The organism is Pseudomonas sp. CFII64, assembly GCF_000416235.1.
Lineage (GTDB): Bacteria > Pseudomonadota > Gammaproteobacteria > Pseudomonadales > Pseudomonadaceae > Aquipseudomonas.
Map to the genome: position 1 here is coordinate 230,164 of NZ_ATLO01000004.1, position 112,247 is coordinate 342,410.

At 59.7% G+C, this 112,247-nt stretch carries 112 protein-coding genes, 1 pseudogene and 1 riboswitch (2 of these 114 only partly in view); of the genes and pseudogenes, 59 read left to right on the forward strand and 54 right to left on the reverse strand.

Annotation, left to right across the window (positions count from 1 at the left end; genetic code table 11):
- From CFII64_RS01855 to CFII64_RS01865, 3 genes are all read right to left on the reverse strand, one after another.
- On the reverse strand, nt 1-330 hold the 5' portion of the coding sequence (locus CFII64_RS01855) for a LysE family translocator (RefSeq protein ID WP_020289049.1). The gene continues 276 nt to the left of window position 1, outside the view; only the first 330 of its 606 coding nucleotides appear in the window; it begins with the start codon at nt 328-330; its stop codon lies off the left edge, out of view.
- Between the two features lie 50 nt (nt 331-380).
- Nucleotides 381-1,217, reverse strand: a complete 837-nt coding sequence (locus CFII64_RS01860) for an AraC family transcriptional regulator (protein WP_020289050.1) — start codon at nt 1,215-1,217, stop codon at nt 381-383.
- An 88-nt stretch (nt 1,218-1,305) separates the two neighbouring features.
- The gene (locus CFII64_RS01865; protein ID WP_020289051.1) at nt 1,306-2,409 is read right to left on the reverse strand and encodes a DNA alkylation repair protein; all 1,104 of its coding nucleotides are present in this window, start codon (nt 2,407-2,409) and stop codon (nt 1,306-1,308) included.
- A gap of 258 nt (nt 2,410-2,667) precedes the next feature.
- Here CFII64_RS01865 and CFII64_RS01870 point away from each other — a divergent pair, with 258 nt between their 5' ends.
- Both CFII64_RS01870 and CFII64_RS01875 read left to right on the forward strand, forming a co-directional pair.
- Nucleotides 2,668-2,994, forward strand: a complete 327-nt coding sequence (locus CFII64_RS01870; RefSeq protein WP_020289052.1) for a hypothetical protein — start codon at nt 2,668-2,670, stop codon at nt 2,992-2,994.
- 23 nt (nt 2,995-3,017) lie between these two features.
- Nucleotides 3,018-4,166, forward strand: coding sequence for a PQQ-dependent sugar dehydrogenase (locus tag CFII64_RS01875; RefSeq protein WP_020289053.1), 1,149 nt, complete (start codon nt 3,018-3,020; stop codon nt 4,164-4,166).
- 272 nt (nt 4,167-4,438) lie between these two features.
- On the opposite strand, the gene CFII64_RS01880 is transcribed toward CFII64_RS01875, so the two are convergent.
- Both CFII64_RS01880 and CFII64_RS01885 read right to left on the reverse strand, forming a co-directional pair.
- Complete coding sequence (locus CFII64_RS01880) at nt 4,439-4,744, reverse strand: PepSY domain-containing protein (protein ID WP_020289054.1); 306 nt, start codon at nt 4,742-4,744, stop codon at nt 4,439-4,441.
- 115 nt (nt 4,745-4,859) lie between these two features.
- Nucleotides 4,860-5,306, reverse strand: coding sequence for a PACE efflux transporter (locus CFII64_RS01885; RefSeq protein WP_044901108.1), 447 nt, complete (start codon nt 5,304-5,306; stop codon nt 4,860-4,862).
- Nucleotides 5,307-5,417: 111 nt separating this feature from the next.
- Here CFII64_RS01885 and CFII64_RS01890 point away from each other — a divergent pair, with 111 nt between their 5' ends.
- From CFII64_RS01890 to CFII64_RS01930, 9 genes are all read left to right on the forward strand, one after another.
- Nucleotides 5,418-6,302 (forward strand): LysR substrate-binding domain-containing protein, encoded by an 885-nt coding sequence (locus CFII64_RS01890; RefSeq protein WP_020289056.1) that lies wholly within the window; start codon nt 5,418-5,420, stop codon nt 6,300-6,302.
- 188 nt (nt 6,303-6,490) lie between these two features.
- On the forward strand, nt 6,491-7,366 hold the full coding sequence (locus tag CFII64_RS01895) for an NAD(P)-dependent oxidoreductase (protein WP_020289057.1): 876 nt from the start codon (nt 6,491-6,493) through the stop codon (nt 7,364-7,366).
- Nucleotides 7,367-7,502: 136 nt separating this feature from the next.
- Entirely contained in the window at nt 7,503-8,819 is a 1,317-nt protein-coding gene (locus CFII64_RS01900) for an MFS transporter (protein ID WP_020289058.1), read from the forward strand.
- Nucleotides 8,820-8,899: 80 nt separating this feature from the next.
- On the forward strand, nt 8,900-10,168 hold the full coding sequence (locus tag CFII64_RS01905) for an RNA polymerase sigma factor (protein ID WP_020289059.1): 1,269 nt from the start codon (nt 8,900-8,902) through the stop codon (nt 10,166-10,168).
- A 115-nt stretch (nt 10,169-10,283) separates the two neighbouring features.
- Nucleotides 10,284-10,655, forward strand: a complete 372-nt coding sequence (locus CFII64_RS01910) for a YciI family protein (RefSeq protein WP_020289060.1) — start codon at nt 10,284-10,286, stop codon at nt 10,653-10,655.
- A gap of 24 nt (nt 10,656-10,679) precedes the next feature.
- Nucleotides 10,680-11,132, forward strand: a complete 453-nt coding sequence (locus CFII64_RS01915) for a nuclear transport factor 2 family protein (protein WP_020289061.1) — start codon at nt 10,680-10,682, stop codon at nt 11,130-11,132.
- Nucleotides 11,133-11,165: 33 nt separating this feature from the next.
- Nucleotides 11,166-11,630: a VOC family protein gene (locus CFII64_RS01920; RefSeq protein WP_020289062.1), complete on the forward strand. Its 465-nt coding sequence runs from the start codon at nt 11,166-11,168 to the stop codon at nt 11,628-11,630.
- 304 nt (nt 11,631-11,934) lie between these two features.
- Nucleotides 11,935-12,111 carry a LuxR C-terminal-related transcriptional regulator gene (locus CFII64_RS29145; protein WP_020289063.1) on the forward strand — a complete coding sequence of 59 codons (177 nt, stop codon included), beginning with the start codon at nt 11,935-11,937 and terminating at the stop codon, nt 12,109-12,111.
- A gap of 131 nt (nt 12,112-12,242) precedes the next feature.
- On the forward strand, nt 12,243-12,953 hold the full coding sequence (locus CFII64_RS01930) for a hypothetical protein (protein ID WP_044901085.1): 711 nt from the start codon (nt 12,243-12,245) through the stop codon (nt 12,951-12,953).
- Nucleotides 12,954-13,073: 120 nt separating this feature from the next.
- Here the strand turns inward: CFII64_RS01930 and CFII64_RS01935 are convergent, their stop codons facing one another.
- Nucleotides 13,074-14,165, reverse strand: a complete 1,092-nt coding sequence (locus tag CFII64_RS01935; RefSeq protein WP_020289065.1) for a diguanylate cyclase — start codon at nt 14,163-14,165, stop codon at nt 13,074-13,076.
- Nucleotides 14,166-14,329: 164 nt separating this feature from the next.
- The gene (locus CFII64_RS01940) at nt 14,330-15,526 is read right to left on the reverse strand and encodes an MFS transporter (RefSeq protein WP_020289066.1); all 1,197 of its coding nucleotides are present in this window, start codon (nt 15,524-15,526) and stop codon (nt 14,330-14,332) included.
- A 110-nt stretch (nt 15,527-15,636) separates the two neighbouring features.
- Between CFII64_RS01940 and CFII64_RS01945 the strand changes: the two are divergent.
- Nucleotides 15,637-16,537: pseudogene (locus tag CFII64_RS01945) on the forward strand (LysR substrate-binding domain-containing protein).
- Between the two features lie 106 nt (nt 16,538-16,643).
- Entirely contained in the window at nt 16,644-17,282 is a 639-nt protein-coding gene (locus CFII64_RS01950) for a LysE family translocator (protein ID WP_044901112.1), read from the forward strand.
- Between the two features lie 164 nt (nt 17,283-17,446).
- On the opposite strand, the gene CFII64_RS01955 is transcribed toward CFII64_RS01950, so the two are convergent.
- The 3 genes from CFII64_RS01955 to CFII64_RS01965 all read right to left on the reverse strand — a co-directional run bounded on the left by CFII64_RS01955 (nt 17,447) and on the right by CFII64_RS01965 (nt 20,426).
- The gene (locus CFII64_RS01955; RefSeq protein WP_020289068.1) at nt 17,447-18,046 is read right to left on the reverse strand and encodes a hypothetical protein; all 600 of its coding nucleotides are present in this window, start codon (nt 18,044-18,046) and stop codon (nt 17,447-17,449) included.
- Nucleotides 18,047-18,162: 116 nt separating this feature from the next.
- Entirely contained in the window at nt 18,163-19,188 is a 1,026-nt protein-coding gene (locus CFII64_RS01960; RefSeq protein ID WP_020289069.1) for a YhcG family protein, read from the reverse strand.
- Nucleotides 19,189-19,511: 323 nt separating this feature from the next.
- Entirely contained in the window at nt 19,512-20,426 is a 915-nt protein-coding gene (locus CFII64_RS01965) for a restriction endonuclease (RefSeq protein WP_020289070.1), read from the reverse strand.
- Between the two features lie 369 nt (nt 20,427-20,795).
- Between CFII64_RS01965 and CFII64_RS01970 the strand changes: the two genes are divergently transcribed.
- Nucleotides 20,796-21,932, forward strand: a complete 1,137-nt coding sequence (locus tag CFII64_RS01970; RefSeq protein ID WP_020289071.1) for a Calx-beta domain-containing protein — start codon at nt 20,796-20,798, stop codon at nt 21,930-21,932.
- A gap of 101 nt (nt 21,933-22,033) precedes the next feature.
- Here CFII64_RS01970 and CFII64_RS29150 read toward each other — a convergent pair whose 3' ends face one another.
- From CFII64_RS29150 to CFII64_RS01995, 7 genes are all read right to left on the reverse strand, one after another.
- Nucleotides 22,034-22,603 (reverse strand): Bro-N domain-containing protein, encoded by a 570-nt coding sequence (locus CFII64_RS29150; RefSeq protein WP_020289072.1) that lies wholly within the window; start codon nt 22,601-22,603, stop codon nt 22,034-22,036.
- Nucleotides 22,604-23,015: 412 nt separating this feature from the next.
- Entirely contained in the window at nt 23,016-23,735 is a 720-nt protein-coding gene (locus tag CFII64_RS29155; RefSeq protein ID WP_020289073.1) for an HNH endonuclease, read from the reverse strand.
- Nucleotides 23,736-23,894: 159 nt separating this feature from the next.
- The gene (gene aac(6') / locus CFII64_RS01980) at nt 23,895-24,350 is read right to left on the reverse strand and encodes an aminoglycoside 6'-N-acetyltransferase (protein ID WP_020289074.1); all 456 of its coding nucleotides are present in this window, start codon (nt 24,348-24,350) and stop codon (nt 23,895-23,897) included.
- 242 nt (nt 24,351-24,592) lie between these two features.
- Nucleotides 24,593-25,840, reverse strand: a complete 1,248-nt coding sequence (locus tag CFII64_RS01985) for a ribonucleotide-diphosphate reductase subunit beta (protein WP_020289075.1) — start codon at nt 25,838-25,840, stop codon at nt 24,593-24,595.
- A gap of 612 nt (nt 25,841-26,452) precedes the next feature.
- The gene (locus CFII64_RS01990) at nt 26,453-27,052 is read right to left on the reverse strand and encodes a putative adenosine monophosphate-protein transferase Fic (protein ID WP_020289076.1); all 600 of its coding nucleotides are present in this window, start codon (nt 27,050-27,052) and stop codon (nt 26,453-26,455) included.
- The gene (locus CFII64_RS29680; RefSeq protein WP_156883142.1) at nt 27,052-27,222 is read right to left on the reverse strand and encodes a YhfG family protein; all 171 of its coding nucleotides are present in this window, start codon (nt 27,220-27,222) and stop codon (nt 27,052-27,054) included. Before CFII64_RS29680 ends, CFII64_RS01990 begins: the two co-directional genes overlap by 1 nt.
- A 330-nt stretch (nt 27,223-27,552) precedes the next feature.
- Nucleotides 27,553-30,465, reverse strand: a complete 2,913-nt coding sequence (locus tag CFII64_RS01995) for a ribonucleoside-diphosphate reductase subunit alpha (protein WP_020289077.1) — start codon at nt 30,463-30,465, stop codon at nt 27,553-27,555.
- Nucleotides 30,466-31,193: 728 nt separating this feature from the next.
- On the opposite strand from CFII64_RS01995, the gene CFII64_RS02000 reads away from it, so the two are divergent.
- The 3 genes from CFII64_RS02000 to fhuF all read left to right on the forward strand — a co-directional run bounded on the left by CFII64_RS02000 (nt 31,194) and on the right by fhuF (nt 34,361).
- Nucleotides 31,194-31,919 (forward strand): response regulator transcription factor, encoded by a 726-nt coding sequence (locus CFII64_RS02000; protein ID WP_020289078.1) that lies wholly within the window; start codon nt 31,194-31,196, stop codon nt 31,917-31,919.
- 160 nt (nt 31,920-32,079) lie between these two features.
- Entirely contained in the window at nt 32,080-33,690 is a 1,611-nt protein-coding gene (locus tag CFII64_RS02005; RefSeq protein ID WP_020289079.1) for an ATP-binding protein, read from the forward strand.
- Nucleotides 33,648-34,361: a siderophore-iron reductase FhuF gene (gene fhuF, locus CFII64_RS02010; protein WP_044901088.1), complete on the forward strand. Its 714-nt coding sequence runs from the start codon at nt 33,648-33,650 to the stop codon at nt 34,359-34,361. Before CFII64_RS02005 ends, fhuF begins: the two co-directional genes overlap by 43 nt.
- A 133-nt stretch (nt 34,362-34,494) precedes the next feature.
- On the opposite strand, the gene CFII64_RS02015 is transcribed toward fhuF, so the two are convergent.
- Nucleotides 34,495-35,220 carry a 4'-phosphopantetheinyl transferase gene (locus tag CFII64_RS02015; protein WP_020289081.1) on the reverse strand — a complete coding sequence of 242 codons (726 nt, stop codon included), beginning with the start codon at nt 35,218-35,220 and terminating at the stop codon, nt 34,495-34,497.
- A gap of 276 nt (nt 35,221-35,496) precedes the next feature.
- The gene (locus tag CFII64_RS02020; protein ID WP_020289082.1) at nt 35,497-36,291 is read right to left on the reverse strand and encodes a dienelactone hydrolase family protein; all 795 of its coding nucleotides are present in this window, start codon (nt 36,289-36,291) and stop codon (nt 35,497-35,499) included.
- Nucleotides 36,292-36,495: 204 nt separating this feature from the next.
- Between CFII64_RS02020 and CFII64_RS02025 the strand changes: the two genes are divergently transcribed.
- The 6 genes from CFII64_RS02025 (at nt 36,496) to CFII64_RS02050 (ending at nt 43,744) form a co-directional block, all read left to right on the forward strand.
- Nucleotides 36,496-36,930, forward strand: coding sequence for a hypothetical protein (locus tag CFII64_RS02025; RefSeq protein WP_020289083.1), 435 nt, complete (start codon nt 36,496-36,498; stop codon nt 36,928-36,930).
- Between the two features lie 68 nt (nt 36,931-36,998).
- A complete protein-coding gene (locus CFII64_RS02030; RefSeq protein ID WP_020289084.1) occupies nt 36,999-37,676 on the forward strand; it encodes a response regulator transcription factor in 678 nt (225 codons plus the stop codon).
- Nucleotides 37,673-39,010 carry an ATP-binding protein gene (locus CFII64_RS02035; protein WP_020289085.1) on the forward strand — a complete coding sequence of 446 codons (1,338 nt, stop codon included), beginning with the start codon at nt 37,673-37,675 and terminating at the stop codon, nt 39,008-39,010. The genes CFII64_RS02030 and CFII64_RS02035 overlap by 4 nt, the downstream gene beginning before the upstream one ends.
- A gap of 485 nt (nt 39,011-39,495) precedes the next feature.
- Nucleotides 39,496-40,854 (forward strand): dicarboxylate/amino acid:cation symporter, encoded by a 1,359-nt coding sequence (locus CFII64_RS02040; RefSeq protein ID WP_020289086.1) that lies wholly within the window; start codon nt 39,496-39,498, stop codon nt 40,852-40,854.
- 117 nt (nt 40,855-40,971) lie between these two features.
- The gene (locus CFII64_RS02045; RefSeq protein ID WP_020289087.1) at nt 40,972-42,153 is read left to right on the forward strand and encodes a CaiB/BaiF CoA-transferase family protein; all 1,182 of its coding nucleotides are present in this window, start codon (nt 40,972-40,974) and stop codon (nt 42,151-42,153) included.
- Nucleotides 42,154-42,409: 256 nt separating this feature from the next.
- Entirely contained in the window at nt 42,410-43,744 is a 1,335-nt protein-coding gene (locus tag CFII64_RS02050; protein WP_020289088.1) for an IS110 family transposase, read from the forward strand.
- A gap of 504 nt (nt 43,745-44,248) precedes the next feature.
- Here CFII64_RS02050 and CFII64_RS02055 read toward each other — a convergent pair.
- The gene (locus tag CFII64_RS02055; RefSeq protein WP_020289089.1) at nt 44,249-44,743 is read right to left on the reverse strand and encodes a SprT family zinc-dependent metalloprotease; all 495 of its coding nucleotides are present in this window, start codon (nt 44,741-44,743) and stop codon (nt 44,249-44,251) included.
- Nucleotides 44,744-44,975: 232 nt separating this feature from the next.
- Entirely contained in the window at nt 44,976-45,578 is a 603-nt protein-coding gene (locus CFII64_RS02060) for a Yip1 family protein (protein WP_020289090.1), read from the reverse strand.
- 338 nt (nt 45,579-45,916) lie between these two features.
- Between CFII64_RS02060 and ttcA the strand changes: the two genes are divergently transcribed.
- The 3 genes from ttcA to CFII64_RS02075 all read left to right on the forward strand — a co-directional run bounded on the left by ttcA (nt 45,917) and on the right by CFII64_RS02075 (nt 47,493).
- Nucleotides 45,917-46,741: a tRNA 2-thiocytidine(32) synthetase TtcA gene (gene ttcA, locus CFII64_RS02065; RefSeq protein ID WP_020289091.1), complete on the forward strand. Its 825-nt coding sequence runs from the start codon at nt 45,917-45,919 to the stop codon at nt 46,739-46,741.
- Nucleotides 46,742-46,840: 99 nt separating this feature from the next.
- Nucleotides 46,841-47,131, forward strand: coding sequence for a type II toxin-antitoxin system ParD family antitoxin (locus CFII64_RS02070; protein WP_020289092.1), 291 nt, complete (start codon nt 46,841-46,843; stop codon nt 47,129-47,131).
- Between the two features lie 2 nt (nt 47,132-47,133).
- A complete protein-coding gene (locus tag CFII64_RS02075; RefSeq protein ID WP_020289093.1) occupies nt 47,134-47,493 on the forward strand; it encodes a type II toxin-antitoxin system RelE/ParE family toxin in 360 nt (119 codons plus the stop codon).
- A gap of 75 nt (nt 47,494-47,568) precedes the next feature.
- Here CFII64_RS02075 and CFII64_RS02080 read toward each other — a convergent pair whose 3' ends face one another.
- From CFII64_RS02080 to arsC, 17 genes are all read right to left on the reverse strand, one after another.
- Nucleotides 47,569-48,486: a dihydrodipicolinate synthase family protein gene (locus CFII64_RS02080; protein ID WP_020289094.1), complete on the reverse strand. Its 918-nt coding sequence runs from the start codon at nt 48,484-48,486 to the stop codon at nt 47,569-47,571.
- Nucleotides 48,487-48,709: 223 nt separating this feature from the next.
- Nucleotides 48,710-49,747, reverse strand: coding sequence for a proline racemase family protein (locus tag CFII64_RS02085; protein ID WP_020289095.1), 1,038 nt, complete (start codon nt 49,745-49,747; stop codon nt 48,710-48,712).
- A gap of 12 nt (nt 49,748-49,759) precedes the next feature.
- Nucleotides 49,760-50,482: an amino acid ABC transporter ATP-binding protein gene (locus CFII64_RS02090; protein ID WP_020289096.1), complete on the reverse strand. Its 723-nt coding sequence runs from the start codon at nt 50,480-50,482 to the stop codon at nt 49,760-49,762.
- Nucleotides 50,475-51,125 carry an amino acid ABC transporter permease gene (locus CFII64_RS02095; RefSeq protein ID WP_020289097.1) on the reverse strand — a complete coding sequence of 217 codons (651 nt, stop codon included), beginning with the start codon at nt 51,123-51,125 and terminating at the stop codon, nt 50,475-50,477. The genes CFII64_RS02090 and CFII64_RS02095 overlap by 8 nt, the downstream gene beginning before the upstream one ends.
- Before the next feature lie 24 nt (nt 51,126-51,149).
- Nucleotides 51,150-51,815 carry an amino acid ABC transporter permease gene (locus tag CFII64_RS02100; protein WP_020289098.1) on the reverse strand — a complete coding sequence of 222 codons (666 nt, stop codon included), beginning with the start codon at nt 51,813-51,815 and terminating at the stop codon, nt 51,150-51,152.
- Nucleotides 51,808-53,580 (reverse strand): aconitase X, encoded by a 1,773-nt coding sequence (locus tag CFII64_RS02105; RefSeq protein WP_020289099.1) that lies wholly within the window; start codon nt 53,578-53,580, stop codon nt 51,808-51,810. Before CFII64_RS02105 ends, CFII64_RS02100 begins: the two co-directional genes overlap by 8 nt.
- A gap of 223 nt (nt 53,581-53,803) precedes the next feature.
- Complete coding sequence (locus CFII64_RS02110; RefSeq protein WP_020289100.1) at nt 53,804-54,616, reverse strand: transporter substrate-binding domain-containing protein; 813 nt, start codon at nt 54,614-54,616, stop codon at nt 53,804-53,806.
- 217 nt (nt 54,617-54,833) lie between these two features.
- Nucleotides 54,834-55,583, reverse strand: coding sequence for an AraC family transcriptional regulator (locus CFII64_RS02115; protein ID WP_020289101.1), 750 nt, complete (start codon nt 55,581-55,583; stop codon nt 54,834-54,836).
- 150 nt (nt 55,584-55,733) lie between these two features.
- Entirely contained in the window at nt 55,734-56,975 is a 1,242-nt protein-coding gene (locus tag CFII64_RS02120) for an FAD/NAD(P)-binding oxidoreductase (RefSeq protein ID WP_020289102.1), read from the reverse strand.
- Nucleotides 56,972-57,208, reverse strand: coding sequence for a (2Fe-2S)-binding protein (locus tag CFII64_RS02125; protein ID WP_020289103.1), 237 nt, complete (start codon nt 57,206-57,208; stop codon nt 56,972-56,974). The genes CFII64_RS02120 and CFII64_RS02125 overlap by 4 nt, the downstream gene beginning before the upstream one ends.
- Nucleotides 57,201-58,322, reverse strand: a complete 1,122-nt coding sequence (locus CFII64_RS02130; RefSeq protein WP_020289104.1) for an FAD-binding oxidoreductase — start codon at nt 58,320-58,322, stop codon at nt 57,201-57,203. The genes CFII64_RS02125 and CFII64_RS02130 overlap by 8 nt, the downstream gene beginning before the upstream one ends.
- The gene (locus CFII64_RS02135) at nt 58,319-59,251 is read right to left on the reverse strand and encodes a 4-hydroxyproline epimerase (protein ID WP_020289105.1); all 933 of its coding nucleotides are present in this window, start codon (nt 59,249-59,251) and stop codon (nt 58,319-58,321) included. The genes CFII64_RS02130 and CFII64_RS02135 overlap by 4 nt, the downstream gene beginning before the upstream one ends.
- Before the next feature lie 98 nt (nt 59,252-59,349).
- On the reverse strand, nt 59,350-60,021 hold the full coding sequence (locus CFII64_RS02140; RefSeq protein WP_044901115.1) for a GntR family transcriptional regulator: 672 nt from the start codon (nt 60,019-60,021) through the stop codon (nt 59,350-59,352).
- A 100-nt stretch (nt 60,022-60,121) separates the two neighbouring features.
- A complete protein-coding gene (locus CFII64_RS02145; protein ID WP_020289107.1) occupies nt 60,122-60,793 on the reverse strand; it encodes a DNA-3-methyladenine glycosylase I in 672 nt (223 codons plus the stop codon).
- Nucleotides 60,794-60,824: 31 nt separating this feature from the next.
- The gene (locus CFII64_RS02150; RefSeq protein ID WP_020289108.1) at nt 60,825-61,241 is read right to left on the reverse strand and encodes a DUF2069 domain-containing protein; all 417 of its coding nucleotides are present in this window, start codon (nt 61,239-61,241) and stop codon (nt 60,825-60,827) included.
- On the reverse strand, nt 61,234-61,839 hold the full coding sequence (wrbA, locus tag CFII64_RS02155) for an NAD(P)H:quinone oxidoreductase (RefSeq protein WP_020289109.1): 606 nt from the start codon (nt 61,837-61,839) through the stop codon (nt 61,234-61,236). The genes CFII64_RS02150 and wrbA overlap by 8 nt, the downstream gene beginning before the upstream one ends.
- Nucleotides 61,836-62,189, reverse strand: coding sequence for an arsenate reductase (glutaredoxin) (arsC, locus tag CFII64_RS02160; RefSeq protein WP_020289110.1), 354 nt, complete (start codon nt 62,187-62,189; stop codon nt 61,836-61,838). The genes wrbA and arsC overlap by 4 nt, the downstream gene beginning before the upstream one ends.
- A gap of 118 nt (nt 62,190-62,307) precedes the next feature.
- On the opposite strand from arsC, the gene CFII64_RS02165 reads away from it, so the two are divergent.
- The gene (locus CFII64_RS02165) at nt 62,308-62,775 is read left to right on the forward strand and encodes a TlpA disulfide reductase family protein (protein WP_044901116.1); all 468 of its coding nucleotides are present in this window, start codon (nt 62,308-62,310) and stop codon (nt 62,773-62,775) included.
- Nucleotides 62,776-62,913: 138 nt separating this feature from the next.
- On the opposite strand, the gene CFII64_RS02170 is transcribed toward CFII64_RS02165, so the two are convergent.
- The 4 genes from CFII64_RS02170 to CFII64_RS02185 form a co-directional block, all read right to left on the reverse strand.
- Nucleotides 62,914-63,318 carry an META domain-containing protein gene (locus tag CFII64_RS02170; protein WP_020289112.1) on the reverse strand — a complete coding sequence of 135 codons (405 nt, stop codon included), beginning with the start codon at nt 63,316-63,318 and terminating at the stop codon, nt 62,914-62,916.
- Entirely contained in the window at nt 63,315-63,752 is a 438-nt protein-coding gene (locus CFII64_RS02175) for a hypothetical protein (RefSeq protein WP_020289113.1), read from the reverse strand. Before CFII64_RS02175 ends, CFII64_RS02170 begins: the two co-directional genes overlap by 4 nt.
- 54 nt (nt 63,753-63,806) lie before the next feature.
- Entirely contained in the window at nt 63,807-64,796 is a 990-nt protein-coding gene (locus CFII64_RS02180) for a 2-hydroxyacid dehydrogenase (RefSeq protein WP_020289114.1), read from the reverse strand.
- 73 nt (nt 64,797-64,869) lie between these two features.
- A complete protein-coding gene (locus CFII64_RS02185; protein WP_020289115.1) occupies nt 64,870-67,623 on the reverse strand; it encodes a response regulator in 2,754 nt (917 codons plus the stop codon).
- A 217-nt stretch (nt 67,624-67,840) separates the two neighbouring features.
- Between CFII64_RS02185 and CFII64_RS02190 the strand changes: the two genes are divergently transcribed.
- The 7 genes from CFII64_RS02190 (at nt 67,841) to CFII64_RS02220 (ending at nt 76,603) form a co-directional block, all read left to right on the forward strand.
- A complete protein-coding gene (locus CFII64_RS02190; protein WP_020289116.1) occupies nt 67,841-68,572 on the forward strand; it encodes a response regulator transcription factor in 732 nt (243 codons plus the stop codon).
- Nucleotides 68,565-69,929, forward strand: a complete 1,365-nt coding sequence (locus tag CFII64_RS02195) for a sensor histidine kinase (protein ID WP_020289117.1) — start codon at nt 68,565-68,567, stop codon at nt 69,927-69,929. Before CFII64_RS02190 ends, CFII64_RS02195 begins: the two co-directional genes overlap by 8 nt.
- 505 nt (nt 69,930-70,434) lie before the next feature.
- A complete protein-coding gene (gene cysM, locus CFII64_RS02200) occupies nt 70,435-71,337 on the forward strand; it encodes a cysteine synthase CysM (RefSeq protein WP_020289118.1) in 903 nt (300 codons plus the stop codon).
- Entirely contained in the window at nt 71,337-72,692 is a 1,356-nt protein-coding gene (gene rlmD / locus CFII64_RS02205; protein WP_020289119.1) for a 23S rRNA (uracil(1939)-C(5))-methyltransferase RlmD, read from the forward strand. The genes cysM and rlmD overlap by 1 nt, the downstream gene beginning before the upstream one ends.
- Before the next feature lie 157 nt (nt 72,693-72,849).
- On the forward strand, nt 72,850-75,093 hold the full coding sequence (gene relA / locus CFII64_RS02210) for a GTP diphosphokinase (RefSeq protein ID WP_020289120.1): 2,244 nt from the start codon (nt 72,850-72,852) through the stop codon (nt 75,091-75,093).
- A 106-nt stretch (nt 75,094-75,199) separates the two neighbouring features.
- Entirely contained in the window at nt 75,200-76,033 is an 834-nt protein-coding gene (mazG, locus tag CFII64_RS02215) for a nucleoside triphosphate pyrophosphohydrolase (RefSeq protein ID WP_020289121.1), read from the forward strand.
- Nucleotides 76,034-76,063: 30 nt separating this feature from the next.
- Nucleotides 76,064-76,603, forward strand: a complete 540-nt coding sequence (locus CFII64_RS02220; protein WP_020289122.1) for a DUF2058 domain-containing protein — start codon at nt 76,064-76,066, stop codon at nt 76,601-76,603.
- Nucleotides 76,604-76,666: 63 nt separating this feature from the next.
- Here the strand turns inward: CFII64_RS02220 and CFII64_RS02225 are convergent, their stop codons facing one another.
- The 4 genes from CFII64_RS02225 to purM all read right to left on the reverse strand — a co-directional run bounded on the left by CFII64_RS02225 (nt 76,667) and on the right by purM (nt 79,675).
- The gene (locus CFII64_RS02225) at nt 76,667-76,846 is read right to left on the reverse strand and encodes a hypothetical protein (protein WP_020289123.1); all 180 of its coding nucleotides are present in this window, start codon (nt 76,844-76,846) and stop codon (nt 76,667-76,669) included.
- 398 nt (nt 76,847-77,244) lie between these two features.
- Complete coding sequence (locus tag CFII64_RS02230) at nt 77,245-77,958, reverse strand: DUF3108 domain-containing protein (RefSeq protein ID WP_020289125.1); 714 nt, start codon at nt 77,956-77,958, stop codon at nt 77,245-77,247.
- 8 nt (nt 77,959-77,966) lie between these two features.
- Nucleotides 77,967-78,617: a phosphoribosylglycinamide formyltransferase gene (gene purN, locus CFII64_RS02235; RefSeq protein WP_020289126.1), complete on the reverse strand. Its 651-nt coding sequence runs from the start codon at nt 78,615-78,617 to the stop codon at nt 77,967-77,969.
- Nucleotides 78,617-79,675, reverse strand: coding sequence for a phosphoribosylformylglycinamidine cyclo-ligase (gene purM, locus CFII64_RS02240; protein WP_020289127.1), 1,059 nt, complete (start codon nt 79,673-79,675; stop codon nt 78,617-78,619). Before purM ends, purN begins: the two co-directional genes overlap by 1 nt.
- A gap of 345 nt (nt 79,676-80,020) precedes the next feature.
- Here purM and CFII64_RS02245 point away from each other — a divergent pair, with 345 nt between their 5' ends.
- The 6 genes from CFII64_RS02245 to CFII64_RS02270 all read left to right on the forward strand — a co-directional run bounded on the left by CFII64_RS02245 (nt 80,021) and on the right by CFII64_RS02270 (nt 85,293).
- Nucleotides 80,021-81,094, forward strand: a complete 1,074-nt coding sequence (locus CFII64_RS02245; RefSeq protein WP_020289128.1) for a DUF2066 domain-containing protein — start codon at nt 80,021-80,023, stop codon at nt 81,092-81,094.
- 52 nt (nt 81,095-81,146) lie between these two features.
- Complete coding sequence (locus CFII64_RS02250; RefSeq protein WP_020289129.1) at nt 81,147-82,220, forward strand: AI-2E family transporter; 1,074 nt, start codon at nt 81,147-81,149, stop codon at nt 82,218-82,220.
- Nucleotides 82,221-82,438: 218 nt separating this feature from the next.
- Nucleotides 82,439-83,143: a DnaA regulatory inactivator Hda gene (hda, locus tag CFII64_RS02255; RefSeq protein ID WP_020289130.1), complete on the forward strand. Its 705-nt coding sequence runs from the start codon at nt 82,439-82,441 to the stop codon at nt 83,141-83,143.
- Nucleotides 83,137-83,901, forward strand: coding sequence for an NAD-dependent deacylase (locus CFII64_RS02260; RefSeq protein WP_020289131.1), 765 nt, complete (start codon nt 83,137-83,139; stop codon nt 83,899-83,901). Before hda ends, CFII64_RS02260 begins: the two co-directional genes overlap by 7 nt.
- Nucleotides 83,902-83,975: 74 nt before the next feature.
- A complete protein-coding gene (locus tag CFII64_RS02265) occupies nt 83,976-84,656 on the forward strand; it encodes a C40 family peptidase (protein WP_154232435.1) in 681 nt (226 codons plus the stop codon).
- Nucleotides 84,657-84,750: 94 nt separating this feature from the next.
- Complete coding sequence (locus CFII64_RS02270) at nt 84,751-85,293, forward strand: C40 family peptidase (RefSeq protein ID WP_020289133.1); 543 nt, start codon at nt 84,751-84,753, stop codon at nt 85,291-85,293.
- A gap of 107 nt (nt 85,294-85,400) precedes the next feature.
- On the opposite strand, the gene CFII64_RS02275 is transcribed toward CFII64_RS02270, so the two are convergent.
- Nucleotides 85,401-86,720: a sorbosone dehydrogenase family protein gene (locus CFII64_RS02275; protein WP_020289134.1), complete on the reverse strand. Its 1,320-nt coding sequence runs from the start codon at nt 86,718-86,720 to the stop codon at nt 85,401-85,403.
- Between the two features lie 107 nt (nt 86,721-86,827).
- A riboswitch (cobalamin riboswitch) is annotated at nt 86,828-87,048 on the forward strand.
- Nucleotides 87,049-87,146: 98 nt separating this feature from the next.
- On the opposite strand from CFII64_RS02275, the gene cobO reads away from it, so the two are divergent.
- The 11 genes from cobO (at nt 87,147) to CFII64_RS02330 (ending at nt 97,535) form a co-directional block, all read left to right on the forward strand.
- Nucleotides 87,147-87,758: a cob(I)yrinic acid a,c-diamide adenosyltransferase gene (gene cobO / locus CFII64_RS02280; RefSeq protein ID WP_020289135.1), complete on the forward strand. Its 612-nt coding sequence runs from the start codon at nt 87,147-87,149 to the stop codon at nt 87,756-87,758.
- Entirely contained in the window at nt 87,755-89,050 is a 1,296-nt protein-coding gene (locus CFII64_RS02285; protein WP_020289136.1) for a cobyrinate a,c-diamide synthase, read from the forward strand. Before cobO ends, CFII64_RS02285 begins: the two co-directional genes overlap by 4 nt.
- Entirely contained in the window at nt 89,047-89,697 is a 651-nt protein-coding gene (bluB, locus tag CFII64_RS02290; protein WP_020289137.1) for a 5,6-dimethylbenzimidazole synthase, read from the forward strand. Before CFII64_RS02285 ends, bluB begins: the two co-directional genes overlap by 4 nt.
- Nucleotides 89,694-90,602 (forward strand): adenosylcobinamide-phosphate synthase CbiB, encoded by a 909-nt coding sequence (gene cbiB / locus CFII64_RS02295; RefSeq protein ID WP_020289138.1) that lies wholly within the window; start codon nt 89,694-89,696, stop codon nt 90,600-90,602. The genes bluB and cbiB overlap by 4 nt, the downstream gene beginning before the upstream one ends.
- Nucleotides 90,595-91,599 (forward strand): threonine-phosphate decarboxylase CobD, encoded by a 1,005-nt coding sequence (gene cobD, locus CFII64_RS02300; RefSeq protein WP_020289139.1) that lies wholly within the window; start codon nt 90,595-90,597, stop codon nt 91,597-91,599. Before cbiB ends, cobD begins: the two co-directional genes overlap by 8 nt.
- Nucleotides 91,596-93,065 carry a cobyric acid synthase gene (locus tag CFII64_RS02305; RefSeq protein WP_020289140.1) on the forward strand — a complete coding sequence of 490 codons (1,470 nt, stop codon included), beginning with the start codon at nt 91,596-91,598 and terminating at the stop codon, nt 93,063-93,065. Before cobD ends, CFII64_RS02305 begins: the two co-directional genes overlap by 4 nt.
- A 99-nt stretch (nt 93,066-93,164) precedes the next feature.
- Nucleotides 93,165-93,686 carry a bifunctional adenosylcobinamide kinase/adenosylcobinamide-phosphate guanylyltransferase gene (gene cobU, locus CFII64_RS02310; RefSeq protein ID WP_020289141.1) on the forward strand — a complete coding sequence of 174 codons (522 nt, stop codon included), beginning with the start codon at nt 93,165-93,167 and terminating at the stop codon, nt 93,684-93,686.
- The gene (gene cobT / locus CFII64_RS02315; protein WP_020289142.1) at nt 93,683-94,735 is read left to right on the forward strand and encodes a nicotinate-nucleotide--dimethylbenzimidazole phosphoribosyltransferase; all 1,053 of its coding nucleotides are present in this window, start codon (nt 93,683-93,685) and stop codon (nt 94,733-94,735) included. The genes cobU and cobT overlap by 4 nt, the downstream gene beginning before the upstream one ends.
- Nucleotides 94,732-95,304, forward strand: coding sequence for an alpha-ribazole phosphatase family protein (gene cobC / locus CFII64_RS02320; protein ID WP_020289143.1), 573 nt, complete (start codon nt 94,732-94,734; stop codon nt 95,302-95,304). Before cobT ends, cobC begins: the two co-directional genes overlap by 4 nt.
- Before the next feature lies 1 nt (nt 95,305).
- Nucleotides 95,306-96,034 carry an adenosylcobinamide-GDP ribazoletransferase gene (locus CFII64_RS02325; RefSeq protein WP_020289144.1) on the forward strand — a complete coding sequence of 243 codons (729 nt, stop codon included), beginning with the start codon at nt 95,306-95,308 and terminating at the stop codon, nt 96,032-96,034.
- Nucleotides 96,035-96,326: 292 nt separating this feature from the next.
- Nucleotides 96,327-97,535, forward strand: a complete 1,209-nt coding sequence (locus tag CFII64_RS02330; protein ID WP_020289145.1) for an MFS transporter — start codon at nt 96,327-96,329, stop codon at nt 97,533-97,535.
- 166 nt (nt 97,536-97,701) lie between these two features.
- Here CFII64_RS02330 and galE read toward each other — a convergent pair whose 3' ends face one another.
- Nucleotides 97,702-98,727 carry a UDP-glucose 4-epimerase GalE gene (galE, locus tag CFII64_RS02340; protein WP_020289147.1) on the reverse strand — a complete coding sequence of 342 codons (1,026 nt, stop codon included), beginning with the start codon at nt 98,725-98,727 and terminating at the stop codon, nt 97,702-97,704.
- Between the two features lie 336 nt (nt 98,728-99,063).
- Here galE and CFII64_RS02350 point away from each other — a divergent pair, with 336 nt between their 5' ends.
- From CFII64_RS02350 to CFII64_RS02365, 4 genes are all read left to right on the forward strand, one after another.
- Nucleotides 99,064-100,233: a glycosyltransferase family 1 protein gene (locus CFII64_RS02350; protein ID WP_020289149.1), complete on the forward strand. Its 1,170-nt coding sequence runs from the start codon at nt 99,064-99,066 to the stop codon at nt 100,231-100,233.
- The gene (glf, locus tag CFII64_RS02355; RefSeq protein ID WP_020289150.1) at nt 100,221-101,414 is read left to right on the forward strand and encodes a UDP-galactopyranose mutase; all 1,194 of its coding nucleotides are present in this window, start codon (nt 100,221-100,223) and stop codon (nt 101,412-101,414) included. Before CFII64_RS02350 ends, glf begins: the two co-directional genes overlap by 13 nt.
- Before the next feature lie 16 nt (nt 101,415-101,430).
- Nucleotides 101,431-102,549 carry a beta-glucosidase gene (locus CFII64_RS02360; protein WP_044901090.1) on the forward strand — a complete coding sequence of 373 codons (1,119 nt, stop codon included), beginning with the start codon at nt 101,431-101,433 and terminating at the stop codon, nt 102,547-102,549.
- A gap of 86 nt (nt 102,550-102,635) precedes the next feature.
- Nucleotides 102,636-103,187 carry a glutathione peroxidase gene (locus CFII64_RS02365; protein ID WP_020289152.1) on the forward strand — a complete coding sequence of 184 codons (552 nt, stop codon included), beginning with the start codon at nt 102,636-102,638 and terminating at the stop codon, nt 103,185-103,187.
- An 87-nt stretch (nt 103,188-103,274) separates the two neighbouring features.
- On the opposite strand, the gene CFII64_RS02370 is transcribed toward CFII64_RS02365, so the two are convergent.
- From CFII64_RS02370 to CFII64_RS02390, 4 genes are all read right to left on the reverse strand, one after another.
- A complete protein-coding gene (locus CFII64_RS02370; protein WP_020289153.1) occupies nt 103,275-104,549 on the reverse strand; it encodes an OmpP1/FadL family transporter in 1,275 nt (424 codons plus the stop codon).
- A 151-nt stretch (nt 104,550-104,700) separates the two neighbouring features.
- Entirely contained in the window at nt 104,701-105,180 is a 480-nt protein-coding gene (locus CFII64_RS02375; protein ID WP_044901118.1) for a hypothetical protein, read from the reverse strand.
- Nucleotides 105,181-105,474: 294 nt separating this feature from the next.
- Nucleotides 105,475-105,699, reverse strand: a complete 225-nt coding sequence (locus CFII64_RS02380) for a hypothetical protein (RefSeq protein ID WP_020289155.1) — start codon at nt 105,697-105,699, stop codon at nt 105,475-105,477.
- Nucleotides 105,700-106,184: 485 nt separating this feature from the next.
- Entirely contained in the window at nt 106,185-106,493 is a 309-nt protein-coding gene (locus CFII64_RS02390; RefSeq protein ID WP_020289157.1) for a hypothetical protein, read from the reverse strand.
- A 531-nt stretch (nt 106,494-107,024) separates the two neighbouring features.
- Between CFII64_RS02390 and CFII64_RS02395 the strand changes: the two genes are divergently transcribed.
- The 4 genes from CFII64_RS02395 to CFII64_RS30185 all read left to right on the forward strand — a co-directional run bounded on the left by CFII64_RS02395 (nt 107,025) and on the right by CFII64_RS30185 (nt 110,358).
- On the forward strand, nt 107,025-107,447 hold the full coding sequence (locus CFII64_RS02395) for a tetratricopeptide repeat protein (RefSeq protein WP_020289158.1): 423 nt from the start codon (nt 107,025-107,027) through the stop codon (nt 107,445-107,447).
- Nucleotides 107,448-107,683: 236 nt separating this feature from the next.
- Nucleotides 107,684-109,048 (forward strand): DNA recombination protein RmuC, encoded by a 1,365-nt coding sequence (rmuC, locus tag CFII64_RS02400; protein WP_177325388.1) that lies wholly within the window; start codon nt 107,684-107,686, stop codon nt 109,046-109,048.
- Nucleotides 109,049-109,099: 51 nt separating this feature from the next.
- Nucleotides 109,100-110,029: a DMT family transporter gene (locus CFII64_RS02405; protein ID WP_020289160.1), complete on the forward strand. Its 930-nt coding sequence runs from the start codon at nt 109,100-109,102 to the stop codon at nt 110,027-110,029.
- A 197-nt stretch (nt 110,030-110,226) separates the two neighbouring features.
- Entirely contained in the window at nt 110,227-110,358 is a 132-nt protein-coding gene (locus tag CFII64_RS30185; protein WP_020289161.1) for a PA1414 family protein, read from the forward strand.
- A gap of 81 nt (nt 110,359-110,439) precedes the next feature.
- Here CFII64_RS30185 and CFII64_RS02410 read toward each other — a convergent pair whose 3' ends face one another.
- Both CFII64_RS02410 and CFII64_RS02415 read right to left on the reverse strand, forming a co-directional pair.
- A complete protein-coding gene (locus tag CFII64_RS02410; protein ID WP_020289162.1) occupies nt 110,440-110,742 on the reverse strand; it encodes a hypothetical protein in 303 nt (100 codons plus the stop codon).
- Between the two features lie 220 nt (nt 110,743-110,962).
- Nucleotides 110,963-112,247, reverse strand: the 3' portion of a protein-coding gene (locus tag CFII64_RS02415; protein ID WP_020289163.1) for a cytosine permease. Its footprint extends 239 nt past the window's final position; only the last 1,285 of its 1,524 coding nucleotides appear in the window; its start codon lies beyond the right edge, outside the window — the gene reads right to left on this strand; the stop codon is at nt 110,963-110,965.

Below are 112,247 nucleotides of genomic sequence, written 5' to 3' on the forward strand. Positions count from 1 at the left end.
CAAACCCAGACGCGGGCCTTGAGCGCTGGACAGGGCGGGATCGATCACCTGCGCCGGGGCGCTGAACAGCTGCCAGGCCATCCAGCTCAGCCACGCGATGCCGATCCACGACATGACGCTCTGCACAACAAGATGGCGGGCGAGAAAATCCCCCACACCGGTGCCCACCAGCAGCACCAGCCCGGCCGCGCCCGCGCAGGCGCCCAGCACGATGGGCGCGGTGGCGCTCAAGCCGTGACGCGAGCTGTTGGTCAGCACCAGAATGTTGGTCGGGCCGGGGGTAATCGAAGCAACGAACGCGAACAGCAGGAAGGGCAGTAACTGGTCCATGACACACTCGAATGATTGATCGTCAGTCGATCATCCGGCCCGCCGGTGCCTCAGTCTGGAAGATTTGAGCAACGCTTGCGGTAGTCCGCTGGCGTCATCCGGTACGCGCGTTGAAACCAGCGCCCCAGATGGCTCTGATCAGCGAAACCCAAAGCCGCTGCGACCTGGGCCGCCGATTCGCCACTGGCCAGCAGGCGTCGCGCCTTGGCCAGCCTTAGCTGGATCAAATAGGCATGCGGCGCCATTCCGAACGCGGACTTGAACGCGCGAGTCAGGCGAAAACGATCCACGCCCGTCACCCGCGCCAGATCGTCCAGGCCGATGTCCTGCGCCATGTGACTGTGCAGAAAATCCCGGGCATTGAGCGCCACCAGCGGCAGGCGTGGGTCCGGGGTAATCAAGGTTCGCCAGCGCAGGTGGCGGGTGAGATTGCCCAGCAGGTCATCCAGCGCAGTCTGGCGCACGATGCGCATTTCCTGATGGTGCAGGGTGCGAAACGCGTTGGCGGTGGCGCGGGCCAGGCGCGGATCGTCGGCCAGAGTTTCGGCAAAACTCAGCTGACAATCGGCCGGAGCGTGCTCGAACAGCGAACGCAGTTCGCGGTCCAGCCATTTAGGGTCCAGATACAGGGTTTGATAGGTGAAGCCTTCCGGCGCGGGCGCGTCACCGTCGTGAATCTCCCCCGGCTCCAGCAGGAATACCCGGCCCGGCGTACTCAGATGTCGCTCGCGGCGACAATTGAACTGCTGGACGCCTTGCTCCGTTACCCCCACCAGATAGCTGTCGTGCCAATGCGGGTCATAAGCGTGGCCTTCAAAATGCGCACGAATCGTCTCGATGCCGGACTCATTGTCCTGCTTGAGGTCGATCCAGTTGGCGGTGCCCATGGCGTTCCTCCGAAACAGTGCCTGGCTGCGACAGTGTCATCCAGCGATGGAGAAAAAGCTGGAAGATTTGTGCAGCGCTCCAGGCCAATCAGTCAATGAGATCGAAAAAAGTTCGGCCCAGGCACTCGCCATTGATCAGGATATCCAGCTCATGCTTGCCCGCATAATGCGCGCGGGTCGTGAAATTGCGGATCTGCTGCTCGCGGCTGACCATAACCGACTCACCGGGTGCCAGGTTCAGGGTCTTGAGTTTGAACACCTTGGCCGAGGTACCGCCCGCTTTCTTCACGTAATGCAGGGCGTAATCGATGATCAGGCGCTGGCTGTGCCCGGCCGTGGACGTCAGGCGAAACGACAGGTTGATGCGTCCGCCCAGACGCACCTGTTCGGGGCTGACGCTCAGCGCTTCGATACGCACCTGGGCTGCATGGCCGGCACCCATGATGGTCAGGGCGCGGCGGTCGCCTTTCTTGATCAGCGAGCGCAAGGCATGCCGGGCAATCCATGCGGTATGAGGGTTTTCCAGCGACCAGCCTTCAATCTGATCCAGCACCCAGTCAGGGTTATCCTTGGTGATGTCATTGAAGTGATTGGCCACTGATTTGCGCACGTACAGGCTGCTGTCAGCCTTGAGCGCGTCGAGAATCGGCAATACCGGCGACGGATCGCGCATCAGCGTTTCGATACGAAATGACCAGGGCAGCCGCGGCCGACTGCCTTCGCTCGCCAGACGCCTGATGTGCTCGTTGTCGTCCTGTGCCCACTCCTGCATCAGGTGCAGCGCCCGCTCGAAGTCCAGGCGCAGAAAATGGCGCACGGCGAACTCCGACGAGCCGAACGAGGTGAAGTATTTCAGCGCCTGCATGGATCGCTCGAAATCATGCTGACCATAGAGCGCCACGTATTCAGGCAGTACCAGGGTGACAAAACCGCTGTTCAGGCGTGGGGCGAGTTTGTAGAGGATGTCCAGCGTGGCAACGTAATCCTCCGGCAGACAGGCATGCAGCCCTCGGCTGACGCGGTTCAGGCGCTGCATGAGCGACAGATCGTCCAGATCCTCGCTGACATGGGCCAGAAACGCCGGGATGTCGAATGCCGGGTAAACCGCTGCGGTCTGTTCGGCAATGTGCTGCAGGCGTGCCCGGTTGAAGATTTCCTTCAAGGCCGGTGCGGCCTGGGTGACTTCGGTCATGTCGTGTGGGTCTCTGGCGCAAGTATGAAATGAGATTTCGTAAAGCAATCGCCGGGTCTGCGGGACTGCCGCCTTCGGGGACAAGTCCCCTCCTACAATGAGATTCGGTGAAAACCCCAGCCCGTTTATCCATCCTGACCATCCTTGTTACAAACCTGATGCCGCAATCGTTGCTCATCAAGGGCCCAGCGCCGAACCTAGGTGGGCAACCGCCATCAAAGGCCTGAGACCTCAGCGTTTCTGAACAGAAGGTAACTGATGAACATTTTCTTGCGTAGCGTTGCGATTCCCTTGCTCGGCGGCCTGATGATGGCTGGCCTTGCCAGTGTTTCCCAGGCGCAGACCTTGCCCAACAGCACGCTGAATAACAGCAATCCCCACAACAGCCCCATCCATCGGGCGAATCCGAACAGCCGCCAGGGCACCGAATCGAGTGTTCCACCGTTGCGGGGACCGAACACCGTGCCCAATCCGCGTCCGCCCACCCTCGAGAATGGCGGCATCGGCAACGGCTATCCGACCCGACAACAGCCTGCCCGACCTTCGCCCAACGACACTCAACGTCAGCGCAACACTAACGACTGATCCCTCTGCATAAGGAATTGTTCATGTTCCGCAAAACCTTGATTGCAACGCTGTGTACCACAGCATTATTGACTGTACCGCTGACCACTTATGCGGCGGATATCCAGGAATTCAAAAGCGAGCAGGGCAGCGTCACTGTCGAGCAAGTGACCCAAGGCCTGGAGCACCCATGGGCGCTGGCGTTTCTGCCGGACAAGCAAGGCATGCTGGTGACCGAGCGCCCCGGCAATCTGCGGGTAGTGGCGGCAGATGGCAAGCTGTCGAAACCGATTTCCGGTGTACCGCAGGTTTGGGCCAGCGGGCAGGGCGGTCTTCTCGACGTGGTGCTTTCTCCGGACTTTGCCAATGACCGTCTGGTTTACCTGACGTATGCCGAAGTGGGCAAGGACGGTAAAGCCGGCACTGCCGCCGGACGCGGTCGTTTGTCTGCCGACATGAGCAAACTGGAAAACTTCACGGTGATTTTCCGCCAGCAACCGAAGTTATCCGTGGGCAATCACTTCGGTTCGAGAATGGTCTTTGATCGTGATGGATACCTGTTCATCGCGCTGGGTGAAAACAACAATCGCCCGACTTCGCAGGATCTCGACAAGTTGCAAGGCAAAGTCGTGCGCCTCTTCCCGGACGGCAAGGTGCCGCCTGACAATCCCTTTGTCGGCCAGAAAAATGTCCGTCCCGAGATCTGGTCCTACGGGCATCGCAACCAACAGGGTGCGACGCTCAACCCATGGACCGGCACGCTGTGGACTAACGAACACGGGCCGCGCGGCGGCGATGAGGTGAACATTGTCGAACGCGGCGGCAATTATGGCTGGCCACTGGCGACTGACGGGATTAACTACTCCGGCGAGCCTATTCCTGAAGCGAAAGGCAAAGTCGTCGAAGGTACGATCCGGCCATTCCATGTCTGGGAAAAATCCCCGGCCATCAGCGGCATGACCTTTTACGATGCGTCGCGCTTCAAGGCCTGGGACCACAACCTGTTCATTGGCGCACTGGCGTCGCAAGAATTGATTCGTTTGCAATTTGACGGCGACAAGATCGTCCACGAAGAACGACTGCTGGGCGATCTGAAACAGCGTATTCGAGACGTACGCCAAGGCCCGGATGGGTATCTTTATGTGCTGACCGATGAGGATAACGGGCAGTTATTGAAGGTGGGGTTGAAGTAACGTTTATTGCAGAATCCGTAGGACCGGCTTCAGCCGGGAGGGCCAGAGTTTTGACAACGCATCTTCTGCGTTTGTACTGGCGTCCTCCCGGCTAAAGCCAGTCCTACGTAGTTCATTGCGGGCAGTTATTGAAGGTTGGGTTGAAGTAACGCCAAATGCAAAATCCGTAGGACCGGCTTCAGCCGGGAGGGCCAGAGTTATAACAACGCATCTGCTGCGTAGTTACCGGCGTCCTCCCGGCTAAAGCCAGTCCTACGTAGTGCATTGCTGCATTACTTATCTTGCAGATCTTTCAACACCTCACCGGTTTTGGCGTCCAGGTCGACATCCCATTCCACGTTTTTCGCGTCGCGCAGTTCAACCTGGTAAACATAACGCCCGGCATGGTTTTCCAGCTCGGTATCATGAATGGTGAAGCCGGAGTGCTTGTCCGACGCCAGTTTATTCAGGTTATCAAAATCCATGAAGGTACCGGCTTTATACAGGCGTACCACTTCATCAGGGCGGATATCAGCTTGGGCAACACCCGCAGCAGCGGTAAGGGCAAGGGCAGTAAACAGAGCAGGTAAAGTTTTCATCGGGTCTTCCTTCTGGTTTTATCTGATGCAATAGATTCATCAGCAGCTGGAACGTTCAGCTGTCTGGTTGAAGCCAGATTAACCCGCCAGACTTAATTCACCCTTAATTCTGTGTTCACACTGAACATTTAGACGGCAGCGGTTGTTTCGCCGACTCTGGAACATCGAAAACCCGATCAAATACCCACTGAAATACCAGCGCGTAAAAAAAGAAGAATACAAATAACCCCAGATTGGTCGCCAGCGCCTGCCACCAGGAAATCGTCAGCCACCAGGCAATCAGCGGCAACAGCAGCAACGTCAGGCCGCCTTCGAATCCCAGCGAATGCAGCAAGCGCCGTTGCCAGGTTCTGCTGCGCTGGGCCTGCCGCGCTTCCCAATACTCAAAACCGTAATTGAAGAGCATGTTCCACAGCAAAGCCGAGGCCGAAAGCATCACCGACAATGCGCCGGAATAGGCCAGGCTCTCGTCATACAGCCATGACAATGCTGGGGATAGCACGCCGATGGCGATCAGTTCGTATAGCGTTGCCTGCACAATCTTTCGGGTCGGGCCTTGCATGGTGCTCTCCAGGTTCATTTCGACAAGCCATCCTGCCTCCGGGCCGAAGCTGGGGAAAATGAGATAAATTAAAGCCCGATCAATTCAATTGACGTCACGGCGGGGTCGCCTTTGTTTTCGACAATCCCGTTAACCGCGTTACGCACTTTTGAGGCGGCTGCGCGATCAGGCAGTTTCAAGGCGGCGGCCGAGGAGCTTTTCGTCACGCCCGCGGCGGTCTCTTATCAGGTCAAGGCGCTGGAGTCCTGGGTGGGCGCGTTGCTGTTCGAGCGTACCGGCAGAGGCGTGCAGTTGACGCCCGAAGGTGAACGTCTCTACCGCGACGCCCATCGTGCGCTGCTGGACATCCGCGATAGCCTGGCCGGGTTTCGTCCGCAGCCGGACATGCACACGCTGGTGCTCTCGACCACGCCCGCACTGGCAGCGGCATGGCTGATCCCCAGACTTGGCGATTTCTATCGCGCCTGGCCACATATCAATGTGCGGGTTGAGACCAGCAACGACCTTGTGGATCTGCTGCGTGATTCGAGTATCGACCTGGCGATTCGGACGTCATCACGCGATGATCCGGGACTGATCAGCCAGCCGTTGATGGATGAGCGTTTTGGCGCTTACGTCGCGCCTGGCTACGTTGAGCCAACGGCGCAGACTCGAGTCGAGCTGATCAACCTGCGCTGGCAGATACCCGGTGGTTTCAGGGTGGATTGGCCAAGCTGGTGCGCGGCTGCGGGGCATGCCGACTGGCTGACTCACGCGGTGCTGCGTGAATACGACGACGAGCATTTCGCCCTGAATGCCGCCATCGCCGGTCATGGCTTGGTGCTGGCCAGCAATGTGCTGGTGGCGGACAGCCTGGCCAAAGGGCTGCTCGTCGCTTATCGGCCTGACATCAGCCTGCCTGGGCCGAGCTACATAGCCGTCTGCGCTCCCGGCCGCGAGCGCCAGTCCCCGGTTCGCGAGTTTCTGGGGTGGCTCAACCAGCAAATACTCAACTGATTGGCTGCACGCCCGAGTCTAAATCCGACGCAAGACCATCAAGGGATTTCACTGTGCACAGGATCCTACGGGATGAACCATTCAACTCAGCGACTTATGTTGGTAGTCGTCCAGACCAACATCTATTCTTTTCAGTCCGGCAAAAGCGCACGCTAGGCCACTTGATTTGACCTGGAGAGAGCACGTTCATGAAAATCGGTTTCGTAGGACTCGGCAACATGGGGCAGGCCATGGCGACCAATCTATTGAAAGGCGGCCATGAAGTCTGGGTCTGGAATCGCTCGCCCGAGCCCGTGCAGGCGATGGTTGCGCTGGGTGCCAAGGCCGCTGCCGATCCGGCCCAGGCTTTTGGCAATGACGTGGTGTTCAGCATGTTGGCCGATGATCGCGCACTGCGTGAAGTTCTGCTCGAATCCGGCCTGCTCGACACCCTCAAGGCGCCGCTGATTCACATCAACATGGCGACTATTGCCGTCGCTTTCGCCGAGGAACTGTCGGCTCTGCACGCTGAGCGTGGCGTTGCTTACATCGCAGCCCCGGTCATGGGCCGTCCGGACGTCGCCACCGCTGGCGCGCTGAATATTCTGGCAGCTGGCCCCGGCGCGGCAATCAAGACCGTGCAACCGCTGTTCAACTTGATCGGCAAGAAAACCTGGCCTCTGGGCGAGCAGGCATCACGTGCCAACGTGCTGAAACTGGCGGTCAATTTCATGCTCGCGTCCGCCATCGAAACCATGGGTGAAGCGGCGGTGCTGGTGGATGCCTACGGGATCGAGCCTGGGACACTGATCGAGCTGATTTCCGGCAGTATCTTCCCCGGTCCGGTCTATCAAGGCTATGGCGGCATGATTGCTGAGCGTCGTTATGAACCGGCCTTGTTCAAGGCTTCGCTGGGGCTCAAGGACATCAGCCTGGCATTGGCGGCCGCCGAGCACGTGGCGGTGCCGTTGCCGGTAGCCAACGTGGTGTATGGCAGCCTGCTCGATGCCCAGGCCAATGATGAGGGTCACATGGATCTGGCGGTCCTGGGTCAGGTGGCCGAACGCCGCGCCGGACGCAACTGAGTCCGGCTCAGGACGGCAATAGCCACCACTGGGCTCAAGCGCGGTGCAGTGACAAACTCATCGCGCGCGAGTTTGCTATTCTTCGCGCCCTGCGACCTGATGTCGCCCCCTTGTCATCCACCGTTTCGGGTTCTTTATGACGGCCATTGTCCGATCACGTCCCCAGCCGCTGTCGCGCGCTGACTACAAAACCCTGGGTCTTGCGGCTCTGGGCGGGGCGCTGGAAATTTATGACTTCATTATTTTCGTGTTCTTCGCGCTGACCCTCAGCCAACTGTTTTTCCCGCCGGAAATGCCCGAATGGCTGCGGCTGCTGCAAAGCTTCGGCATTTTTGTGACCGGCTATCTGGCGCGACCGCTGGGCGGCATCCTGATGGCGCATTTCGCAGATCGGCTCGGACGCAAACGGGTATTCAGCCTGAGCATTCTGATGATGGCGCTGCCGTGCCTGTTGATTGGCATGATGCCCACCTACGCGCACATCGGTTATTGGGCGCCCTTGATCCTGCTCGGTTTTCGCATCCTGCAAGGCGCGGCGGTGGGCGGCGAAGTGCCCAGCGCCTGGGTGTTTGTCGCCGAACATGCGCCGCCGGGCCATCGCGGTTATGCCCTGGGCGTGCTGCAAGCCGGTTTGACCTTTGGTTATCTGCTGGGCGCATTGGTCGCCACCTGGCTGGCGAAAGTATTCACCCCTGCGGAAATCCTCGATTACGCCTGGCGCATCCCGTTTCTGCTGGGCGGCGTGTTCGGCATCTTTGGCGTGTGGCTGCGCCGTTGGCTGAGTGAAACGCCGGTATTCATGGCTCTGCATGCCCAGCGCAGCGAAATGGCCGAATTCCCGCTCAAGGCGGTGTTGCGCGACCATCGCCAGTCTTTACTGCCTGCGGCCTTGCTGACTTGCGTGCTGACCTCCGCCGTCGTCGTACTGGTGGTCATCACGCCGACGGTCATGCAGCAGCGCTTTGGCATGAGCGCCAGCCACACCTTCGCCTTGAGCAGCCTGGGCATCGTGTTTCTCAATATCGGTTGCGTACTGGCGGGCTTGCTGGTTGACCGTATCGGCGCATGGCGCGGCGTGATGCTTTACAGCCTGTTGCTGCCATTGGGCATCGGTTCGTTGTATGCCAGCCTGATCGGTGAATGGCTTACGCCGGGCATCGCCTATGCCGTTGCCGGTCTGGCCTGCGGCATCGTCGGTGTGGTGCCTTCAGTCATGGTCGGCCTGTTCCCGGTAAAAATTCGCGTCTCCGGTATCTCGTTTACCTACAACATCGCCTATGCGCTTTGGGCGAGCACCACGCCCTTGATGCTGATCGCGCTGATGCCCTGGAGCCCATGGGTGTGTGTCGTCTATTGCGCGGTGATGGGTGCGGTCGGCGTATTGACCGCAGCGATATACGGCCTGCGCCGAGGCGTGCAGGTCGACGCGGTACTGGCGGGGCAGAAAGCCTGACGGGTGCATTTGGTCTGGAGCGGCAGTCACGCTGATGCCGCGCAGGCTACGCTCTCTCGTACGCCACGCGAGAGTCCGGCATGAAGCAGCATCGTGAGCACAATAATAAAAACACGCGAACCATCAACGCCGAAGTCGAGAGCCTCTACCGTCAGGAGTCCCGTCGGGTCCTGGCCACTTTGATCCGCCTGCTGGGCAGTTTCGAACTGGCCGAAGAAGCCCTGCAGGACGCATTCATCGCGGCAGTCGAACAGTGGCCGCAAACCGGCGTACCGCAAAGTGCCCGGGCCTGGCTGATATCGGCGGGGCGCTTCAAGGCCATCGACAGTCTGCGCCGTCGCTCGCGTTTCAATGCCTCTTTGATCCAGATGGCGCGGGAGCTGGAAGAGCAAGTGCAGACGCCCGATCTGGACAGTGTCGAAGACGACCGGCTGCGGCTGATATTCATCTGTTGCCATCCGGCCTTGACCGACGATGCCCAGGTCGCGCTGACCTTGCGTGAAGTCTGCGACCTGACCACCGAAGAAATCGCCCGGGCCTTCCTGACTAAGCCGTCTACGGTGGCGCAACGCATCGTGCGGGCCAAAAACAAGATTCTTGATGCCCGCATTCCCTACGAAGTGCCTTCTTTCGCTGAACTGCCCGAACGCCTGGATGCCGTGCTGCGCGTGGTCTATCTGGTGTTCAACGAAGGCTATTTCGCCTCGTCCGGCGATCAATTGACCCGCCATGATTTGTCCAGCGAAGCGATTCGCCTGGGCCGGTTGCTGCTGGATCTGCTGCCGGAGCCGGAGGTCGCCGGGTTACTGGCGTTGATGCTGCTCAACGAGTCCCGGCGCACCGCGCGGACGACGGCCAGCGGCGAACCGGTGATGTTGGAGCAGCAGGATCGCAGCCTGTGGGATCGGCCAATGATTGAAGAAGGCCAGGCGCTGGTCGAGCAGGCGCTGCGTTCCGGGCGTCACGGCGTCTACAGCGTGCAGGCGGCCATCGCTGCGGTGCATGCCGAGGCTGCCAATGCCGACCTCACGGACTGGGCGCAAATCGTCGGACTTTATGACGTATTGCTGCGCCTTACCGACTCGGTGGTGGTGGAGCTCAATCGTGCGGTGGCGATTGCCATGCTGCGCGGCCCGCAAGCGGGGCTGGCGCTGATCAATGCGCTGCTTGGTCGTGAGGAGTTACGCGATTACCACCTGGCCTGGTCGGCGAAGGCTGATTTGTGTCGACGTGCAGGCCACCTCGATGAAGCGCGCCTGGCGTATCGCATGGCCATCGAAAAATCCCGGCAAAGCGTCGACCGGCAGTTTCTCGAAGGGCGTCTGCACGAACTTGAATCCCAGGCCTGACTCTCCGCTAACCGTTTATCGGCGCCGAAAAATCAACGGCTGATCCTGTCGATTTCCGCAGGCGTTGTACGACTAATCCTGTGCATAGGGCAGAAAGCCCGTAACGGAGGACGCCATGAAATACCTTTGCCTGATCTACAGCAACGAACAGATCCTGCATACGCATCCGGACAGTCCGCGTGATGACGAGTGTTTCGCCTATGCCGAGTCCGTCCACGCCAGCGGCCACATGCTGGCCGCCGAGCCGTTGGAATCGGTGCAGACCGCTACCACCGTGCGCATGCGTAACGGCAAAGTCAGGATTACCGACGGGCCTTTTGCCGAGACCAAGGAACAGCTGGCCGGTTTCTACCTGATCGATGCCAAGGACCTCAACGATGCCCTGCACATCGCGGCGCATATTCCCGCAGCACGTGTGGGCAGCGTCGAAGTGCGCCCGGTTCGAACCCTGAACGTGCAGCAATCCGCGCAGGCGGCAAGCCGCTGAGCGCAATGACCACAGGAGAACTTTATGAAAGCCGCTACCCACCTGAAAAGCCCGACTGCCACCGAGGCAATCGGTGCGCTTATCAAACAATGGACCGCTGCGGTGCGGGACAAGGATCTGGATGCAATCATGGCCTATTACGCACCTGACATCGTCGCGTATGACGCGATCATCCAGTTGCAGTTCAAAGGTGCCGAGGCCTACCGCAAACATTGGCAGTTCTGCCTGGGCATGTGCGAAGGGGCAATGCTCTTCGAGCCGCGAGATCTGCAGATTTACGCCGATGACAATCTCGCCTTCGCCCACTGGCTGTGCAGTTGCGGCGGGACCGATGACAAGGGCGAACAGAAATCATCCTGGATGCGTGCGAGCGCGGGTTATCGGCGCGTCGACGGTGAATGGAAAGCGGTGCACGAGCATTTTTCAGCACCATTCGATATGGAAAGCGGCAAGGCCCTGTTCGAGCACAAGCCCTGATGGACGCCTTGCCCAACACAGAGGAGAACAATAATGAGTGTTCAAGCCATACCCGAGGGCTATCACAGCCTGACGGTTTATCTGGGCGTCAAGGAAGCCGCGCACGCCATCGAGTTTTATAAAAAAGCGTTCGGCGCTACCGAGGACTTTCGCCTTGATACCCCCGACGGCCGCGTCGGCCATGCCGCCCTGCGCATCGGCAGTTCCATGTTGATGCTGTCCGAGCCCTGCGAGCAGGGTGTGCTGGGCAGCCCGGATAAAACCGTTAAACCGCCGTTCGGCCTGCATCTGTATGTCGACGATGCCGATGCCGTCTACCAGCGCGCCCTCGATGCGGGTGCAGAATCACTGATGCCGGTGGCCGACATGTTTTACGGCGACCGAACCGGCACCCTGAAAGATCCTTACGGGCACTGCTGGTTCATTGCGACTCACAAGCAGGATCTAACCCCTGACGAGATTCGCAAGCGCGCGCAAGAGATGTTCAAGCAGAGTTGAAGTTTAATATCTGTCAGCCCGTTTCTATTCAAGATGCGGGCTTTTTCATGTTTCTGATATGCAGTTGGTAATGTGGCGTGTAAGAAATTTCTTCGCTGAATTTATTTATTACAGATGATTGTAATTATCATTTGTCGCGTTTAATCTCGCCTTCTATACGCTTGATGGCAATTTGTTTGCGCCGGCGTAGGTCGTAAGTTTAACGATTCTTTATTGGCTGTAGGAATAATCGCTACGGGCAGTTATTTTTCAGATTGATCCTACCTTTCAGTCTGGGAATGAATCACTCGCATACAGGTACATCATGGAGATGACGAGTAGAGAAAAGGAAGTATTGAGTCTGCTGTTGCAGGGGCTTACCAACAAACAAATTGGCCGCCATTTGCGGATAAGTTGGTTTACCGCCCGGGATCATGTTTCTTCGCTTCTGAAAAAGAATAATGTCCGTAATCGGCTGGAACTCATGGCGTTGCTCAGGTGAGCGGCAATACATGGCAGGCTTGAGCGTTTCGGCTAACACAACAGTGAAACTGCATAATAGATCCCGATTCAGGGACGATAAACGCTGCACAACACAATAACAAAAGATCTGTTTAGTTTAGGGAGTCATTCATGAGTGTTTCGTTTATCAAGGAAGACGGTTCGATACGGTGCCTGTCCGGGCATTATCTGCATGAGGGGCGGGGAGACCTTCATGCGTTCCATACACTGGCGGCCAGGCAAGCTACGCTGTCGAACGCCCAGCTGAGTGATCAGCAGGGGCAACTATTAGGGCCGCGGGGACTGCTGATGAACTTTGGCCGACAAATCGCGCGCCTCGGCAGACAAGCCCCTTTGCTGGAGGACGTACTGGAACTGGAGGACGGCGCACGGATGGAGTTGGCCGAGCGTTCGGTTCGCTTCGTTCTCGGTCAGCTTGAGCGCTGCACGGCATGCGACAACCCGTTCAGCGGCACTACCCGCGAGTTCCTGTGTTGTGTGGTGTTCGACGAGGGCGCGCCTTACACCCTGGCCGAGCGTTACGCCGCGTCCGAAGCCCTGCGCCAGCAAGACGCCCGGTTCTTTTTCAGACTCATCGCGACGACCGTGAATACCGTCGAGCGTCGCTTTGTATTTCAGGGGCTGCTCGAACATTTTGATCGCCTGCTGCCGATCGAACAGAGTATCTACCCGCCCGATTATCGTCAGGTTCAGCAGCAACACCTGGACCGGGAAGAAACCCTCTACGGCAAGCTTGAACTGGACAAGCCGGTCAACAAACTCCTTGAAGAACACTCGCCGGAATGGCTGCTGGAGAATATGTCTACAGTTGATGAAGGATGATACTTGTTGGAGCGAGGCTTGCCCGCGAATAAGCCGGTATATTCAATTCATAACTTATTTTTAATTAATAACTAAGCCTTCGCGGGCAAGCCTCGCTCCAACAAAGTTTCCCTTTCGGGCTCAGGACGCTGAAGCTTCCATATCCAGTTCCGGCTCGTCATTGGCGGCTAACGCGGCTTCTGCGGCGCAAATTCGATTACGGCCTGTGGTTTTGGCGACGTAAAGCGCCTTGTCGGCTTCGTTGAGCCAGGCGGCGGCGTCGATCAGGTAAGGCTGATAAGTCGCAATGCCGATGCTCAGGCTGATGTGCAGGTCCGGCAAGATGGTGTCGCGGTAGTTGGAGACCTCGTGATTGAGCCTCTCCAGAATTTCCCGGGCCAGGACTTCGCTGGTGTTGGGCAGGATCACGCAGAATTCATCGCCACCATAGCGGCCCGCCAGGTCGCAGTCCCGCAGGTTGGCCACCAGTGCCGCGCTCATCTGCTTGAGGACCGCGTCGCCAGTAATGTGGCCGTGGGTGTCATTGATGGACTTGAAGTGGTCGATGTCGATCAGCGCGACGGTGGTCTGGCGGGCCAGCGTCTGACAGTTGCCGAACTCGACTTGCAGCAGATCTTTCCATGAGCCGTGGTTGATCAAACCCGTCAGGCTATCGGTACGGCTTAGTTTGCCGAGGATATGTTTGTGTTCGCTCAGCTTGACTGCCAGCCGGTAGCTGGAATACCCGATGAACAACGGATAAATCACCAGCACGGGCAGGCAGGCGTAGATCTGCAGGGCGGTGCTTTCAGGTACGAACGAGGGGGCAACCAGCAGCGTAGCGATCAGTGCACCGAAGGCCTGGGCAACGCAGCCCAGCAGAAACAGGCGTTGACCGCCCGCCGCCATGTTGTGCATGCCCATCATCGCCAGGACGGTGACGGTAGGCAGCGGGCTGAAGCCCATGGCCGCAGCCCAGAAGCCGCCCGCGATAGAGTCGCAAAGGATATTGCGGCGTTCGGCGTAATACGGTTGCGGGGAACGTACTGCCAACCTCAGCGCGATGTGGGGCCAGGCCAGAACGTTGCACGCCATCAACACCCAGATCCAGGCCGGCGGGTGCAAGGGATAAAGCGTGGCCGCGACGCTGAAGCAACCGATGCTTACGCCGACACTGCGTGACCAATAGATGCGTCTGGCAAATGACAATCCTTTGCCTTCGTAATGCTTCATCACGTTCACCGGTGTAATGTTGACCGGCCAGAAACCTTGAACTAGACCGAAAGAACGGAGTTTGAGCCTCCGACGACGGTTATGGGAAGGGCCTTTTGCCATAATTAAAAAAACCGTCACAAATCATGGCGATTTGCGACGGTTTGAGGTTCTTTGCGACGTGCTTAGTTGGATTTCATACGCAGGGTCAATACCGCGGTAATGACGGCGAGCACTGCAATTGCTGCGGCGACATACCCCACATCATGCAAACCCAGGTGTTCGATGGTCATGCCGCCGATGACCGAGCCCAGCCCAATCCCGGCGTTGGCCGCTGAAACGTTAAGCGTACCGGCGAGTGCCTGAGCTTGCGGGGCCGCTTTCATGACCCTGATCTGGCAGATCGGGAACAGCGCGGTGTGGGCAACGCCCCAGACAAACAGCACCGCGCACAACAGTGGCAACGAACCTGCCGCAGGCACGCTGGTGGTCATGCCCAGCGCCAGCAGCACAGCGAAAACGATGGTCGAACCGAGCGGGCTGCGATCAACGTAGCGCCCGCCAAGGCCGTTACCAATCAGACCGACCGCACCAAACCCCATCAGCCACCAACCCACGTGGGCGGAAGGCACCTGCGCGATGCGCTCCAGGGTATCGGCGAGGTAGGTATAAGCGGCGAACATCGCCGTGAACAGCAGGATCGACAGCACCAGATTGGCGATGAAACGCGGGTCACCGAGGATTTTCGCCTGTTTGGCCAGACCGACTTTTGCGGTGGGTGCCAGCGAAGGCATGGAGATCCACAGCAGCAACGCCATCAACATCGACAACACCGTCAGCGCCCAGAACGCGCCACGCCAGCCCACCGCGTCAGCGAACAGCGTGCCCAGGGGAATGCCGAACAGCATGGCAGCGGAAATACCCAGATAAACCTGGGCGACCGCCTTGCCTGCGCGCTCGGGACCGGCCAGCAAACTGGCGGTCTCACTGGCAGTGCCCCAGAACACCGGCAACGCCAGCGCCGGAATGAAACGGGCGAACGCCAGTACCCAAATGTTACTGGAAACGGCCGCCAGGGCATTGGCCGCGGCGAAGATCAGCAAGATGATCACGAAGGTACGCTTGCGATCCAGGTGCGAGAGCATCGCCGTCAGCGGCGGGCCAAACAGCATCACCGTAAAGGCAAACAGCGTCACCAGCAGCCCGGCGTCGGAAATGGAAATGCCCAGATCCCGTGCCATCGATGGCAGCAAACCGATGATCAGGAATTCCGTCGTAACGATCACAAAACCGGCCAAGGCCAGGATGGCAATGGACAATCCGGCGCCGGTGGATCGCTCGCCGCTGGCTGTGCCAGTGGCGGTGGTGTCAAAAGAAGGCATAAACAAGACCCGAAATTAAGAATGCCGCTAGGTTATTAGAGAAACGACTTCTTATCTTTGGTGGTTTTTCCGGGCACTATGGAATTCATTTCATTAATCGGCACGCCGCCATGATCTCTACCGACCGCCTCAAGGGCATTGTCACCTTCGTCGCCGTGGCCAATGCCGGCAGCTTCACCAGTGCCGCCGAGCGCCTGAACCTGACCAATTCAGCGGTGAGCAAAAGTGTGGCGCGTCTGGAGAGCCGCCTGGGCATGCGTCTGTTCGAGCGCACCACGCGCAGCCTGTCCCTGACCGAAGAGGGGTCGGCGTACTACGCCGTTTGCCGACGCATCCTTGACGAGCTTGAAGATGCCGAGACGGCGCTGGCTGCCCAGCGATCCGAGCCGGCCGGCCATCTGCGGGTGGATTTGCCCGCCTCCTTTGGACGGCTGCAGGTCTTGCCACTGATCCTGCAATTTGCCGAGCAACATCCGAAGCTGCGGCCGCACGTGTCCTTCACCGACCGCTTTGTGGATTTGCTGGAGGAGGGCGTCGACCTCGCCGTCAGGATCGGCGGCCCGTGGCCACCGTTATCTGGGCACCGAACGGGTGATCTTTTGTGCTGCCCCGAGTTATCTGCAACGGCACGGCGCGCCGCAAACCGTCGACGACCTGGCCGATCACGCCTGCATTCTGTATGGCAAGTCTTACGGCAGCACCAGCCCGTGGCTCATCGTCGATGCCGCCGGACAGATTCAAATGCGCATGATGGACGGCCGCATCATCGTCGGCGACGCAGAAGCCCAAGTCGCAGCCGTCGTGGCGGGCAGCGGTGTTGCGCAGCTGGCGACCTGGCTGATCACCGAACAACTGCAGCGCGGCGAACTGCTGGAAATCCTCCCGCACCTGGCCACCGAAGGCCTGGACCTGCATCTGGCGTGGCCGCGCAATCGCGAGTCTTTGCCCAAGGTGCACAAGCTGGTTGACTGGCTGTCGGCGGCGTTGCGGGTGGACGGACGCGTGAAATGAACATTGACCCGCGTGCAGCCTTAAGCTGCAATGCTGCTCGCCGGATCTACACGGCGCATCGCCTACACTCTCTCGGTAACAGGAAGTCGCCATGCCTGAACACGTTATGCCAGAGCTCTCCAGCCTCATCGCGTTCTCACTCATTTGCCTGGGCATGGTTCTGACACCCGGGCCGAACATGATCTACCTGATTTCGCGATCGATCTCACAGGGACGCAGGGCAGGCCTGATTTCCCTGACTGGCGTGGGCGTTGGTTTCCTTTTTTACATGCTCTGCGCGGCGTTCGGCATCACCGGGCTGGTCATGGCCGTGCCCTACGCTTACGACACCCTGCGTTACGCCGGGGCACTGTATTTGCTGTACCTGGGCTGGCAAGCCGTCAAACCGGGCGGTCGCTCTCCTTTTCAGGTCAAGAACCTGCCCAGGGACAGCAATCGGCAACTGTTCCTCATGGGCCTGATGACCAACCTGCTGAACCCGAAAGTCGCGGTGCTCTATCTGTCGCTATTGCCGCAGTTCATCACGCTGGACAACGGTGCCAGCGTGCTGAGCCAGTCGCTGATCCTCGGCAGCTGCCAGATCGCCGTCAGCCTCAGCGTCAACGCCCTGATCGCCATGGGCGCAGGCTCCATCGCCGTGTTCCTCACCCGGCGCCCGACCTGGGCCGTGGTCCAGAAATGGCTGATGGGCACAGTGATGTTCGGGTTGGCGTTGCGGATGTTGGTGGAGGGGCGACGGACTTAGCGCATATCAGGAGCGAGTCTGGAGCGAGGCTTGCCCGCGAATCATGCACCACGGTGGGCCAGATTCACCGCGTAATCATTCTTCGCGGGCAAGCCTCGCTCCAACGGGCCGTTGTTCACTGAGCAGCCGGGTTTGCTACAAAGGACTGCTTGACTGCTGCGACCTCACTTCTTGTTATCCGTAATCGCCTTCAACAACTCCCCATGGACCTTGGCGTCTTTCTGCAGAGAAATCACATTGACCATCGCCATGCGCTTGCCCGACGCAGCCGCCACGGTCGTGCTCAGCACCTTGCCACCCTCGACGCTTCCGGCAATATCCAGCTGCCGCACGCCCAGGCCACGGCGCACCATCTTCTTCTCGCCCAGTTCTTTGAAGTCCTTGTAACTGGCCTTCTGTTGCTCACGGGTGGCAGCGATGACGCCATCCAGGGTCGGGCCGTCATTGCTCGACACCTTCTCGCCTGATTCAAGTGGCGTTTCGGTCACGATCACCACGCGTTTGGCGGCCTTGTTCATGTACAGCGAACCGGTCACCCCAGCCGCCTTGGCCTTGGCGTCGATCTCCGGCATCGGGCTCTTCACGTATTCCTTGGGCAACCGAAACACAAACTTGCCGCCCAGCATCGAGACCTTCTGCCCCGCTGGCGCCTTCTGGGTCTTCTGCGCCGCATGATGCTTGGTCTCTGCATAAAGGCTGGCGCTGCTCAGGCCGAGGGTAATGGCAGCGATGAACAGCACGGTTTTACAGCTGAAAAACCGCATTGGGTTTCCTCATGAAGAGCATTCGAATAGGCGTGACAGATGGCAGGCCAGCAAGTGCTGGCATCCTGCCTGAATGGGGGGATGGATGTCGAACGCTCGTCGATTGAACGTTGGAGTTACTTTTGCGCAGACGAATGCGTGTTCAGTAAGTAGAACTCGTGAAGCTTGGCCTGTAACAGCTTCTTGTCGGGCAAGCGAGTCTGATATTCGGCAATCAGTGCCGGCGACAGCGACCGGTTCAGGGCGTACTCGACCACTTCATCTTCTTTGCTAGCGCACAGCAGCACGCCAATCGCAGGGTTTTCATGCTGCTTGCGCTCGTCACGATCAAGTGCTTCAAGATAAAACCCCAATTTGCCGAGATATTCCGGCTCAAAGCGCCCGACCTTGAGCTCGAACGCCACCAGACAGTTCAGGCCCCTGTGGAAAAACAGCAGATCCAGCGCAAAATCACGACTGCCAACTTGTACCGGATACTGTGAGCCCACGAAGCAGAAGTCCCGGCCCAGTTCGCTGAGAAAGTCCTTGAGGCGTTGCACCAAACCACGATGCAAATCAGCCTCGCCGTGCGTCCCCGGCAAGCCGAGAAACTCAAGCATGTAGGCATCTTTGAAGATGCTCAGGGCTTCGGGATGAGTTTGTCTCAGCACTGCTGAGACTTTTGCAGGTTGGGTCATCGAGCGTTCGAACAGCGCTGCTTTGAATTGTCGTTCGAGCTCCCTGCTAGACCACTTTTCCTGGATGGCCATGCGCAGATAAAACTCACGCTCTTCAGCACGCTTGCTCTGGCTGAGGATGATCAGGTTATGGGTCCAGGGTATTTGTCTCACCAGTGGTGAGACTATTTCGTCATTGCGGTAAGCCTCGTAAAACTGCCGCATGCGGAAGAGATTAGGCCGAGTAAATCCACGCAACCCAGGCTGACTTCTGGCCAGATAAATGGCCAGTTGCGCCACGACCCCTTCACCCCATTCTGCCTTGTCGATTTTTTCGCTGATATAAGCACCCACTTGCCAATACAACTCGATCAGCTGGGTGTTGACGGCCTGTAGCGTAGCTTGGCGAGCGTGGTTAATCAGTAGTGCGACTTCGGCGAAACCGCTTTCAAGTGTTTCGTTAGCGACGGAGAGTTGCTGGCTCATTTGGGTGTCCTGCGGCTGGGCAACTGCGAGCGAATGCGTCGCAGGCCGGTCGAAAAGAGGCGCAAGATAGGCGGTGCAATACAGGCTGTCGAGGCCCTCAAAAGTGCCTGTCAGATAGAGGGTTGCGGCGTAATCACGATCTGGATTTTTCTTACAAACACCTCTAGATCGCGCTTCACAACAGTGTCGCGTGTTGACTCGGACACGCTATCAAGAACATGCCTACAGGGACGTCGAGCGCAACCGACAAGAGAAGAATCTTGATCCCGCGAAATGTACATCCCGCATTGCCAGCTGGCGTAGGAGCCAATGCGCTGCTGCGACTACTTAACCACCATCGGCGCAAAAATCGCTCGAATCCCCCGACACTTCGGATAGGCCGAGCAACCCCAAAAACTACCCCCGGCATTCGCCCCGGTCCGGGCGACTCGCATGACCATCGCCTTGCGGCAATGCGGACAGGCCGGCGCTTCGGGCTCGACGGGAGTTTCCTTTAAAGGCGTAGCGACTTCGACCTCAGGCTCGACCCGAGGCTCAGGGTTGACCGGCTCTGTGATCGGCGCGGGAGCTACTACGCGTTTGGCGTCGGCGATCCAGCGATTCAACAAATCGCCATCCACCAATTTCAGATTGCGCCCCGAGGCGAACTCCTTCGCCGCTTTGGTAAACCGCCCACTGCTGATCACGAAACCGCCTACAGCGCCCTCGGCCGCCATCGCGCCGTACAGCTCACGAACCACCGGCACGCCGACCTGCACCGAGCGCCACTGCTTGCACTGCACGAGATACTTTTCGCCATCCTTGCGCGCGACCAGATCAATCCCGCCGTCCGGTCCGGCACCGCCCGCTTCCTGCACGCTAAAACCCTGACGCCGCAATGCTTCGCCCACCAACAATTCGAATTCAAGCCAACTGATGCTCAGCAGCGTATTGCCACCGGGTGTTGCGGCTGAATCCAGCAATTTGCGGCGCTTACGTCGCTCCAAGAACGAACCCAACGCGCCGCCGAGAAAAATCATCGGGACCAGAAACTGGCCAAACGTCGCCATGCTTTTAAAAATTGTATTGATCAGCATCAGACTCAACTGCCGCGTACCGGCATAGGTCGGCAGCGGCTCAATGGCGACCGAGTGCAGATACAAGCCCGACGCCACGGCCAGGATGATGCCAAGCCACCAGGGCAATTTGCCGGCGGCGGAGAGCAGGGCGGGGAGGTTTGACGAGTTTTTGCGGGACATAACCGTTGCCTTTTAGCGAGCTGAGCAGCAGCTTCCTGTGCGAATCGGTAATGGTGCAGAGGTTGCGGTGTTGAAGTAAAGGCTTGTATGGGCCCAAGTGGTCGGCTTTGCGTCAGATGCCAAACCCAGCGAACGTCGACTGAAAAGGGCGTTTTCAGCGTCGCGACTATACCGTTCGACTGATAACTAAAGGTGTAATGCCATAATGATGGCGTTTCCGACGAACGTCACTCAATCCATTCAAATGGATGCCGACACCATCCCGGTACGCACACATCTTCCGGGTATTTAATTATGGTTTCGACGGTCACCTCCTACACAGACTCACGCAACAAAGCACTGCCAGGTCAAGGAAACGACGGCGTGGTAATGGTTTCCACAGGAGGTGGTTATTACGGCACAGGCGTGCTTTTGTACGGCGGTCAGGCGATTCTGACGGCAGCGCACTTGTTCCAGAACGGCACCGCGAACACCTCGGTGACGTTCGAAACCACGGCAGGCAAGCAGACGCTGGGGGCGAGCAAGGTCGATGTGATGTCGAACTATGATTCGTTCAACCTGAACAACGACCTGGCGATTGTATGGCTCAACGGCCACGCACCGGTCGGCGCCGAACGTTACGACATCTACCGCGACGCTAACGAAATCGGCCAGACCATGACCATGGTCGGCTATGGCGTGCCCGGCACCGGGGCGGCAGGGATTTCAACGAACTACAGCGCAGCGCCGATTCGCCAGATCGCCTCCAATAAGTTCGACGCTGATGCCGCCGCGCTCAAGGCCAAGATGGGCGGCTACATCGCCTGGAACCCCAAGGCCGGCACGCAACTGATCGCCGACTTCGACGATGGCACCAGCGCCCACGATGCCCTCGGCCGCCTGCTCGGTAAAAACGACACCGGCCTGGGCCAGAAGGAAGGCATCCTCAGCGCGGGCGACAGCGGCGGCCCGGCGTTCATCAATGGCAAGATCGCGGGCATCGCCAGCTCCATCAACACCATGTACCTCAACGGCTCGCACCCGGACGTCGACGACAAACTCAACAGCAGCTACGGCGAAATCGGCGCCTGGCAGCGCATCAGCGCCTACCAGGAAACCATCGACAAGGCGATCCGCGCCAGCTACGTCGACGCGCCGACCAAACAATCCGAAGTCAAGACCAGCGTGCTCGAAGGCAGCAGCGGCGCGAGCAACGCGTACTTCCTGATCCAGTTCAACGGCACCCGCAGCGACCCCAACCAGGTCGTCAGCCTCAACTTCACCACCCGCGATGGCACCGCCAAAGCTGGCGAAGACTACCTGGCCACCAAAGGCACCCTGAACTTCTACGCCGGCGAAACCCAAGCCGTCGTCGCCGTGGAAGTGCTCGGCGACTACAAATGGGAAGCCAACGAAACCTTCTACATGGACTTCACCAACCCGGCAGACGCCAGCCACGGCGAAAACATCATCCTCACCGGCATGCGCACCATTGTTAATGATGACGGGCTGTTTGGCTGGGTGTGATTACGACGGGAAGACCGTATTCCAGACTCAGTAAATGAGTTGGGTGTACTCAGGTCTTCCCGGTTAAAGCCGGTCCCACAGGCTGGTTCACAATGCCTGAATCAACCAAACCCAACCCCGCGCCAAACCGCCCGCCACCAAGGCAATCGGCTAGTACTGCGAACCGAATCCCCGCACAACTGCCCATGGGGCAACATCCTCGGCATATCCCGCAAGCGAATCCACGGCTCGCTCTGCCAATGCAGCAAACACACCGACAACTCAGGCCACTGCAACACACTCAAACTCGGCGAACCGTCATTGCCCGACGCCCGATCATCACGCAAACAAGGCACCACCTCATTGGTAATCCAGCGCCGTAAATAGCGATTCTCCGCATGACAGTGATGCACCAACATCTCGTAAATCCCCGACTCACTCACCATCAACTCCTCCTCAGGGCCGTAATGATTACTCAACATCACCACCCGACGCTGATCCACATCCAGCTTGCGAGTCGTACGCTCATTCAACGGCCAACCCATCAAACGACTGAAATCCCGGGCACAGAACCAGGCCTGGGATTCGAGGAGGAGGGTGCGCAGTTGGCGGTTGTGGCGGTGGAAGGTGGTGGGTTGGAGGGCTTCGGTTGTGGGTTGCCTTCGTTGGCTGTGTGAATCGAGATTGGTCATGTCGTGATCTCTACATTGAATAGCTTTCTAGAGCTAAGGCGTCGGGAGTTAAGAAACCCCAATGTAGAAAGGCCGGACGTATTCCCCTCGCGGGTCTTGTATTGGTCCACTCCCGACATAGTAGAAATTTTAGGACGCGCAGCCGAAGGCCGCAGGTACAAAAAAGCCGCATTTTATCGGGGGCGGGCAGGCCGCTACATTGGATTTCACTGGCGTTTCTTAGGCGCGTTGCAAGGGTAGGGCGTGGTGGTGAGGCGGGCAAGGGGCAGGGTTGTAGGGGGATTCTGAAAATCTCAGCGATATTTATTAGGCGCTAATTACCCGACAGCTCCTACGCATCGCGAGTGATGAAATGGTCAGATTCTCGATGCCCGCAGTGAATACCTCATAGTCATAGCAGAGCAACGTTGGCTCATTCTTCCTTTATCAGCCGCCCTAGGCGTTCATACAAAGACAAAGAAAATAGATCTCGATCACTGGAATGATGACAGCGGCGATGACAGTTGGGGCAAAGTGCAACAGCATTGCTGATGCGGTCCGAGCCGTTCTGAGCAAGATGCTTTACATGATGGACTTCGAGAAAAGGTCGGCCATCTTTTTCAAAAGGGGCCTTTAATCCACAGCCCTCGCAGTTACCGTTTGCATGTTGGCGCACCCACGCCCTGACTTCAGGATCGCGTACATAGGACTTTGCGGCGGCACTGGTTTGCTTCGGCTGTAAAATACCTTTCGGCTCTTTATTCAGCGGCTTTTGTTCCAGCTTAGAGGCGCGCTGTTCCAGTGTTATTTCGTCGGCTGTGGGCGTGTAGTCTTCGGGAGTCGGATTGTCTTGTGCTGCATCGAGCGCTTTAAGAATGCTACGAACTACGTTGGCACCGACATTTTGTGCGGGTTTGTATCCCTCAATGCGATCACGGTCTATTCCCTCTAGTACGGTTGAAATGTTCTGCATTCGAAATTCAACCGAACCTTTGGTACGAGTCGCTAAGGCACCTTCGCGCAGAACGCGATTTTCATACGCCTTATTGATTGGCTGGCCACTCTGTTCGCGTTTCAACATGCCTAGATAGGCATCAACAGCCGCCTGAATCTCCAAGTCGCTCCAGTCTTTATTGCTCTTTTCAGTGTCCATACAATCGCCGAAGAGGTTGAAAACCTTCGGAAGATACTGAGTTAGGATTACAGATGTCTAGGAATATTCCTACAGCAATGTAAGGTCGGGCTCTTAGCGGTAAGCAAATGATGGTCGGCGATGGATTTGAGGCTCGCAAGGTGTAATTGGCAGCCCTGATTACTGCTCGCGGTCAACTCCCAAACTCTTCAAAAAATAAACAACCCGCTCAGTCTCCTCAAACCCCAAAGCCTCATGCATCGAATGACTCACCCGATTCTCCACCAGCGCATCCGATGCCAGCTCTGTACACCCCATTTCTAAAGCCCACTGTTCAACACCCGCCACGAGTTGTCGCGCAATGCTTTGGCCTCGGCTGGCAGGTTGGACGTACAAACCTTCGAGAAAGGCCACTGGCGAGGAGTGGGTGCCGTTGACGTAGTCGGTTCGGATGGAGGCTTCGGCAAAGCCTAGAGCGTTGTCATTTTCGTCGGTGAAGACGAGGACCAGGTAGCGTTCTGGTTCTCTGAGGATGGTCTGTTTGTCGTGATCACTATCAGCGGCGGAGTCAGGCCACAGCGCGGTGCGTAGGGGTAGCCAGCTGTTGTGGTCAAGTAATGTGCAGCGTTTGATCATCGAGGGAGTCTCGAGGGATTAACGGACGAAGATCATAAGGCAAGCTAAGTCAGGCCTGATAGGGTGCTTTTGGGCTGTAGATCGCATCGCTAACAAGTTCGCTCCCGCAGCAGATTAACGATGATCCTGTGAACTCATCGGTGCACGGATTCGCGGGCAAGCCTCGCTCCAACAAAAAAGCCAGAAGCATTTACGCCTCTGGCTTTTTCATTGCTTAAATCAGGATCACAACACCCTGATGATCAATCCCAGCTAAGTGCGCCGCCGGTTTGATACTCAATAACCCGAGTCTCAAAGAAGTTCTTCTCTTTCTTCAAGTCCATGATTTCGCTCATCCATGGGAATGGGTTAGTCGTACCCGGGTACTCTTCTTTCAAACCGATCTGGCTCAAACGACGGTTCGCGATGAATTTGAGGTAGTCCTCCATCATTGCGGCGTTCATGCCCAGTACGCCGCGTGGCATGGTGTCGCGGGCGTATTCGATTTCCAGTTGGGTGCCTTGCAGAATCATCTGGCTGGCTTCTTCCTTCATTTCGGCGTCCCACAGGTGTGGGTTTTCGATTTTGATCTGGTTGATCACGTCGATGCCGAAGTTCAGGTGCATGGATTCGTCACGCAGGATGTATTGGAACTGCTCGGCGACGCCGGTCATTTTGTTGCGGCGGCCCATGGAGAGGATCTGGGTGAAGCCGCAATAGAAGAAGATGCCTTCCAGAACGCAGTAGTAGGCGATCAGGTTGCGCAGCAGCTCTTTGTCGGTGTCGACGGTGCCGGTTTCGAACTTCGGATCGGAGATCGAACGGGTGTATTTCAGGCCCCAGGCGGCTTTTTTCGCGACCGACGGGATCTCGTGGTACATGTTGAAGATCTCGCCTTCATCCATGGCCAGCGATTCGATGCAGTACTGGTAAGCGTGGGTGTGGATCGCTTCTTCGAAGGCCTGGCGCAGGATGTACTGGCGGCACTCCGGGTTGGTGATCAGGCGGTACACGGCCAGCACGAGGTTGTTGGCAACCAGGGAGTCGGCGGTGGAGAAGAAGCCCAGGTTGCGCATGACGATGCGGCGCTCGTCGTCGGTCAGGCCTTCCGGGTCTTTCCAGAGGGCGATGTCGGCGGTCATGTTGACTTCTTGCGGCATCCAGTGGTTTGCGCAACCGTCCAGATATTTCTGCCAGGCCCAGTCGTACTTGAAGGGCACGAGCTGGTTAAGGTCAGCGCGGCAGTTGATCATCATTTTTTCGTCAACGGCAACGCGGGCGCTGGCGCCTTCGAGTTCGGCCAGGCCTTCAGCGACGTCCAGTGCGTCCAGCGCTTTTTTCGCGCGGATCAGGGCAGGGGAGTCTTTGTCGGTGATGTTGCGTGCTTCGGTCGCCGCAGCGCCACCGGCGCTGTCGAGGCGGTCCATGTTGGCTTCGTTGGCGTGACCGGCGTTGGTCGCTTTGGCGACTACTTCGCCGTCTTCTTTATCGAATTCGTCCCAGCTCAGCATGGTGGAAGCTCCTGAATTTTAAAGGATGTAGTGCCTGCGTCGTGTTGATGACGCTGGCAACGAAATTTTTGAGTATTCACTCGGGTCTCGTGATTGGCCGGTTTATTAAGCAGGCGGTCGCCCACTGGATTTGCTGCCGCGGCGGCGGTGCCTCACAGGCGAGCAAAACGGGCGGAGGATGCTTTCAGGTAAGACGATATTGCTGTGGCAATTGGTCATTTGGGTACCCTGGAGCGAGCGCGGGATTATACAGATTTTGCCCGGCACTTGTTCATCCGTGACTGAGTTTTGGTAGGCGACTTACGCTTTTTCTTTTGCGTTTGCGCATTCATTCCCAATTGCAAGGAAATGAGCATAAAACGAAGCGAAATCCCTTATGTGGTGCTTTTTTACATTTCGAAACGCAGCATATAGTGTGAGCAATCCGACGGCAATCGCTGTTGCGTACCTTTCCGGATAAGAATTCCAGGCTTGATCAAGGTCAATATTCCGAAGGGCCGGGGATAAAGGGCTCCGCAGGGGAAGGAAGGTTTTTGCACCAAGACGAAGCCGAGGAACCCACCTTCAAAAACGACGGACGGTTTGCACGGTATTTCAGATTGATGATGAAAGCTAACTGCTGATTGGTTGCCCGATACACCGCTTAAACACATCCGTGAGCGCTCTGTAATCGCAAACCACGGCATCAATATTGGCTTGGAGCCAGACCTGCGCATCCACTGCCCACCAGCTGATTTCGTATCCCGCATTGACGATGATGTGTTCGAACAGGATGCGTTGTGCTCGGCCGTTGCCTTCTCTGAAAGGATGCACAACATTCAGGTCACCAAATAACTCTGCGCTTGCAGCGACCAGCGCTGAGCGATCAAGCCCTTGGAACCAGTTAGCCTGGGCAAGGTGGGTGAATAGCTTTTTGGCTTCGGGTTCGATGCGACTGGTCGTGCAGAAGTGGGTTGAGTCTTTGGATATGTCGACAGTGCGCAGCTCTCCGGCCCATTCGTAAAGATCAGCAAACAATCTGCGATGCACGGATTGCAGGTAAGAAAGGTCGTAGGGAGGTGGTGCAAATTCGATGGCATCCGCAGCGACTTCAGAAAGGGCACGCTCGGCTTCTGACAACGTTTGATCATCAGTCAGATCAAGGAGATTTCGCAGGATCGATGTGCCGGGATAGCAATAAGGATCCTGACCGACGCCGTACTTGTCGAGCATCAGTTCTGCTTGTTGCGATAGGTTTTAAGCAATTCTTCACGGGATGCGAGTGTGCGTTCAGCGTCTAGCGGCGTTGTATCGAAGCCTTCCAGGCGCAGGCTTGCTGCGTAGTTTGATCGGCGTGTTTTAGCGCAATAGGCTTTTTTTGCAGCGAGGGAGGGGGTTGGCATGGTGGCGACCTCCAGGTTCGAAAGAAGCTCAGTGTAGCGGAAAGGGGGGTGGAGCGGTGATAGGCCGGGAGGGTTTGATGCTCCCGGTTTTTGCGTATTCCAACGGTTATAGCGCGCTAGCCTTATTCGCGGGCAAGCTCGCTCCAACGGGGGCGGGGTTGACCTTATGCCTCGCTCGAACAGGAGCGGGGGTTGCCTTGTAGCGCGGGTCTGAGCGAGTGACCGCTAGGCGCCGAGTTTTTTGGACCCCGGAGCGTACGTTAGTACGTGAGGATGCCAAAAAAATCGGCAACAACGCGGGCGCCGCTCAGACACGTGCGGCGCCAATGTTTACTGGCAAGCCTCGCAATCCGGCTCGTCGATCGCGCAGGCCTTAGGCACTGGCGCTGGACCGGCCGGGGCGGCTTCGGTTGGGTGTGGGGCGGTGATCGCCGTGTCGTCCGGGCCCAGGCCACCGCTCGATACTGCGTTGAGCTTGCCGGTGTTGACGGTGGATTTCTCGGTGCTGGTCGCGGCCAGGGCACGGAGGTAGTAAGTGGTTTTCAGACCACGGTACCAGGCCATGCGATAGGTCACGTCCAGCTTCTTGCCCGATGCGCCAGCGATGTACAGGTTCAGCGACTGAGCCTGGTCGATCCACTTCTGACGACGGCTTGCCGCGTCGACGATCCACTTGGTGTCCACTTCGAAGGCGGTCGCGTAAAGCTCTTTGAGCTCCTGCGGGATGCGTTCGATTTGCTGTACGGAACCGTCGTAGTACTTCAGGTCGTTGATCATGACCGAGTCCCACAGGTCGCGGGCTTTAAGGTCGCGGACCAGGTACGGGTTGATCACGGTGAACTCGCCGGAGAGGTTCGATTTCACGTACAGGTTCTGGTAGGTCGGTTCGATCGACTGCGATACGCCGGTGATGTTGGCGATGGTCGCGGTCGGGGCGATGGCCATGATGTTGGAGTTACGAATGCCTTTCTGCACGCGGGCACGTACCGGTGCCCAGTCCAGGGTTTCGTTCAGGTCAACGTCGATGTACTTCTGGCCACGCTGTTCGATCAGGATCTGTTGCGAATCCAGCGGCAGGATGCCTTTGGACCACAGCGAACCCTGGAACGTCTCGTAAGCGCCGCGCTCGTCGGCCAGGTCGCAGGAAGCCTGGATCGCGTAGTAGCTGACGGCTTCCATGGAACGGTCGGCGAATTCCACGGCGGCATCGGAGCCGTAAGGAATGTGTTGCAGGTACAACGCGTCCTGGAAGCCCATGATGCCCAGGCCAACCGGACGGTGGCGCAGGTTGGAGTTCTTGGCTTGCGGCACCGAGTAGTAGTTGATGTCGATCACGTTATCGAGCATGCGCACGGCAACGTCGATGGTGCGCTTGAGCTTGTCGGTGTCCAGCTTGCCGTCGACGATGTGGTTCGGCAGGTTGATCGAGCCCAGGTTGCAGACTGCAATCTCGTCCTTGTTGGTGTTCAGGGTGATCTCGGTGCACAGGTTCGAGCTGTGAACCACGCCCACGTGCTGCTGCGGGCTGCGCAGGTTGCACGGGTCTTTGAAGGTCAACCATGGGTGGCCGGTTTCGAACAGCATCGAGAGCATCTTGCGCCACAGATCCTTGGCCTGGATGGTCTTGAACAGTTTCACTTTGCCCGGGTATTCGGTCAGCGCTTCGTAGTACTCGTAGCGTTCCTGGAATGCCTTGCCGGTCAGGTCGTGCAGATCCGGCACTTCCGATGGCGAGAACAGGGTCCACGGGCCGTCATCGAAGACGCGCTTCATGAACAGGTCAGGGATCCAGTTGGCGGTGTTCATGTCGTGGGTACGACGACGATCATCACCGGTGTTCTTGCGCAGCTCGATGAACTCTTCGATGTCCATGTGCCAGGTTTCCAGGTACGCACACACAGCGCCTTTGCGCTTGCCGCCCTGGTTGACTGCCACTGCGGTGTCGTTGACGACTTTCAGGAACGGCACGACGCCCTGGGATTTGCCGTTGGTGCCCTTGATGTAAGAGCCCAGCGCGCGAACCGGCGTCCAGTCGTTGCCCAGGCCACCGGCGAATTTGGACAACATGGCGTTGTCGTGGATCGCGTGATAAATGCCCGACAGGTCATCCGGCACGGTGGTCAGGTAGCAGCTGGACAGCTGCGGACGCAGAGTACCGGCGTTGAACAGGGTTGGCGTCGAGGACATGTAGTCGAAGGACGACAACAGGTTGTAGAACTCGATGGCGCGATCTTCCCGGGCGTTCTCTTCAATCGCCAGGCCCATGGCCACACGCATGAAGAAGATCTGCGGCAGTTCGAAACGCACGCCATCCTTGTGGATGAAGTAACGGTCGTACAGGGTTTGCAGGCCCAGGTACGTGAACTGCTGATCGCGCTCGTGGTTGATCGCCTTGCCCAGTTTTTCCAGGTCGAAGCTGGCCAGGATCGGGTTGAGCAATTCGTATTTGATGCCTTTTTCGATGTACGAAGGCAGGGCCTTGGCGTACAGGTCGACCATTTCGTGGTGCGTGGCGCTTTCGGCGACTTCCAGAAAACTCAGGCCTTCGGCACGCAGGGTGTCCATCAGCAGGCGGGCGGTGACGAACGAGTAGTTCGGCTCGCGCTCGACCAGGGTACGCGCGGTCATCACCAGTGCGGTGTTGACGTCTTTGAGCGCCACGCCGTCGTACAGGTTCTTCAGGGTTTCGCTCTGGATCAGGTTCGCATCGACTTCTTCCAGCCCTTCGCAGGCTTCAGTGACGATGGTGTTCAGGCGACCCATGTCCAGCGGCGCAACGCTGCCGTCGGCGCGGGTGATGCGGATCGACGGATGCGCCTGGACCGGTGCTTCGCTGGTGCGTACGGCACGTTCCTTGGCGCGGGAATCACGGTAGATCACGTAGTCGCGAGCGACTTTCTGCTCGCCGGCACGCATCAGGGCCAGTTCGACCTGATCCTGGATTTCTTCGATGTGGATGGTGCCGCCCGAAGGCATGCGACGCTTGAAGGTGGCGCTGACTTGTTCGGTCAGGCGGGCAACGGTGTCGTGGATACGCGAAGACGCAGCGGCGGTACCGCCCTCAACTGCGAGAAACGCTTTGGTGATGGCGACGGTGATTTTGTCATCCGTGTACGGGACGACGGTGCCGTTACGCTTGATCACGCGCAGCTGGCCGGGAGCGGTCGCGGACAGGTCCTGTTGCGATTGGCCTGACTGCGGCGCCGGGTTCGGCGAGTTCTCGCGAGTTGTGTCTGTTTGCATGGGTGTCTCCACGTTCTTTAAGTTTGTATGGGTACTGGTCCGTACCCACCGTTCCGTCTTGAAGGCATTCAGTCGACAAAGGTCGGCCGTAACGACTTCAAAATGGATAAAGGGCGGCGGATCGCGCCGTCCCGGCTTTGAAGTCAAAAAAGGTAACGAATCGTTGCTCGTTACCTCTGGGAAATCTCTGGAAGAGTGCTCGTTTTATATTGCAACAAATGTACTGATCTGCCGTAGTCAACGGGACGTGCGGCTCAGGCTTTGGCGGGAGAAGCTTTGGCCATCAATTGGGCCTTTGGTTCACCCCACAAACCGTAAGAAAAATGCTTGAAATTCCCGTTCTACTTGTGTTGGGTTTTTATCGCAAAACCCTATATGTAGGGTTTTTTTCGCGCCGGGCTACAAGATAATGCGTTTTGGACATCAATTGCAACGCATGATCTGTGGATAAAGCTGTGTGTAAATCCTGTATGAAATGCCCAAACTGCGTGTAGGCCGCAGAACTACTGGACCTGACCGTTTGTCATGCTCTTTTACGATTTTTTGCGGGTGCCGAGGGTTTTTTGCGGGCGCGAACCCTATCACAAAAAATGCATCTCGCAAGCCCGATCTGGCATGTGGTGTGCTTGCTGCGGGCGGTTGCTACACTCGCTGCCAATTGCGCTCCGGTCTGGCCCATTTCGGCGGGCAACAGCTCATTAATAACAACAACAGTTCAAGGGGCCCCTGTGGAGCGAGAAGCCTGGCACGTATTGATTGTCGAGGATGACCGGCGTCTGGCCGAGCTGACCCGCGATTACCTTGAGAACAACGGTTTGCGCGTCAGCATTGAAGGCGACGGCGCCCTGGCGGCTGCGCGCATCCTCGATGAACAGCCTGATCTGGTGATTCTGGACCTGATGCTGCCGGGCGAAGATGGCCTGAGTATCTGCCGCAAGGTGCGCGACCGCTTCGACGGGCCGATCCTGATGCTCACGGCCCGTACCGACGATTCCGACCAAATCCAGGGGCTGGACACCGGCGCGGATGACTTTGTCTGCAAACCGGTGCATCCGCGCGTGTTGCTGGCGCGGGTTCATGCGCTGTTGCGGCGCAGCGAACCGCCGCAGGCCCCGGCGGGCGAGTTGCGGCGGTTGGTGTTCGGTCCACTGGTGGTCGATAACGCATTGCGTGAAGCCTGGTTGCAGGAACGCAGCATCGACCTGACCAGTGCCGAGTTCGATCTGCTGTGGTTGTTGGTGGCCAATGCCGGGCGGATTCTGTCCCGGGAAGAAATCTTCACCGCGCTGCGTGGTTTCGGCTACGACGGCCAGGACCGCTCGATAGATGTACGCATCTCGCGCATTCGCCCCAGAATCGGCGACGATCCCGACCATCCGCGCCTGATCAAGACCGTGCGCAGTAAAGGCTATCTGTTCGTGCCGGAAGCGGCGCAGGCGATGCCGCTTTCATGATGGGCGATGTGTCGTTGGAGCGAGGCTTGCCCGCGAAGAGATCGGTACATTCGCAAGGATTTTCCGGTCTGAAACCCCGTCTTCGCGGGCTAGCCTCGCTCCCACAGGTGCCCGGTTCGCCGCGTAACAGCGTGATGTCAGTGATACGGCGGTTTCCTTTATGAACTCAATCTTCCTGCGCATCTACGGCGGCATGCTCGGCGTGCTGGTTCTGGTCGCACTGCTGGGCGTGTTGAGCCTGCACCTGCTCAATCAGGTTCGCACCGAGCAGTATCGGGATCAGCTGGCCCACGGCACCTTTGCCTTGATGGCCGACAATCTGCAACTGATGGATGCGATCGAGCGTCATCGTGCCCTCGCGGTGTGGGAGCGGTTGCTCGGCATTCCGCTGACCCTGCAAACCGCCGAGCAGGCGCAGGTGAGCGGCAGCACGCGCAATCGCCTGCAACGCGGGCAAGTGGTGGTGGAACAGACGGGCCCGCACGCCGCCAAGGTTTACCGGCAGATCAGCAACAGCGAGCCGTTGCTGCTGACCGGCGAAGTGCAACAGATCACCGAGCAGCTGGCGCGGGCGACAATTTTCCTGTTGATCGATGAACTGGTGCGTTTCCCGGTCACCGAGCAGCCGGCCCGCCTCGAAGCGTTGCGCCTGAGCAAGGGCTTTGGTTTCGATCTGCAACTGATCCCGCTGGACAAGGCCGATGTGGATGATGATCAGCGCCGCCGGGTTTATGAGGGCGATACCGTCATGGCGTTGGGCAAGGGCGGTGATTCGATCCGGGTGTTTGCCGGCATCGTCGACACGCCTTGGGTGCTGGAAATCGGCCCGTTGTATCAGATGAGTCCCTATCCGCCTGAGTTGTTGGTGTTGATCGCTTTTCTTGGGCTGTGTCTGATCGGTCTGGTGGTGTATTTGCTGGTGCGTCGCCTTGAGCGGCGGCTGCTGGAACTGGAAGCCGCCGCGACGCTGCTTGCCCAGGGCAGCCTGGAAACCCGAGTGCCGGACTCGGGCGCGGATTCGGTCGGCCGGCTGGCCGTGGCGTTCAATGGCATGGCCGAGCACTTGCAACGCTCCCTGACCATTCAGCGTGAACTGGTGCGCGCCGTGTCCCATGAACTGCGCACGCCTGTGGCGCGCCTGCGCTTCGGGCTGGAAATGATCGGCGACGCCACAACGCCGGAAGCCCGGCATAAATACATGGTCGGCATGGACAGCGATATCCAGGACCTCGACAAGCTGGTGGATGAAATGCTGACCTATGCGCGCCTGGAACAGGGCGCGCCGACCCTGAATTTCCAGAGCATCGATCTGCAGCGTTTACTTGATCAAGTGATCGCCGAGCTGGCGCCATTGCGCGCCGATGTGCGTGTGTCGTGCGGCGTTTGTACCGAGCTTGCCGAGGGCGAGACCGCCTGGGTTGAGGCTGAGCCACGCTACCTGCATCGGGCGCTGCAGAATCTGGTGAGCAATGCGATACGTCATGCTGAATCCGAGGTGCGGATCAGCTTCGAACTGTCGCCGGATCGTTGCCGCATCGATATCGAAGACGACGGACCGGGCATTCCCGAAAGCGCCTGGGACCGCATCTTCACGCCTTTCATGCGCCTGGATGACAGCCGCACCCGGGCATCCGGCGGCCATGGCTTGGGGTTGTCGATCGTGCGGCGCATCATCCACTGGCATGGCGGTCGTGCCTTGATCGGCCGCAGTTCCAGCCTGGGCGGCGCCTGTTTCAGCCTGGCCTGGCCGCGCACGCAGGAGCCGCAATGAAGCTTGCCGGTGCGTTGGAGCCATTCGGACGCACGCTGCTGGCCGCCGACACTGCACAGCCGTTGCAGGGCATGCCGGAACTGCTCAGGCCCGAGGTGCTGGATGCGCTGCTCTTGAAGGTCTACGGCGCGCAATTAGTGGCCAGCCATTTGCCGGTGCTGGTGTCTCAGTGGTCCAAGTATTACTTCATGCAGCTGATCCCGCCGGTGCTGGTTGGTGGCTTGCTGAGCGACTGGCGCTGGCCGCTGGCCCTCGAACAGGTGAGTCTGGCGCTGGATGAGCGCGGCTTGCCTGCAGGTGTCTGGCTCGGTGCGGGCCGGGCTTGCCATCTTGAAAGTCCTGAGCCTTTTGCCGAATTGCTCGATGACAATTTGCAGCCGTTCATTGCGGCATTAGCGGCATACGGCGGCGTAGCGAGCAGCGTTCTGTGGGGCAACGCCGGGGATTATCTGGAAACCTGCCTGCAACAGCTGCGCCCGCTAACCGACAAACCACTGGATGACGGCTATGCGCTGCTTGATCTCAAACAGCGGCTGGATGGAAGACCGAACCCATTATTCAAGGCCGTGAGCTATATCGGTAACCCGCCACATCGGCAGCGTCGCAGTTGCTGTTTGAGTTATCAGGTGGAGTGGGTCGGGCGGTGTGAGCATTGCCCATTGAGTGTTTGATTCACCTGTAGGAGGGGACTTGTCCCCGATCACAATGGGTCAGGCAACGAGATTGTCGGGGGTTTGACGACGTCTTCGGGGGCAAGTCCCCTCCTACCTGTTCACGGGCTGTTGCGCGAGGTTGAAACCCTTATCAAGCCGCAATACTCACCAGACTCAACACATGCGCGTCCTGCACGCTGAATTGTCCCTCCAGCTCCTTGCCGCTGTGCCATTCGCTGGACAGGTCGGTCAGCAGGCGCAGGCGGGCGTGGCCGTCTTCGGACCATTCCAGCAGTTGCGCGTGTTCGAAGTAGAAACGCTGTTGCACGATGGGATACAGCGCCTTGAACAGCGCTTCCTTGATGGAAAACGTCAGGGTGACCCGCAACGCGATCTGCTCGGCGGGCCCAGCGGCCATTTGCGCCAGCTCCTCGGGCGTGAGGATTTCTGCGGCTAGTCGCGTGGCGCGTTCCGGGCTGAGCATGTTTTCCGTGTCCAGCCCCAGTCCGCGCCATTGCTGCTTTTGGGCCACGATGGCTGCGGCCCAGCCGGTGCTGTGAGTGATCGACCCGCAAATATCATCCGGCCAGATCGGTGCGCGGTCTTCACCCATGTCGGGCGCCAACTGCCGCCCATCCAGTCGCCGTATGGCCTCCATGGCGCATAGCCGTCCCGCGAGAAACTCGGTCTGCCGCTTGGCCACCGAGCGCTGGATGCTGGCGGGCTGGGCGATCAGGCTGCGCTGGAAGTCACCTTCCACCAGTTGAGCCGGATTGAAGCGACCGCTCACCAACACCGCGCCGTCGAGGATTTTAGGCAATGGCCAATGATGAGTCAGCGCCGGGCAGCAGGCGGGCAGTGTCGTGGTTTGAGTCATGGGCGGCATTTTGCCGGGGGAATCGGAAATGGGGAAGGGCAGTGAGCGTCGGCCAAATTTTGGAAAAGAAGCAAATGCCGTTGGAGATTCTATAGGTGGAATGCCTGGCTGTGGGTGGGCAGTGCCTTTGTGGGAGAGGACTTGTCCTCGATAGCCAGCCCAGACGACCTTGATCCGCCTGACCCACATGCAGTGCTGAAATGACAGCCATCGAGGACAAGTCCTCTCCCACAGGAAGGGGGCATAACCCTGGATTATGCCGCCGCATGGGGGTTTCTACGCTCCAAACACCCGCTTCAAAAATACCTGCATGTCCGTCCACGAACTCTGATCGGCCGCCTTGTCATAGCCGATATCCGGTCCGCCGTGTTCCCCATGGCTGAGGCGGTCGGCGTCGGGGTTGGTGAAGCCGTGTTTGGCGCCTTCGATGCTGACGAACTTGTAGTCGGCACCGGCCTTGTCCATTTCGTTCTTGAATGCCGCGACGTTTTCCGGGGTGACCATGCTGTCCTTGGCGCCGTGTTCCACCAGCATCGGCACTTTCACACTGCCGGGTGTTGCGGGTGTGTTGGTGACCAGCGCGCCGTGGAAGCTGACCACACCGGCCAGCGCCTCACCGCGTCGGGCGGCGTCGAGCACGATCTTGCCACCGAAGCAGTAGCCGATAGCAGCGACCTTGTCCGGGTTGGTCTGCGGCTGTTTCTTCAACTGCTCAAGGCCGGCATCGAACCGCTGGGCGGCGGCGTTGCTGTCCTTGAGCGCCGCCTGCATGAAGGCCATGGCGTCTTTAGGGTGCTCGGTATTCTTGCCTTCGCCGTACATATCAATGGCCATGGCGCTGTAACCCAGCGCAGCCAGTTGGCGGGCGCGGTGCTTGGCGTAGTCATTCAGCCCCCACCATTCGTGGACGACAATGATGCCGGGGCGCTGGCCTTTGATCGCGTCGTCATACGCGTAATAACCCACCAGCTTGCTGCCGTCGGCGCTTTGGTAGTCCACCTGTCGAGTCTTGATTTCCGCCTGGGCCAGGCCTGCCAGGCCCATCATCAGCAATGCAATCCAGAAACGCATGATCAGCTCCTTATCTTATTAAGCGCGGTATCGCGGGATGATGGGCAAGCCTAGTCGATTGTGCCCGTCGTGTGGCAGCGAGTGCGGTAGATAATTATTCAACCGTCGGACATGGCCTATGAGAGGGTGTTCAGGGGCGGTTCAGGGCACCGGGATTAGTCTGAACCCGTACTCAGACAGCGCGATGCGCGAGCGGAGGTGACTATGCTGACATTCAACAAGTTTTTCCTGGCCCTGGCTTTTCTCGGTGGAAGTGCGGCTGCGCAGGCCGCCGATGGCGCGCTGGAACTGACACCGCCGCCGCCGGGCAAGACCAGCGAGCGCATGGACCGAACCGAGAGCGAACTGCGTCACGGGACGAGCAATGTGTGGAGCCAGGGCTTGAGCCAGCAGAATGCCGATCATCCGCACGCAGGCCAGCCGTATTATTCAACCAGTTACCCGGTGCTTTCCGGCACCCACAACGGGCGGCCGGTAGCCGAGCACAGTCTGTCTGGCCATTACGATCCGGGCCTGACGCAGATCGGCAGCACTAATCTGTTCGGCGCTGGCACAATCGACCCGGGCGATTCGGTTCAGGCGTCGACGCGTTTGACCGGCAGCCCGCAAGGCTGGCTGCCGACGCAGTACCGGTTGTGATTGACCGATCAGGCCTGCGCAAGATCTGAAATTTCATTAAATTGAGCTGGCATGCCCAGGAGAGCGTCATGAAGTTGTTGGTGGTTGAGGACGAGGCCTTGTTGCGGCATCACTTGCTGACCCGGCTGACTGAATCCGGTCACGTGGTCGAGGCGGTGGCCAATGCCGAGGAGGCGCTTTATCAGGCCGGACAGTTCAATCACGACCTCGCGGTGATCGACCTTGGGCTGCCCGGAATGGGCGGTCTGGACCTGATTCGCCAGTTGCGCGCCCAGGGCAAGGCGTTTCCGATCCTGATCCTGACGGCGCGGGGCAACTGGCAGGACAAGGTTGAAGGGCTGGCTGCGGGCGCGGATGACTACGTGGTCAAGCCGTTCCAGTTCGAAGAGCTGGAAGCCCGCCTCAATGCGCTGCTGCGGCGCTCCAGCGGTTTCATTCAGGCGACGATTGTCGCCGGGCCGCTGCTGCTCGATCTCAACCGCAAGCAGGCGTCCATGGACGAGCAGCCGCTGGCGCTGACCGCCTATGAATACCGGATTCTCGAATACCTGATGCGCCATCATCAACAAGTGGTGCCCAAAGAGCGCCTGATGGAGCAGTTGTACCCAGATGATGACGAGCGCGATCCAAACGTGATCGAGGTACTGGTCGGGCGTCTGCGCCGCAAAATCGAAGGGCCCAATGCCTTCAAGCCTATCGAGACCGTGCGCGGGCTGGGTTACCTGTTTTCCGAGCGCTGTAAATGATTCGTTCGCTGCACCTGCGGCTGCTGATCGGTGCCGCGACCCTGGCGGTGATTTTCATGCTGCTGATGCTGCCTGCCCTGCAAGGCGCGTTCAGTCTGGCATTGCGCGGTTCCATCGAGCAGCGCCTGGCCTCCGACGTCACGACGCTGATTTCCGCCGCGCGGGTCGAAGATGGGCGCCTGTTGATGCCGTCGGTGCTGCCGGGCGAGCAGTTCAATCTGCCGTCGAGCCGCCTGTTGGGCTACATCTATAACCGCCAGGGCGAACTGGTCTGGCGTTCGCTGGCCACCAAAGACGAATTCATCGATTACCAGCCGCGTTATGACGGCAATGGCAGTGAGTTCGCCAAGATCAAAGAACCCAACGGCGAAGAGTTTTTCGTCTATGACGTGGAAATCAAGCTGCTCGGCGGGCGTAATGCCGCGTTCAGCATCGTCGCCTTGCAACCGGTGCGCGAGTATCAGGAAACCGTGGCGGCGCTGCGGGAAAAATTGTATCTGGGCTTCGGCGCCGCCTTATTGGTGTTGTTGGCGCTGCTCTGGATCGGTCTGACCTGGGGCTTGCGCGCGTTACGCGGCTTGAGTCAGGAGCTCGATCAGGTGGAATCCGGCGCGCGAGACAGCCTGAGTGAAAGTCATCCCAGTGAACTGTTGCGGCTGACCGGTTCCTTGAACCGACTGCTGCTCAGCGAGCGCGAGCAGCGCATCCGTTATCGCGATTCTCTCGGCGATCTGGCCCATAGCCTGAAAACCCCATTGGCGGTCTTGCAGGGCGTCAGCGAAACCATGGCCAAACGCCCGGAAGACCTGGAGCAGGCGCGCATTCTGCAATCGCAGATCGAGCGCATGAGCCAGCAGATCGGTTACCAGCTGCAACGCGCCAGCCTGCGCAAGAGCGGTCTGGTGCGCCATCACGTGGCGTTGCGGCCGGTGGTAGAAAGCCTGTGCAACACGCTGGAAAAGGTTTACCGCGACAAGCAGGTCAAGGTCACGCTGGATCTGCCCGAGGAGTGCGTGGTGCCCATGGAGCAGGGCGCTTTGCTGGAAATGCTCGGCAATCTGCTGGAAAACGCCTATCGCCTGTGCCTGAGCGAAGTGCGAGTCAGCCTGCGCTCCGGTGAAGATGGCGATGAGTTGTGTGTCGAAGACGACGGGCCCGGCGTTCCCACAAGCCAGCGCGAGCGCATCCTGCAACGGGGCGAGCGGCTGGATCGCCAGAACCCTGGGCAGGGCATCGGTCTGGCGGTGGTCAAGGACATCATCGAAAGCTATGGCGCGCGGCTGACCCTGGAGGATTCGTCTTTGGGGGGCGCGGCGTTCAGGATTCATTTCTGAACTTCGCACGTCCCGTCTTGATCCTCATCGATCCCGTAGGACCGGCTTTAGCCGGGAGGAGGCCGGTTCATTCGCAGCAGTTGCGTCGTCAGGCCTTGCGCCCTCCCGGCTAAAGCCGGTCCTACGGATCCTCTGTTGGTCTCGCGTCGGGTTTTGTGCACCTGCCCATCGCTTCGCCAACAAGTTGGCTCCTACGAAAAAAGCGCTGTGAGGCGGATACCCGCCACCGCCGCCGATAATTTCCGGCTTATGGGCGGAAAACCGCCAGCCTCATGGCGGCTCAGTAAGTCCTTTCGTCAGCAACCCCCCGCATCCATTGGTTGTCAGCTACTTTTTCGGAACTGGCACGCACCTTGCGATATGTGCGGTAGAGGTCTGCCCCGTGCAGCTCGCCAAAACAAATCCCTCCAGTTGCAGGAGGGTTAGCTCGTTAGGTGCCGCGTGCGTCAGTTGGATGATGCGACGACACTCTTGAGGACTTCAACATGACGACTCGTCAGCCCCTGTATAAATCCCTGTACTTCCAGGTGATCGTAGCAATCGTGATCGGCGTTCTGATCGGCCACTTCTATCCGGATACCGGCAAGGCCCTCAAGCCGCTGGGCGACGGATTCATCAAACTGATCAAGATGGTCATTGCCCCAATCATCTTCTGCACTGTGGTCAGCGGTATCGCTGGTATGCAGAACATGAAGTCGGTCGGCAAGACCGGTGGCTACGCGCTGCTGTACTTCGAAATCGTTTCTACTATTGCCTTGCTGATCGGTCTGATCGTGGTCAACGTTGTTCAGCCGGGCGCCGGCATGAACATCGACGTCACCACGCTGGATGCCTCGAAAATCGCCGCTTACGTAACCGCGGGTAAAGACCAGAGCATCGTTGGCTTCATCCTTAACGTGATCCCGAACACCATTGTCGGTGCCTTCGCCAACGGCGACATCCTGCAAGTCTTGATGTTCTCGGTGATCTTCGGCTTCGCGCTGCATCGCCTGGGTGCCTACGGCAAGCCGGTCCTGGACTTCATCGATCGCTTCGCTCACGTGATGTTCAACATCATCAACATGATCATGAAGCTGGCGCCACTGGGTGCTTTCGGCGCCATGGCGTTCACCATCGGTGCCTACGGCGTGAGCTCGCTGGTGCAGTTGGGTCAGTTGATGATCTGCTTCTACATCACCTGCGTCGTGTTTGTTCTGGTCGTGCTGGGCGGTATCGCTCGCGCTCACGGTTTCAGCATCATCAAGCTGATCCGCTATATCCGTGAAGAGCTGCTGATCGTGCTGGGTACTTCCTCCTCGGAATCGGCCCTGCCACGCATGCTGATCAAGATGGAACGCCTGGGTGCACAGAAGTCGGTAGTAGGTCTGGTGATCCCGACCGGCTACTCGTTCAACCTGGACGGTACGTCGATCTACCTGACCATGGCGGCCGTGTTCATCGCTCAGGCGACCAACACCCACATGGACATCACGCACCAGATCACTCTGCTGCTGGTGCTGCTGCTGTCGTCCAAAGGTGCTGCTGGCGTAACCGGTAGCGGCTTTATCGTACTGGCTGCAACCCTGTCGGCTGTTGGTCACCTGCCGGTTGCCGGTCTGGCGCTGATCCTGGGTATCGACCGCTTCATGTCTGAAGCCCGCGCACTGACCAACCTGGTGGGCAACGCGGTTGCCACGCTGGTGGTTGCCAAGTGGGTCGGCGAACTCGACAACGACCAGCTGCAATCGGAGCTGCTCTCTGGCGGCCGTGGCATCGACAACACCGGTCCAGTAGATGATCTGGGCGTAGCAGAACTGGCTCCTGAGCCGCTGACGCGTCCTATCCCGACACGTAAACCTGTCTAAGGGTACGCGTCGCACAAAAAACCCATCTTCGGATGGGTTTTTTTATGCCTGCGATTGCCCGGCAGGATGTTCAACCGGGCTACGCTGAACGCACCTCAGTCTTGCCAAGGAGCGTTCATGCAAGGGCCGTTGTCGTCACTCAAAGTGCTGGATTTTTCAACCCTGCTGCCGGGTCCGTTCGCGTCGTTGTTGCTGGCCGACATGGGCGCCGAAGTGCTGCGCATCGAATCGCCGACCCGCCCCGATCTGCTGCGCCTCCTGCCGCCGCACGACCAAGGCACGTCCGCCAGCCACGCCTGGCTGAACCGCAACAAACGCAGTCTGGCGCTGGACTTGAAGCAGCCCGCCGCGCTGGAGGTGATCAGGCGCCTGGTGTTGGAGTACGACATCGTCCTGGAACAATTCCGCCCCGGCGTGATGGATCGACTGGGGATTGGCTACGAAGCCCTCAAGGCGCTCAATCCACGCCTGATCTACGTCGCGATCACCGGTTATGGCCAGACCGGGCCGTACCGCGACCGGGCGGGGCATGACATCAATTACCTGGCGCTCGCCGGCGTTGCCAGCTACACCGGGCGATGTGAAAGCGGGCCGGTGCCGTTGGGGATTCAGGCGGCTGACGTGGCGGGCGGTTCGCTGCATGGCGTGATCGGTTTGCTGGCCGCCGTGGTCGCGCGTCAGCAAACCGGGTTGGGGCAATACGTCGATGTGAGTATGACCGACTGCGCGTTCAGCCTTAACGCCATGGCCGGCGCGGGTTATCTGGCCTGTGGGGTCGAACCTGAGCGGGAGAATCAGTTGCTCAACGGCGGCAGCTTTTATGACTACTACCGCAGTCGCGACGGGCGCTGGTTTGCCGTGGGCAGCCTCGAACCGGCATTCATGCAGGCGTTGTGCACTGCGCTGGACAGGCCGGAGTTGGCGACGCAAGGCTTGTCTTCTTCGCCAGAGGTCCAGGCCGCGCTGAAAAACGAGCTGAGCATGGAGTTCGAAAAGCGCGGTTTCGCCGAGTTGCAGGCATGTTTTGCACAGATCGATGCCTGTGTCGAACCGGTACTGAGCCTGTCCGAAGCAGTGCTGCATCCGCAATTGCAGGCGCGGGAGCTGGTCACTCAGGTGCCGAGAGAGGATGGCAGCACTCAGGCGCAAATTGCCTGTCCCCTGAAGTTCGCCGATGGCCTGGCGGGACCCCGCCATATTGGCGCGAAGTTAGGCGCGCACAGTGAAGAGGTGCTGGTGGAGTTGGGGTTTTCTGTCGATGAGGTCGCCGCGATGCGTGATGCAGGCACCATTCGCTAATGTGTGGACAGTGGGAGGTCTCGCCCGTCTCCGACGCCGCGCTGTCGCGCAGCAAACTGGGCGGGATAAAATTGAAGTGCGCGCGGGGATCGAAACCGTAGCCTTCACTGGTGTGTCAGCACCCGCGTGGGAGAGTGGTTCGCACGGTATCGGCGTGGAGTCGTTGAAGGCACAGCATGCTGTGACCTCGTATAGGAGAGTGAATCCATTCGCCACCGTGTTCCCCGCGCGCCCTTCAATCCTGCGAGGATTTTTTATGGCGCGCAAGAACCAGAAAAAACGTTTCGAGATTGTCCACCACCATTGTGCCGGGATCGATGTCGGCAGCCGTGAGCACTGGGTGGCGGTCGATCCCTCATCCTGCGCTGACTCTGTGCGCAGCTTCACCACATTTACCGACGACCTGATCGCCTTGGCCGACTGGCTTGAATCCCTCAAGATCAGCGTCGTGGCAATGGAAGCGACCGGTGTCTACTGGATTCCAGCGTTCGAGATACTGGATGCTCGTGGTTTCGATGTTTATCTCGTCAATTCCCGAGCCACTCGTCAGGTTTCCGGGCGCAAGTCAGATGTGCTCGATTGCCAGTGGATCTGGCAGCTCATGACGCACGGCCTGCTCAGTGGCGCGTTTCGTCCTTCGGACGAAATCTGCGCGATGCGCTCGCTGGTCCGACAGCGCGCCAACAAGGTTCGCGATCAGGCCAAGTCAATCAATCGCATGCAGAAAGCGCTAAGCCAGATGAACATTCAACTGGCCAATGTCATCAGCGACATTACCGGCGTGACCGGCATGAAGATCATCCGCGCCATTCTTGCAGGAGAGCGCAACCCTAACGTGCTGGCTACTCACCGGGACGGGCGGATCAAGGTTGATCAATCCACCATCGCTCGAAGCTTGCACGGTAATTGGCGGGTAGAGCATTTGCATGCCCTGCGCCAGGAAGTGGAGTGTCAGGACTTCCTTGATCAACAAATTGAGGCATGTGATATCGCAATCGGCCAGTTGCTAGCCCGCTTGCCCACGTTGAGCGAGGACGTAAAAGCCCCCGCCAAAGTCCTACGCAGCCCTCATCGCTCCTCGGCGGATCAACTCATGTTGCACAAGGCGTTGAACCAGATAATGGGCGTAGACCTGACAGCCATCCCGACTATCGGGGTTGATACGGCGTTGGTGCTGGCCAGCGAAACAGGTCCGGACTTGAATCGTTTTCCGACATCTCAGCACTTCTGTTCATGGCTGGGGCTGGCTCCGCCGACGCGGATATCGGGAGGCAAGCAGTTGGCCTCAAAACCCTCGAAAGTGCTCAATCGCTCAGCCCAGGCGCTGAAACAAGCTGCTTCGAATGCACGCAACGACAAGAGCTTCATCGGTGCAAGCCACCGATCAAGATTGGCGAGAATGGACGCAAGCTGCGCCATCAAGGCTACCGCGCATCAATTGGCAAGACTGATTTACGCGATGCTGACCAAAGGCCAGCCCTATGTGGAGCAGGGAATTGAAGCTTATGAAGCCAAAAGCCATGACCGGCAACTGCGAGCCTTGGAACGCAAAGCTCGCAAACTAGGCTACCAGTTGGCACCGGCAGCATGATTTTTTGCTATGAAAAACAAAGGGTAAGGTTCTGTTTGATAGGAGTCCCCCCGTCGTCCAGACGCCGCGCTGTCGCGCAGCAAACATGGGTGCGTCTATGCTTATGGTGTGCGCGGGGCAGAGACCGTAGCCCACACTGGTGTGTTGGCACCCGAATAGGAGAATGGTCCGCACGGCATCGGCGTGAAGTCATTGTCGGCACAGAAAATCTGTGACCACGTATGGGAGAGTGAATCCCTTTAGCCGCCGTGTATCCCGTGAGCCTTGTTGTTAAAAGTTAGAGCAATCCCAGACTGGAAGACCCTCAGGGCCTGCCTTGAAATAGTGCGTGTCCGAAGTAAGGACTGCCTGGGCTTTAGATAAATTTTAAAGCAAAAACAGAGGGTTATATTCTGTTTGATGGGAGCGAGGCTTGCCCGCGAAGGCTTATTTCAAGCCAGTACATCTGTTGGATGTAATGGACTCTTCGCGGGCAAACCTCGCTCCAACAGAACAGAAGCGGTGCTACTCCACCCGCGTCTCACCACTGAACACCAGCGTCTCGCGACACCGCCGACATAAATAACGCCGACCTTTCCTGACCAGTTGGTGGCGCTGGGCGGAAAACGGGAAGTCGCTGCCAGCGCAAGGGCAGCGGTAGATATAACGGGTTACGCTGCGGCGCTTGATGGCGTAGGTGTGGCAACGATTGGGCGGAAGCTCGTACACGCCGCGCATGATCAGCTGCCATTCTTCGCCATGGGGCTGGATGCTATCGCCGAACAGTTGATGGGCGATCAGATGCGCCACTTCATGAGGCACGGTCTGGCGCAGGAAATCTTCGCTGTTCTCGCGGTACAACTGCGGATTGAAACGCAGCATGTTTTCGTGCAAATGCGCGACGCCCGCCTTCTGGCCGCGCAGCTTGAGGCTGACCACCGGGCGTTTGAAAGGGCGTTTGAAAAAAGCTTCGGCTTGTTGGTAACAGACTTCGACACGGGTATTGAGTTGCTCGGCCATGCTTTCTCGATCTCCAGAGAAGCCAAGTATGCCGTAAAGCCGGGGCTAGCCGAAAACCCGAGCTGCCGAATGGTTATAGATCCGCTGAATATTGTGAATGTGGGCAAATACCTTGTAGGACCGGATTCATCCGGGAGGAGGCCGGTGCAGGCGCAGCAATCTTGCTGGCCGGACCGATGCTTTCCCGGATAAATCCGGTCCCACGGGGATTGCGTTGAGCTCCTTCCTTATTTCAATTGGTGTATTCCGGCCCTACACCGATGCCCCACAGGACCACGGTAAACGCCATAATCGCCACCAGCACCACCAATCCCACGGCCAGTACCGAGCTTGAGAACATGAAGCCTTCGTCAGCCGGTATGCCCATGAACGTCGGCAGCCCGACATACAGCAGGTAAACGGTGTGGCAAATGGCCGCCGTGCCGACCAGCATGCCCAGCCACATGTGCGGATAAAGCGCCGCCAGCCCGCCGATGAACAGCGGTGTCGCGGTGTAGGTCGCGAACGCGATGCAGCGCGCCAGACTCGGCGTGGCGTCGTAGGTGCGGGCCATCCAGTGAATGAAACCGCCCATGACGGCGACTCCGGCGAGCATGGCGATGTACGACATGATCGTCATCCACAGCGCGCTTTCATGGGTGAGCATTACCGGTGCTCGATCACCAATCACCCAGCCGACCTGGGTGGTGCCGATATACGCCGAAACCGCGGGGATCGCGGCAAGGATCAGGGTGTGGGTGAGGTACATGTGGCCAATGCTTTCTTCCTCTTCGCCACGTATCTGTTGCCATTCTTGATCGGGATGCGTGAACAGTCCCCAGACGTGATGGATCATGCGTGTCACTCCTTCCGCTCGTGTATGCCGTGCCCGACAAGAGGCGCCTGCGCGGGACAATGCCCTACAGGTACAACTGCGCAGGTAAAAGGCCACAAGCCTGAATGGATCAACGGATGCGACCTCTTCACGCAGTATAGGAAGCCGTGAAGCCGGAAAACCGGGTGGCTTAGAGTGTTTGGCAATGTCAGGGCTGCTGTTAATAGCCGATGGGTGCCGAATTGCGCTTTGGCTGGCATCAGTCATCAGCAGCGGGCGTTCTTTATGCCTGAAATCTTTGTGCGTAAAATGGCCGCTTTTCCAGCTTCCCTCTGTCACAGCAACCGGATATCAGCGCCATGGGCACCCTTTCAGTCAATCAGAACAAACTGCAAAAACGCCTGCGCCGCCAGGCCGGTGAAGCCGTGGCCGACTACAAGATGATTGAAGAGGGCGACAAAGTGATGGTCTGCCTGTCCGGTGGCAAGGACAGCTACACATTGCTCGATGTGCTGCTGCATTTTCAGAAAGTCGCTCCCGTGCGCTTCGATATCGTCGCGGTGAACATGGACCAGAAACAACCGGGCTTTCCCGAGCATGTGCTGCCGGCCTATCTGAAATCACTGGGCGTGGAGTATCACATCGTTGAAAAAGACACCTACTCGCTGGTCAAGGAGCTGATCCCGGAAGGCAAAACCACCTGTTCGCTGTGCTCACGCCTGCGTCGCGGCACGCTGTACACCTTCGCGGATGAAATCGGTGCGACCAAGATGGCGCTCGGTCACCATCGCGACGACATTGTCGAAACCTTCTTCCTTAATATGTTCTTCAACGGCACGCTCAAGGCCATGCCGCCCAAACTGCGCGCCGACGATGGCCGTAACGTGGTGATCCGTCCACTGGCGTACTGCCATGAAAAAGACATCCAGGCCTATTCCGACTTCAAGAACTTCCCGATCATCCCGTGCAACCTCTGCGGCTCCCAGGAAAACCTCCAGCGCCAGGTGGTCAAGGACATGCTGCAGGACTGGGAACGCAAGACCCCCGGCCGCGTCGACAGCATTTTCCGCAGCCTGCAGAACGTCCAGCCCTCACAACTGGCCGACCGCAACCTGTTCGACTTCAGCAACCTGCGCATCGACGAGACGGCGGCGTCGCGGTTTGTGAATGTGGTGAATGTTTGAGGCGTAGGCAGAAGATAACGAAATCTGCCGACGAAAAATCTGCAGGATTGGCATAATATGCCAACCTATCAACCGGTTCTCTCTGCTTCGGAGTAAATCATGGCGACCCGAAATGTTGTCCTCACTGCGCATCAGGAAAAGATCATCAATGATCTGGTGACTTCCGGCCGCTATCAGAACGCCAGCGAAGTGATGCGCGAAGGTCTGCGCCTGTTGGAGCAGCGTGTTGCGCAGGACACCGCAAAGGTCGAGGCGCTTAGGCATGCCACGTCTCTTGGCCTCATGGACCTTGAAGAAGGCCATTTCTCGGCGATAGAAAGCGGCGAGCTTGAGCAGTTCCTTGAAGCGTTGAGTGTCGAAGCGGCCTCGGTAGCGGGGACCCAGCACTGACTATGGCGCAATACCGAATTTCCAATGCTGCTCGCACCGACATTGTCGATATTCTCAGATCTTCCCAGCTTCAATTCAGCGATGCCGCCCGGCATCGATACCAGGCGTTGATACTGACCGCCTTGCAAGAAATCGCGGCATTACCGCAACGAATCGGAACCGCCGGTCGTGACGATGTTGCACCAGGCCTGCGCAGTTATCACCTTACTCACTCGCGTCAGAGCGCCAGGCAGTCCCGTGCCTATGTCAAAAAACCACGGCACATCGTTTTTTATCGGGTGCTGACTGGCGATGTCATTGAGGTGGTCAGGTTGCTACACGATGCAATGGACGTTCAGTTGCATTTTCCTGAAGAGCAGTGAAGTGACAGTGGGAGCGAGTAAACCCGGTCCCACACAGTCTGCACAGTCTTCATTCCCGAGCCAGCCAGGGCCGCCCTACAACCCCACCTCCGGCAGCACCGGCATGTTGGCCATGGCGGTGGCCATCAAGCCTTCGACGTAGATCCGGTCCGCATCCGGCAGGGCCAGGCGGGGTGGGCGGGTCAGGGCGCTGCCGCGTTCCATGATGGCTTCACACAGTTTGATGCACTGGACCAGGTCCGGGCGTGCGTCCAGGTGCAGCAGCGGCATGAACCACTCATAAAGCGCCATGGCTTCGGCGAAGCGCCCGGCTTTGGCCAGACGGAACAGGGTTTCACCTTCTTTCGGGAAGGCATTGGACATGCCTGACACCCAACCCACCGCACCCACGGCAACGCTTTCCACCAACACATCGTCCAGGCCTGCGAACAATATGAAGCGATCGCCGACTTCATTGCGCACATCGATAAAGCGATTGGTGTTGCCGGACGAGTCCTTGAAGCAAACGATATTGTCGCAATCGGCCAGAGAAATCAGGATGTCCGGCGTGACGTCGTTCTTATAAATGGGCGGATTGTTGTAGACCATCATCGGCACATCGGTGGCGGCGGCCACGGTGCGAAAGTGCGCGGCGGTTTCGAACGGCTTGGCCGAATACACCAGCGCTGGCATCAGCATGATCCCGTCGGCACCGGCCTTGGCCACCTGTCGGGCAACGTCACAGGCATTGGCGCTGGTGAACTCGGCGATCCCGGAAATCACCGGCACGCGCCCGGCGGAGGCGTCTTTGGCGACTTCCACCAGACTGATTTTCTCGGCCACGCTCAGCGACGTGTTTTCGCCGACGGTGCCGCAGATCACCAACCCGGAAACGCCATCGCGGACCAGATTGGCAATGACTTTATGCGTAGCTTCCAGATTGACGGAAAAGTCGGCGTTGAATTGAGTGGTGACGGCAGGGAAAACGCCGCTCCAGGATACGTGTTGGCTCATGAGTGACTCCGTTTTGGATGAATGGTATTTCGTATACGGTTATGGTTAAGCAAATTTCGCCCATCGGTGGCTTGTTGTAGGACCGGCTTTAGCCGGGAGGGCAATCGATGCTCTCGCGACTCTCGCGACTAAAGTCGCTCCTACGGTCGCTCCTACGGTCGTTGCTACAGCCTTCACGGGCAAGTCGGAGCAGCGTCCGCCCGCTCCAACAGAGCATTCATATTCAAAGCTGCAACCCCACCGGCCAGGTATCCGATAACTGATAGCCCTCGGGCCATGGGTCGCTTGGGTCCAGCAGATGTTGATGGGTGCCGGTAATCCATGCCCGACCTGACAGCGCCGGAACGATGGCTGGACGCCCGGCAACCTCGGTCAGGCTGTCGATGCGGCAGTTGAATTGCGAACCGATGATCGAACGCCCGACAAAGCGTTCGCCCACCGCCAGCTCGCCTTTGGCATGCAACACCGCCATGCGCGCCGAACAGCCGGTGCCGCACGGCGAGCGGTCGATCTTGCCGGGGCGAATCACCACGGCGTTGGCGGCCGTGGCAACACCTTGTTCGTAATGCAGGGGCGCGGCGATCTGGCAGAAGGAAATGTGTTTCCAGTCCGGATTCAGCGGGTGCTCGAAGCCCAGTTGTTCGTTGGCGGCGAGGGTGATTTTCAGGCCGGTTTCCACCAGATCCTTCGCCTCGTCAGCGGTCAGGGCAAAGCCCAGTCTTGTCGAGTCGACAATCGCGAAACTGTCGCCGCCATAGGCGGTGTCGACCTGGACCGAACCGATCCCCGGCACTTCGATCCATGCACCCAGCCGGTCGGCAAATGACGGCAGGTTGCGCACTTCGACGCTCAGCACTTTGCCGTCCTTGCATTGCGCCACGGCTTCGATCAAACCACCGGGCGCTTCCAGCACCAGCCGGGTTTCCGGTTCGGTCATCGGCAGAATCCCGGTGTCCAGCAGCACCGTGGCCACGCACAGTGAATTGGAACCGGACATCGGTGGCACGTCGGCGGGCTCCATGATGATCCAGCCCATCTGCGCCTTGGGATGTTTCGGTGGCACCAGCAGGTTCACATGGCGGAACACGCCGCCGCGCGGCTCGTTGAGCATGAAATTGCGCAGCACATTGTCACGTTCGATCCAGCGCGATTGCTCCCAGATCGTCTCGCCAGGGGGTGGCGCAACGCCGCCAACGATCACATCGCCGACTTCACCCTCGGCGTGACAACTGACCACATGAATGACTTTCGATGAACGCATCAGTCGGGCCTCTTAGTTGATGGACTTGAGGAAATCAGCGGTTTCCGGCCGCTGCGGGTTGCCGATGACCTGATCCGGGGTGCCGATTTCATGCACCAGGCCGTTGCGGAAAAACGCCACGCGGTCCGATACGTCACGGGCAAAGCGGATTTCGTGGGTCACCAGAATCATGGTCATGCCGTCCTCGGCGAGCATGCGCATGGTGTCCAGTACTTCGCCGACCAGTTGCGGGTCGAGGGCCGAAGTGGCTTCGTCGAACAGCATGTAATCCGGCGACATCGCCAGGGCGCGGGCAATTGCCATGCGCTGTTGCTGGCCACCGGACAGCTTGCCGGGGAACACTTTGAGCTTGTCGGCCAGGCCCACGTGGGTGAGTTGTCGGACTGCCAGTTCCTCGGCTTCGGCCTTGCTTTTGCCGAGCACGGTGCGCGGCGCCAGCATCACGTTTTCCAGCACGGTGAGGTGCGGGAACGCGTTCCATTGCTGAAAGACGATGCCGATTTTCTGCCGCAACTTATTGATGTCGGTGCCTTTGGCGTGGACCTCGGTGCCGTCCACGCGAATGCTGCCGCTCTTGATCGATTCCAGGCCATTGATGCACATCAGCAGGGTGGATTTGCCCGAGCCCGAGCCGCCGATGATCGACACCACCTCGCCTTTGTTGACGGTCAGACTCACGCCCTTGATGACTTCAAGTTCGCCGAACGATTTGTGTACGTTGTCGATCTCAATCATTTTCCTGCCACCTTGCTTCCAGTCGGGCGCCGAGGCGGGCAACCACCAGGCTCATGACGTAATAAATCGCGCCGGCAATGCACAACACCAGCAGCGGTTCCTGAATTCGGGTAACGATGGTTTGCGAGGCGCGCAGCAACTCGACAATGCCGATCCACATCACCAGCGACGTGTCCTTCATGACGCCCAGCAGCAGGTTGACCCAGCCGGGAAACGCCACGCGTGTCGCCATGGGCAGCACGATCTGGCGCAAATCCTGCCAGTAGGTCAGCCCCAATGAGCGGCTGGCGCGGCGCACACTCAGCGGCACCGACAACACGCCGCTGCGCACGACCTCGGTGCAATACGCCGTGACATACAGGCCGAGCACCACGCAGGCCACGGCAAAGGCCGACCAGTTCAGGCCAACGATGCTTTTCAGGGCGTTGAACAACACGAACTGAATCAGCAACGGCACGCTGCGAAATACGTCCAGCAGCCACGCCAGCGGGATCGTCGAACGAGGCAGCAGGGCGCGCAGGAAGCCGCAGATCACCCCGGCGAGGGTGCCGATGGCCATCGAAGCGAGGGTCAGCAGGATCGTCACTTTCGCGCCGTCCAGCAGGAACAACATGTCATTCCAGGTAAAGCTGCTATTGAACATGCCTATGCCCCATTAATACCGCTCTCAATACCGGAACAGACGCCACGACAGCAGGCGTGCAATGAACACGATGGCCTTCGCGAGCAGGTAATAAAGCACCGCCGCAATGGCAAAAAATTCGAAGGTGCGGAAGGTCATCACGTTGTAATTCTGGGTGACGCCGGTCAGGTCGTCGTTGAGCCCGACGATCACGCCCATCGAGGTCATCAGCACCGCCCAGACCATTTGGTTGGTCAGCGGATAGAACACGATGCGCAGCAATTGCGGGATGACGATCAAGCGATAGGCTTGCGGCGCGCTCATGCCGAGGGAGCGGGCAGCACGCAATTGGGTGTCAGGCACCGCCTTGAGCCCGCCGCGAAAATTCTCGGCCAGGTAACCGGCGTTGTTGATGGTGATCCCCGCCAGCAACGCCGCCCAGGAACTGATATGCAGCCCGAACGAGCCGAGGCCGAAATACAGGATGTACACCTGAAACAGCGACGGCGTGTTGCGCGCGATGGAAATCCAGGTGGCGGAAAAGCCCCGCAGAAATGGATTCTTGCCCTGGCGCATGAAGGTCAGGCACAAGGCGATCAATACGCCGAGAATCATCGACAGGGCAGCGGTTTCGAAGGTGACCCACGCACCGCCGAGCATGTCCGGCAAGGCCTTGAACGCGGCGCGCCAGTGAAAATTGTAATCAAACATAAGCAAGCTCCGCTGGCGCTTCCGGATGGCTGAGCCAGGCCGGCAAGTGACCGCTGGCCACGCCGCTGCACGCCGTCGCGACGCATTCGGCGAGGCTGGCGAAATGCACTTTGCGGCCCACCAGGCCCGGCGCGTAATGCGCGTATTTGCCGGAGTTGGTCATCAAGGTCCGCGCCGCGACCGGCACCACCGGTTCGCCAAGCATGCACCAGCAGGTATCGGTGACGAACTGCGCGCCGAAGGTTTCGAGCGCGGCGATATCACCCGCACGCCGGGCCTTTTCCAGCACGTCGCGGCCACAGGTGATCACCATTGGCACGTCCGGATGGCGCTTTTTGCCCCGGCAAAGTCTGGCCAGCGCGGCAAATTCACTGGCTGAAAAATGCGGATTGCCCAACGAAATCAAGTCGACCTGCGGCTCCGGCGCGCTGTCCAGTTCGCGCCAGCTGCTCAACAGTTGCGCATGGGTGATGTGCAACGTCTGCGTCGGCGCATGCCCGCCAAACGCCAGTTCGGCAGTGCTGGCTTCTGGCGTCACGCCGGCAATGTGAAACATCGGCGCGGCGGAAGTGGTAGCGAACGCCGCGCCGAAGGCCTTCAAATCATCCAGACTCGGCCGCGTCTGTTCCAGGCCGCACACCAGCGGAATTTCGCTGCGGCTCAACAGCCCGACGTGATAGCCCAGCAGCGGGTAGAAGCTGTCGTCCAGATCAGTCAGCGGCGGCAGCTCGATGCGTACCCGCGCATGGCGTTGCTCGGCCAGATGGCAGCCGGTCAACGGCGCGCGGCCAGTGAGGGCGATGCAGATATCGAGGTAATCCGGATATTTCAGGGTGTAGGCGCCGATCACGCTGTTGGCGTAGACCACCGCGTTGGATTCGGCCCAGACGATTTGTTCGCCAGCCTTGGGCGCGCTGTCGAGCAGGTACGGCGCGCAAGTAAAACTTAGCGTGGCGCCCATGTTCAGGTAAGCATCGCCCAGCTGACTGGCCGGTTCGCCGAGCGCGCTGTCAATGCCCAGTTCCCGCCAGCGGCGCTTGTCGACAGAGATGGAATTCAGGGTGGTTGGTACGCGCACGTTGGCGCCCCATTGCACCAGTTGTTGCGCAAAACGCAGGCTCGCCGGACCGGTATAAATACAGCCGTCGATATGTGCCTGAGTAATGTCCAGCAGTTCGCGGGCGCCTTGCAATTCGGCCATGCGCACGATGATGCCCATCGCCACCTGCGCCGCCTTGCCATGCCTGCCGTCGAGAAAATGCTGGTCGGTTTCGCTCAGCTTCAGGTCAGGCTGCCACGGTATTTCGGCAGGTATTTTGGTTGATTCAAGCGCCACCGCTGGCTGCTCGATAAAGCCGCTTAGCCGGTCCGCTTCCACCTGGACCCAGGCCAGTTCGCGCAGTGCAGCGAAGCCTTCGCGCCCCACGCTGATGACCGGGATTGAGCGTTCGAACATTTGCTCGGCAATCACCACGCCCAGGGTCAGGATGTCGTCGACCTGCTCGAACACCAAGGCGGCCGGCGCATGGCCGTTGAGGATCAGCTCCAGTAATACGCTGCTGCCGGTGCAGGAACCTCGGCCGCTGGGGATCGCCAGAATACGGCCGCTGATGATCTGCCCGCTCAGCGGGTGATGGCGGTCGATGACCTCACCGCTGAACGGATCGACACCGCCCCAGAAACTCAAGCCGACCTCGGCCCAAAGCAACTTGCCCCGGGCTGAGCCGCTGACCAGACAGCGGGCGTTGAGTGAAACATCCGGCATGGGTTGGCTCCTGAAAAATACGGTTTCTGTTGGAGCGAGCGGGCGGCGTTCCGACTTGCCCGCGAATCGGCTGTAGGAGCGATCGTAGGAGCGACTTTAGTCGCGAGGCCGTCAATCGCCCTCCCGGCTAAAGCCAGTCCTTCGGCTGTAGGAGCGATCGTAGGAGCGACTTTAGTCGCGAGGCCGTCAATCGCCCTCCCGGCTAAAGCCAGTCCTACGGCAATCAGCGATAAACCCCTGGCACCGTCAAATCAACCGGCTTGCCGCCGACCCACTTTTCGTACAGTTCAGCGTAGCGCCCGGTGCGCACTTGTTGGTTGACGAACAGGTTCAGGTAGTTGATCAGGCCGTATTCATTACGCTTGGCGGCCAGGGCCACGTAGTCGATGACATAAGGCGCGTTGCCCGCGACTTTGAGGCCTTTGTATTTGCCGGACTTGATGGTCGCGGCCGCCACGGTGTTGGTCACGACCGACGCATCGATATGGCCCTGGGCGACGGCGAGGATCGTGTCGTTCTGGGTCTGGTAGGCGCGGAAGCTGCCGCTGCCCCATTTCTTCTGGTCTTTTTCCAGAGCGATGGCTTCAAAGGTGCCGCTGGTATTGCCGACCGGCTTGCCCTTGAGGTCTTCGTAGCTGTTGATCGAGGTGTTGTCCCGCGTCAACACCACCATGGAAAACGCGAAGTAGGGAACGCTCATCGCCACGGTCTTGGCCCGCTCCAGGGTGTCGGAAGTCGAGGCCACGATAATGTCGGCGCGGCCCGAGACCAGCGCCGGAATACGATCCGGGAAAGGCGTCTCGACAATCTCGGCGGTCACACCCAACACCTTCGCCAGGTCGTTGCAGTAATCGACATCAAAACCGACCGGCACATTCTTCTCATCCCGCGAGCCCATGGGCGGGAAGTCCAGCGTCACGGCACAGCGCAGCTTGCCGGAATCGATGATGTCATCGAGTTTGTCGGCCTGGGCGGTACTGATCAGGGAAACACTCATTGCGGCAAGGAGGGCTGCAGCGACAGCTGGGTTTTTCATAGACGCCTCGTGGTGTGAGTGAAGAAATCAGGATAAGTAATTTCGTATACGATATTTGATATGCACAGGTTGTGCCTGTTTTGCTGGATTGGCTATAAGCAACGGCCTCAGCGGTTTGCCGGGAATTGCCGCGTCAATTCAGCAGGACAAGGCTGTTACATAAGGGAGCAAACAGTGGGCGGGGTGCTTCATTGGTGCACATGTGGCGGGCGTCTTCCTACGCCAAGTGCGACTCGCGATATTGGCTCGGGGAGAATCCGGTCAGGGCGCGGAACTGGCGGCTGAACGCGCTGTGATCGGTGTAACCGCAGCGCAGGGCAATTTCGGTGATGGACATGTCCTGTAGCAACAGCCGCGAAGCCTCACCCAGACGCGCTTTGTGAATCATCTGCCGGGGCGTGAGCTGGAAAATGCGTTTGCATTGCCGTTCCAGTTGCGCGATGGACAGGCCAGCGATGGTCGTCAGCTCGGCAAGGGTGATAGGCCGGGCGAAATGCTCACGAATATAAGCATCGACCGCGACCAGCTTGGGATAGGCCGGATGTGTCGATTGCGGCAGTTGCAAGTCACGGGATGTGCCCGCCAGGCCGATGATTGCTCCGGCCTGATTTCTCAACGCCAGTTTGTGGGTCAGGCACCAGACCGGCTGGTTGCCGTAATACAGATGCAGTTCCAGTTGATCGGTCAGCTGCCTGCCATCGGCCAGCACCCGCCGGTCCTGCTCGGTGTATTGCGGGCCGAAGCGCGCCGGGAACACCTCTTCGGCAGTGCGCCCGACCAGATCACGCTTGTGCTTGAAGCCCAGACGAAACGCCAGTGTGTGATTGACCAGCGCATACCGCGCCTGAGTGTCCTTGATGAAAAACACCACCCCCGGAATCGCATCCAGCAACGGCGCCACCAGCTCAAGACTGGCGAGCAGGTGTTCAAGATCGCGCGGCGCGGGGGTTTGGGTCAGGTCGAGCATTGCGGGTGTCCCCTGTAGATACCGTCTTGATCCTCATCACACAACCCGTAGGACCGGCTTTAGCCGGGAGGAGGCCGGTACATTCGCAGCAGTTGCGTCGTCAGACCTTCCGCCCTCCCGGCTGACGCCGGTCCTACAGTGCCCCGTATTTCAATCAAGTTCCATCAACGTCTCCACCCGCGCCGGGCTGAACGGCGGGCGGGTTGCTGGCGGTTCCCAGCCGAACAGGGTTTGCGTGGCGGTGGAGCAGATGCGGCCCTGACACGCGCCCATGCCGCAGCGGGTGGCGAGTTTGGCGTGTTTCCAGTCGGAATGTTGTGCCAGCTCGGCGTAGGAAACGTCCTCACAGCGGCACACCAGGGTCTGCGGCTCAGCGAGGTTTTTGATTGCGGGAGCAAGGGCAAACCGGCGTCGCAATGCATCGGCAAAACCCTGCCAACGCTGGCGTTGCGGCCACAGCGCTTGCGCTTGCTGCTGCCAACCCATGGCCGCCAAACCGGCAATGCGACCCTCAACCAGTGCCAGTTCACTGCCACCAAAACCGGTGCATTCCCCGGCTGCGTAATGATCCTCCAGACTGGTCGCCTGCCATTGATCCACGACGATGGCACGTTCAGCCACCTGGCAGCCCAAGGCTTGACCCAATTCGACGTTCGGTACTAAACCGAAGCCGCAGGCCAGACGCTCACAGGGGATTTCTTCGATACGTTTGCCGCTCTGGATGCGCACGCCTTCCAGATGATGGGTGCCCAGTGCGGCGATCACGTGGCTGCCCGCGCGATAGTGCCCGTCAAACAGCCCGAACGCCTGCCAGGCCTTGTTCGGCCATCGCCAGAGACTCGCTGCGAACCCGGCCAGCGCAGTCAGCGAAGCCTGCTCGGCAATGCGGATTACCTGCGCACCCTTGACCTTGGCGGTCGCCGCGCTCGCCAGTAACAACGGCCCGCTGCCGGCGATCACCACGCGCTGTTCCTTCACCGCCAGGCCGCCTTTGATCAAGGCTTGCAGGCCACCGGCCCCGGTAACGCCCGGCAAGGTCCAGCCGGGAAAGGGCAACAGCAGTTCGCGGGCGCCGGTGCACAGGATCAGTTTTTCGTAGCTGATCAGCCAGCCGCGCTCGGCGTTTTCCACCAGTAACTGCCGAGCACCGCCACGGGCGATGACTTTGCAGGCGCTGTGCAGGCTGATGTTGGCAAAGGCCTGCAACTCATCCCGCATGGATCGGGCCTGGGCGGGAATGTCTGCTTGTGGGCCATCGCGCCAGATTTGTCCGCCGGGCAGCGGGTTGTCGTCGATCAATGCGATGCGCGCGCCGCTGGGCGCTGCGGCCAATGCAGCCGCCAGTCCCGCTGGGCCCGCGCCGATGATCAGTAGATCGACTGATTCGTTCATGGCCGTGTCTCCACATTCATACCGTCGCGGCACAGCGTCTGACACGCCAATCGGCGTTTGCCGTCGATGTCGACTCTGCATTCCTGACAAATCCCCATGCCGCACAACGGCGCACGTCGCTCACCGCTCACCGAGGTGCGACTGCACGCATCGCCGATCTGGTCCAGCGCTGCGGCGACGGTTGTCCCGGGAAGGACCTCAAGCAGGCGGCCATCAATACTCAATTCAGGCATGGGCGGCGGCTCCAATGAAACGTTGCGGCAGATAAGCGTCAATCGGCAGCGGCGCAGGTGTGCGCAATAGTTGTGCGGCCAGCAGCCGCGCAGTGCCGGGCGCAGTGGTCACGCCCAAGCCTTCATGGCCGACCGCCAGCCACAGGCCGGGCTGGCGCGGATGTTCGCCAATCAGCGGCAGACCGTCCGGCGTCGCGGCGCGAAAGCCGGTCCAGCTGCGAATCGCCGTCATCTGGCCCAGACCCGGCAGGAATTCACCGGCCCGACGCAGCATGCGGCCGAGCATCCAGCCTTCGACCTCGGCGTCCTGATTATCGAATTGCCGGGAGGAGCCGACGAACAGCTGACCGGTGGGCCGCTGCTGCACGTTGAACGCCACGGAAGGGCCGGTCGCGTTATGAGCGCTGGTGACATACCCCAGTTCCACCAGCGTGTGGCGGATCTGGATCGGATAGCGATCAGTAATCAGCAAGTGACCTTTTTTGCCGTGCAGCGGCAGCTCCGGGCATAACTCGCTGGCGTAGATGCCGTTGGCGAGCACCACCGCTGTAGCACTCAGCCATTGGCCGTCGGCAAGGCGCAGCCGATTGCCTTGCACCTCGGTGACTTGCGCCGTGCGTTGGCGGATACGCGGCCCATGCCGTTGCAGCAGCCAGCGCGCGGCATTCGGCGCGTAGAGAATCCCGTCGCCACTGACTTGCAAGGCGCCCTGCAGGCCGCTGCGCAACGCCGGTTCCGCGTCGGCAACGGCGTGTGCGCCGAGCAGCTCGCAGTCCATGCCGTAATCCTGCAAGGTCTGCTGTTTGGCGCGGGCAGCGTCCATTTCTTCTTCGTTGCAGGCCAGCCACAGCGTGCCATTGGTGCGCATGGCGCAATCTTCCGGCAACTGCGGGGCGAGTTCGCGCCAGGCACGCACCGAATATTCGCTGAGGGCCAGTTCGTCGCGATTGTCGTCCAGCACCACCAGATGGCCCATGCCGGCTGCAGTCGCGGCAGGTCGATTGCAGTCGAGCACCAGCACGTCAAGGCCCTGCCCAGCGAGTTCATCGGCGCAGGCCGCGCCGATGATTCCGCCGCCAATGATGATTACATCGGCTGCCCGCTCCGCCTTCACGGGCGAATGCCCCAGGCGAACGGATCGTCGTTGTCTATCAATAACGTCGCTTCAGCGCTGATGTGCGCGCGGCCACGAATGGTCGGCACCACGCGCTCGCCTTGCCATTCATAGAAGCCTTCGAACTGGCTGCCGATCACGCTGGCCTGGCGCCAGATCTGCCCCGGCGCGAGTTTGCCATCGGCCGCCAGACACGCCAGTTTGGCGCTGGTGCCGGTGCCGCAGGGCGAGCGGTCATAGGCTTTGCCGGGGCACAGCACGAAGTTGCGGCTGTCGGCGTGGGCGTCGTCGGCGAACAACTCGATGTGATCGATTTCGCCGCCGTCTTCGCCGAGGATGCGCTGGGATTCCAGGGCCTGACGCACCGCCCAGGTATAGGCCGTGAGGGCGTCGAGATTGTCGCTGCTGATGCTCAGACCGTGTTCGGCAATCAGGAAAAACCAGTTGCCGCCCCAGGCGATGTCACCGACGACGCTGCCAATGCCGGGCACTTCAACGCTCACGGCTTGGCGATAGCGATACGACGGCACGTTCTGCACGCTGACCGAACCATCCTCATGCAGCGTGGCTTCGACCGTGCCCACCGGGGTTTCGATGCGATGCACACCCGCGCTGATCCGCCCCAAATGCGCGAGCGACACCACCAGCCCGATGGTGCCGTGGCCGCACATGCCCAGATAGCCGCTGTTGTTGAAGAAAATCACCCCGGCACAGGCCTCGGGATCAACCGGCTCGCAGAGTAGCGCGCCGACCAGCACGTCGCTGCCGCGCGGTTCCAGCACGGTTGCGGCGCGCCAGTCATCGTGTTGTTCAGCCAGAATCTGTCGGCGCTCGGCCATGCTGCCGGTGCCCAGCTCGGGAAAGCCTTCCAGCACCAGTCGCGTGGGTTCGCCGCCGGTGTGAGAGTCGAGGATGCGGATGCGTTTCATCGGGTCACCTGCCGTTGAGAGACGACTACAGAGTGACGCTGACGGTATCGCCGGTCTTGAAGGATTTCACCTGTGCCGATGACGAAATCGGCACAGCCTCACACTTCGCGGATCGACTCGTTGGGCAGGTGCGCGTACAGCTCGCGGCACACGCCGATGATGTGGTGATCGATCAGTTCGGCGGCTTTGTCTACGTCGCGATCAGCACAGGCCTGAAGAATCTCCCGGTGTTCCTGATCGGCGCGCAGCTTGCCTTCGGCAAAGCTCATTTGCAGGCGCAGGTAGCGTTCGACCTTGTCGTGGATCGAGCGAATCAGGTTGAGCAGGAACGGCCGCTCGGCGGCTTCGTACAGGCACGTGTGAAATGCCCAGTTGAGTTCTGCCCAGCGTCCGACGTTGTCGTCGGTCATGAACTCATCGCAGATGGCCAGCGCCCGGTTGATGTGATCCTGGGTCATTTTTGGCACTGCCAGGCGAATCGCCTGCACTTCCAGCAGCACCCGGACTTCGAAAATCTGCGCCAGCTCCGGCTCGGAAATCCGCGTCACCACTGCGCCCTTGTTGCGTTGGAACTGCACCAGCCCTTCGGCTTCCAGGCGTTTCAAGGCTTCGCGCACCGGGATCTTGCTGACGTTGAAGACCTTGGCGATGTCGTCCTGACGAATAGGCTCATCCTCAGCGAAATGCCCGGAAATAATGGCGTCGCGCAGGTGTTTGGCAATCACTTCGGACGCCGAAGGGGCGACACCGAGGTTGGGAGCGTCAGGCAGAAGAAGGGGCACGCAGATGACTCATGTTGGATTGACTGGCGGATATGGTATACGAAGCGCGCGCTGGCGAGCGCTTCTCTACCAAGTCCGGGTGAAAAAATCAGTGGTTGACGGTAAACGCCAGCATCGCCGAAAGCTGGCACAACGGCCGACCGCTTTCGCTGTGCCACTGATTGAACACTTGCTGGACGATGGCTTGATCGCGTTTGCTGGTCGGCACCTTGTCGACGATTTTCTGCGCGTTCAAGGCGGCGACCACGTCCCAGGTGGGGATGAACGTGTCTTTGCCGACCATGCGCAGGAAACGCGGCGTGGAAAGCCCGCCCATCTGGTTGCCATGTTTGGCGATGTATTGCCACAGCCCGGTGATGTCATCCACCGGCCATTGCGCGATGAACTGGCCGAAGCTGCCATGTTCCTGCTCGATGTCGAGAATCAGCTGCGCGTTACGCGGCACGCTCTTGAGCTTGCCCAGGTGGCGAATGATCCGCGCATCCTGCATCAGGCGTTCCAGATGGTCGGCGCCCATCAGAACGACCTTTTCCGGATCGAAGCGGTAGAAGACTTCTTCGAATGCTGGCCATTTCGAATCCACCAGACTGTGCTTCAAACCGGCACGAAACACCCGCAGCGCCATGGTCGACAGGTAGCGGTCGACGCTGATGGCTTGCAGCTGTCTGGCGGTCTTGGGTGTCGGCAGGTGTGCTTCCAGGGCTTTCGCTGAGCCGAAACGGTTCAGGCAATACTCATTCAGCCATTTGTAGTCTTGCATTCATGCTCCAACGCACGGGTCTGGGTAAACCTCAGACCGAACCTTCACCCGCAAGTTTGCGGTTGTATTGAAAACGCCAGCGCACGTACAGCAACGCGCTGGTGAACACCGCCACGCTGGCGAGCATTTCCAGCACGCCGAACACCGAGCGATTGGGATCGTAAGCCGCCAGCGCGCCCTTGATGAAGTACAGATTGACCACGAAGCAGGTCCAGGAATGGCTGCGCGTGTTGCCGACGAGCATGCCGGGGGCGAGCAGCAGCAAGGGCACCAGCTCGATGATCAGGATGACCCAGGGCCGCGCGCCGTGCAGGTCGGCGACGAACAGGTAATACACGCTCAGCAGGGTGATCAAACCCAGAAAGCAAATCAGGCTGATGACCCGGCTGATTCGTACTCTGGGCGCAAGCCATTCCAGCGTCGGCAAGACTTTGGGCTGTTTAGCCACGAGACGGCTCCAGCAACTGTGCGGTTTTCGCCAGGCGTTGGCCCAACGCGCGACACAGTTCGGTTTCGTGCTTGTCCAGCGGACGTTTGCCGTCGGCACCGGCGTGATGGCTGGCGCCGTAAGGCGTGCCGCCGCCGCTGGTTTCTACCAACGCCGACTCGCTGTAAGGCAGACCGGTGATCAACATGCCGTGATGCAGCAGGGGCAGCAACATCGACATCAGCGTGGTTTCCTGACCGCCGTGCAGGCTGGCGGTGGAGGTGAACACGCTGGCGGGTTTGCCGACCAGTGCGCCGGTCAGCCACAGGTTGCTGGTGCCATCGAGGAAATACTTGAGCGGCGCGGCCATGTTGCCAAAGCGCGTCGGGCTGCCCAGCGCCAGGCCGGAGCAGTTTTTCAAATCGTCGAGCGTTGCGTACAACGCGCCGCTTTCCGGGATGCTCGGCGCCACGGCTTCGCATTCGGTGGAAATCGCCGGCACGGTGCGCAGCCGCGCTTCCATGCCGCCGGCTTCGATGCCACGCCCGATCTGCCGCGCCATTTCGCTGGTCGAGCCATTGCGGCTGTAGAACAGCACCAGAATGTAAGGCGCACTCACGGCAGAATCTCCAGGATGTTTTCCGGTGGACGGCCGATTGCCGCCTTGTCGCCGGCGACCAGGATCGGTCGCTCGATCAGTTTTGGATGCGCCGCCATCGCCGCGATCAAATCGTCGTCGCTGAGGCTTTTATCCGCAAGATTGAGGATTTTGTAGTCGTCCTCGCCGGTGCGCAGCAACTGCCGGGCGCCGATGCCCAGCTTGGCCAGCAGCTCACGCAGTTGCGCGGCGTCGGGCGGGGTTTCGAGATACAGCAGGATGGTCGGGCTCAGGCCGCGGGCTTGCAGCAGTTCCAGCGCGCCGCGGGATTTGGAACAGCGCGGGTTGTGATAAAGCGTCAGATCGGTCATTTGCAGGTCGCATCTTGCGTAAGGTGGCGGCTATTCTACCCGTGTGATGGCACCGGCTGAACATGGGGTGGTGATCGGTCGCAGGTTTGGCTCTGATTCGAAGGCAGTGGGGGAAAACATGGCAAGGCGTTTGGCAGCAATAGCGATGATTGTCGGCAGCCTGGTGCTGGGCGGCTGCGGCGCGGATCTGGGCCTGGACCAGAATGGCCAGAAAGTGGCGAGCAATCGCATCGACAAGCATTGGCTGGTCATCAACTACTGGGCCGAATGGTGCGGTCCGTGCCGCACGGAAATCCCGGAACTCAATGCCTTGTCCGAGCAGCTCAAGGACCAACAGGTCAGCGTGCTGGGGGTCAATTTCGACAACCTGCAAGGCGAAGACCTGAAAACGGCCACCAACGCGTTGGGGATCAAGTTCACGGTCCTGGCCCAGGACCCCGCCGAACGCTATGACCTGCCGCCCAGCGAAGCATTGCCGGTGACGTACATCATCGACGACAAAGGCAAAATGCGTGAGCAACTGCTCGGCGAACAAACCTCAGCGGGTATTACCCAGCGGTTGAAGGCGTTGCGTGGGGAAGGGTAGCTCCAACGCCATCCTGTGAGTGTCGTCGTTCCTATCCCGTAGGACCGGCTTCAGCCGGGAGGCGTCGGGTACATTCACAACAGTTGCGTCGTCAGACCTTGCGCCCTCCCGGCTGAAGCCGGTCCTACGATATCTCAATCAGCTCTCTTCCCAGAACCGCAGCGGCTTGCCTTCGGCGGGCCACAGGCGCAGTTGGTCGATGGGTGAGATGTCCCAGCGCTGGACTTTGTCCAATGCCTGCAGGAAACGCTGTTCCTGTTCCATCAAGGCTGGCGGGCAGAGTTTGCGGGTGCTGCCGACCGGGCCGAAGTTGATGCTTTTTTCGTCCAGGGTGTAGGACGCGAACCAATGGTTGCAGCCGCCCGTGCCGTAGGCGCGACCGTCCGCGCCGAGGGTCATGGTCAAATGGCTGCTGTCGATCAGCGGGCGTTCACCGATCCATTCCAGCACATAGCTTTGATCCTGTTTGATGGGCAGCGGCTGAGCCGCACAGCCGACCAGCAACGCGCCGCCAATCAGCCCCAGCAAAGCCAGCTGTTTCATGCGGCTTTCTCCTGACACTTCTTGCAAAAATGCTTTTCGCCAACGGTTTTCCAGCCCAGCTCGGCAATGCGTGCAGCGGCAGCCGGTTTTTGCGCCGAGACACCCTGTTTGGCGTCAACCATGAACTCGAAATCCAGCACGGTGGCGCAACTGTCGCAGTTGACCTTCCACTGATGGATCGCCAGTTCGTCGAACACCGGACCGCTGGCCACGGCAATCCACTGACCGGGCGGGTTGATCAAGTGCCGGACTTTGGCGACAGTCAGGCGCATGTGCAGGGTTTTGCTGCCCTTGATGGTCACCAACAACTGATCGTTGTCATGAATCGAGCCGCCGTTACCGGTGACTTGATAGCGCCCGGGTGCCAGGGTGCGGCACTCGGTCAGGGTGTGTTGCGGGTTGAGCATGCTGTAGCGAAAATCGTGTTCGGCCATGGGGTCCTCCAAATTGCGCGCATCCTAACATGCGTTTGAGGCGCGCTGTCCCTGTTAACCGACCACCAGATTCTGCGCAGCGCCACCGGCCCAGGCGGCGATGTTGTCCAGCGTGGTCTGCGCGATGGCGCCTAGCGCTTCCTGAGTCAGAAACGCCTGATGAGCGGTAATGATCACGTTGGGGAAGGTCAGCAAACGCGCCAGGACATCGTCCTGCAACGGCAGGTCGGAGCGGTCTTCAAAGAACAGCAACGCTTCTTCTTCATAGACGTCGAGCCCCAGATAACCCAGTTGCCCGCTCTTCAGCGACTCGATCAATGCCGGGGTGTCGACCAGCGCGCCGCGTCCGGTATTGATCAGCATCGCCCCGGTTTGCAGGGTCGCCAGCGACGTTTCATTTATAAGGTGCCGAGTCTGCTCGGTCAGCGGGCAATGCAGGCTGATGATCTGCGCCTGGGCCAGCAGGTGCGGCAGGCTCACGTATTCGGCACCCAGCTCCTGGACCTGCGCATTGGGGTACGGATCGTAGGCCAGCAGCTTGCAGCCGAAACCGGCCATGATTTTTGCGAACGTCGCGCCGATCTGCCCGGTGCCGACGACCCCCACCGTCTTGCCGACCAGATCGAATCCGGTCAGCCCGTGCAGGCTGAAATCCCCTTCCCGGGTGCGGTTGTACGCGCGGTGCAGGTGACGATTGAGCGCCAGAATCAACGCGACGGCATGCTCGGCGACGGCGTGGGGCGAGTAAGCTGGCACGCGCACCACGCTGATCCCCAGCTTCTGCGCGGTAGCCAGATCGACGTGGTTGTACCCCGCCGAGCGCAAGGCAATCAGTTTTGTGCCGCCCTCGGCCAGACGCTCCAGCACCGGCGCGCTCAGATCATCGTTGATGAACGCACACACCACCGAATGCTTGTCTGCCAGCGCGGCGGTTTCCAGCGTCAGGCGCGCCGGCTGAAAGTGCAGTTTCAGGTCGGCGGGCAGTTTCGCGGCGAGAAAGCTTTCGCGGTCGTAGGTCTGGCTGCTGAAAATCAGGGTGTGCATGAGGTTGGAGAGTTCCTTGGTTTGTGGGAGCGAGCTTGCTCGCGAAGACCCCATTGATCCCGGCAGCGCGCCTTCAAACACTCACCCGCGCTTCGATGGTCAGGCGGTTAATGGCTTTCTCCAGGTTGTCGAGCGCCTCGTGGACTTCCGGGGCATTTTGCTTGAGCAAGGTTTCGCTGCGTTGACATGCGGCACGTAATTGCGGAACTCCGCAGTATCGCGTCGCGCCATGCAGGCGGTGAACCCGTTCGATCAGGCCGGCATGGTCATCGGTTTCCCGTGCCGTGCGGATCGCTTCGCGGTCGCTTTCCAGAGAGGCCAGCAGCATGGCCAGCATGTCGGCTGCCAGATCAGGCTTGCCGGCGGCCAGGCGCAGGCCTTCTTCATTATCAAGCACGTCCAGATCGGCGCTGCCTCGGGCTTTCTCGGCGCGCGGCTCCGGCACCTGATTGCGCAGTGCCAGCCCGGTCCATTTGAGCACCACTTGGGCCAGTTGCCGCTCGCTGATGGGCTTGGTCAGGTAATCGTCCATGCCGCTTTGCAGCAGGGCGCGCTTCTCGTTGGCCATGGCGTGAGCCGTGAGGGCGACAATCGGCAGTGACGAACTCTGGCGCTCGACTTCCCAGGCGCGAATGGCTTCGGTGGCCTGGCGACCGTCCATTCCCGGCATCTGCACGTCCATCAGCACCAGATCAAAGGTGTCGGCCTGCACCGCTTGCAACGCGGCATAACCACTGTCGACGGCCACGACTTCTGCGCCCATGTCTTCTAGCAGCGTCTGCACCAGCAACAGATTCGCCGGGTTGTCGTCCACGCACAGCAAACGCGGCGGTCGGCTGGACAGCGGTTCGACGGTATCGCTGCGGATGACCTTGGGCATGATCAGTTCGGACAGCGTGCGGCGAAGCTTGCGCGTGCAGACCGGTTTGGCCTGCAGTTGGGTATAGATATCCGGTACCGACAACTGAAACAGCGCCTGTTCGGTGGTCGGGCACAGCACCAGGACTTTGCAGCCGAGGTTTTCCAGGTCCCAGATGTGCTGGCGCAGGCGCTCCGGCGGCAGTTCGTGGGCGGTGATGCCCAGCACCGCGAGGCTGATGGCTGCCGGAGTCTGGTGTGCGGCGGTCACGCCATTGAGCAGGTTTTCCAGGTTGTTGAACACCAGCGTGTCCAGGCCGCAGTCTTCCAGTTGGTGCTCCAGCGCCTGGCGCGCAAGGTCGTGGTGTTCCAGGACCGCGACGCGCAAGCCCAGCAACGGCAGCGCTGGCAGGTCTTCAATATCGTCCCGTGCCTTGGGCAGATTGAGGCTGATCCAGAATTCCGAGCCTTCGCCTGGCGTGCTGTCCACGCCGATCTCGCCGCCCATCTGCTCGATCAGGCGTTTGGAAATCACCAGTCCCAGACCAGTGCCGCCGGGTTGCCGCGACAGCGAGTTGTCCGCCTGACTGAACGCCTGGAACAGCGCCCGCACATCCTGGCTGGAAAGACCGATGCCGGTGTCCTGCACGCTGATGCGCAGCTGCGCGCTGTCTTCGGTTTCGTCTTCGACCATGGCGCGGGCGACGATGGTGCCCTCGCGGGTGAACTTGATGGCGTTGCTGACCAGATTGGTCATGATCTGCTTGAGTCGTAACGGGTCGCCCAGCAACGACAGCGGCGTATCGCGATACACCAGACTCACCAGCTCAAGCTGTTTGGCGTGAGCGGCCGGGGCGAGGATGGTCAAGGTGTCTTGCAGCAGGTCGCGCAGATTGAACGGCACATTGTCGAGCACCAGCTTGCCGGCTTCGATCTTCGAGAAATCGAGAATCTCGTTGATGATGCTCAACAGGCTGTCGGCGGATTTTTCGATGGTGCCCAGATAATCGAACTGGCGCGGGGTCAGCTCGCTTTTCTGCAACAGGTGGGTGAAACCGAGAATGCCATTGAGCGGCGTGCGAATTTCATGGCTCATGTTGGCGAGGAATTCGGACTTGATGCGGCTGGCCTCAAGGGCTTCCTTACGGGCCAGATCCAGCTCGATGTTCTGGATTTCGATGGTTTCCAGATTCTGCCGGACATCCTCGGTCGCCTGGTCGATGCTGTGTTGCAGTTCTTCCTGGGCATTCTGCAAGGTGGCCGCCATGCGGTTGATGCCCGAGGCCAATTCGTCCAGTTCCAGACTGCCCAATGGCGGCAGGCGGGTTTCCAGATTGCCGTCCTTGAGCTGGGCGACGGCCTGCTTGATACGGCTGATCGGCACGTTGATCGTGCGGCTGATGCGCAACGCGAGCATGGCAGTCAGCGCCAGGCCGGCAGCGATCAGCAACAAGCTGGCAAACATGCTGCGATAGCCGCGCAACAAGGTGCCGGTGTGGGACAGTTCCAGCTCAACCCAACCCAGCAGGCGATCGGCTTCTTCGGGCACCATGGCGCCGGTCAGGTGACGTTGGCGGCCAAACACCGGCAACAGATAGCGCGTCGCGTCGTTGCCCGAGCGTTGCAGCAGGTGCGTGGCGCTGCCGATGGGGGCTTCGTTGATCATGCTGGGCCCGGCATGGGCGAGGATCACGCGTTCCGGGCTGAGGAATGAAACCGAACGCACATCGGTCTGTTCCAGGGTCTGAACAGCGATGCGCTCCAGCAAAACCTTGTCGTTGCGATCCAGCGCCGGTGCGGCCAGTGGCGCCAGTTCCTCGGAAATCATTTCCCCGCGCTGCAGCAACTGGTTCTGCAGGTCATGGAGCTGCATCCAGGTAAAATAGCCGCCCAGTACCGCCGCCATGAGGCTGGCGGGCAGAATGGTCAGCAGCAATACGCGGCCTTTGATGCCCAGCTTGTTCAGCACGCTCTTTCTCCAGCAGGCCAGGATGTCCAGACTCGGTTCGGCATCGGCGCAGGCCAATATTTACGCAGTGTAGCGATTTTGAGCGCCTGCAACCCCCGGCATCTTACAGCGCTGCGTGTCAGGCATGGACCTGCCATACGTCAACAACACTCAGCCTGCTTGCTCATCCCCGGTCAATCTTGAATAATCGGCGATCGAGAATGAGTCGCGAAAGATAATGAATCCCGAACCCATCCACCTCCCCAGCATCCTGGTGATAGAAGACGACCCGGTGCTCGGCGCTTATGTGCATGAACAGTTGGGCCGGTGCGGTTTTCAGGTGACCTGGCAGCAGAACGGCAGCCAGGGACTGGTCCAGGCGCAAAGCCAGCCATTTGACGTCGTGCTGATGGATATCCTGCTGCCGGGCATGAGCGGGCTGGAGATCCTGACCCATCTGCGCCGCAGCCATAGCTTGCCGGTGATTCTGATGTCGGCACTCGGCGCGGAAACCGATCGCATTACCGGGTTTCGCAACGGCGCCGACGATTACCTGCCCAAACCGTTCAGCATGGCCGAGTTGCGGGTGCGCATCGAAGCGATCCTGCGTCGGGTGGCGCTGGAACGCCGCCATGCGCCCGCGCCGGTGAAATTGCCGGGGCAGGGCAGCCGCGAGCTGGTGTTCGACGAGGCGCTGTGCGATGTCAGCTTCGAGCAACGTCGCGGCGATCTTACCCGCAGTGAATATCGTCTGCTGGAAACCCTGTGGCGTAATCCCGAAGAGGTGCTGAGCAAGCCCTTCCTTTATCAGCATGTGTTGCAGCGCGGTTATGCCCAGCATGATCGCAGCCTGGACATGCACGTCAGCCAGATCCGCCGCAAGCTCAAGGGCATCGGCTATCTGGAACGACAGGTGCACACGGTATGGGGCAAAGGGTATGTGCTGACTGCTGCGCAAGCCGATGATTGAGTCCTTTTCCCGTCTGCCGGGCAAGCATTCGCTGTTCTGGAAGCTGGCGTTTCTGCTGGTCGGCTTTTGCCTGTTGATGATCTGGCTGAGCCTGACCTGGGGGCGTTACGCCGAAAAGCGCAACGCGTACCTGTCCGACGAGGCACGCTACACCCTGACCGATTACGCCGCCGAGGCTGAACGCGCCTGGGTCACCGGGCAGCAAGCGGGTGTCGACGCCTGGCTGCAGCAGATCGGTCGCAGCGAAAGCGGCTGGGTCGGGGTGATCGGCGCTGATCTGCAATCGTTGAGCAGCTATCCGCTGAGCGAAATCGACAGCCAGCACATGACCTTTCTGCGCGGGCTCGACTGGCCCATCAGCAGTCGCTCGCGGACCACGCCCTGGCTGAAAATCCCGTTCCCCATGGACCCCACTGCGGGCAGCCTGGTCATCGAGTTGCCCAAACGCTTCGTGCCGGGTCGTTACGTGGTGCTCTGGCGAGTGCTGACCAACGGCGTGATTCCCGGGGTCTTCACCCTGTTGCTGTGCGTGGGGTTGTATCGATTGCTGATTCAGCCGCTCAATCACCTGCGCGCCCAGGCCAACGCCTGGCATGCCGATCAACTGGCGCAGCGCTTGTCTCGCCAGATGACCAATCGTCAGGACGAACTCGGTGAATTGAGCCGCGCCTTCGATCAAATGGCCGAACGCCTGCACAGCACCGTCATCGTCCAGCAGCAATTGTTGCGCGACATGTCCCACGAATTGCGCACGCCCTTGAGCCGCTTGCGAGTGGCCTGCGAGAGCGAGCAAAGCCTCGTCGATTTGCGCGGGCGACTGAGCCGCGAGGTGGACGGCATGCAGCGTCTGGTGGATGACTCCCTGCAACTGGCCTGGCTCGACACCGAGCGCCAGCAACTGCCCAAGGAAGACATTCAGGTGCTGGCGCTCTGGGAAATGCTCGCCGAGAACGCCTGTTTCGAAAGCGGTTGGCCCGCTGCGCAGTTGCAGTGCGATCTGGACGCCGATTGCTGGGTTCGGGGTCATCTCAATACCCTGGCCCAGGCGCTGGAAAATATTCTGCGCAATGCCATTCGCCATTCACCGCCGCAAGGCGTAGTGCGCCTGAGCGGCACGCGTGACGGGGAGTTCTGGCAACTGTGGCTCGACGATCAGGGCGGTGGGGTCGACGAGGGCGAGCTGGAGCGAATCTTTGCGCCATTCACCCGCCTGGACGGCTCCCGCCCCGGCAACGGCGGCTTCGGCCTCGGTCTGAGCATCGCCCGCAACTCCCTGGCCTTGCAGGGCGGGATGTTGTGGGCGGAGAACATCGAGGGTGGGTTGCGGTTGAGGATGCGGTTGTTGGCTAAGGCTTGAAGCAACGATTTTTGGCTGAGTGGCATTTTAAATCGGGTGGCAACAACAGCATTTGCGGTGCGGCTGAATCTGGTTTCGCCCTGACGGTCGACCCCTTTGTGTATAGACCGAGGAAACCATTCTGCGCTGACGTCCGGCCCGACTTCGTCGGGTTCCTTCGCTCCGGTGTCGCGGTGGGGCGACGCGCCGACGCGCGTTTGGCGGTGTCTGCCAAATCTCCGCATGGAAAAGCGAATCACAAGCCCGATTCTCGTTGGAGCGAGGCTTGCCCGCGAACCGGCCGTAGCAGCGACCGTAGCAGCGACCGTAGGAGCGACTTTAGTCGCGAGATCCTAAATTACCCTCCCGGCTAAAGCCGGTCCTACAGCAGGCGTCGCTCCAGCGAATAGCGGCGCGGCATAGCGCGTTATTCCTTTTAGCGATAACCCCCGCACTTTGCGTGATATGGGGTTTTGGCGTTTGCCGTTATGATAGGCGCCCCCGCAGTCTGGATTGCGAATACGCCATGACCCTGCAGTACCCAACCATTGCCGATTGCGTCGGCAACACCCCGCTTGTGCGTCTGCAACGTATGGCGGGTGATACCAGTAATATTCTTCTGCTCAAGCTGGAGGGTAATAATCCGGCCGGGTCCGTGAAAGACCGTCCAGCGCTGTCGATGATTACCCGCGCTGAACTGCGCGGGCAGATCCATCCCGGCGATACCCTGATTGAAGCAACATCCGGCAACACCGGTATCGCGCTGGCCATGGCTGCGGCGATCAAGGGTTACCGGATGATTCTGATCATGCCCGACAATTCCAGCGCCGAGCGCAAGGCGGCGATGACCGCCTATGGCGCCGAGCTGATTCTGGTCAGCAAGGAAGAGGGCATGGAAGGCGCCCGCGACCTGGCTGAACGCATGCAGCACGAAGGTCGCGGCAAGGTGCTGGATCAGTTTGCCAACGGCGACAATCCCGAGGCGCACTACACCAGCACCGGCCCGGAAATCTGGCGGCAGACCGGCGGCACCATTACCCATTTCGTCAGTTCCATGGGCACCACCGGAACCATCATGGGCGTTTCCCGTTACCTGAAAGAGCAAAATCCACAGGTGCAGATCGTCGGTCTGCAACCCATGGAAGGCGCCGCGATTCCGGGCATTCGTCGCTGGCCGGAAGAATACCTGCCGCGTATCTATCAGGCTGACCGGGTGGATCGCATTGTCGATATGGCCCAGGCCGAAGCCGAAGACACCATGCGTCGTCTGGCGCGCGAAGAAGGCATCTTCTGCGGCGTGTCCTCCGGCGGCGCGGTGGCGGGCATGTTGCGTCTGTCGCGTGAAGTCGAAAATGCGGTCATGGTCGCGATCATCTGTGACCGTGGCGACCGTTACCTGTCGACCGGCGTCTACGACGCGCCCAACTGATGGCCAAACATGAAAGAGGCCTGCGCTTCCAACCAGCAGGCGGTGTTCGGGCGACGCAGATCCCCACCGGAAAAAAACAGCGGCTGACCATTGAGCGTCTGTCCAACGACGGGCGCGGTATCGCGTTTCTCGATGGGCGAACCTGGTTCGTCGCTGGCAGTCTGGCCGGTGAAGAAGTTGAAGCGCGGGTGCTCAACGCCCACGGCAAAGTCGTCGAAGCCCGCACCGAGCGGGTATTCCAGCCCAGCGCCATGCGCCGTCCGGCACCTTGCGTGCATTTTGGTCGCTGCGGTGGCTGTAGCGTGCAGCATTTGCCCCACAGCGAACAGCTCGCCCTGAAACAGCGCATGCTCGCCGAGCAATTGCAGCGTGTCGCGGGAGTCGAGCCGCAAGAGTGGGCGGCCCCGTTGACGGGTGCCGAATTCGCCTACCGCCGACGCGCTCGGGTCGCCGTGCGCTGGGATGCCAAGGCCAAACGCCTGGATGTCGGCTTTCGTGCCGCGGCCAGTCAGGACATCGTTTCCATCGAAGAATGCCCGGTGCTGGTACAGGCCTTGCAACCGATCATGATGCAGTTGCCGGCGATGCTGAGAAGCTTCAGCAAACCGCAGGTGCTGGGTCATGTCGAGCTGTTCAGTGGATCTTCCACGGCGGTATTGCTGCGCCATACCGCGCCGCTGGCCGATGCCGACCTGGCAACCCTGCAAACGTTCTGCAAAGACCATGACGCGCAACTCTGGCTGCATGGCGAAGGCGATCCGCAACCGACGGACGCTGCACAGGCTTTGGGTTATCGCCTGGAGCCCTGGAATCTGGACCTGGCTTACCGGCCGGGGGACTTCATTCAGGTCAACGCGGCGATCAATACCGCGATGATCGAGCAGGCGCTGGACTGGCTCAAACCCCAGTCCGACGAGCGGGTTCTGGACCTGTTTTGTGGTCTGGGAAATTTTGCCTTGCCCTTGGCCCGACAGGCCCGGGAAGTGGTTGCAGTCGAAGGTGTCGCGACCATGGTCGAACGTGCATCGGCCAATGCAATCAGTAATGATCTGCACAATGTAGCTTTTTTTCAGGCGGATTTGTCCCAGCCGCTGGCACACGCGAACTGGGCCGCAGAGGGCTTTTCTGCGGTACTCTTGGACCCGCCGCGTGACGGCGCTTTCGAGGTGGTACGCAAGCTCAAGGCATTAGGTGCCGAACGGTTGCTCTATGTGTCATGTAACCCGGCAACTTTGGCGCGCGACACTGTCGAATTGGTCAAACAGGGCTACCGATTAAAACGTGCCGGAATCCTCGATATGTTTCCACAGACAGCTCATGTCGAGGCGATGGCTTTATTTGAAGCGAGTAAGTGAGCAGCGGCTTAGGGAATTGAGTCAGCGGTTCACATGGAGTCTCGTTTAATCCGACTGGCCCGCGAATGCCAGTCCTTGCTTGCCCGGCAAGGAGTGTTCGCTCAAGAAGGCCAGGGACTTTGGCGCTATTCATCGCGCCGTAGGGAAGGTAAGCGACATGGTACAGGTGAGAGCACACCAGCCGATAAACACAGACGGCAGTATCAACCTCGACGCATGGCTGGATCATGTGGTCAGCGTCGACCTGATTCTGGATCGACAAGCCTTGAAAGAGGCCTGTGAATTTGCCCGCAACGCCGAGCAGCAGGACAACGCTTCAAAGAATCGCTGGGCCGAAGGAACGTCGAGTTTCCAGGCCGGTCTGGAGATCGCCGAAATCCTCGCCGACCTCAAGCTCGATCAGGACTCGCTGGTTGCAGCGGTGCTGTACCGCGCCGTGCGCGAAGGCAAGATTCCGCTGCCCGATGTCGAGCAGCGCTTTGGCGCGACCGTTGCCAAACTGATCGACGGCGTGCTGCGCATGGCCGCTATCAGTGCCAGCCTCAGCCCGCGTCAATCTTTGGTGCTGGGCAGTCAGGCGCAGGTGGAAAACCTGCGCAAGATGCTCGTGGCCATGGTCGACGATGTCCGCGTGGCCTTGATCAAGCTCGCTGAACGGACCTGCGCCATCCGCGCGGTGAAAAATACCGACGACGAAAAACGCAACCGCGTCGCCCGGGAAGTCTTCGACATCTATGCGCCGCTGGCCCACCGCCTGGGCATCGGCCATATCAAATGGGAGCTGGAGGATTTGTCCTTCCGCTACCTTGAGCCCGAACAATACAAACAGATCGCCAAGCTGCTGCATGAGCGTCGTCTCGATCGCGAGCGCTTCATCAGCGACGTGATGTGCCAGCTGGAAAACGAGCTGCTGGCGACCGGCGTTACCGCCGACATCAGCGGTCGGGCGAAACACATCTATTCGATCTGGCGCAAAATGCAGCGCAAAGGTCTGGAATTCAGCCAGATCTACGACGTGCGCGCCGTGCGTGTGCTGGTCCCGGAAATGCGCGATTGCTATACCGCGCTGGGTATCGTGCATACCTTGTGGCGGCATATTCCCAAGGAGTTCGACGATTACATCGCCAACCCCAAGGAAAACGGCTATCGCTCGCTGCACACCGCCGTCATCGGGCCGGAAGGCAAGGTGCTGGAAGTGCAGATTCGCACCCACGCGATGCACGAAGAAGCCGAGCTCGGGGTTTGCGCCCACTGGCGCTATAAAGGCACCGACGTCAAATCCGGCTCCAATCATTACGAAGAGAAAATCTCCTGGCTGCGTCAGGTGCTGGAATGGCACGAAGAACTGGGTGACATCGGCGGCCTGGCTGAGCAGCTGCGCGTCGATATCGAGCCTGATCGTGTCTACGTCTTTACCCCGGACGGCCACGCCATCGACTTGCCCAAGGGCGCGACCCCGCTGGACTTCGCGTATCGGGTGCATACCGAGATCGGCCATAACTGTCGTGGCGCGAAGATCAACGGCCGTATCGTGCCGCTCAACTACAGCCTGCAGACCGGTGAACAGGTCGAGATCATCACCAGCAAGCACGGCACGCCGAGCCGCGACTGGCTGAACTCGAACCTGGGCTACATCACCACGTCACGGGCGCGGGCCAAGATTGTTCACTGGTTCAAATTGCAGGCGCGGGATCAGAACGTCGCGGCAGGTAAAACCCTGCTTGAGCGCGAGCTGGCGCGTCTGGCCTTTCCTGCGGTGGACTACGACCGGCTGGCGGAAAAAGCTAATCTCAAGACCGCTGAAGACATGTATGCGGCCCTGGGTGCGGGTGATCTGCGTCTGACGCAACTGGTCAACCTGGCGCAGCAACTGGTCGAGCCGGAACGTGGCAACGAACAGATCGAGCTGGTTCCGCGCAAGGCCACTGGTTACAAGCCTGGCAAACGTGGCGATATCCAGATTCAGGGCGTGGGCAACCTGATGACGCAAATGGCCGGTTGCTGCCAGCCGCTGCCGGGGGATGCCATCGTCGGCTATATCACCCAGGGCCGTGGCGTGAGCATTCACCGCCAGGATTGCGCGTCGGTTTTGCAACTGGGCGGCCGCGAGCCGGAACGGATCATCCAGGTCAGCTGGGGACCGATCCCGGTGCTCACCTATCCGGTGGACATCATCATCCGCGCCTACGATCGCTCCGGTTTGCTGCGCGACGTTTCCCAGGTGCTGCTCAACGAGCGGATCAACGTGCTGGCGGTCAACACTCGCTCGAACAAGGAAGACAACACCGCATTGATGTCGCTGACCATCGAGATCCCGGGTCTGGATGCATTGGGGCGTTTGCTGGGGCGGATATCGCAGTTGCCGAACATTATCGAGACGCGGCGTAATCGGACGCCTTGATATTGACCGGCCGCCCTCGCGGCTGAAGCCGCTCCTACGGATCTCACACGCGACCGTGGGAGCGGATTTAGCTGCGAGCTCGCAGAATTGAATTGGAACCGCATCAATGTATTCTCTCCCAGACCTGCTGCACCTCATGGCCCGGCTGCGTGATCCGCAGTTCGGTTGCCCGTGGGACGTGCAGCAGAATTACGCCAGCATCGTGCCGCACACCCTTGAGGAAGCCTACGAAGTGGCCGACGCCATCGAGCGTGGCGACTTTGATGATTTAAAAGGCGAGCTCGGCGATTTACTGTTTCAGGTGGTGTATTACAGCCAGCTGGCCCGGGAAGAAGGGCGCTTCGAGTTCGCCGGGGTGATCGACGGGATCACCCGCAAACTGATCCGCCGCCATCCCCACGTGTTCCCGACCGGCGATTTGTACGCGCCGCTGGAAACCCCGCGCTTGAGTGAGGAGCAGGTCAAGCAGCGCTGGGAAGAGATCAAGGCCGACGAGCGCGCCGATAAAGCCGCAGCCCCTGAGCAGTTGTCCTTGCTGGATGACGTGCCAGCGGTCCTGCCCGCTTTGTCGCGTGCCGCCAAATTGCAAAAGCGCGCCGCGCGGGTTGGTTTTGACTGGCCTGCCGCGCTGCCGGTGGTGGATAACGTTCGCGAAGAGCTGGATGAAGTCCTTGAAGCCATGGCCAGCAACGATGCCGAGGCGATGGCCGAAGAAGTCGGTGACCTGCTGTTTGCCGCGGTCAATCTGGCCCGCCATTTGAAGGTCGACCCGGAAAACGCGTTGCGTGCCGCCAACACAAAATTCGAGCGCCGCTTCAGATTTATCGAACAGGCATTGCGCCAGACCCATCGTCCCATCGAAGATTGCACCCTCGAAGAAATGGACGCTCTCTGGGGCGAAGCCAAACGTCAGGAAAAGAACGCGCCCAGCTGTGGCTGAGGCGGTTGAATCTGCATAAGTGAGTAGACAATGAGCCTTTCCCTTCGCGACCAGTTGCTCAAGGCAGGTCTGGTCAACCAAAAGCAGGCCAAGCAGGTCGGCAAAGACAAGCAGAAAGAACAGCGTCTGGCCCACAAAGGTCAGGTCGAGATCGACGACTCGCAAAAGCGTGCCGCCCAGGAAGCCATGGCTGAAAAGGCCAAGCGCGATCAGGAACTCAATCGCCAGCAGCAGGAGAAGGTCGAGCAGAAAGCCCGCGCCGCGCAGATCAAGCAATTGATCGAAGTGTCGCGCCTGCCGAAGTTGACCACCGAAGATTATTACAACTTCGTCGACGACAAGAAGGTCAAGCGTCTGTCGGTCAACAGCCTGATGCGCAGCAAGCTCAGCAACGGCTCGCTGGCCATTGTGCATCACGGCGGCGGTTACGAAGTCATTCCCCGGGAAGCGGCGCTGAAGATCCAGGAGCGCGATCCACGGCGTATCGTCTTGCTCAGCGAACCGACCGAAGAAGTCGATGGCGATGATCCGTACGCGGCTTACAAGATCCCTGATGATCTGATGTGGTAAATGCCAAACAAACAAAACCCGCACTTGGCGGGTTTTGTTTTGATGCGATTCTGAAAGTACGTCTTACTGGTTGCGTCTGCTTTCCAGCTCTTCGAGCTCAGCCTTGTAGCGCTGGGCGTCGGACTCGACATGAAACATCCCTACCAACTGATCTTGCTGGTGTACATCCCAGATCTGAATGCCATCAGCGATGGTTTCGTGAGAGATATGGGCGTCGTCGCGTTCAGTAACTCGTACGGTCATGGTTCAGGCTCCTGACTTGAGGCTGCGGCGATGTGTCGCAGGACTCTGTTATAGGATTTGTTAGGTTCCTAAGTAAATAGCCAGGACGGGCAAGGGTTTGTTGCGAGAATGAGGAAAATGCCGCAGGCCTTGAATTGTCTGGGTTGCAGGGGATTTGCGGGTAAATGAAGGTTTTTTCATGTACGCGTTGCGCGCTCGAAACCGTAGACACTGTCTTGATCCTCATCACGCAACCCGTAGGACCGGCTTTAGCCGGGAGGAGGCCGGTACAGTCGCAGCGGCCGCGTCGTCAGACCTTACGCCCTCCCGGCTAAAGCCGGTCCTACGGATTACGGGTATCCACCCACAAAAAACCCCGCTAAAAAGCGGGGTTCTGGCATTGCTGGCGGGCTGAGGAATCAGCTGCCTTTGACCGCTTTGCCATTCACCGTGCCGTCTTGCAGCATGATGTTGTATTCCTTGCCGTCGGTTTCGACCTGTTGCAGGCGAACCAGCAGGTAGTCCCAATCCTTGGCGAACCAGAGGACGGTGATGCGCTTGCTTTGTGTCGGGTCGCGCACGCGCTCAACCTTGATGGCATCGACCTGGCCCGCTTTGGTCGCGACCTTTTCCGAGCCCAGCACGCGGAAGTCATAGGTGTCGACCTCGTCGCCGTCAACCACCTGGTAGCTCATGCTCTTCTTGCCAGCGGCCACGTCGTGTTGCAGGGCGAGCTGGTAAGTCGATTTGTCGAGGATGCCGCGATTCAGGGGCAGCTTGACCGCATCGCCGCGATCGGTGCCGGTCACGAACTTGGTGGACCAGTCAAACACCAGGTCAACCTTCTTGGACTTGCCCAGGCCGCCACGCTCGAAGTTGTAGGTTTGCGGCAGCAGTACGTCTTTGTCGACCTTCAGCGTGCTGATTTCGGTCAGGCTGGCAATCATCATGGAAGCCTTGAAATTCAAGGTCCAGGTTCCGTTCGGACCTGCTGCCAGGCTGCGCTCGGCAGTGCCGCTCATGGGCAATTGCTTCCAGTCGGCGGTGTAGCTGGCGGAGAACGGTTGCAGGTCTGCGGCATGAGCGGCAGGCAGTGCGAGCAAAGCGAAAGCGAACAGCAAAGCGCGACGCATAATATCTCCTAGGTTCGTATCAAGTGGCCATGAGCCGCGAGTAACTGACCGTCCAATAATGCACCTTCTTCGCCAAGGCTCAAGCGGCCTTCGGCAAACCAGCGGACGGCCAGCGGATAAATCTGATGTTCCTGGGCATGAACGCGTTGCGCCAGACTTGCCGCAGAGTCGTTGGACTCTACCGGAATAACTGCCTGTACGACCAGCGGTCCACCATCGAGTTCCTCGGTAACGAAGTGCACGCTGCAGCCGTGCTCGGCGTCGCCAGCCTCCAGCACCCGTTGATGGGTGTGTAAGCCTTTATAGAGAGGAAGCAGGGACGGGTGGATGTTCAGCAGGCGGCCGTAATAATGCCGGACGAAGCCGGCACTGAGGATGCGCATGAAACCGGCCAGCACCACCAGTTGCGGCTGGAAGGTGTCAATCAGCTCGATCAGCGCGGCGTCGAACGCTTCGCGACCGTCATACGCCTTGTGGTCAAGGACGCAGGCTTCGATACCCGCATCGCGGGCGCGTTGCAGACCGAACGCATCGGCGCGGTTGGAGATCACCGCGCGGATGCGGACGGGATGATCCCCGTCCTTGAAGCTGTCGATCATGGCTTGCAGGTTGCCGCCGGTGCCGGACAGCAGCACCACCACATCACAGGTTGCAGGCATCAGTGCGCCTTGAGGTTTTTCAGCTCGACTTGTGGAGCGCCTTCGGCAGCGGTAGCGATCTGACCGATCACCCAAGGCTGCTCGCCGGCTTCGCGCAGTACGTTCAACGCCGTTTCAACGTGCTCTTGAGCGACGCAGATAACCATGCCCACGCCGCAGTTCAGCACGCGGTGCATTTCGTTTTCGGCCACATTGCCTTGCTGCTGCAACCAGTCGAATACCGCTGGACGCTGCCAGCTGGCGACGTCAACGATAGCCTGGGCGCCTTTTGGCAGCACGCGGGGGATGTTGTCCAGCAGACCGCCGCCGGTGATGTGGGCCATGGCTTTGACTGCGCCAGTGTCCTTGATCAGTTTCAGCAGGGATTTGACGTAGATGCGGGTTGGCGCCATCAGCAGTTCGGTCAGCGGCTTGCCGTCGAGCTGGATGTTTTCGATGTCGGCGCCGGCCACTTCGATGATCTTGCGGATCAGCGAGTAACCGTTGGAGTGCGGACCCGAGGACGGCAGGGCGAGCAGGGCATCGCCGGCAGCGACCTTGGAGCCGTCGATGATGTCGGCTTTTTCCACAACGCCAACACAGAAGCCGGCCAGGTCGTAGTCTTCGCCTTCGTACATGCCAGGCATTTCGGCGGTTTCGCCGCCCACCAACGAGCAACCCGCCAGTTCACAGCCAGCGCCGATGCCGGTCACTACCTGGGTAGCGGTTTCGACGTTGAGCTTGCCGGTGGCGTAGTAATCAAGGAAGAACAGCGGCTCTGCGCCGCACACCACCAGGTCGTTGACGCACATGGCGACCAGATCGATGCCGATGGTGTCGTGCTTGTTCAGGTTCAAGGCCAGGCGCAGCTTGGTGCCGACACCGTCGGTGCCGGAAACCAGCACGGGCTGCTTGTAGCCAGCCGGGATTTCGCAGAGGGCGCCGAAGCCACCCAGACCGCCCATGACTTCCGGGCGCTTGGTGCGCTTGGCAACGCTCTTGATGCGTTCGACCAATGCTTCGCCGGCGTCGATGTCTACACCGGCGTCTTTGTAGCTCAGGGAGGGTTGCTTGCTCATAATCCAGGCCTTTAGGGGGGATTCGGGTGGGATCGACGGAAACGGCGGGGCCACTGGAAAACTGCACCTGCGTGCAATGCAGTTTTTCGGGCCGCCACCATCGCCAGTCTGCGAAGGCGCGCGATTTTATCAGGCTTGGGCGGCAGCGGCCATCCTTAGGCCGACGGGCAGGCTTGATCGATACAAAATAAACCCGGTCCCGAGCGCTCTGGCTCGTTTGGCGAGGCCTCTTTAAGGTGTAGCCTGCACTTGAATTTGAATGAATGGCCTTGCTCTGCGGTCTCAGGCAAGTCAGCCATCGAGTTACGGTTATTTTTCTGCCGCTTTTCTGTTCGGGAACTGTCCATGGGTCTCTCAAAAATATTCTTCGCCGGCTGCCTGTCGTTCATCTGTCTGCCGAGCTTCGCCGAAACCGTCAACAATCTTTATCAGGTGCGCGAGCCGGTCAGCGGCCAGACCCCGGATGAGCGCACCCGCGCCACCCAGGCCGCGCTGGATACGCTGGTGCTGCGTTTGACTGGCGACAGCAAGTCAGTGCAAGGCCCGGCGCTGGCCGAGCTGCGCAAGAATCCGCAACAAATCATCAGTCAGTTCGGCTACGAGGCCGGTCCGCCGGAATCGCTGCTGGTGGATTTCGATCCCGCCAGCACCGACCGTTCGTTGCGCCAGGCCGGTCTGCCGATCTGGGGCAGCAATCGGCCGACCATCCTTGGCTGGTGGCTGAATGACGCAACTGATGGCTCGAATCTGGTGGGCGACGGTCAGAGCGCGGCCGAACCGCTGCGGCGTGCGGCCCAGCATCGCGGCTTGCCGTTGCGCCTGCCGCTGGCTGATCTTGGCGAGCAAGGCGTCGGCACCGCAAAGAATCTGGAAGGCACCGACGCGACGCCGCTCAAGGAAGCGTCCGAACGCTACGGCGCCGACGCGTTGCTGGCGGTGCATGCCAAGGAAGAGGGCGGCCAGTGGCAGGGTAAATGGCGTTTATGGCTGGGCGAGCAGCGCGAACAAGGCACCGCCACGGGCGCGACCTCCGACGCATTGGCCGATGCCGTGCTGTTGGCGGTGAGCCAGCGTCTGGCGCCGCGCTTCGTGGTCAAGCCCGGCGCTGCCAGCGGTTTGTCGCTGGAGGTGCAGGGCATGAATCTGGAGCGTTACGCGCAATTGATGCGTTTGCTTGAGCCTTTTGGTGCGCGTCTCAAATCGGTCGATGGCGAGCGGATCACCTATGACGTCAGCGCCAACGCCGATCAGCTGCGTGCGCAGTTGTCGCTGGCCAAGTTGCAGGAAGTGCCTGCCGGGGAAGTGGCGGCGTCTTCTCCTTCTATAGCCAGCGCGCCAGTCGATGGCGCCGCTGCTGCACCGGGCGCCGCGCCGATGATCGTTCCGGCGGCGGGACCACAATTGCACTTTCGCTGGTAAGCGGCGGTGATGATTCACGCAACGCTGCATCTTATAAAGCTGAGGGACTTTGATGACTGACACACGGCGCTGGTTTTGGCTCGGCGGGATTGTCCTGCTGTTCCTGTTTGTTTACCTGTTGCACGCGATTCTCACGCCGTTTCTGGTAGCGCTGCTGCTGGCGTATATGGGCGATCCGCTGGCGGATCGGCTGGAGAAAGCCGGGTTGTCGCGGACCTTGAGCGTGGTGGCGGTATTTACCTTGTTCACCTTGATTCTGTTGGCGTTGCTGTTGGTCCTGGTGCCGATGCTGGCCAAGCAATTGTTCCGCCTGTATGAGCTCGCGCCGCAGATGCTCGACTGGTTGCAGCACACGGCGCTGCCGTGGGCTCAGGCCAAATTCGGGCTTGCCGACGGGTTCTGGAAGTTCGACAAGGTCAAGGCGGCGATTTCCGAGCACATGGGCCAGACCGGCGATATCGTTGGTATCGTGCTGTCCAAGGCGACCGCGTCGAGTCTGGCGCTGATTGGCCTGATCACCAATCTGGTGCTGATCCCGGTGGTGTGCTTTTACCTGCTGCGTGACTGGGACGTGATGATGGGCAAGGTGCGCAGCCTGCTGCCGCGTCATCGCGAAGGCCAGATCGTCAAGCTGGCGGGCGAATGCCATGAAGTGCTGGGCGCGTTTATCCGTGGCCAATTGCTGGTGATGGTGGCGCTGGGCGTGATCTACGCGGCGGGGCTGATGCTGGTTGGCCTGGAACTGGGCCTGTTGATCGGGGTAATCGCCGGTCTGGCGGCCATCGTGCCTTATATGGGCTTCGTGATCGGCATCGGCGCGGCATTGATTGCCGGCTTGTTCCAGTTCGGCGGCGACCTGTATCCGATGATGGGCATCATTGCGGTGTTCATGGTCGGCCAGGCGCTGGAAGGCATGGTGCTCACGCCGCTATTGGTGGGCGATCGCATCGGTCTGCATCCGGTGGCGGTGATTTTCGCGATTCTGGCGGGCGGCGAACTGTTCGGTTTTACCGGCATCCTCCTCGCGCTGCCGGTGGCGGCGGTGATCATGGTGCTCGTGCGGCATGTTCATGACCTTTATAAGGACTCGGACATCTACGGCGGCATGGGCGACCCGGAGTTGTAGGACCAATTGCTGCATCGCGAAGGACGTGGCACACGCCGAGTGCGCACGTCCTTTTTTATTGCAGGATTTGTCTCGGCAATTGTTCGGCGACCTCGCAAAGCACGCAAACCTTTGATTTTCCTTATGGTCTCGCGCATTGTGTGGCCCGCTTGACGGGTATAAACTTTGCACACTTTACACAGAGGCCCCTAACGGCTCACATGAGCTGTTCAGCCAGCATGAAACCGATTCAGCTGCCCTTGGGTGTGCGTCTGCGTGATGACGCCACCTTCATCAATTACTATCCAGGCGCCAACGCCGCCGCACTCGGCTACGTGGAGCGGCTGTGCGAAGCCGACGCAGGCTGGACCGAAAGCCTTATCTATCTCTGGGGTAAGGACGGCGTAGGACGCACGCATCTGTTGCAGGCCGCATGCCTGCGCTTCGAGCAGATGGGCGAGCCGGCAGTCTATCTACCGCTGGCGGAAGTCATTGATCAAGGCGTCAAACTCTTCGATAACCTCGAACAATACGAACTGGTCTGTCTCGACGACCTGCAGGTTGTGGTCGGCAAGCCCGAGTGGGAAGAGGCCTTGTTCCACTTGTTCAACCGGCTGCGCGACAGTGGTCGTCGCCTGTTGATCGCGGCTTCGCAATCGCCCCGTGAACTGCCGGTCAAACTCCCCGATCTGAAATCGCGCCTGACCATGGCTCTGGTGTTCCAGATGCGTGGCCTGTCGGACGAAGACAAGCTGCGCGCCCTGCAACTGCGCGCCTCGCGACGCGGGCTGCACCTGACCGATGAGGTCGGGCATTTCATCCTGACGCGCGGCACACGCAGCATGAGCGCCTTGTTCGAGCTGCTTGAGCGCCTCGATCAGGCGTCCTTGCAGGCGCAACGCAAGCTGACCATCCCGTTCCTCAAAGAGACGCTGGGGTGGTAGATCAGGCGTTGGTGTTGCAGGTTGCAGCAGCGTTGCGACATGCCCAACGAATTCTGATCATCACCGGCGCCGGGCTGTCTGCTGATTCGGGTTTGCCGACTTATCGCGGCGTCGGCGGTTTGTACAACGACAAGACCGCTGATGGCTTGCCTATCGAAATGGCCCTGTCCGGCCCGATGCTGCGCCGCGATCCTGCGCTGTGCTGGAAATACATCGCGCAACTGGCCAAGGCCTGCCTCGGCGCACAGCCCAATGAGGCGCACTACGCCATCGCCCAGTTGCAACGCAAGAAGCCCGAGTGCTGGGTGCTGACGCAAAATGTCGATGGATATCACCGCGCTGCGGGCAGCCCGCCTGAACGTGTGATCGAAATTCATGGTCAGCTGGCACCGGTTTATTGCCAGTCGTGCGCGGCGCAAGACCCGCAATGGACTGCGCACTTGGACCGCCCATTGCCGCCGCTGTGCAGTCACTGTGGTGGCATTCTGCGACCGTCCGTCGTTTTATTCGAGGAAATGCTGCCGGAGCTGGCGCTCGAAACCCTGCATCAAGAGATGGCAAAAGGCTTTGATGCGGTGTTGAGCATAGGCACCACCGCAAGCTTCCCCTACATCCATGAACCCCTATTCAGGACAAGGGTTTGCGGCGGTTTTACGGCGGAGATTAATTTGACGCCTACCGATCAGAGTCCGCAGATGGACGCTTTTTTGCAGTGCCGGGCAGCACATGTCATGAGCGAACTGGTAAGTCACATATAGTTCGATTGAATTTGCAAATGAGGATCATAGTTGGCATAGTCTCGCCACCTTAACAGTCAGCCACGGTTGTGCCCATGCTAGCTCGCTTCGCACCCCTCGTGCCTCTCGCACTCGTATCACTGCTGTTCGGTTGCTCGGCCAATATGCCGGTATCTCAACACGATACGCAGCAACAGCAGTACAAGACGCAGATCACCGCGCAGTCTTCCGTCAGCCGCTCCGATCGCTCGGTGTTGCAGGAAGAACTGGCCACTGAAGCCGAACTGGCTCAGTTTGCCGACAACAAACCTTATCAACTGCCAGCCCTGGCTGACAGCATCCTTGAGCGTGGCAAATCCCTGATCGGTACCCGCTACCGTTTCGGCGGCACCTCAACCAGCACCGGTTTCGATTGCAGCGGTTTCATCGGTTATCTGTTCCGGGAAAAAGCGGGCATGAGCCTGCCGCGTTCTTCTCGCGACATGATCAACATCGATGCGCCACTGGTTAAGCGCAACGATCTGGCACCGGGCGATCTGCTGTTCTTCAGCACTGCCGGTCGCGGTCGTGTCAGCCACGCTGCCATCTACCTGGGCGACAATCAGTTCATTCACTCCAGCAGCCGTCGCAGTGGCGGTGTTCGCGTCGACAGCCTGGACGATGTGTACTGGAGCAAGACGTTCATCGAGGCCAAGCGTGCCCTGGCGATGGAATCGCCTAATATCGCGCCGCAGACAACTGCAATGACCTCGACTACGCTCAAACGCCACAAGTAATCACTACTGTGTTACGCAAAAACAGGCTATAAGCCTGTTTTGCGCATTTAGCGCCCTCGGCAAGCAGCCGCATCCAGCTCAGGTTGTTGTATCCATGTCGATTACGATGCGCCTCGCGGTCATTACTCTTGCTGCCTTGCTCGGCGCTTGCGCCAGCGCGCCTGCGCCAACCGCCAAGCCCCGGATTGTCCAACGTCCGATGCTGGTTGCCCCTCCTGAAAGTTTCTCCCCGGCTATCGAAGACGTGATGTTTCGCGCCCTCGGTCTGGTCGGCACGCCTTATCACTGGGGCGGCAACACCCCTGATTCCGGTTTTGATTGCAGCGGTCTGATCGGTTACGTCTACCGTGACGCGGCAGGCATTGCCCTGCCTCGCTCGACCCGCGACATGATCGGCATGCGTGCGCCGAACGTGGGCCGTGAACAGTTGCAGACCGGCGACCTGGTGTTCTTTGCCACAGGCGGTGGCTCGCAGGTCAGCCATGCGGGGATTTACGTCGGGGAAGGGCGTTTCGTGCATGCGCCAGCCACAGGCGGCACGGTCAAGCTGGACAGCCTGGACAAACCGTATTGGCAGCGCGCTTACCTGAATGCCAAGCGCGTCATTCAGCCATCGAGCCTGGCGCGTAATCCGTAGCTGAAGCCAGTTCGTTGAAGCGAGGCTTGCCCGCGAAGAATGATAACGCGGTGGGAATAGTCCACCGCGGCGCCTGATTCTCGGGCAAGCCTCGCTCCAGCGGGCCCTTACTTGGCCGCTGTCACTCGCCAGATCTTGTTGCCCACGTCATCCGCCACCAGCAAACCACCCTGATGATCATTGACCACACCGACCGGGCGACCCTGGGCTTTTTCGTCGGCGTTGAGGAAGCCGGTCAGCAGGTCAATCGGCGCGCCGCTCGGCTTGCCGCCGCTGAACGGCACGAACAGCACCTTATAGCCGCTGTGCGGTTTGCGGTTCCAGGAGCCGTGCTGACCGATAAATACGCCTTCATTGAACGGCGCCGGCAACGTCTTGCCATCGGCGAACACCAGACCCAGTGACGCGGTATGCGGGCCGACTGCGTAATCCGGGGCGATAGCCTTGGCCACCAGCTCCGGATTCTGCGGCGTCACGCGCACGTCCACATGCTGGCCGTAGTAGCTGAACGGCCAGCCGTAGAAAGCCCCGTCCTGCACCGAGGTGATGTAGTCCGGCACCAGATCGCTGCCGATTTCGTCACGCTCGTTGACCGCCGTCCAGAGTTTGCCGGTGGTGGGTTCCCAATCCATGCCGTTGGGGTTGCGCAGGCCTGAAGCAAAGATGCGGTGGGCGCCACTCGCGGTGTCCACTTCCCAGATCGCTGCGCGACCTTCTTCGGCGGCCAGGCCGTTCTCGGCGACGTTGCTGTTGGAGCCGACTGTCACGTAGAGCTTGCTGCCGTCCTTGCTGGCGATGACGTTCTTGGTCCAGTGGTGATTCAGCGTGCCGCCGGGAAGATCGACGACTTTGGTCGGTTGCGCGCTGATCGAGGTCTGGCCGTCCTGATACGGGAAGCTGATCAGACGGTCGGTGTCGGCCACGTACAGCTTGTTACCCACCAGCGTCATGCCAAACGGCGAGTTGAGGTTTTCCAGGAACACCGTGCGGGTTTCGGCGATGCCGTCGTGGTCCTTGTCGCGCAGCAAAGTGATGCGATTGGGGCTTGGAACACCGGCCCCGGCGCGGCCCATGACTTTGCCCATGACCCAGCCGCGAATGCCTTTATTGTCGTCAGGCTTGGGCGGCGAGTTGGTTTCCGCCACCAGCACGTCACCATTGGGCAGCACGTACAGCCAGCGCGGGTGGTCCAGGTGCTCGGCAAACGCGGCGACCTGCGTGCCTTTGGCGGCGATGGGTCTGGCGTCTTTTTCCCAGCCCACCGCCGGCGCGATGTTGACGGTCGGGATCAGCGTCTTGTTCGGTTCCGGCAGCTTTGGCGACGGCCCCGTGCCGTCGTTGACTTGCAGGGTCGAAGATTCGCCGCAGGCCGCCAGGCCTCCTGCAACCAGTAGCAATACCGCGAACTGTGGTCTGAGCTTGAACATGTTCGATCTCCATTACGGGCAGTGTTCCAGTAAGAGATAGAGACGCCTGCGCTTTCGAGGTTCAACTGGTTGCTGTGTTGATTGACGCTCCAGTCTCAAGCCTCTAACCTGCGCCCTTTGTTTCAGGTGCTCAAAATCCCCGGATTGCTTGAGTGAAACAGGGAAACCGGTAAGGACGCCCAGGGCGACCAATCCCGGTGCTGCCCCCGCAACGGTAGATGAGTGAAGCTGTGCTTCATGCCACTGTGTCCCCAGGACATGGGAAGGCGCACAGTCGGGATTTTCCCGCTCATGAGCCCGGAGACCGGCCTGATCCATTCAACAGCATCACGGCGGGCGATGCTCTGGGCATGACGAAAGTCGTGCTGCCAGTCATTTGCTATTGCCTGCCGTCTGCTTTCGCGTGCCCTCAAGCGGAGAGCTGAGATGAACGAATCCCCCGAACGCAACGCACGCCATCTGGCGCGCATGCTGCGCAAAAAACTCGTGATGGACCAGCGCATCGCCAGCGCACCCAATGAATGCGGGCTGATGCTGGTCCTGACCGGCAACGGCAAAGGTAAAAGCAGTTCTGCATTTGGCATGTTGGCCCGGGCCATGGGCCACGGCATGCAATGCGGCGTCGTGCAGTTCATCAAAGGCAGCAACAGCACGGGCGAGGAGTTCTTCTTCCGGCGTTTCCCCGAGCAGGTTCGCTATCACGTGATGGGCGAGGGCTATACCTGGGAAACCCAGGACCGCCAGCGCGATATCGCCGCCGCCGAAGCTGCGTGGGAGGTTTCCCTGGAAATGCTCCGTGATCCGGCCATCGGCATGGTGATCCTCGACGAACTGAACATCGCCCTCAAGCACGGTTATCTGGACATCGAGCGCGTGCTTGGCGACCTGCAAGCCCGCCCGCCGATGCAGCACGTGATTGTCACCGGCCGTGGCGCCAAACCGGAAATGATCGACATGGCCGATACCGTGTCGGAAATCACCGTGGTCAAACATGCCTTCCAGGCCGGTATCCGTGCGCAAAAAGGCATCGAGTTGTGAGTGAACCGCGTCATTGTCCGGCGGTCCTGATCGCCGCACCGGCCTCCGGCCAGGGCAAAACCACCGTCACCGCCGCGCTCGCCCGTTTGCATCGCAATCAGGGTCGCAAGGTGCGCGTCTTCAAGTGCGGCCCGGACTTCCTCGATCCGATGATTCTTGAGCGCGCCAGCGGTGCGCCGGTGTATCAGCTGGATTTGTGGATGGTCGGCGCCGATGAAAGCCGGCGCCTGTTGTGGCAAGCGGCGGGTGAAGCCGATCTGATCCTCATCGAAGGCGTGATGGGCCTGTTCGACGGCACGCCTTCCAGCGCTGATCTGGCGCGTTATTTCGGCGTGCCGGTGCTGGGCGTCATCGACGGCACGGCCATGGCCCAGACCTTCGGCGCGCTGGCCCTGGGCCTGGCGCGGTATCAGCCGGACCTGCCGTTCGCGGGTGTATTGGCCAATCGGGTCGGCACCGTGCGTCACGCGCAGTTGCTCGAAGGCAGCCTCACTGAAGGCCTGCGCTGGTACGGCGCGTTGTCCCGGGAAACCGGGATCGAATTGCCAAGTCGGCACTTGGGACTGGTGCAAGCCAGTGAACTGAACGATCTGGATGTGCGACTGGATGCGGCCGCCGCAGCGTTGGCCAGCACCTGCGAAGTCGAACTGCCGCCTGCGGTGACCTTCGCTGCGCCGGACCTTGTACCAGCCGAACCTTTGCTGGAAGGCGTGACGATTGCCGTCGCCCACGACGAAGCGTTTGCGTTCACTTACGGCGCCAGTCTCGATCTGCTGCGGGCCATGGGTGCCGAGCTGGTGTTTTTCTCGCCGATTCGTGACAGCGTTCTGCCAGCCGCCGACAGCCTGTACCTGCCCGGTGGTTACCCGGAGCTGCACCATCTGGCCTTGAGCCAGAACACATCGATGCTCAACGCGATTCGCCAGCATCATCAGGCGGGCAAACCCTTGCTGGCCGAGTGTGGCGGCATGTTGTATCTGCTCGACGCCTTGACCGATGTCGACGGCCAGCGCGCCGAATTGGTGGGCTTGCTCGCCGGTGAAGCGGTCATGCAAAAGCGTCTGGCGGCTTTGGCGCTGCAAACCGTCGCGTTGCCGGAAGGTGAATTGCGCGGCCACACTTATCACCATTCGCTGACCAGCACTGAATTGCAGCCTATCGCCCGTGGCATCAGCCCCAACGGCGGGCGCGGCGCGGAGGCGGTCTATCGCGACGGACGCATGACGGCGTCCTACGTACATTTCTACTTCCCTTCCAATCCCCAAGCGGTTGCGGCGCTTTTCAAGCCATGAATGACCAAGCGTTCAGCGCCGACGAGCGCGCTGCGGTGTATCGAGCCATTGCCGAACGCCGGGATATGCGCCATTTCAGCGGCGGCACGGTTGCGCCGGAACTGCTGGCGCGGTTGCTCGGTGCGGCGCATCAAGCGCCCAGCGTCGGTTTGATGCAGCCGTGGCGGTTCATTCGCATTACCGACCGGGCCTTGCGTTCGCAGATCAAGGCGCAGGTCGAGCAGGAACGGCTGCGCACCGCTGAAGCGATGGGCGAGCGCGCCGACGATTTCATGAAGCTTAAGGTCGAGGGCATCGAAGATTGCGCGGAAGTGCTGGTCGCCGCGCTGATGGATGATCGCGAGAAACACATTTTTGGCCGCCGCACGTTGCCGGAAATGGACCTGGCTTCGTTGTCCTGCGCCATTCAGAACCTGTGGCTGGCGGCGCGCGCCGAAGGGCTGGGCATGGGCTGGGTGTCGTTGTTCGAACCCCAGGCGCTGGCCGATCTATTAAGTATGCCGGCCGGTGCCAAGCCGCTGGCAGTGTTGTGTCTGGGGCCGGTCAACGAGTTTTATCCGTCGCCGATGCTGGTCATGGAAGGCTGGACCCAAGAACGGCCGCTCGATGAAATGCTCTACGAGAATCAATGGGGAGTCAGGCAATGAGTGTGGCGCTGTTGAGCGTCGCCGGGGTGGCGCTGGATGCGTTGCTGGGCGAGCCGAAGCGCTCGCATCCGCTGGTGGCCTTTGGGCGCTTTGCTGATCGCATCGAGCGGCGCTTCAATTCTGGTGGACGCGGCTGGCGTAGCCATGGCGTCACGGCGTGGTTTCTGGCCGTGGTGCCGTTGACGTTGCTGGCCACGCTGCTGAGCTGGCTGCCTTATATAGGCTGGCTGGTGGAAATCCTCGCGCTGTATTGCGCGCTTGGCCTGCGCAGCCTTGGCGAGCACGTCGAGCCGGTGGCCCAGGCGTTGCGCGCCGACGATCTTGACGAAGCGCGGCGGCGGGTCGGCTATCTGGTCAGCCGCCAGACTTCGGAGCTGGATGCGACTGAAGTCGCCCGCGCCGCCACCGAATCCGTACTGGAAAATGGCAGCGATGCCGTGTTTGCCGCGCTGTTCTGGTTTGCGGTCGCCGGTGCGCCGGGCGTCGTGTTGTATCGATTGAGCAATACGCTTGATGCAATGTGGGGCTATCGCAACGAACGCTTCGAGCGTTTCGGTTGGGCGGCGGCCAAAATCGATGATCTGCTTAACTACATTCCTGCGCGTCTGGTGGCGTTGACCTACGCGCTATTGGGCAAAACCCGACTCGCGTTGCGCTGCTGGCGAACCCAGGGCCCGACCTGGGACAGCCCCAATGCGGGTCCGGTGATGGCGGCTGGCGCCGGTGCGCTGGGAGTCGAACTGGGCGGTGCGGCGATTTATCACGGCGAGCTGCACCAGCGCCCGCAGCTGGGCGAGGGCGTGCCCGCCGACGCGCAATCCATTGACCGAGGCTGGCAACTGGTGCAGCGCGGTGTCTGGCTTTGGTTGCTGATTTTGTGTGTGGGAGCTGAATTCTATGCTTGAACACGGTGGTCGACTGCGTGCTGCTGCGCGCGATTACGGCATTGCCGAAAATGAGTGGCTGGATCTTTCCACGGGCATTGCGCCCTGGGCCTGGCCGATCGCACCGATTGCGCCGCAAGCCTGGGCACGACTGCCGGAAACCGACGACGGCCTGGAACAAGCCGCCTGCGCTTACTACGGCGCTCCCCAAGTGTTGCCGGTGCCGGGTTCCCAGGCGGCGATTCAAGCTCTGCCGCGCTTGCGTGGCGCCGGTAAGGTCGGCGTGTTGTCGCCGTGTTATGCCGAGCATGCCCAGGCCTGGCGCAGCGCCGGTTTTCTGGTCCGGGAAGTGCTGGAGCACGAAGTCGATTATTTTCTCGACAGCTTCACGGTGCTGGTGGTGGTCAACCCCAACAATCCCACCGGCCTGCACCTGACCCCTGAAAAACTGCTCAAGTGGCATGCACGATTGGCGGAGCGGGGCGGCTGGCTGGTGGTGGATGAAGCTTTCATGGACAACACGCCGGGCCTGAGTCTTGCTGCCGAAACCTGGCGCACCGGGTTGATCGTGTTGCGCTCGTTCGGCAAGTTTTTCGGTCTGGCCGGGGCGCGGCTCGGCTTTGTGCTGGCTGAACCGCATCTGCTCAAGTTACTGGCCAACGACATCGGGCCCTGGGCCGTCAGCGGTCCGACCCGGGAAATCGGCGCGGCTTGCCTGCGCGACACCGAAGGCCATCACCATCAACGCCAGCGCACCGGTCAGGCCAGTCAGCGCTTGGTGCAATTGCTGACGCGACACGACCTTACGCCACACGGCGGCTGCGCGCTGTTTCAATGGCTGGTCACGCCCCGTGCGTGCGCGTTGCATGAGTTCTGCGCCCGGCGCGGCATTCTGCTGCGCCTGTTTCTCGATGAAGGCCCGCACCACAGCAGCCTGCGCTTCGGCCTGCCCAGCAATGAAGCGGATTGGCAACGCCTCGACCACGCCCTCGGCGAATTCAATCAGGAAAATTCATGACCACCTTGATGGTGCAAGGCACCACGTCTGATGCCGGCAAAAGCACATTGGTGACGGCGTTGTGCCGCTGGCTGACGCGTCAGGGCGTCAGCGTCGTGCCGTTCAAACCGCAGAACATGGCGCTCAACAGTGCGGTGACGGCGGACGGCGGCGAGATCGGCCGTGCCCAGGCGGTGCAGGCCCAGGCGTGCGGGCTGCAACCGCACACCGACATGAACCCCGTGCTGCTCAAGCCCAATAGCGACACCGGCGCGCAAGTGATTATTCATGGCCGCGCCGTCACCACCATGAATGCGGTGGCCTATCACGGCTATAAAGAAATCGCGATGCAAGCGGTGCTGGAGTCCCATCGACGGCTGGGCGAGCAGTATCCGGTGATCGTCGTCGAAGGCGCCGGTTCACCCGCCGAGATCAATTTGCGCGCCAACGATATCGCCAACATGGGGTTTGCCGAGGCAGTGGATTGCCCGGTGCTGCTGATCGCCGATATCAATCGCGGCGGGGTGTTCGCGCACCTGGTCGGCACGCTGGAGCTGTTGTCGCCCAGCGAGCAGGCGCGGGTCAAAGGCTTCATCATCAATCGTTTTCGCGGTGACATCGCCTTGCTGCAACCGGGGCTGGACTGGCTCGAAGCACGCACCGGCAAACCGGTGGTCGGCGTGCTGCCGTATGTCATGGATCTGCATCTGGAGGCGGAAGACGGCCTCGATCAGCGCCAGACCGACAAGGTCGAACAGGTGCTGAACGTGGTGGTGCCGATTTTGCCGCGCATCAGCAATCACACTGATTTCGACCCGCTGCGCCTGCACCCGCAAGTCAATTTGCAGTTCGTGGGGGCCGGTCAGGCCATTCCGCCCGCTGATTTGATCATCCTGCCCGGCTCGAAAAGCGTGCGCAGCGACCTGGCTTATCTGCGCGCCAATGGCTGGGACAGCGCCATCGCCCGGCATTTGCGTTACGGCGGCAAGCTGCTGGGCATTTGCGGCGGCTTGCAGATGCTCGGCGAGCAATTGCATGACCCGCTGGGGCTGGAAGGTGCGGCCGGATCAAGTCCAGGCCTGGGTTTGCTGGCCATGAGCACTGTGCTTGAAGAACACAAACAGCTACGCAATGTGCGTGGCCGACTGTTGCTCGAAGGTGTCGAGGTCAGCGGCTATGAGATTCACGCTGGCGTGACCAGCGGCGCGGCGCTGGAGCGTCCGGCGGTGCAGCTGGATGACAATCGCTGCGACGGCGCGCAAAGCGTCGACGGTCAGATTTTTGGTACTTACCTGCACGGCCTGTTCGAAACGCCCGCTGCCTGCAGCGCGCTGTTGCGTTGGGCGGGGCTGGAAAACGTGCAGGAAGTGGATTACCACGCGCTGCGCGAGCGGGATATCGAGCGACTGGCGGATTTGGTCGAGAAGCATCTCGACGGCGCGTTGTTGCGCGAATTATGCGGCCTGTCTGACACCGCTTCGCTGTAGGAGCCAACTTGTTGGCGAGGTGTTGTGGCTGGAACCGCTTCGCCAACCAGTTGGCTCCTACAGGGATTTGTATTTTTTCTGATGGAGAGGCGCACACATATGCTGCAACTGATCCTCGGCGGGGCGCGTTCCGGCAAGAGTCGCCTGGCGGAAAAACTGGCCAGCGAGTCGCGTTTGAACGTCATTTATATCGCCACCAGCCAGCCGGTGGACGCCGAGCTGAACCAGCGTGTCGCGTTGCATCGTCAGCGCCGCCCGGAACACTGGGGGTTGATCGAAGAACCGCTTGAACTGAGCCGGGTGCTGCGGGAAAACGCCGCGCCGGACCATTGCCTGCTGGTGGATTGCCTGACGTTGTGGCTGACCAATTTATTATTGCTGGAAAACCCCGAGCGTCTGGCGCTGGAGCGTGAGGCGCTGCTCGATTGCCTGGCGCTGCTGCCGGGCGAAATCATTTTTGTCAGCAATGAAACCGGGTTGGGCGTCGTGCCCCTCGGTGAGTTGACCCGCCGTTATGTCGACGAAGCCGGCTTGTTGCATCAAGCCCTGGCCGAACGTTGCCAACGCGTGGTGTTGACCGTTGCCGGCTTGCCACTGACGTTGAAAGGATCCGCATTATGAGTAATTCCTGGTGGCTTAATCCCGCACAGGCCGCCAACGCGGCAGTCCGCGAAGAAGCGCTGGCGCGTCAGCAACAATTGACCAAACCTGCCGGCTCTCTCGGCCAGCTTGAGCGGGTCGCGGTGCAGCTCGCCGGTTTGCAGGGGCGGGTCAAACCCCACGCCGACGCGCTGTGGATCGCGATTTTCGCCGGTGATCATGGCGTGGTGGCTGAAGGTGTTTCTGCATACCCTCAGGAAGTGACCGGGCAGATGCTGCACAACTTCGTCACCGGCGGCGCGGCCATCAGCGTGCTGGCGCAGCAACTGGCCGCGCAACTGGATGTGGTGGATCTGGGCACCGTCGCGCCGCTGGATTTGCCGGGCGTGCGCCATTTGCGGATCGGTACGGGCACGGCCAACTTCGCCAAGGGCCCGGCGATGACTCAGGAACAAGGATTGCTGGCTTTACAGGCCGGACGTGACAGCGTGTTGCGCGCCAAGGCGGTGGGCAGCGAACTGTTCGTGGGCGGCGAAATGGGCATCGGCAACACGGCGTCGGCCAGTGCCGTGGCCTGCTCGTTGCTGGAATGCGCCGCGCAGCTGATGGTCGGTCCCGGTACTGGTCTGAATGCGGCGGGCATCGCCCATAAAACCCAAGTGATTGAAGCCGCGCTGGTACTGCATGCCGAGCATGCGGGCGATCCAGTGCAAAGCCTGTTCAGTCTGGGCGGTTTTGAAATTGCGGCGCTGGTTGGCGCGTATCTGGCCTGCGCCCAGGAAGGCATCGCGGTGCTGGTCGATGGCTTTATCTGTAGCGTCGCTGCGCTGGTGGCGGTGCGCTTGAATCCCTCGTGTCGCGAATGGCTGTTGTTCGGCCACCGTGGCGCGGAACCTGGACATCGTCATTTGCTGGAAACCCTGCAGGCTGAACCGTTGCTGGATCTGGGCCTGCGCCTGGGCGAAGGCAGCGGCGCGGCGCTGGCGGTGCCGCTGGTACGTCTGGCCTGTCAGCTGCACAACGGCATGGCGACTTTCGCTGAAGCCGCCGTGGCAGACCGCCCGGCATGACCTTGCACCTGGACCTGCTGCGCCACGGCGAAACCGAACTCGGCGGCGGCATGCGCGGCAGCCTCGACGATGCCCTGACCGATCTCGGCTGGGGGCAAATGCGTGCGGCGGTCATCGACGGCGGGCCATGGGAGCGGATCGTCAGCTCGCCGTTGCAACGCTGCGCGCGTTTCGCCGAAGAACTGGCCGAGCAACTGGCGCTACCGTTGAGCCTGGAACCTGGGTTGCAGGAATTGCATTTCGGCGATTGGGAAGGCCACAGCGCCGCACAGCTCATGGAAACCGATGCCGAGGGATTGGGACTGTTCTGGGCCGATCCCTACAGCTTCACGCCGCCCAATGGCGAACCGGTGCTTGAGTTCTCGACGCGGGTCCTGGCCGCCGTGCAGCGTTTGCAGCAGGCTTATGCCGGCGAACGGGTATTGCTGATCAGTCATGGCGGCGTCATGCGTTTGCTGCTTGCCCAGGCGCGGGGGCTGCCCCGTGAGCAGTTGCTGCAAGTTCAGGTCGGACATGGCGCGCTGCTGTCGATCACAGTCGCGGCGGGCGGCTTGCTCACGGAGGTTTGAGATGTTGCCGTTCTGGATAGCCCTGCAATTTCTCAGCAGCCTGCCGATTCGTCTGCCCGGCATGCCGCAGCCGCAGGCGTTGGGCCGGTCGCTGCTGTTCTATCCGCTGGTCGGTGGATTATTCGGCGTGCTGTTGCTGGCCTTGAACGCGCTGCTCGACGGCGCACCGCTGATGCTTCACGCGGCGTTGCTGCTGACCGCCTGGGTGTTGCTCAGCGGTGGCCTGCATCTGGATGGACTGGCCGACAGCGCCGACGCCTGGCTTGGCGGTTTCGGTGACCGCGAGCGCACGCTGACCATCATGAAAGACCCGCGCAGCGGACCGATTGCGGTGGTGACGCTGGTGCTGGTGTTGCTGCTCAAGTTCAGCGCGCTCATGGCGTTGATTGAAAGTCAGTACACGCTGGGCCTGCTGCTCGCCCCGCTGATCGGTCGCGCGGCGATGCTGGGCTTGTTCCTCGGCACGCCTTATGTGCGCGCTGGCGGCCTGGGCCAGGCCTTGGCCGATCACTTGCCGCGCACAGCCGGTCAGCAGGTCTTGCTGGTCAGCGCACTGGTGTGCGTGCTGATCGCGGGAGTCTCTGGTTTGCTGGCGCTGCTGGTCGCCTCAATCGGCTTTTTCTGGCTGCGGCACCTGATGCTGCGCCGACTCGGCGGCAGCACAGGCGATACGGCCGGCGCGATGCTGGAGTTGCTGGAAGTGGCGGTGTTGTTGGCGATGGTTTTGTAGGCGTGAACTTGTTCGCGATGGATGTCAGGTCGACTGAAGTTATTTCGTATCAATGCAGGAATCGGTAAGACCGGACTTGTCCGGGAAGGCGTCCGTTTGGGCGATGGAGAACTGGCTGCTTAATCGCATTGGCTAAACCGCCTCTTCGGGGACAAGTCCCCTCCTACAGGCTGTTCACGATTCTCATAGCGACGGCGCGGGTCGTGAGCATTGACACCATCATCCTGTGCACACATCCTGTTACGGGTATATCCGCGTACCAGATTTCACGGCCCCTGCCTGGAGAATAACAATGACATCGGTTTGGCGTACCAGTGGTTGGATCCTGTTGGGCAGCGCGCTGATTCTTGCGCTGTCGCTGGGTACAAGGCACGGCTTCGGTCTGTTCCTCGCGCCCATGAGCGCCGATTTCGGCTGGGGTCGTGAGGTATTCGCCTTTGCCATCGCCTTTCAGAACCTGATGTGGGGCCTGGCGCAGCCGTTTGCGGGCGCATTGGCGGACCGTTTCGGCGCCGCCAAAGTGGTCTTCGTCGGCGGGATTCTTTATGCGCTTGGCTTGATGACCATGAGCCTGGCCGACTCGCCCTTGAGTTTATCCCTGAGCGCAGGCCTGTTGATTGGCATCGGTCTGTCGGGCACTTCATTTTCGGTGATTCTCGGTGTGGTCGGGCGTGCTCTGCCTGCGGAGAAACGCAGCATGGGCATGGGGATCGCCAGCGCCGCCGGGTCGTTCGGCCAGTTCGCCATGTTGCCCGGCACGCTGGGACTGATCAGCTGGCTGGGCTGGTCAGGCGCGTTGCTGGTATTGGGCGCGTTGGTCGCGTTGATCCTGCCCCTGGTGATGATGCTCAAGGACGTGCCTACAGCCTTGGTCGGTGGCGAGCAGACCCTGCGTGAAGCGCTGCATGAAGCCTGTTCGCATTCCGGCTTCTGGTTGCTGGCCCTGGGTTTCTTCGTCTGTGGCTTCCAGGTGGTATTTATCGGCGTGCATCTGCCGGCCTATCTGGTGGATCAGCATTTGCCGGCCAAGGTCGGCACCACGGTGTTGGCGCTGATCGGGCTGTTCAATATCTTCGGCACCTATACAGCAGGCTGGCTGGGCGGGCGGATGTCCAAGCCGCGCCTGTTGACCAGCTTGTATTTGCTGCGAGCGGTGGTGATTGCCCTGTTCCTGTGGGTGCCGTCGAGCGAGACCACGGCGTATCTGTTCGGCGTGGCGATGGGCTTGTTGTGGCTGTCGACGGTGCCGCTGACCAATGGCACGGTCGCCACCCTGTTTGGCGTGCGCAACCTGTCGATGCTCGGCGGCATTGTGTTTCTGTTCCACCAGCTGGGCGCGTTCCTAGGCGGCTGGCTGGGTGGCGTGGTGTATGACCGGACCGGAAACTACGACTTGATCTGGCAAGTGTCGATCCTGCTCAGCCTGCTGGCGGCCGCGCTGAACTGGCCGGTTCGCGAGCGTCCCGTGGCGCGCTTGCAAATGCAGGGGAGTGCGGTGTGAACAGGCTCTGGAGCTGGGGCGCCGGTTTTGGCATTGCGCTCTTGCTGATGCTGGTCTGGTGGGCATGGCAAGGCGTCGGCCTGGCTGCGTTGCAGCTGGGCATGGGGGCTTGCTGACGCGCGCCTTGAAAGCCCAGGACTTTCACCGCCGACGCTGGCCCGACCCGTTAACCGGCCTGAGTCTCGATCTGTTCATCCTTGATGCTGCATTGCCAACGCCAGGCATCGGTCAACATGCAGTCCAGCGAGCGTCGCGCACGCCAGCCCAATTGCGAAGATGCCTTGCCCGGGTCGGCCCAGCATCGCGCGATGTCCCCCGGACGGCGTGGCTCATAGCTTAACGGGACCGGGATCCCGGACACCCGCTCAAACGCCTCAACCACTTGCAGTACGGAATAACCCTGGCCTGTCCCGAAATTCCAGATATGCACCCCACGCGTGAGTCGCAATGCGTGCAAGGCCTTGAGGTGACCTTCGGCCAGATCCATGACATGCACATAATCACGAATCCCGGTGCCATCGGGCGTTGCGTAGTCGTTGCCGAAAATGCTCAGTGCCGGGCGTTGCCCGCTGGCGACTTGCAACAGATAAGGCAGCAGATTATTGGGCGTGTGAGTGGGCTCCTCACCCAACTCGCCGGAATCGTGTGCGCCGATCGGATTGAAATAACGCAGCAGGCCCACCGACCAGCGTGAGTCCGAGGCCGCCATGCTTTTCATGACGTTTTCCGCCATCAGTTTCGATTGACCGTAGGGATTGGATGGCTGGCCGGTGGCGCAGGACTCGGTGATGGGCATCGTGGTGCAGTCGCCGTAGACCGTCGCAGAAGAGCTGAAGACCAGGGTAAATACCCCGGCGTCGGCCATGGCCTGGCAAAGGGTCACGCTGCCGCCGACATTGGTGTCGTAATACCTCAACGGCTCGCGCACGCTTTCGCCCACCGCTTTGAGCCCGGCGCAGTGAATAACCGCGTCAATCTGATGCTCACTGAACAGCGTATCGAGCACCCCCCGGTTTCGGACGTCGCCCTGAATAAAAACGGGTCGTTGGCCGCTAACGCTGGCAATTCGCTCCAAAGCGTATCGGGAGCTGTTACACAAGTTGTCGAGGATAATCACCTCTTCGCCATACGCCATTAACTCAAGCACCACATGGGCACCGATATAGCCTGCACCGCCGGTCACCAAGATCATATGTTGTCCTCTTCCATCACCCTTGGGCGGCGACTGCAATCTGCCGGACATCCTCTGATTGCGTCTCACGGCCAGCGCGGCGATATCGAGACGTATGAAGTTATGGGCGTAGGGCCGCGAAGGAGTTCAGCGCGCTTTGCTGACCGGTAAGTGCAGTTCATCGGCTTTACGGACCCGCGCGTTGAACGCGTCAGGAACACGGCGTTTCCAATCGATAGAAGCGCGCAGAACGTGACCCCTTGTCACCAGGCCGCACTTCGTAAGCAGACGAGTGCGGTCGAAGCCGGGAATGTTGGCTTCAGTCTCGATTCCGGGATTAAAAAAAAGGAATTCGATATGAATCTTGCAGAGCAGCCAGACCATCTCTCGCCCGTCCAGATCAGCGCCCAGCCAACCTCTGTGACCGTGGCAAGACCGACCTTGTTATGCCTGTCTCATTTGCGCTGGGGTTTTGTGTATCAACGTCCTCAACACGTCATGTCCCGTCTGGCCAGGGACTACGACGTGCTGTTTTTCGAGGAGCCAGTGTTTGCTGATACGCCGTTGGCAGACCTTGAAACGTCTGAGCCGGCCAGCGGGATTACCCTTTTGGTGCCGCGCTTGCCGCATGGCATGGAGCCGCAACAGATCGTTGCGAGCCAGCGCCAATTGCTCGACGATTATCTGGCTGCGCGTTCACCCGGCGAGTTGCTGTTGTGGTACCTCACGCCGATGAGCTTGAGCTTCACGGATCATCTGAATGCTCAGGTGACGATCTTCGATTGCATGGATGAACTGTCCGCTTTCAAGGGGGCGCCGCCGGATCTGTTGGAAAAGGAAAAACAACTCTTGGGCAAGGCCGACGTGGTGTTTACCGGCGGCTATAGCCTTTGGCAGGCCAAGCGCAGCCAGCATCAAAACGCCCATGCCGTGCCCAGCAGTGTCGACGTCGCGCACTTCGCAAAGGCTCGCAGCCCATTGCCCGAACCTGCGGACCAAGGGTTGATCGGCCGCCCGCGCCTGGGGTTCTTCGGCGTCATCGATGAGCGCTTTGACATCGAGCTGGTTGGCGAACTGGCGAGCCAGAGGCTCGACTGGCAAATTGTACTGATCGGTCCGGTGGTCAAGATAGATCCTGCGACATTGCCGCGTCAGAGCAATATTCACTACCTCGGTGCCAAGTCCTACGCCGAGCTGCCAGCGTATCTCTCGGGCTGGGATGTGGCGCTGATGCCCTTTGCGATCAATGAGTCGACGCGATTTATCAGCCCTACCAAGACGCCCGAATATCTGGCGGGCGGCTGTCCGGTCGTATCCACGCCGGTTCAAGATGTCATCAATGGATATGGCGACAGTGGCGTTGTCTCGATTGCAGCCACCTCGCACGCGTTCATCCTCGCCATCGAAGCGGCGCTGGGAACCCGGAGCAGCGCGGATTTTGCCCGGCGTGCCGATCAAGTACTGGACGGCATGTCATGGGATAACACCTGCGCGGTGATGAAGGAGCAGATCGAATGCCTCAGGTAACCATTGAACGCGCGAGCCACGGGCCATCGCACCTTAAGGAGCAATGCCCTTACGATTACCTCATTGTGGGGGCTGGCTTTGCCGGCAGCGTGATCGCTGAGCGCCTGGCTGAGGGGTTGGGGCGCAATGTGCTGGTTGTTGATCGCCGCGAACACATTGCCGGCAACGCATACGATCATCTGGACGACGCCGGAGTGATGGTTCATCGCTACGGGCCGCACATCTTCCACACCAACGCACAACGTATCGTCGACTATCTGTCCCGATTCACCGAATGGCAGCCCTATGAACATCGGGTGCTCGCCCGGGTGGACGAGCATCTGGTGCCGATTCCCATAAATCTGACGACGCTGAATACGCTGTACGGTTTATCCATGACCGAGGCGCAAGCCGAAGTCTTCCTGGCCGAACGTGCCGAGCCGGTCGCGGCAATTCGCACCTCAGAAGACGTGGTGATCAATCAGATCGGCCGCGAGTTGTATGAAAAATTTTTCCGGGGCTACACACGCAAGCAGTGGGGGCTGGACCCGTCGGAGCTGGATAAATCGGTGACCTCCCGCATCCCCACGCGCACCAACGAAGACGACCGCTATTTCACCGACACGTTTCAGATGATGCCTTTGCATGGCTATACGCGGATGTTCGAGAGAATGCTCGACCATGCCCGGATTGACCTGCTGCTGAGCACTGACTTCGCTGCGGTACGTGATCGGATCGCCTACAAACAGCTGATTTATTGCGGTCCTGTCGACGAGTATTTCGACTTCTGTTTTGGCCGCTTGCCGTATCGATCCTTGCGGTTTCAGCACGAGACGCTGACGCAAGCGCAGTTCCAGGCAGTGGCGGTGGTCAATTATCCCGAGCCGAGCGTGCCCTACACGCGGATCACCGAGTACAAACACCTCACCGGGCAAAGCCATCCGCTGACCAGCATCAGCTATGAATTCCCTTGCGCGGAAGGCGACCCGTATTACCCGATCCCGCGCCCGGAAAACGCCGAACTGTATAAACGTTACAAGGCACTGGCGGACGACACGCCGGACGTGACCTTTCTCGGTCGGCTCGGCACCTACAAGTACTACAACATGGATCAAGTCGTGGGCCAGGCGCTCGCGCTTTACCAACGTATCGAGCAGCAGGAGCACGCTGGACTGGCACATTGCGAAGTGAACGCGAAATGACGCCTTGGCTGTCGGTATGAGTGCGGGGAGGGTGTTCAGCAGCTTCCTGATGGCGGGTTACGAATGCGCCGCGCAACGGCGCAGGGACGGCCGGCGTCTGGATTTGCTCACCATGACCGGTCACGCCCAGTGGGCTGAAAAGGACTACCGGCAGCTGGGCGCCTTAGGCATTGGTTGCGCCCGCGACGGACTGCGTTGGCATTTGATTGAATCACGAGCGGGTCATTACGATTGGAGCAGTTTTCTGCCCATGCTGCGCGCCGCTCGCGATTGCAATATTCAGGTGGTCTGGGATCTCTGTCATTACGGTTATCCCGATGACCTGGATATCTGGCGTCCCGAGTTTGTCGAGCGATTTGCCCGCTTCGCTGGCGCGGTCGCCCGCTTGATGAAAGACGAGGGCGTGCGTGCGCCGTTTTATTCGCCGATCAACGAAATATCGTTCTGGAGCTGGGCGGGAGGCGAGGTGGGTTACTTTAATCCGGGTGCACAGGGACGAGGCCAGGAGCTCAAGCATCAGCTGGTCCGCGCCAGTATCGCTGCAATTGAAGCGGTTCGTCAGCAAGCGCCGGACGCACGCTTCGTGCAATGCGATCCGCTGATCCATGTGATGCCGCAATCGCGTCGGACGGATGAGGCCAACGTTGCCGAGCACTATCGGCTGGCACAATTTGAGGCCTGGGATCTTTTGGCGGGGCGTCAGTGGCCCGGTCTTGGGGGCTGCGAAGCGTACCTGGATATCATCGGCGTTAATTTCTATCCGCATAATCAATGGTTTCATAACGGGCCGAAAATCCTGCGCGGCGACCGTGATTTTCGCCCGCTCGCAGGCATGCTGGCGGAAGTCTATCGGCGCTACCGACGTCCGTTGCTGATCTCGGAAACCGGTGCGGAAAGTGAAGAGCGTGTGCCGTGGCTGAACTATGTCAGCGCCCAGGTTGCCTTGGCGCATGCCCGAGGCGTCCCGGTGGAGGCGCTCTGTTGGTATCCCTTTGTTGACTATCCTGGCTGGGACGACGGCCGATATTGTCCTGCTGGTGTGTTTGGCTATGCCGACGGCGAAGGTAACCGGGCGCCGTTCCACCCTTTGCATGCTCAGATGACAGGGCTGCAAGCGCCAAAGGTAAACCCATGATTGCGCTCGACTAGGCATTTGTTGCCGCTCGGGGTAGCGTGTCCACAGACCCTAACTATTGCGCCCTCCGTGCGCTCAGGTGCCGTATGACCATTCGCTGGCTTTCTCTTCCGCTTCTTGTGTTTGCCATCGCTGGCCCGGCGCTGGCCGCCGAATGTCCAGCGTTGTTGCAGGGCGAGCTGCCCAAACTGCGCGCCAAGGAAAATATCGACCTGTGTCAGCGCTTCGCCGGCAAGCCGATGCTGGTGGTCAATACCGCCAGTTTCTGTGGTTTCGCGCCGCAGTTCAAAAGCCTGGAGGCGCTGAATCAACGCTTCAAGGGCCAAGGGTTGGAAGTCCTCGGTGTGCCGTCCAACGACTTCAAGCAAGAGTCCAAAGATGGTGAAGAGACGGCCAAGGTCTGTTACGTGAATTACGGCGTGACCTTCACCATGACCGAGCCGCAGAGTGTCAAAGGCCCGGATGCGACGCATCTGTTCAAAGTACTCGCCGAACAAAGCAGTGCGCCGCGCTGGAACTTCTATAAATACGTCATTGATCGTCAGGGCAAGGTCATCGCCAACTTTTCCAGCCTGACCACGCCGGACGATCCGGAACTGATCGCGGCCGTCGAAAAAGCGATTGCCTCCAAGCCCTGATCCGTTTGCCAGGCAGCAAAAAGCCCCGCAATTGCGGGGCTTTTTTTGAGCCATCGGTAGTTTTTTCAGCCTACCGGGTTCGCTGTATCAGAAGCGATAGGTGACCGAAGTACCCAGGCCGTGTGCGCTGTTCTGGAAGTCAGCGCTGTACACGCCCTTGGTCGAACTGGCATCACGAATCTTCGCTTTGTCTTCGTGCAGATACGAATACGCCACGTCGATGGTCATGTTGTCGGTCGGGCTCCAGCCAGCGCCCAGACTGAGTACCTTGCGGTCGCCGGTCGGGATACGTGGCGAACGGTTGGTGTTGTTGGTCGGCGCCTGATCCACCGAGAAACCGGTGCGCAAGGTCCACTCTTTGTTGACCTTGTACGAAGCACCGATGGCATGTGCCCAGGTGTCGTGCCAGTTCTGCTCTTCGGAAATGGTGCCAATGGCGCCGGTCGAACCACCCAGCTGACGTGGAACGCCATCGTTGTTGACGGTGATGTCTTCCAGACGGCTCCAGCGGGTCCAGGTGCTGCCGGCGTAGACAGTCCAGTTCTCGTCGAGCTGTTGCGTGATCGAGAAGTCGACCGACTCAGGCGTGCTGATGTCCAGGGAAGCATCGTACTTCTGGCCGCTGAACGGACCGAAGCCTGCGCCCTGGATCTTGGTTTTGCCTTCGAGTTTGTAATCGACCTTGGAGTGGTAGGTCAGGCCCAGGCGCGTGGTGTCGGTGGCCTGCACCATGATGCCGACGTTGAAGCCCAGTGCAGTGTCGTCACCTTTGATCTTGACCTTGCCATCGTTGCGGCCCGGAGTAGCGGCGGTCAGCGTGGAGGAGGTCAGTTCACCGTCAATGCGGTTGATGGTCGGGCCGAACCCGATGGAAACCTTGTCGTTGAAGGCGTAACTGACGGTCGGTTGAAAGGTAATGACCTGAACGTGGCTCTTGTCTGCCCAGTAACGGCCCGCGAAGCCGCTTTCATAATCGGTAACCAGACCGAAAGGAACATAGACACCCACGCCAAATGCCCAGTGATCATCGATAGGTTTTACGTAGTAGCCCATCGGAACGCCGACGACCGGTACCATATCGCCATCGTTACTGCCGCCAAAAGTGCCACGACCGTGCTTGATATCGGTCTTGGCAATGATGGCTGCTGCGCCAACACTCACTTGTTCGCTCTTCAGGCGGGACATCCCGGCCGGGTTGCCGAATACCGTGCTGGCGTCGTCGGCAGAAGAAGAACGGCCGGCAAAGCCGGTGCCCATCCCGCTGATACTCTGTTCGTTGATTGCAAAACCGGCAGCGAACAATTGAGAAGAGACCAGGCTGACTGCGAGGCTAAGTGTGGTCTTGAGCATTACTTTTTTCATTATTAGAACTCCGTGTTGATCACCGCGCGGAAATTACCAACATTTTTAGCAATGCGCTATAGCCTGAATGCCGCGAGTTAGAGCGATTCTTGTAGGACAATCCTGATAATGTGGTGGGATCTCCCGCTAACGTGTTTTTCCGATAGCCTGGTCACACGGGGTAGGAAAGGGGTGCGACGCAACTTTGCCAGGCGCTGATAAAGTCCCTCAAACGCCCTTGGGGCTCGAAGATTTCACGCCAGATCCTGGCCATCAACAGCGGGTTTTCGTCGCTGGGCAGAAAAACGCCATGAGCTTCGACCATCAGCCAGGCGATGGCGGTGGAGTAGCGCAGGTTGACGGTCAGTTCCAGATGCGGTCCGGTGAGAAACGCGTGCTGGCTGGCAAGGCCGCGCACCCGGCTGGCCAGTTCAGGATCGAGGGCCAGATAGTTGTCCCAGATCTGTCGGTGTCGTAGTTCAGGGATGCAGTACAGGCCATGGCCGCGTCGGCTGTCGAGGGCGGCGCCCAAGGCTGACTGGCTGGCGGCAACACCCAGCAGGAAGGATTCGGCGCAAGCACTATGACGATCGAGATACATCAATGTCGGCCGAATAACGTGTCGAGATAGATCACCGGCTGCAATTCCCATGACACCCTCGGGAGCTAGTGGCCAACGAGCCTGGCGCGTGGCAGCGATGAATCGGATCAGGCTCGCCGGAAGCGGCATCGCCGCTCAAGTTGAAGTGTAGTGTCATCTATTGCGCCTAATGCCCTGTTTTTAAATTATTTCCCGTCTAGCAATGCTCTCTATATATCCCTTGGCGATAGGGCGCATGGGTTTTCGACTGATTGAGAATGCCGAAATGCAGACGAAAAAAAGCCCCGCCTTTGGAGGGGCGGGGCTTTCGTGACCGGCTGAGCGGCGCTCAGTGTGCGGTCTCTATCAGGCAACCAGTGCCTGACGGGTACGCTCGATCACGGCCTGCAGCGGCTCGGCGCTGGAGTATTGATCGGGGTACAGGCGTTCGCTGTGACGAGCGATGCCGTGTTCGTTGACGATGGTGAAGCTGAAGCAACCTTTGCGAGCAGCCATGATCAGGCAGTTCATTGGTGCGAAAGCGTGAGTAAGGGTGCGAATGGCATCCTGAGTCTGGGTATGAGTAGTCATGGTTATGGTGTTCCTGAACAACACGGAATAAGGCCGTGCAAAAATAAAACGTCCCAGTAAACGCGGGCCAACACCTGTTATTTTCAGGTAGGGCAGGGCGAAGAACCTGACTGGAACAAAGCAGACAGTTGAAGCGCGCTGGATTGTATGGCGCTCGGGCTGACCGGTAGGTACTTAGGAGGGCAGGCAACACAACAAGAGCAAAGGTTCGCCGCTCTGGGTGCAGATCCTGATCAATTTGCAGGCTGGTTCTATCAGGCCATGAAACTTTTTACGCTACAGCTCCCGTTCGTGGGTAATCAGCGCGTAGGGTTCATGTCTGGAAACCATCGAGGTGGTCGATCCCTTTTTGGCAACAACACCTTCGAATCGGAAGGATGCTTGTCGGGGGGATTGTTCGACCAGAATTGACTTTCAGCTTGGTACTAACGGCGACAATGCTAACCGATCATCGAGTGCGATGGAAGGGGCTATACCAAAAAAGATCACTGGGCACGGAAAAAACCGTCGTACACCAGCACCATCGTGGCGGCCACCAGCGCGCAGCCCAATAGATACGCGGCCAACGTAAGTCGCCTGGATTGGCGGGTTTCGATGGCGCGCATGATTTCGCCCACGCCATTGATCCGGCCTTCGCTCAACTCGATGCTGATGACCAGGGCCAACCCGATGGCTGGCAGTAACACCGCAGCGGCGAATACTGCGTTGTCTGGCGTGGGCAGCGCCAGAGTGACCGCCATGGCAACGGCGCAGACGAGCAAAAGCAGGGCAATAAACTTGAAAACTTCACGCAAGGAGAGACGCCCGTCGCTGGAAATTGGCCGCCTATATTCCACTGCCATGACCCGATTGGAAAGTTGCGTGCCGGATTTTTCCGATACCGGTGCCGCAGTCGCGCTCGATCCGCAGATAGACGACTGCCGCGCAGCGGCTGCTGCGCTTGAAATCCGCTGTCGCTCAAGGCGGATTTGCAATAGCGGGAAGCGTGTCTCATCGCGGTTGGAAATTGAGTTGTGCACATTGCGCGACGATGCTGCCACATCACTGTCACAACCGCTCCTAAGAGCTTGATTTACCGTGGTGAATTATTAAGTCAATGAAAAACATCGTTTTTTTTAACTGGTGAAAAAATCGTCAGTTTGAGCGCAGGCCCCATTCTGTCTACGTTTGCGAGAGTTAAAGTACGGTTGTCCACTGAGTTATCCACAGGTTCTGTGGATTGTCCCAAGCGCTTGCTCTATTTCGGGCATCGTGGGTTTGGGGACTTTACCTCAGCGAGAAAAAGTGTAGAGTTGCGCGCCTCCTGATTTGCCCCCGTAGTGTTTATGAAGCCTCGCCCTGATCCGTCCCAAGAGCCTCGTCCTGCCTCCCACGAACTGCCGCGGTTTTCCCTGCGCGTTGCCTTGTGGCTGCTCGACAGTCCACGTCTGGGCAGCAAACCGAGCATCAAGCATTTTGCCGGTCGCCTGCTCAAGCAGCCGGCTCGTCAAGGGGTGGTGGTGGCGCAGAGTCGGCTGGGTCAGATGCTGTGCCACGATTGCGGCAACGCCCGTGATCGACGCATCGGTCACGAACTGCTGCGCCAGGCCGCTCGGGCTGGCGATTGCAATGCGCAATATGAATACGGCCGTTTGTGCACGCAGGCTCCCATCAGCGAACCTCGTCAGGCCCGGCATTGGCTCGAACTGGCATCGGCCAAGGGTTCCCTCGACGCACAGCGACTGCTGGGTCAGTTGAACCGTTACTGATCCGTAGCGTCTGTGAAGACAGCCGATGTCTGGCGCAAAGGGCTGATGTGCGCATAATGCCGGGAATATGAGTTCGGCATGCCTTTACTGGCAGTGGCTCGAGACAGACACCAGGAGTCTCTATGGCGATGGACCTGACCAGCCTTTTACTGGGGCTTGGTGCAGCGGCGATACCTTTATTGGCCTTAGCCTGGCAGCTCCAGCGCAAACTGGTTCGCCAGCAGGCTGAAAGCGCTTTGCTGGACGAACGTTTGAGCACTGCGCAAATGGCGCAGGACGGACTCAGCGCCCAGCTGGACGCCAGCCGCGATGAAATCAGCGATTTGAGCCAGGCCAATGCGCTCAAGCAGGCCGACCTTGCGGCGTTGCGGCGGGAAGTGGAGCTGCTGCGTCAGGAACGCGACAGTGCCCATGACGCAGCCCAGGCGTGGAGCGTTGAACGCTCCGCCAAAGAAGCCGAATTGCGCCAGCTGGACGCCCGCAGCGCTTCATTGGCCGCCGAGCTGCGTGAGCAACAGGAAAGCCATCAGCAGCGCCTGGATGATCTTCAGGGTTCGCGAGATGAGCTGCGCGCCCAGTTCGCCGAGTTGGCCGGGAAGATTTTCGATGAGCGTGAGCAGCGCTTTGCCGAAACCAGTCAGCAGCAGCTCGGGCAGTTGCTCAATCCGCTGAAGGAACGCATTCAGTCGTTTGAAAAGCGTGTCGAAGAAAGTTACCAGCAGGAAGCCCGGGAGCGATTTTCCCTCAGCAAGGAGCTGGAGCGCTTGCAGCAGCTCAATCAGCGTCTGAGCGATGAAGCCACCAACCTGACCCGCGCGCTTAAAGGCCAGAAGACCCAAGGCAATTGGGGCGAGCTGATTCTCGAGCGGGTGCTGGAGCACGCCGGTCTGGAAAAGGGCCGCGAATATCAGACGCAAGTCAGCCTCAAAGGCCCGGACGGCGAGCGCTTTCAGCCGGATGTGTTGATCATGCTGCCGGGCGACAAGCAGGTGGTGGTCGACGCCAAAGTCAGTCTTACGGCGTACCAGCAATACGTCAGCGCCGACGACGACGTTATCGGTCAAGTGGCGTTGAAGCAGCATGTATTGTCACTGCGCAACCACGTCAAAGGCTTGTCCGGCAAGGACTATAAACGTCTGGAGGGCCTGCACAGTCTGGATTTCGTGTTGTTGTTCGTGCCGATCGAAGCGGCTTTTTCCGCCGCGTTGCAAGCCGAGCCGAACCTGTTCCAGGAAGCCTTCGACCGCAATATCGTGATTGTCAGCCCGACGACGCTGCTGGCGACCTTACGGGTGATCGACAGTCTCTGGAAGCAGGAACGCCAGAGCCAGAACGCCCGTGAAATTGCCGAGCGTGCCGGCTGGCTTTACGACAAATTCGTGCTGTTTATTCAGGACCTGGATGAAGTCGGCAATCGCCTGCAGCAACTGGACAAAGCCTACAGCGCGGCGCGCAACAAGTTGACCGATGGGCGCGGCAATCTGGTCAGTCGCAGCGAGCAGCTCAAGTTGCTCGGCGCGCGGGCCAGCAAGAACCTGCCAGCGGACCTGCTGGAGCGGGCGATGACTGACGATGAAGGTCTGGCGCAGCTGCCTGAATAAAAGGTGTGAGATGATCCGCCGCTTTTCTTTTCCCGAATGGACTCTTCCAACATGAGCGTGATGCGCAAAAGCGCCGATGGTTTTGCCCTGCAAGTCATGCTGGTGCTGTGCGTGATCTGGGGTCTGCAGCAAGTCATGATCAAGTGGGCTGCACCCGATATCGCGCCGATCATGCAGGCGGCGGGGCGTTCCGGCATCGCTGCACTGATCGTCGGCATCGCGCTGGTTTGGCAAGGCGGTCATCGGAAAATCAGCAGCACCTGGCGCGCCGGGCTGTTGGCCGGAGCGCTGTTCGGCCTGGAGTTTTTGTTCATCGCCCAAGGGTTGGCGCTGACCAGTGCCGCGCATATGTCAGTGTTCCTTTATACCGCGCCGATCTTTACCGCCCTGGGGCTGCACTGGCGCCTGCCCAGCGAGCGGCTGCGACCGCTGCAGTGGCTGGGGATTTTTCTCGCGTTTCTGGGGATCGCCACGGCCTTCGTCGGCGGCATGTCATTGACCAGTGTCGACCGCAACATGCTCATCGGCGATGGCCTTGGGGTACTGGCGGGAATGGCATGGGGTGCGACCACAGTCGTGGTGCGCGCATCCCGATTGTCCGAAGCGCCGGTAACCCTGACGCTGTTTTATCAGTTGATGGTTTGTCTGGTCGGGCTGCTGCTGATTGCAGCGCTCAGCGGCCAGATCACGCAGGTCGAGCTGACGCCGGTTGGCATTGGCAGCGTGCTGTTCCAGGGGTTGGTGGTCTCATGCGCGAGCTATCTCGCCTGGTTCTGGCTGTTGCGCCGTTATCTGGCGTCGAACCTGGCCGTGTTTTCGTTCATGACGCCGCTGTTTGGCGTGACCTTCGGCGTGCTGCTGCTGGATGAGCCGCTGAGCTTCAACTTTGTGATCGGCGCAATTCTGGTGTTGCTCGGGATTACTCTGGTCAGTGGCGAACAATGGGTTCGTCGCAAGCTGCGTGGTTTGCTCCAGCCCTAAACTGTGTCTGCGCATGTCCTGCGCTGCCGTTGGTCGTTTAAATACGTGGGATGAGCCGCATAGCTGTCACATTGAGCACATCTGGAAAAATGTTTTTTCCGCGACACTCGGTAGCAGGCGTAAAGTGTGAAATAGCACTATTCTGTTGAAGCGGCTTGAAGATGTCGGTCGTCGAGTATTTCCCTGAAGGGGGCTTTATGAATACCAAACTGCAAGAATGGCTTCACGATCTGGGCGTTGCCTTGGGTCTTATCGAACGGCCCAAACTGCAACCGATTCCGGTGCGCAGCAACGACAAGCACGATAAACACCGCCGTCCACGTCGGTAGTCGAAACGGCGTCTTCTGCCGGGGCGCGTCCGCGTCCCGTCGTGGATAACAGGCCCTGAATGCTGGCCTGACCTTCCTTCTTTATTCCTTGCTTGTATCTTCGCGGTTCCTGCGTGATCGCTGCAGCCTGTGATTCGCCAGGTCTTCAATTAGCTCGGTCAGCTCGGTCAAGGTGAAATCCTCCGGTCTATTGATAGCTTTTGCTCGTTGAATTGCCGGAAATTCTACCCCGTAGTCACTTTGCAACTGGTCGAACAGTTCGTTCACATCGTCCTCGTCAAGCATCAAATCCTTGAAACTCGAATTTTCATGAATCTCTGACTTGTCGACCAGAATGATGCCTATCGCGTCGAAGACGTGTTGCTGGATTTCGCTGCGCTTCATGAAAGCCCCTGTTATCCGTCATTTAGAGGATCAGCCCCAACGTCCATAAAACAGGGTGTTTCCATATCGATCCGTGCACATGTGGGCTGTACAGCAATCCTTGCCACTGCATCATCAAGGCTAGCTCAAATCCGCCGCGACTCCGGGCACAGGAAGCTTCAGATGTAAAAAAGGATGTCCGTAGACATCCTTTTCTCTATACGCCGACTACCGGCAGTCTTCAGGCAACCGTCTGTTCCGTGACAGGCGCAGCGTCATGGGGTTTCTGGCTGCGCACATCGTTGGGGCCATACACAGCGGCAGGTTCCGGGAACAGACTCAACAGCGCCAGATACACCAGCGATGCGAGGCCGAGGGTCACCGGCAGGCTGATGTCGATGCCTTGGGCGAGATTGCCCAGCGGACCGACGAACTGCCCCGGCAGGTTCACGAAGCATAATCCGACCAGCGCGCTTGGAATCCAGGCACCCAGCCCGCGCCAGTTCCAGCCGTGGCTGAACCAGTAACGACCACCTTTCTCGCCACGGGTGAAGACTTGCAGGTCGTCCGGGCAATAGAAGCCGCGCCGCACCAGCAGGCCGATGATCATGATCACCATCCACGGCGTGGTGCAGGTGATGATCAGCACCGCGAAGGTTGAAACGCTTTGCACCAGGTTAGCGGCAAAGCGCCCGATGAAGATGAACGCGATAGACATCACACCGATCAGCAGCGTGGCCTTGACCCGTGACAGCACGCGCGGGAACACGCTGGACATGTCCAGCCCGGTGCCATACAGCGACGTCGTGCCGGTGGACATGCCGCCGATCACGGCAATCAGACAAACCGGCAGGAAGAACCAGGTAGGCGACACTGCCAGCAGGCCGCCGACGTAGTTATTAGCGGCGATGTAGTCCGGCGCCTTGATGGCGACGATGGTCGCGGTGGCCAGGCCGAACAGGAACGGAATCAGCGTGGCCGTCTGGGCGCCGATCACCGCCAGCATGATCTGTCGCTTGGGCGTGTCCCTTGGAATGTAGCGCGACCAGTCGCCGAGAAACGCGCCAAACGACACCGGATTGCTCATGGCAACGAGCGCCGAGCCGATAAACGCGGCCCAGAAACCTTCCTGGCCCATGGCAACGGTGCCGGCAAAGCCTGCATCAAACGGCCCGGCAAAGGCGAAGATGCCCAGCAGGAACAGCAGGCTCGCCGCCCAGACCGCGATCTTGTTGACCCACAACATGAAGCGGAAGCCATAGATGCAGACGGTCAGTACCAATATGGCGAATAAGCCGTAGGCCAGGCCAAGCGTCAGGTCGGTTTCCGGCAGATTGATCAGGCGCTTCGCACCGCCGATCAACGCATCGCCTGAGCTCCAGACCGACAGCGAGAAGAAGGCAATGGCGGTGAGCAGCGACAGAAACGAACCGACGATTCGCCCATGCACGCCGAAATGCGCGCCGGACGATACGGCGTTGTTGGTGCCGTTGAGCGGGCCGAACAGACCCATTGGTGCGAGGATG

What these genes read in the sequence shown, in the direction of transcription:
- CFII64_RS01860 (WP_020289050.1), bottom strand. Translation starts at nt 1,217, where the DNA reads ATGGGCACCGCCAACTGGATCGACCTCAAGCAGGACAATGAGTCCGGC.
- CFII64_RS01865 (WP_020289051.1), bottom strand. Translation starts at nt 2,409, where the DNA reads ATGACCGAAGTCACCCAGGCCGCACCGGCCTTGAAGGAAATCTTCAAC.
- CFII64_RS01870 (WP_020289052.1), top strand. Translation starts at nt 2,668, where the DNA reads ATGAACATTTTCTTGCGTAGCGTTGCGATTCCCTTGCTCGGCGGCCTG.
- CFII64_RS01875 (WP_020289053.1), top strand. Translation starts at nt 3,018, where the DNA reads ATGTTCCGCAAAACCTTGATTGCAACGCTGTGTACCACAGCATTATTG.
- CFII64_RS01880 (WP_020289054.1), bottom strand. Translation starts at nt 4,744, where the DNA reads ATGAAAACTTTACCTGCTCTGTTTACTGCCCTTGCCCTTACCGCTGCT.
- CFII64_RS01885 (WP_044901108.1), bottom strand. Translation starts at nt 5,306, where the DNA reads ATGCAAGGCCCGACCCGAAAGATTGTGCAGGCAACGCTATACGAACTG.
- CFII64_RS01895 (WP_020289057.1), top strand. Translation starts at nt 6,491, where the DNA reads ATGAAAATCGGTTTCGTAGGACTCGGCAACATGGGGCAGGCCATGGCG.
- CFII64_RS01900 (WP_020289058.1), top strand. Translation starts at nt 7,503, where the DNA reads ATGACGGCCATTGTCCGATCACGTCCCCAGCCGCTGTCGCGCGCTGAC.
- CFII64_RS01905 (WP_020289059.1), top strand. Translation starts at nt 8,900, where the DNA reads ATGAAGCAGCATCGTGAGCACAATAATAAAAACACGCGAACCATCAAC.
- CFII64_RS01910 (WP_020289060.1), top strand. Translation starts at nt 10,284, where the DNA reads ATGAAATACCTTTGCCTGATCTACAGCAACGAACAGATCCTGCATACG.
- CFII64_RS01915 (WP_020289061.1), top strand. Translation starts at nt 10,680, where the DNA reads ATGAAAGCCGCTACCCACCTGAAAAGCCCGACTGCCACCGAGGCAATC.
- CFII64_RS01920 (WP_020289062.1), top strand. Translation starts at nt 11,166, where the DNA reads ATGAGTGTTCAAGCCATACCCGAGGGCTATCACAGCCTGACGGTTTAT.
- CFII64_RS29145 (WP_020289063.1), top strand. Translation starts at nt 11,935, where the DNA reads ATGGAGATGACGAGTAGAGAAAAGGAAGTATTGAGTCTGCTGTTGCAG.
- CFII64_RS01930 (WP_044901085.1), top strand. Translation starts at nt 12,243, where the DNA reads ATGAGTGTTTCGTTTATCAAGGAAGACGGTTCGATACGGTGCCTGTCC.
- CFII64_RS01935 (WP_020289065.1), bottom strand. Translation starts at nt 14,165, where the DNA reads ATGAAGCATTACGAAGGCAAAGGATTGTCATTTGCCAGACGCATCTAT.
- CFII64_RS01940 (WP_020289066.1), bottom strand. Translation starts at nt 15,526, where the DNA reads ATGCCTTCTTTTGACACCACCGCCACTGGCACAGCCAGCGGCGAGCGA.
- CFII64_RS01950 (WP_044901112.1), top strand. Translation starts at nt 16,644, where the DNA reads ATGCCAGAGCTCTCCAGCCTCATCGCGTTCTCACTCATTTGCCTGGGC.
- CFII64_RS01955 (WP_020289068.1), bottom strand. Translation starts at nt 18,046, where the DNA reads ATGCGGTTTTTCAGCTGTAAAACCGTGCTGTTCATCGCTGCCATTACC.
- CFII64_RS01960 (WP_020289069.1), bottom strand. Translation starts at nt 19,188, where the DNA reads ATGAGCCAGCAACTCTCCGTCGCTAACGAAACACTTGAAAGCGGTTTC.
- CFII64_RS01965 (WP_020289070.1), bottom strand. Translation starts at nt 20,426, where the DNA reads ATGTCCCGCAAAAACTCGTCAAACCTCCCCGCCCTGCTCTCCGCCGCC.
- CFII64_RS01970 (WP_020289071.1), top strand. Translation starts at nt 20,796, where the DNA reads ATGGTTTCCACAGGAGGTGGTTATTACGGCACAGGCGTGCTTTTGTAC.
- CFII64_RS29150 (WP_020289072.1), bottom strand. Translation starts at nt 22,603, where the DNA reads ATGACCAATCTCGATTCACACAGCCAACGAAGGCAACCCACAACCGAA.
- CFII64_RS29155 (WP_020289073.1), bottom strand. Translation starts at nt 23,735, where the DNA reads ATGGACACTGAAAAGAGCAATAAAGACTGGAGCGACTTGGAGATTCAG.
- CFII64_RS01985 (WP_020289075.1), bottom strand. Translation starts at nt 25,840, where the DNA reads ATGCTGAGCTGGGACGAATTCGATAAAGAAGACGGCGAAGTAGTCGCC.
- CFII64_RS01990 (WP_020289076.1), bottom strand. Translation starts at nt 27,052, where the DNA reads ATGCTCGACAAGTACGGCGTCGGTCAGGATCCTTATTGCTATCCCGGC.
- CFII64_RS29680 (WP_156883142.1), bottom strand. Translation starts at nt 27,222, where the DNA reads ATGCCAACCCCCTCCCTCGCTGCAAAAAAAGCCTATTGCGCTAAAACA.
- CFII64_RS01995 (WP_020289077.1), bottom strand. Translation starts at nt 30,465, where the DNA reads ATGCAAACAGACACAACTCGCGAGAACTCGCCGAACCCGGCGCCGCAG.
- CFII64_RS02005 (WP_020289079.1), top strand. Translation starts at nt 32,080, where the DNA reads ATGAACTCAATCTTCCTGCGCATCTACGGCGGCATGCTCGGCGTGCTG.
- CFII64_RS02015 (WP_020289081.1), bottom strand. Translation starts at nt 35,220, where the DNA reads ATGACTCAAACCACGACACTGCCCGCCTGCTGCCCGGCGCTGACTCAT.
- CFII64_RS02020 (WP_020289082.1), bottom strand. Translation starts at nt 36,291, where the DNA reads ATGCGTTTCTGGATTGCATTGCTGATGATGGGCCTGGCAGGCCTGGCC.
- CFII64_RS02025 (WP_020289083.1), top strand. Translation starts at nt 36,496, where the DNA reads ATGCTGACATTCAACAAGTTTTTCCTGGCCCTGGCTTTTCTCGGTGGA.
- CFII64_RS02030 (WP_020289084.1), top strand. Translation starts at nt 36,999, where the DNA reads ATGAAGTTGTTGGTGGTTGAGGACGAGGCCTTGTTGCGGCATCACTTG.
- CFII64_RS02035 (WP_020289085.1), top strand. Translation starts at nt 37,673, where the DNA reads ATGATTCGTTCGCTGCACCTGCGGCTGCTGATCGGTGCCGCGACCCTG.
- CFII64_RS02040 (WP_020289086.1), top strand. Translation starts at nt 39,496, where the DNA reads ATGACGACTCGTCAGCCCCTGTATAAATCCCTGTACTTCCAGGTGATC.
- CFII64_RS02045 (WP_020289087.1), top strand. Translation starts at nt 40,972, where the DNA reads ATGCAAGGGCCGTTGTCGTCACTCAAAGTGCTGGATTTTTCAACCCTG.
- CFII64_RS02050 (WP_020289088.1), top strand. Translation starts at nt 42,410, where the DNA reads ATGGCGCGCAAGAACCAGAAAAAACGTTTCGAGATTGTCCACCACCAT.
- CFII64_RS02055 (WP_020289089.1), bottom strand. Translation starts at nt 44,743, where the DNA reads ATGGCCGAGCAACTCAATACCCGTGTCGAAGTCTGTTACCAACAAGCC.
- CFII64_RS02060 (WP_020289090.1), bottom strand. Translation starts at nt 45,578, where the DNA reads ATGATCCATCACGTCTGGGGACTGTTCACGCATCCCGATCAAGAATGG.
- ttcA (WP_020289091.1), top strand. Translation starts at nt 45,917, where the DNA reads ATGGGCACCCTTTCAGTCAATCAGAACAAACTGCAAAAACGCCTGCGC.
- CFII64_RS02070 (WP_020289092.1), top strand. Translation starts at nt 46,841, where the DNA reads ATGGCGACCCGAAATGTTGTCCTCACTGCGCATCAGGAAAAGATCATC.
- CFII64_RS02075 (WP_020289093.1), top strand. Translation starts at nt 47,134, where the DNA reads ATGGCGCAATACCGAATTTCCAATGCTGCTCGCACCGACATTGTCGAT.
- CFII64_RS02080 (WP_020289094.1), bottom strand. Translation starts at nt 48,486, where the DNA reads ATGAGCCAACACGTATCCTGGAGCGGCGTTTTCCCTGCCGTCACCACT.
- CFII64_RS02085 (WP_020289095.1), bottom strand. Translation starts at nt 49,747, where the DNA reads ATGCGTTCATCGAAAGTCATTCATGTGGTCAGTTGTCACGCCGAGGGT.
- CFII64_RS02090 (WP_020289096.1), bottom strand. Translation starts at nt 50,482, where the DNA reads ATGATTGAGATCGACAACGTACACAAATCGTTCGGCGAACTTGAAGTC.
- CFII64_RS02095 (WP_020289097.1), bottom strand. Translation starts at nt 51,125, where the DNA reads ATGTTCAATAGCAGCTTTACCTGGAATGACATGTTGTTCCTGCTGGAC.
- CFII64_RS02100 (WP_020289098.1), bottom strand. Translation starts at nt 51,815, where the DNA reads ATGTTTGATTACAATTTTCACTGGCGCGCCGCGTTCAAGGCCTTGCCG.
- CFII64_RS02105 (WP_020289099.1), bottom strand. Translation starts at nt 53,580, where the DNA reads ATGCCGGATGTTTCACTCAACGCCCGCTGTCTGGTCAGCGGCTCAGCC.
- CFII64_RS02110 (WP_020289100.1), bottom strand. Translation starts at nt 54,616, where the DNA reads ATGAAAAACCCAGCTGTCGCTGCAGCCCTCCTTGCCGCAATGAGTGTT.
- CFII64_RS02115 (WP_020289101.1), bottom strand. Translation starts at nt 55,583, where the DNA reads ATGCTCGACCTGACCCAAACCCCCGCGCCGCGCGATCTTGAACACCTG.
- CFII64_RS02120 (WP_020289102.1), bottom strand. Translation starts at nt 56,975, where the DNA reads ATGAACGAATCAGTCGATCTACTGATCATCGGCGCGGGCCCAGCGGGA.
- CFII64_RS02125 (WP_020289103.1), bottom strand. Translation starts at nt 57,208, where the DNA reads ATGCCTGAATTGAGTATTGATGGCCGCCTGCTTGAGGTCCTTCCCGGG.
- CFII64_RS02135 (WP_020289105.1), bottom strand. Translation starts at nt 59,251, where the DNA reads ATGAAACGCATCCGCATCCTCGACTCTCACACCGGCGGCGAACCCACG.
- CFII64_RS02145 (WP_020289107.1), bottom strand. Translation starts at nt 60,793, where the DNA reads ATGCAAGACTACAAATGGCTGAATGAGTATTGCCTGAACCGTTTCGGC.
- arsC (WP_020289110.1), bottom strand. Translation starts at nt 62,189, where the DNA reads ATGACCGATCTGACGCTTTATCACAACCCGCGCTGTTCCAAATCCCGC.
- CFII64_RS02165 (WP_044901116.1), top strand. Translation starts at nt 62,308, where the DNA reads ATGGCAAGGCGTTTGGCAGCAATAGCGATGATTGTCGGCAGCCTGGTG.
- CFII64_RS02170 (WP_020289112.1), bottom strand. Translation starts at nt 63,318, where the DNA reads ATGAAACAGCTGGCTTTGCTGGGGCTGATTGGCGGCGCGTTGCTGGTC.
- CFII64_RS02175 (WP_020289113.1), bottom strand. Translation starts at nt 63,752, where the DNA reads ATGGCCGAACACGATTTTCGCTACAGCATGCTCAACCCGCAACACACC.
- CFII64_RS02180 (WP_020289114.1), bottom strand. Translation starts at nt 64,796, where the DNA reads ATGCACACCCTGATTTTCAGCAGCCAGACCTACGACCGCGAAAGCTTT.
- CFII64_RS02190 (WP_020289116.1), top strand. Translation starts at nt 67,841, where the DNA reads ATGAATCCCGAACCCATCCACCTCCCCAGCATCCTGGTGATAGAAGAC.
- CFII64_RS02195 (WP_020289117.1), top strand. Translation starts at nt 68,565, where the DNA reads ATGATTGAGTCCTTTTCCCGTCTGCCGGGCAAGCATTCGCTGTTCTGG.
- cysM (WP_020289118.1), top strand. Translation starts at nt 70,435, where the DNA reads ATGACCCTGCAGTACCCAACCATTGCCGATTGCGTCGGCAACACCCCG.
- rlmD (WP_020289119.1), top strand. Translation starts at nt 71,337, where the DNA reads ATGGCCAAACATGAAAGAGGCCTGCGCTTCCAACCAGCAGGCGGTGTT.
- relA (WP_020289120.1), top strand. Translation starts at nt 72,850, where the DNA reads ATGGTACAGGTGAGAGCACACCAGCCGATAAACACAGACGGCAGTATC.
- mazG (WP_020289121.1), top strand. Translation starts at nt 75,200, where the DNA reads ATGTATTCTCTCCCAGACCTGCTGCACCTCATGGCCCGGCTGCGTGAT.
- CFII64_RS02220 (WP_020289122.1), top strand. Translation starts at nt 76,064, where the DNA reads ATGAGCCTTTCCCTTCGCGACCAGTTGCTCAAGGCAGGTCTGGTCAAC.
- CFII64_RS02225 (WP_020289123.1), bottom strand. Translation starts at nt 76,846, where the DNA reads ATGACCGTACGAGTTACTGAACGCGACGACGCCCATATCTCTCACGAA.
- CFII64_RS02230 (WP_020289125.1), bottom strand. Translation starts at nt 77,958, where the DNA reads ATGCGTCGCGCTTTGCTGTTCGCTTTCGCTTTGCTCGCACTGCCTGCC.
- purN (WP_020289126.1), bottom strand. Translation starts at nt 78,617, where the DNA reads ATGCCTGCAACCTGTGATGTGGTGGTGCTGCTGTCCGGCACCGGCGGC.
- purM (WP_020289127.1), bottom strand. Translation starts at nt 79,675, where the DNA reads ATGAGCAAGCAACCCTCCCTGAGCTACAAAGACGCCGGTGTAGACATC.
- CFII64_RS02245 (WP_020289128.1), top strand. Translation starts at nt 80,021, where the DNA reads ATGGGTCTCTCAAAAATATTCTTCGCCGGCTGCCTGTCGTTCATCTGT.
- CFII64_RS02250 (WP_020289129.1), top strand. Translation starts at nt 81,147, where the DNA reads ATGACTGACACACGGCGCTGGTTTTGGCTCGGCGGGATTGTCCTGCTG.
- hda (WP_020289130.1), top strand. Translation starts at nt 82,439, where the DNA reads ATGAAACCGATTCAGCTGCCCTTGGGTGTGCGTCTGCGTGATGACGCC.
- CFII64_RS02265 (WP_154232435.1), top strand. Translation starts at nt 83,976, where the DNA reads ATGCTAGCTCGCTTCGCACCCCTCGTGCCTCTCGCACTCGTATCACTG.
- CFII64_RS02270 (WP_020289133.1), top strand. Translation starts at nt 84,751, where the DNA reads ATGTCGATTACGATGCGCCTCGCGGTCATTACTCTTGCTGCCTTGCTC.
- CFII64_RS02275 (WP_020289134.1), bottom strand. Translation starts at nt 86,720, where the DNA reads ATGTTCAAGCTCAGACCACAGTTCGCGGTATTGCTACTGGTTGCAGGA.
- cobO (WP_020289135.1), top strand. Translation starts at nt 87,147, where the DNA reads ATGAACGAATCCCCCGAACGCAACGCACGCCATCTGGCGCGCATGCTG.
- bluB (WP_020289137.1), top strand. Translation starts at nt 89,047, where the DNA reads ATGAATGACCAAGCGTTCAGCGCCGACGAGCGCGCTGCGGTGTATCGA.
- cbiB (WP_020289138.1), top strand. Translation starts at nt 89,694, where the DNA reads ATGAGTGTGGCGCTGTTGAGCGTCGCCGGGGTGGCGCTGGATGCGTTG.
- cobD (WP_020289139.1), top strand. Translation starts at nt 90,595, where the DNA reads ATGCTTGAACACGGTGGTCGACTGCGTGCTGCTGCGCGCGATTACGGC.
- CFII64_RS02305 (WP_020289140.1), top strand. Translation starts at nt 91,596, where the DNA reads ATGACCACCTTGATGGTGCAAGGCACCACGTCTGATGCCGGCAAAAGC.
- cobU (WP_020289141.1), top strand. Translation starts at nt 93,165, where the DNA reads ATGCTGCAACTGATCCTCGGCGGGGCGCGTTCCGGCAAGAGTCGCCTG.
- cobT (WP_020289142.1), top strand. Translation starts at nt 93,683, where the DNA reads ATGAGTAATTCCTGGTGGCTTAATCCCGCACAGGCCGCCAACGCGGCA.
- cobC (WP_020289143.1), top strand. Translation starts at nt 94,732, where the DNA reads ATGACCTTGCACCTGGACCTGCTGCGCCACGGCGAAACCGAACTCGGC.
- CFII64_RS02325 (WP_020289144.1), top strand. Translation starts at nt 95,306, where the DNA reads ATGTTGCCGTTCTGGATAGCCCTGCAATTTCTCAGCAGCCTGCCGATT.
- CFII64_RS02330 (WP_020289145.1), top strand. Translation starts at nt 96,327, where the DNA reads ATGACATCGGTTTGGCGTACCAGTGGTTGGATCCTGTTGGGCAGCGCG.
- galE (WP_020289147.1), bottom strand. Translation starts at nt 98,727, where the DNA reads ATGATCTTGGTGACCGGCGGTGCAGGCTATATCGGTGCCCATGTGGTG.
- CFII64_RS02350 (WP_020289149.1), top strand. Translation starts at nt 99,064, where the DNA reads ATGAATCTTGCAGAGCAGCCAGACCATCTCTCGCCCGTCCAGATCAGC.
- glf (WP_020289150.1), top strand. Translation starts at nt 100,221, where the DNA reads ATGCCTCAGGTAACCATTGAACGCGCGAGCCACGGGCCATCGCACCTT.
- CFII64_RS02360 (WP_044901090.1), top strand. Translation starts at nt 101,431, where the DNA reads ATGAGTGCGGGGAGGGTGTTCAGCAGCTTCCTGATGGCGGGTTACGAA.
- CFII64_RS02365 (WP_020289152.1), top strand. Translation starts at nt 102,636, where the DNA reads ATGACCATTCGCTGGCTTTCTCTTCCGCTTCTTGTGTTTGCCATCGCT.
- CFII64_RS02370 (WP_020289153.1), bottom strand. Translation starts at nt 104,549, where the DNA reads ATGAAAAAAGTAATGCTCAAGACCACACTTAGCCTCGCAGTCAGCCTG.
- CFII64_RS02375 (WP_044901118.1), bottom strand. Translation starts at nt 105,180, where the DNA reads ATGGGAATTGCAGCCGGTGATCTATCTCGACACGTTATTCGGCCGACA.
- CFII64_RS02380 (WP_020289155.1), bottom strand. Translation starts at nt 105,699, where the DNA reads ATGACTACTCATACCCAGACTCAGGATGCCATTCGCACCCTTACTCAC.
- CFII64_RS02395 (WP_020289158.1), top strand. Translation starts at nt 107,025, where the DNA reads ATGAAGCCTCGCCCTGATCCGTCCCAAGAGCCTCGTCCTGCCTCCCAC.
- CFII64_RS02405 (WP_020289160.1), top strand. Translation starts at nt 109,100, where the DNA reads ATGAGCGTGATGCGCAAAAGCGCCGATGGTTTTGCCCTGCAAGTCATG.
- CFII64_RS30185 (WP_020289161.1), top strand. Translation starts at nt 110,227, where the DNA reads ATGAATACCAAACTGCAAGAATGGCTTCACGATCTGGGCGTTGCCTTG.
- CFII64_RS02410 (WP_020289162.1), bottom strand. Translation starts at nt 110,742, where the DNA reads ATGAAGCGCAGCGAAATCCAGCAACACGTCTTCGACGCGATAGGCATC.